Consider the following 115,343-nt stretch of genomic DNA (forward strand, 5'->3'; position numbering starts at 1 on the left):
GCACGGCGACCAGGGAGGCCAGGCCGGTCGCGAGCCCGGTGGCGTACAGATCGAGGAGCCGGGCGTACGGGCCGTCCTCGCCCCGCTCCGTGGCCTCGGCGGCCCGGCCGATCAGAGCGGCGGCGACCTCGTGGTGGGTGCCGGTGGCGCGGCTCAGTCCGTCCTCGATGCCGAGCTGCCTGGCCAGCCGGGACAGCACCTGCGCGCCCGCCAGTTCCTGGAAGCCGCCCGCGTTCGCCTTGGTGACCTGGCGGACCAGCGGGGCGCCGGGCACCGGCAGGAAGCCGACCTCACCGGCGCCGCCGGTGAAGCCGCGGTGCAGGCGTCCGTTGATGACGAGGGCGGCGCCGAGGCCCTCCTCGTTCCACAGCAGGACGAAGTCGTCGTGGCCACGGGCCGCACCGAGCCGCTGCTCGGCCACGGCGACGAGGTTCACGTCGTTCTCGTACTCGACGGGCATCGGCAGGATCGCGGCCAGCTCGTCCAGGAGTGTGGGGGAGTGCCAGCCGGGCAGATGGGAGGCGTACCGCAGGCGCCCGGTACCGGGGTCGAAGGCACCAGGGGTGCCGATGACCACGCGGTGCACCTCGGCGCGGGTGAGCCCGGCGGCCTTGACCGCGCCGTCCAGTGCCTCGGTCACCTGCCGCACCACGCTGTCGGCGCGCCGCCCGGGGGTGTGCCGCCCGGTGCGCAGTTCGAACTCGCCGACCGTTTCGCCGGTCACATCGGCGACCGCGGCGACGATCCGCTGGGCGTTCACATCGAGCCCGGCGACGTGGGCGGCCCGGGCGTTCACCGCGTACAGCTGGGCGTTGGGTCCCGGCCGTCCCGCGACGGTGCCGGTGGCGACGACCAGACCGGCCGCCTCCAGCCGGGCCAGCAACTGGGAGGCGGTGGGCTTGGAGAGCCCCGTCAGCTTCCCGATCCTCGTCCGGGAGAGCGGCCCGTGCTCCAGCAGCAGATCGAGAGCGGCCCGGTCGTTCATGGCCCGCAGGACGCGGGGGGTACCCGGTGTTGTTCCGGCCATGAGCGCGAACCGTCCTCTGTTAGGAAAGTTTCCTGTTCGATGGGAGGACCGTAGGGCGCGGGTGGGCGGGCGTCAATGACCAGGGTTGCGGTGGCAACCAAAGCGTTATCTGGCGGCCGGGCGAGCCGCATGCACCCCGGCCGTCTCACACCGAAGGGCGTCCTGCCCGGCCCCTGAGGACCGAGCAGGACGCCCTTCGGACATGCGGTGCTACTTGTTCAGATTCGCCGGCGGGGTGATCGGCGTCGCGGCCAGCGACTGGGGGGACGTCGTCGACGCGTAGGCCGACGGGGCGGCCATCCCGGCCGTCGGGTCCGCAGCCGGCCCCTCGTCCGCCTGAGCCGGGACACCGCCGACCATCCGGATACCCGCCTCGTCGAAGGCCCGCTTGATCCGCCAGCGCAGCTCGCGCTCCACGCCCAGGGACTTGCCCGGCATCGTCTTGGCCGTCACCCGGACCGTCATCGAGTCGAGGAGCACGGAATCCAGGCCGAGGATCTCCACCGGACCCCACAGGCGCTCGTTCCACGGGTCCTCCTTGGCCATCATCGAGGCGGCCTCGGTGATCACCGTGCGTACCCGGTCGAGGTCCTCCGTGGGGCGCACCTGCACATCGACCCCGGCGGTCGACCAGCCCTGGCTGAGGTTGCCGATCCGCTTCACCTCGCCGTTGCGGACGTACCAGATCTCACCGTTGTCCCCGCGCAGCTTGGTGACCCGCAGCCCCACCTCGATGACCTCGCCGGAGGCGACGCCCGCGTCGATGGTGTCGCCGACGCCGTACTGGTCCTCCAGGATCATGAAGACACCGGAGAGGAAGTCGGTGACGAGGTTGCGCGCACCGAAGCCGAGCGCGACACCGGCGACACCGGCGGAGGCGAGCAGCGGGGCCAGATCGATCCGGAACGCGCCCAGGATCATCAGGCCGGCCGTACCGAGGATCAGGAACGAGGCGACCGAGCGGAGGACGGAACCGATGGCCTCGGAGCGCTGCCGGCGCCGTTCCGCATTGACCAGCAGCCCGCCGAGGGCGGTGCCCTCGACGGCCTGGGCGCTGCGGTTCATCCGCTCGATGAGCTTGGTGAGAGCACGGCGGATCGCGATGCGCAACACGATCGCGATCGCGGCGATGAGAAGGATGCGCAGGCCGGTGTTCAGCCAGGTGGACCAGTTCTCCTCCACCCAGCCCGCGGCATTGCCGGCCTGCTTGGCGGCTTCGTCCAGCGAGCCGCCGGGCTCGGGTGACGGGGCAGCGGCCAACAGGGCGGACAGGTACACGGCGGAACCTCCAAATGGGCGAGCGCTGACCAACCACACTAACGGGGTATCGGGCATGCACCGGTGCCGTGACGGAGGGGAGAGACGCCTCTCGCCCGGGGATAGACAAGGAGGAAGGGGCCGGAGCCGGGACCAGGGCGCCGGGCCGGGTGTGGCCGATCGCACACCGGGCCGGGTCCTGTGCGGCGGCGGCCCCGAAGCGCCTGATCCGGGGCTCTTCGGGTGGTGCGTTCGCAGCGGGCCGGAGAAAATCCTTTCGGCCCGTTACTCGCACGTGGTGGCGCTTTCATCAGGCAGGAGGAGAGACTGAGATCGGATCGTCCCGGCGCGAGCCACGCGCCGCCGGCGTACAAGGAGGCATCAACCGTGCCGCATGTCCTGGTTCTCAATGCGTCGTACGAGCCGCTCGGCGTCGTACCGCTCCGCCGCGCGCTCGTCCTCGTCCTCGAGAACAAGGCCATCTGCCTCGAGGAGTCCGGCGCCTTCATGCACAGTGCCACCCGTGTCGTCCCGGCACCAAGCGTCGTCCGCCTGAAGCGGTTCGTACGGGTCCCCTACCGGGGGCCCGTTCCACTCACCCGTCGCGCGCTCTTCGCCAGGGACGGCGGCCGGTGCATGTACTGCGGCGCCGCCGCGACCAGCGTCGACCATGTCATTCCGCGCAGCCGCGGCGGTCAGCACGCCTGGGACAACGTGGTGGCGGCCTGCCGCCGCTGCAACCACGTCAAGGCGGACCGCCATCTGCCGGAGCTCGGCTGGCGGCTGCACCAACAACCCGCCCCGCCTACCGGCCTGGCCTGGCGGATCATCGGAACGGGGCACCGCGACCCGCGCTGGCTGCCCTACCTGCAACCGTTCGGCGCGGACGACGCCATGGCCCGGATCGACGGCATCTCAGCCTGACGATCCGGGCTTTCGCGTATCCGGGGAGATGCGGTTTCGCGCAGCGCCGCGCGCTACGTGAACCGCAGCTCCGCGGGGTCCACCGCCCGCCGCAGCAGCGGCAGCGAGGCCGACGCGGCCAGCAGGCAGGCGGCGTACACCACCACGGGTACGAGCAGCGGGAGCATCGACGGGACGGCCTCGGGAGTCACCAGCAAGGAGTACGCGAGGTGCAGCGCCATGCCTCCGATGCCGGCGAGCAGGACCGCGGGGGCCAGCGGGAGCGCCGTCTCCAGGAGGAGGGTCCGGGCCAGAATCGTCCGCGGTACGCCGGCCGCGGTCTGGGCGGCGAGTCCCCTGCGGCGGGTGGCAACGGATTCGGCCGTGCCCACCGCGAGGCCGAAGAGGCTGATGGCGAGAGCCACCAGGACGGCGGTACCGGCGAGGTCGATCCCCGTGGTGTAGAAATCGAGGTCCTGCGCCGTGTAGCCGCTCCGCCGGTGCAACTCGTCGAGCAGCACCTGCCGTACGCCGACGAAACCCACCCCGACGACGGTCACCAGCAGCAGAGCCGCATGGGTGCGCGCGGCGGCCCACGGATCGTCCTTGAGCCGGCCGGCGGCGATCAGCACTGCGGGGCTCTTCGCGCGGAGCGTCAGCCGCCGGCCCATGGAGGAAGCCGTCGCTCCCGCCAGCCAGACCGCACCCGCTCCGGTGAGAAGCACCACGGCGAGCACCAAGAACGGGACGGTCACCTCGCCGGGACGGCTGTTGCGGTCGGCAAGGAGGAAGAGCGCCACGGCGATCAGCGCCGTCGGGACCAGGAGCGCGAGCAGCATCCGGTGCCGGCTGTCGGGACGGACCCGGCGCACCCAGCCGAGCGGCGAGGCTACCACCCGCCGCAGGGCGAGTGCGCTCACCAGCGCGCCCACGACCGGCACGGCGAGGACGACCAGTACGAAGGCCACCCATGCCGCCGGCGGGGGCATGTGACCGATGCCGGCGAGGACCGCGGCGACGACGGCCAGTGCCACGGTCGATCCCGCCAGGCACGCGAACCCGGACTCCAGCGCCGAGATACGCCGTACCTGAGCGGGCGACGCCCCCGCGAGCCGCAGCCCGGCCATCCGCCGGTCGCGGTGCACGGCGCCGATGCGGGCGCACTGACCGAGGAAGCCGAGCACGGGGACGAGCAGGAGCAGCAGCGTGACCACCACACCGGCGCGCTGGCCCGGCTGGTTCAGCAGGCCGTGCGCGTAGGGGATCGACACCTGCCCGGCAACGGCGGCGACCGTGATCGCCGCGAGGGCGAAGCCCGTGGCGAGCAGCGCGCCCACCGCCGTGAGCGAGATCCGCCACCACTCGCGGCGATGCGAACCGCGCGTCAGGATCCATGCGATGCGGGCGTCAGCCTTCATGGCGGGCGGCCTCCCCGACGGTGACCGGGGTGGCGCCGGCGTGGACGGCCCCGTCCCGCAGCCACACCTCGCGGTCCGCGTACGCGGCGACCTGCGCATCATGGGTGATCAGCAGCACCGCGGTGCCGGTCTCGCGGGTGGCGTGCACCAGGGCCGTCATCACCTGCTCCCCGGCGAGTGAGTCGAGCGCCCCGGTCGGCTCGTCCGCGAAGACCGCTTTGGGGCCGGTCACCAACGCGCGTGCCAGTGCCACGCGTTGGCTCTGGCCACCACTCAGCTCGCCGGGTCGCAGACCGGCGTGGCCGCGCACCCCGAAGCGTTCCAGCCATTCACCGGCCCGCGCCTGTGCAGCGGCGCGGGACGTCCCTGCGAGCAGCAGGGGCAGTGCCACGTTGTCGAGCACGGTGAGCTCGGGAATCAGCTGCCCGAACTGGAACACCACGCCGAAGTCGGTGCGCCGCAGTTCGCCGAGCCGGGCCTCGGAAAGCCGGTCCAGTCGCTCCTCTCCGTACGCGACGGAACCCTCGTCGGGGCGGACGATCCCCGCCAGGCAGTGCAGCAGCGTGGACTTCCCGCAGCCGCTGGCGCCGGTGACGGCGAGGATCTCACCTGCGTGGAGTTCGATCGAAGCGCCGCGCAACGCCTCCGACCTGCCGTAGGACTTCCGCAGCCCTGTGGCGGTCAGCAGGGGCGCTGCTCCCGGGGGGTGCTGCTCGGTAGGTGTGCTCATGCTGCGTTGACCTCCGCGGTCAGGGTGGCGAGCCGGCTCGCCGTCGTGGTCATCCACCGGACGTCGGCGTCGAGATGGGCGAGGGCGTAGTCGGCGGAGAGCACCGTACTGAGATCGGCGCCCGGTGTGGTCTTGAGTGCGGTGAGTTCGCGCATGCGCTCCATGTGGGCGGCACGCTGGGCCTGCAGATAGGTGGCCGCGCCGGTGGTGCGGTCGTTGTCGGCGGCGGCCGCGACGAGGATCGAGACCACGACCTTGGCGAAGATCTCGTTCGCCACGAAGGGGGCGGGCGGGGCGATCTCCTCGGCCCACCCGGCCAGTTCGCGCGATCCTTCGTCGGTGGAGCGGTACAGGGTGCGTTCGGGGCCACTGTCGGAATCGGTGCCTTCGACGGCGGCGAGTCCGTCACGCACCAGACGTTGCAGGGTCGTGTAGACCTGCCCGTAGGCGAGTGGCCGGGCTTGCGGGAAGCGTTCGTCGTACCGCCGTTTGAGGTCGTAGCCGTGGCTCGGACCTCCGGCGAGCAGTCCAAGAAGGACATGGCGGATGCTCATGCGGCCGACTATATACTCGGTACATGTACTGAGTGAATAGTTGGGTGGACGGCGATCGGAGATCATCTGCCGAGGGGGCCGCCGGCGGAGCGGCGATTGCCGGTGGGGTGGTCAACTGCCCCTGGTCCGCAGGGCTGCGTGCCCGCATGCGGCTATTGGGCGACGGCGTACGCCTCCACCGACCAGAGCGAGTAGCCGAACTCGGTGGCCCGGCCGTCACCCTGGATCCTGACGAAGCGGGTGCCCGGCGCGTCCATCCGCACGGACTCCAGGCCGCCCTTGCCGTCCCGGACGGTGGCCGCCGTACGCCAGTTGCGGCCGTCCGCGGAGACCTGGATGCGGTAGCGGGAGGCATACGCGTCCTGCCACCGCAGCACCACCTGTCCGATCCTGGCGGGCTCCGCCAGCTCCGTCTGCCACCAGGCGCCGTCCTCCGCCGGGGACGACCAGCGGGTGGCGGGATCGCCGTCCGAGGCGGCCGTGGCCGGGAAGTCCGGGGTCTCGTCGCCGGACGAGGAGGCGGTGGCCGTACGGGCCAGATCGGGGCCTGAGGTGCGCGGGTACGCCCGGACGGTGAGGGTGCTCTCCTCGCCGGCGAAGTGGAACGGCACCTCGTACTCGCCCGCCGGGGTGTCCGCCGGGACGGTGATCTCCACGGGGACGTCGGTACCGGTCCCGCGCGGCACCGTCGTCTGCTTGGGGACGGACACCTTGATGCCCTTGGGCGCCTTCGCGGTGAGTGCGCCCCGTACCTCGGCGGGGCGGCGGGCGGCGAGCCGTGCCTGGACCTGCTGCGGGCCGCCGCCGATCTCGGCATCGGTCTCACCGCGTACGAGATCGAGCCGGGCGGCGGGTTCGTCACCGAACCACGGCACGAGGGCGCGCACCCGGAGGGGTGCGGCGGTGGGGGCGGTTCCGGAGACGATCGGCGGCAGCATGCCCGTGCTCGCGCCCGGGGCCGCCGCCAGGGAGGCGGTGGGCCGGATCACCCGGATCGCATCGGCTCGCAGCCCCTTGACCGAGGTCTGGGTCCAGCCGGTCCCGGAGACCGGGCCGAGGCTGCGCCAGCCCTCGCCCGGCACATGCGCCTGCAGCGTCGCGTCCGCCTCGGCGCCGGGCACCGTCATCGCTGTCACGGCCTCCAGCGGGCGGGCCCGGTCAAGCCGGACCGTGTAGCTGCCCGGGGTCTCGGTCACCGTCCCGGTGTCCCGGTCCGCGCCGGTCCAGGCGTCGGCCTCCTTGCGCACCCGGTCCAGAAACGGGCCGAGGACGCCCTTGCCGACCGTCGCACCGCTCGCCCCGGTGGCCTTCCGCAGCGGCTCCAGGGCCAGCGACGCCTTCCACGCAGCCGCGCCGTCACCGCGCGCCTGGGCCTGCAGCAGATCGACGGCGAGCTCGCCCGCCCGGCCGTACCGGGCCAACTGCTCGGTCCACGGCCGCACTTCGTCGTCGAGCCGCCCGTCAGCCGGGCCCTTCAGCCGCTGCGGGGCCTGCCGCATCACGGTGAACGCGGCCCGCAGCTCCCGCGCCGCGTCGGTCTGCGCCGTGGCGTCCGGCGTCGTACGGGACTTCCAGAACGCGGCGAACAGCGGCTGCAGATAAGCCGACTCGTCGCCGCCCAGCACGGAGGCCGCACTGTTCCCGGCCAGCGCACGCAGCGCGTCCCGGGTGCCCGCGTCGTCGCCCGCGAGATCGTCGATCGCCGCCCGCCAGGACTCCTGCGGCCGGTAATCCTTCGGGTTCCAGGCGAAGTCGGCGGCGGTGAACAGCGGGATCCGGGACGCGGACGGCTGCTCCATCGCATTGGCGAGCAGTGCCGCCGAGCCGATCGCGACCGCCGGGTCCCGGCCCGTGTAGGGACCGAGGAAGATGCGGTCCTGGGCGTAGTCGTTCACCGGATAGTTGTCCATCGTGACCAGCGGATGGCGGAATGCGGCGCGTGCACCGGCCAGTTCCCGCCCGGTGATGGTCTTCGGTACGACCCCGACCCCGGTCCAGGCGATCTGCACCCGGTCGTCCAGCTCTCTGGCGAGCGCGGTCCGGTAGTCGGTGGCCCCGTCCTGGTAGAACTCCGTCGGCAGCACGGACAGCGGCTCCGAGCCGGGATGCCGCTCCGCGAGATGCCTGGCCACCTCGCTCGCGACCCGTGCCTGCGCCCTGGCCGCCGCCTCCGGGCCGCGGCCGAAGGTGCCGGCGTCGTCGTCGCAGTGCCATTCGCTGTAACTGACGTCCTGGAACTGGAGCTGGAAGACCCGTACGCCCAGCGCCCACATGGCGTCGATCTTCCGCGTCAGCGCCTTCAGATCGCTGTCGGAGGACATGCACATGGCCTGGCCGGGCGAGACCGCCCAGCCGAGCGTCACATGCCGGGTGCGGGCCCGCTCGGCCAGCGCCCGGAAGTCGGCGCGCCGGTCGGCAGGGTACGGATCGCGCCAACGGGCCTGCCGGTACGGGTCGTCGCCCGCCGCGTAGAGATACCTGTTCTGCTTCGTGCGGCCCATGAAGTCGATCTGGGCGAGCCGCTCCTCGCGGGTCCACGGCTGCCCGTAGAACCCCTCGGTCATTCCGCGGACGGCGGTGCCCGGCCAGTCCCGCACGCTGACCCCGGCGACGCTGCCGTTCCGGATCAGCTGACGCAGTGTCTGCACGGCGTGGTAGAGACCGTCGGTGCCGACACCGTCCAGGGCGACGGTGGAGCGGCCCCCGACCGTGCCGACGGCGATCCGGTAGCCCCCGGACGGCAGATCGGCGCGCTCGGGGACGCGCAGCGTACGCAGGGCGTCCTGCGCGCCGTCGCCGCCGAGGCGGATCACCGGCCCGCGGCCGGGCAGCGCCTCGTGCACGGTCCGCACGCCCGCATCGCGCAGCACCTGCCTGGCGGCCTCGACGGCGTACGGATCGGCGTCCGCACCGGCGGCGAGGGTCACCTCGGTGGGCAGCGATACGGCTGTCCCGGACGCGTCGATGGCCTGCGGCCGGGGCCACACGGTGGGCAGCGCGCCGTCGTCCGTGCGGTCGGGAGTGTCAGGTGTGGTGACGGCGGGGGAGCCGGGGGCCGACGGCACGGCGAAGGCGGCCGGGGTCCCGGTGGAGAGCAGTCCGCCCAGCACGGCGACGGCGACGGCCGTCGCGTGCTTTCCGCGCCTGAACGGCATGCCGTACTCCTTCGCTCCCGCCGATGGGCTCCGACCCCACCACCCGGGCGCAAGGGTGTCAATGCGTGTGGCTGATGCGCCGGATTCGCCCGATGCGGCGGGTGGGGCGGGGTTCCGGGGGCGGCCGGTGTGTCGCAGCAGAGATGACGCCGAATGGCCGAAAACGGCGGACAACTTGCGGGTAACTGGCCAGCGGGGAACGGAATGTGACTCGGAGCACGTTGAACTCGTTGTCGTAACGCCTACGTCTGCGGGCGCTCCCAGTGGGTAGGCCTGCTGTGTCCAGTTTCTCCACGGCCAGGAGGCCGCCATGCCCGCTGCTGCGCAGCTCCTGCTCTCCGCCCTGTCCCCGCAGGTGCCGGGCCCCGGGCCGTTGGCCGGTGAGCCCGCCTTCGCCGACGCCATACCCCTGACGAGCGAGCCGCCGCTCGCCGATGCCACACCTCTGACCAGTGAGCCGCCGCTCGCCGTCATCGCCCCACTGACCAGCGAGCCGACCGCCCCCGGCACCGCGGGGGGCACGGAGTCCCCAGGAGTCTGAATGGGCTTGTCCCGGCTCGCCGCACTGCACGGTGTCGCCACTTCCTATGCACCGTCCGCAGATGTCACGGTGTCCGTCCCCGACGGCACGGTCGTCGCCGTGCTCGCCGCGCTCGGCGTGGACGCCTCCACCCCTGCAGCGGTGGAGGAATCGCTCGCCGCCGCCGAGTCGGCGGCCGCATCCCGGCTGCTCCCGCCCACGCTGGTGGTGTGGACCGGGGAGCCGCTGCCGGCTGCCCTGATCGCGCTACGGCCCGGCACGACGCTGGAGATCGAACCCGAGGGGCCGGACGGTTCGCCGCTGCCGCCACGGATGCGGGTGCCGGGCGGACCGTCGGATCCAGCCGTTCCGGCGACGGCCGGTAAGGGCTCGGGGACCGGCTCCGGGGCCGCCCCGGCCGCCTCCCGCACGGTTTTCGGAACCGGCAGCACCGGTTCCGGCGGAACCGGAACCACGGGTCCCGTTTCCTCTGCCCCCGCCCCGGCCCCCTCCTGGTGGTCCGAACCCCCGCTCGGGGTGCACCGGTTGACCGTGCGTACCCAGGGCGGCCGATCCGCGACCACCACCCTGATCGTCGCCCCGTCCCGGGTGCCCCAGCCGCCGCAGCGCACCCACGGCTTCCTCGTCCAGCTCTACTCCCTGCTCTCCGGCCGCTCCTGGGGCATGGGCGATCTCGGAGACCTCGCCGACCTCGCCGCCTGGTCGGGACGGACCCTCGGTGCCGGATTCGTCCAGGTCAACCCGTTGCACGCGGCCGTACTGGGCGCACCCACCGACCCCTCCCCGTACCGCCCCTCCTCGCGGCGCTTCCCCGATCCCGTCCATCTGCACATCGAATCCATCCCGGAGTACGGGCACGTACCGGACCGGGCTGCCCTCGACGACCTGCGGCAGAGCGCCGAGGCGCTGAGCGACACCGTCCTCAACAAGGGCGCGCTGATCGACCGGGACGCCGTCTGGGAGCTCAAGCGCCAGGCCCTCGAACTCGTGGGGGAGGTCACGCTGACCCCCGGCCGCCGCGCCGCGTACTGCGACTTCCTCGCCGCCCAGGGGCAGGCGCTGGAGGACCACGCCCTGTGGTGCGCCCTCGCCGAGCTGCACGGTTCCGACTGGCACGCCTGGCCGCCCGCGCTGCGCGACCCCCGCTCCCCGCAGACCGCCCGCGCCCGCGCCGAACTGCTGGACAGGGTCGACTTCCACTCCCGGCTCGCCTGGCTGACCGACCAGCAGCTCGCCGCGGCCCAGAGCGCCGCACGGGACGCAGGAATGGCCGTCGGGATCGTCCACGACCTCGCCGTCGGCGTGCACCCCGGCGGCGCCGACGCCTGGGCCCAGCAGCACGCCTTCGCGCGCGGGATGTCGGTCGGCGCACCCCCGGACGCCTTCAACGCGCGCGGACAGGACTGGGGGCTGCCCCCGTGGCGCCCCGACGTCCTCGCCGCGTCCGGCTACGCCCCGTACCGCGGACTGCTGCGCGGCCTCCTCGCCCACGCGGGCGCGCTGCGCATCGACCACGTCATGGGCCTGTTCCGGCTCTGGTGGGTACCCGAGGGACGTCCGCCTACGGAGGGCACGTACGTCAGCCATGACGCCGAGGCGATGCTCGCCGTCCTCGTCCTCGAGGCGCACCGGGCCGGCGCGGTCGTCATAGGGGAGGACCTCGGCACGGTCGAACCGGGCGTACGGGAGGCGCTCGCCCGGCGCGGGGTGCTCGGCACCTCCGTGCTCTGGTTCGAGCGCGACTGGGCGGGCACCGGCCGCCCGCTGCCCCCGGAGCACTGGCGGGAGGGCTGCCTCGCCACGGCCACCACCCACGATCTGCCGTCCACCGCCGCCCGGCTGACCGGCGACCATGTGACACTCCGCCACCGCCTGGGCCTGCTCACCCGCACCCTGGAGCAGGAGCAGGCGGAGGACGCCACCGACACCGCCGGGTGGCTCTCGCTGCTCGCCCGGCTCGGTCTGCTGCCGGAGGGTGAAGGTGACGAGGAGGGTGCTGTCCGGGCCGTCCACCGCTTCCTGCTGCGCACCCCGGCCCGCATGGTCGGTGTCTGGCTCCCGGACGCCGTCGGTGACCGCCGTCCGCAGAATCTGCCGGGCACCTGGGACCAGTACCCCAACTGGCGGCTGCCCATCGCGGACGCGGAGGGCCGGCCGGTCACCCTGGAGGAACTTGCCGCCTCCGCCCGCCTGCACGGCCTGATGGAGGTCCTCGACCCCGGAAAGAGACGCCCGCGTCCCCGTACGGCACCCCCGGGCGCGCGCCGCTCCTAGGCGTTCGCTACGTTTGCACCGTGGACAAGAAGAACGCAATGCGCGCCGGCGCCGTGGCGGCCGGTACGACGCTGATGATGCTGCTCATGTCGTCCCCCGCGCTTGCGCTGACCCGTGACGACGGTGACGACCCGGGCACCGGCCTGAGCGTGATCGACACGATCGGGCTCTACGTGGTGGCACCCATCGCCCTGTTCGTGATCATCGCGGGCCTGGTCATGCTCCTGGACAAGTCCAAGAAGCAGGCCTGACCCTCCGGCTGCGCGGACTCGGGTCCGCGTGGCTCCACCGGCGCTTCATCAGGGCGCCCCGACGTGCGTGAACACGTCGGGGCGCCCTGCTTCGCGTTCCGGGGCCGGGCCGGTCGGCTCCATAACGGCGGCCAGTGTGCGGACATGACCGAGTGGGACATCAGGAAGCCGCGGATCCTGCGTGTGCTGAGCGAGCGCGGGACCGTGCCGGCGGCGTCCGGGGCGCGGGTGAGGTCGAATTCCGCGGCCCCGGCCGCTGACGCAGAGGGGCGGGTGGCGGGTGCTCTTCGCCATCCGCCACCCGCCCCTGCCGTTCTTACGCGGTGGCCGCCGCCGCGTCCGCAGCCTGTGCCTTCAGGGCACGTTCCACGCCCGCGCGCGACTCCGACATCAGCCGGCGCAGACCCGCGCTCGCCTCCGTCGAGGCCAGCCAGGCGTCCGTCGCGTCCAGGGTCTTCTGCGAGACCTGGAGCGTCGGGTAGAGACCGATGGCGATCTGCTGGGCCATCTCGTGGCTGCGCGAGTCCCACACGCCCTTGACCGACGCGAAGTACTTCTCCGTGTACGGCGCCAGCAGTTCGCGCTGGTCGGTCTGGACGAAGCCGCCGATGACCGCCTCCTGGACGGCGTTCGGGAGCTTGTCGGACTCGACGACCGAGGCCCACGCCTCCGCCTTCGCCTCGGCCGACGGACGTGCCGCGCGGGCCGTCGCCGCGTGGCGCTCACCCGCGGCCGTCTTGTCGCGCTCGTACTCGGCGGCGATCTCGTCCTCGTCCAGCAGGCCGACCGCGGCAAGCCGCTCCACGAACGCCCAGCGCAGCTCGGTGTCGACGGCGAGGCCCTCCACCGCCTCCGTGCCGTCCAGGAGCGCCCGCAGCAGGTCCAGCTGGTGCGGGTTGCGGGCCGTCGCCGCGAAGGCGCGGGCCCAGGCCAGCTGGTGGTCGCCGGCCGGCTCCGCAGCGCGCAGGTGCGCGAGCGTCGCCTCCGTCCACTGGGTCAGACCTGCCTCGCGCCACTCCGGCGCCGCGTACAGGTCCAGGGCCAGCTTCACCTGGCGGTGCAGCGACTGGACGACGCCGATGTCCGACTCCTTGCCGATGCCGGACAGCACGAGCGAGAGGTAGTCACGCGTCGCCAGCTCGCCGTCGCGGGTCATGTCCCAGGCGGAGGCCCAGCACAGGGCGCGCGGCAGCGACTCGGTGAAGTCGCCGAGGTGCTCGGTGACGACCCGCAGCGACTCCTCGTCGAGCCGGACCTTCGCGTACGACAGGTCGTCGTCGTTGAGCAGGATGACGGCCGGGCGTGCGGTGCCCGCCGGGAACGGGACCTCGGTGCGCTCACCGTCGACGTCCAGCTCGATCCGGTTCGTGCGGACCAGCTTTCCGGCCTCGTCGAGGTCGTAGCAGCCGATCGCGATCCGGTGCGGGCGCAGCGTCGGCTCGCCCTTGGCGCCGGCGGGCAGCGCCGGGGCCTCCTGGAGGACGGCGAACGAGGTGACGTGACCGTTCTCGTCCGTGGCGATCTCCGGACGCAGGATGTTGATGCCGGCCGTCTCCAGCCACGCCTTCGACCAGGCCTTCAGGTCACGGCCGGAGGTCTCCTCCAGCGCGCCCAGCAGGTCGGACAGACGGGTGTTGCCGAACGCGTGCGCCTTGAAGTACGCCTGGACGCCCTTGAAGAACGCGTCCATGCCGACGTACGCCACCAGCTGCTTCAGGACCGAGGCGCCCTTGGCGTACGTGATGCCGTCGAAGTTGACCAGGACATCGTCCAGGTCACGGATGTCCGCCATGATCGGGTGCGTCGACGGCAGCTGGTCCTGGCGGTACGCCCAGGTCTTCATGGAGTTGGCGAACGTCGTCCAGGAGTGCGGCCACTTCGAGCCCTCCGCGTACGCCTGGCAGGCGATCGACGTGTACGTGGCGAACGACTCGTTCAGCCACAGGTCGTTCCACCACTCCATGGTGACGAGGTCGCCGAACCACATGTGGGCCAGCTCGTGCAGGATCGTCTCGGCCCGCGTCTCGTACGCCGCGTCCGTCACCTTCGAGCGGAACACGTACTGGTCGCGGATGGTGACCGCGCCCGCGTTCTCCATCGCGCCGGCGTTGAACTCCGGGACGAACAGCTGGTCGTACTTGGCGAACGGGTACGCGTAGTCGAACTTCTCCTGGAACCACTCGAAGCCCTGCCGCGTGACGTCGAAGATCGCGTCCGCGTCGAGGAACTCGGCGAGCGACGGGCGGCAGTAGATGCCGAGCGGAACGGACCGGCCGTCCTTCTCGTAGCTGCTGTGCACCGCGTGGTACGGGCCGACGATCAGGGCCGTGATGTACGTCGAGATGCGCGGCGTCGGCTCGAAGACCCAGACGTCGTCCTTGGGCTCCGGGGTGGGGGAGTTCGAGATGACCGTCCAGCCCGCCGGCGCCTTCACGGTGAACTGGAAGGTCGCCTTCAGGTCGGGCTGCTCGAAGCTCGCGAAGACCCGGCGCGCGTCCGGGACCTCGAACTGCGTGTAGAGGTATGCCTGCTGGTCGACGGGATCGACGAAACGGTGCAGGCCCTCACCGGTGTTGGTGTAGGCGCAGTCCGCGACGACCCGCAGCACGTTGGAGCCCGCGTGCAGGTGCGGCAGTGCGATCCGCGAGTCGCGGAAGACGGCCGCCACGTCCAGGGCCTTGCCGTTCAGCTCGACCTCGTGCACGGCCGGGGCGACCAGGTCGATGAAGCTCTCCGCACCGGCTTCGGCGGAGTCGAAGCGCACGGTGGTGACGGACCGGTAGGTGCCGCCCTCCTGCGCTCCGGAGAGGTCGAGATCGATCTCGTACGCGTCCACGGTCAGCAGGCGCGCCCGCTCGTGTGCCTCTTCGCGGGTCAGATTCGTGCCAGGCACGCGGTCATCTCCTTCGATGGTGACGTTTCGGGTCATCCTTCCACGCCAGACGCCCTGTGGAGCGGAGTGGCCACGATGTTCCTACCCGCGGTAGCATGAAGGGTATGAAGATCAGTGTGAGCTTGCCCCAGGAGGATGTCGCTTTCGTCGACGAGTACGCCACGAAGACCGATGCGGATTCCCGGTCCGCCGTGATCCACGCCGCCATCGAGCTGCTGCGCGCCTCCAACCTGGAGGCCGACTACGAGGCGGCCTTCGCGGAATGGGACGCGAGCGAGGATGCCGCGCTCTGGGACCGGCTCTCGGGAGACGGGCTGATCGATGAGGCGCGGTGACATCTACCTGGTCGACTTCGAGCCCGTGCGGGGCAGCGAGGTGAACAAGGCGCGCCCGTCGGTGATCGTCTCGAACGACGGGGCGAATGCCGTGGTGGCGCGGACCGGGCGGGGCGTGATCACCGTGGTGCCCCTGACGTCGAACACCTCCCGGGTCTATCCGTTCCAGGTGCTGCTCCGGGCGGAGGAGTCCGGTCTGCCCAGGGAGTCCAAGGCGCAGTGCGAGCAGGTGCGTGCGATGGCCCAGGAGCGGTTCCGGCGACGCGTCGGCGCCGTCCCCCGCCCCCGCATGGCCGAGATCGACGCCGCCCTGCGACGGCACCTCGCCCTCTGACGTACGCGAAAGGGCGGCCACCGCACACCGGTGGCCGCCCTTCTCAGCTGCGTACAGACGTCAGCCGTTCAGCTCGGCCGCGACCAGCTCCGCGATCTGCACGGCGTTCAGCGCCGCGCCCTTGCGCAGGTTGTCGCCGGAGACGAAGAGCGCCAGACCGTTCTCCACGGTCTCGTCGGCCCGGATGCGGCCCACGTACGACACGTCCTGGCCGGCCGCCTGGAGCGGAGTGGGAATCTCCGAGAGCTCGACGCCCTCGGCGTCCTCCAGCAGCTCGTGGGCGTGCTCCACGCTGATCGGGCGGGCGAAGCGGGCGTTGATCTGGAGCGAGTGACCGGTGAAGACCGGGACCCGGACGCAGGTGCCGGACACCTTGAGCTCCGGGATCTCCAGGATCTTGCGGGACTCGTTGCGGAGCTTCTGCTCCTCGTCGGTCTCGAAGGAGCCGTCGTCGACGATGGAGCCGGCCAGCGGCAGCACGTTGAAGGCGATGGGGCGCTTGTAGACGGCCGGCTCGGGGAAGTCGACGGCGCCGCCGTCATGGGTGAGCTTGTCGGCGTCCGCGATCACCTTGGACGCCTGGCCGTGCAGCTCGGCGACGCCCGCCAGACCCGAGCCGGAGACCGCCTGGTAGCTGGTGACGACCAGCGCGTCGAGACCCGCCTCGTCGTGCAGCGGGCGCAGCACGGGCATCGCGGCCATCGTGGTGCAGTTCGGGTTCGCGATGATGCCCTTGGGGCGGTTCTTGATCGCGTGCGCGTTGACCTCGGAGACGACGAGCGGAACCTCGGGGTCCTTGCGCCACGCGGAGGAGTTGTCGATCACCACGGCGCCCTGGCCGGCGACCTTCTCGGCGAGCGCCTTCGAGGTGGCGCCACCGGCGGAGAACAGCACGATGTCGAGACCCGTGTAGTCCGCGGTGGAGGCGTCCTCGACGGTGATCTCCTGACCCTGCCACTCGATCGTGGAGCCCGCGGAGCGCGCGGAGGCGAAGAGCCGCAGCTGGTCGGTCGGGAATTTCCGCTCGGCCAGGATCCTGCGCATGACTGTACCGACCTGACCGGTGGCGCCGACGATTCCGACCTTCACGGGGACTCCTTCAAACGTACGAACTGGCGCGGTTGCCGTTCCATGATGCGGGTGTCCACGGCTTCCTTGTCCAATCCATTGTCCGGCAGACGGACAGGAACCGGCGGCGGCCGGGCAGAGCAGTGGGGCGGGCGCTCCGAGAGCGCCCGCCCCACCGGTGTCACAGATGCAGCATCCGGACCGTTACGGCGTGACCTTCTCGATCACGACGCTGCCGGTGCCCGCCGCGGTGCCGCGGCTGTTCACCAGCTGCACCTCGCCGAAGAACTGGCGTCCCTCGGGAGCCGCACCGGCGACCACGACATCGGCTCCGACCTGCGCCGAAGCGCCGCTGGCCAGGTTCACGGCCTTCGACTCGTCGACCTTGAGCGTGCCGAGCGACGGTGCGTAGTACACGTCGCGGTAGTCGTACGTGGTCGTCCCTGCCGGAACCGAGTAGCCGTCCACGACGATCGTGTACGTACCGGCCGCGGGGTTCGCCAGACTGACCGACTCCTCCGCACCCGCGCTCGTGGAGGAGCCGAGCTCGGCGCCGTTCTCGTCGAGCACGTACAGGTCGATGTCGGCGTTGGCGTCCGACGTGCCGCCGATGGCGACGTCCAGCTTCTCGACGCCCTCACCGATGGTGACCGTGGTGACCTGCTGGTCGCCCGTGCTGATCGACGGGGTGGCAACCTTGGCCGAACCCAGCGAGCCGCCCTTGAGAGCGCCCACGAGGTCGCCCGCGGTGTTGGTGACGGTCCAGTTCACCGCGGCCGGCGTACCGATCTTCGCCTCGGGCAGCGTCTGCACGGCCGGGTCGAAGGACGCGCCGAGCAGGCCGACATCCAGCTTGAACGGGTTGTCCAGCAGCGGCGACGTGCGCCGTGCCTCGACCTCGATCTCCCAGACACCGGCCTGCGGGTCGGCGTACGAGCGCACGTCCGGGCGGCAGGTGTTGGCCGGGTTGTCGTAGTTCGGGTAGCAGAACGGCGTCCCGCTGTCCTCCATGGCCACGCCGTACGGGTGGATGGAGATGAAGCGGGTCTGGCTGCCCGAGCGCAGCGCGCTCATCGCGACCTCAAGGGTCCTGGCGCCCTCCGGCACGTTCACGAAGTACGACGTGGTGCCGTTGCGCTGCACCGAGCCGGACGCCGTGAACGCGTAGGCCGGCTTCACCAGGTCCTTGGCGACGACCACCGTGGACAGGATCTGCTGGTCCACGCCGGAGGTCTTCGCGTCGTCCACCAGCAGGATCGCGCTGTGCACGCCCGCGGTACGCGGCTTCGCCTGGACCTTGACGGTCACCGGCGTGCCGAGCGGCAGCGAGACGGTGCTGCTGCCGACCAGCTTGAAGGTGCCGTCGTCGTTCTTCCAGGACAGCTTGTGCGCGACGGCCTTGTCCGGGCCCGTGGTGCGGGTGATCGTGACGTCGTACGACTTGGTCTGGCCGGCCTTCAGGCCGCCCTCGCGGTCGTACAGGCCGGTGCCGAAGCCCGGGGTCTTCAGCGCGAAGTCGATCGACGTGTCGACCGGGGCCTTGACGGAGTACTCGTGCGCCGGGGCGCCCTGCTTCTCGATCTGCTTCCAGGCACCGACGATGTTGATCAGACCGGAGCCCTGGGCGTGCGCGGGCACGCCGTCGATGTGCGTGGCGGTGCTGGTCAGCGCGGTCCGCAGATCGGCCGGGGGCAGCTCGATGTGCTTCTGCTTCGCGGCGGACAGCAGCAGCGCGGTCGCGCCGGCGGCCTGCGGCGAGGACATCGAGGTGCCCTGCAGCATGGAGTAGCCGGCCGGAAGCGAGTAGCCCGCCTCCTTGACCGGGCTGCCGGGCAGCCAGGTCTGGGTGGTGTTGATGGAGGCGCCGGGCGCGGTCAGGATCGGCGCGAAGCCGCCGTCCTCACGCGGACCACGGGACGAGAACGGCAGCATGTCGTACTTCTTGGTGACATTGGAGCCGTAGTTGGCGGCCCAGGTCTCCTTGGAGATGGACGCGCCGACGGAGATGACGTGGTCGGCGAGGCCGGGGTCACCGATGGTGTTGACACCCGGGCCGTCGTTGCCGGCCGAGATGACCAGCTGGACGCCGTAGGTGTCGATGAGCCGCTTGTACAGCTCGGCACGGGCGTTGTTGCCGTCGTTGAGCGGCGGTAGGCCACCGATCGACATGTTGACGACATCGACACCGCGGTTCACGACGAGGTCGAGCATGCCCTCCATGAGCGCGATGTTCGTGCAGCCGCCGGACCAGGTGCAGGCACGCGAGGAGACGATCTTCGCGCCGGGCGCTGCGCCGTTCATCTTGCCGCCGAAGAGCCCGTTGGCGGAGGTGATGCCGGCGACGTGGGTGCCGTGCTCGCTCTCGATGACACCGATGTTGACGTAGTCGGCCTTGTCGCCGGCTGCGTTGTACACCACGCTCTTGCGGGTCTCGACGACGAACGGGATGCGCTCGACGACCTCGGTCGCCGGGTTGTCCGTGCCGAAGTAGCCGACCTGGTGGTCGTCCTTGTACGGCTTCATGACGGCGTCGTCGGAGAAGTTGGCGTCGTTGTTCAGGTCGACGCGCACGGTGCCGGCGACCGGGTCGTAGAGCACGGCCCAGACGTCGGTGGTGTCACCGTCACGGTTCAGGTCCCCGGCCATGTCGCCGCCCTTGGTGGCGGCCTCGGAGAAGAGCTGGATCTTGTACGAACCGGCCGGCGCCGAGTAGGTGCGGCCGCCGATGGTGAAGGTCGGGCCGGCCACCGAGGCCGTCATCCGCAGCCAGGTGCCGTCGCCGTCGCTGACCGGGTCGGTGGCCGTTATCCAGTCGACGATCTTGCGCTCGCCGGTGGTGGTCTTCTGCAGCGCCGGGTGACCGAGGTCGACACCCGAGTCCAGAATGCCGATGGTCACGCCGCGGCCGTCGGCCTTCGGGTGCTGCTGGACGAAGTCGACCGCGCCCGTCTCGAAGGACGGGTTGTACGGGTTCTTCGCCGGCGTCTTCTTGCCGGGTGCCGGGTAGGTGCCCGTGGACTGGGTCTTCGCCCCGGCGGCCCGGTCGGCCGCGGGAGTCGGGTCGTCCAGCATGATCTCCTGCTTGAGATCGATGCCGTGGACGGACGTCAGCTTCGAGGCCGCCTTGATGGTGGCCTCGGCGGTCGCGGTCGGTACGGTCGCGCGTACGTAGCCGAGCTTGTCGTACGTACGCCCCATCACGGACCCCTTGACGGCGTCCAGCTGCTCGGCGACCTGCTCGGTCGCACCGGGAGCGGTGGCGACCATCATGGTGACGTTCTTCTCACCCTTGGCCTTCGCCTTGGTCAGGACGTCGGCGTCAGCCGCACCGAGCTTGTCGCTCGTGGCGGCCGTCTTCACGGGGGTGTCGGCCGGGTCGTCGGCGGCGAAAACCGGGGCCGCGCCGGAGGCGGCCAGTGCGGCCACCAGACCGGCGGCGGCCGCGACTCGGGCCACGCGTCTCGCCCCGGATATGAGGCTTGGGGATTCGGAGGTCATCAGCATCCCTGTAAGTGAAAGAGAAAGTCCGGAATTCGATACCGGATGACCGCTCAGCCTTTCGTAACCGACACGGGTTTGTGGAGGGTTGAGGGAGGCGAGATGCGTCCGTGGCGTACTTCCGCCACCGGGGCCAAAGCGTCACCAGGGATGAAAGGGGTGATAACTCCCCTGTTACCGGGGCAAGATGACCACATACGCGGCGGGCTCGCGGTCTGCCGCCGCCATCAGTGCGGTGCGCACCACCGCCGCCTGATGCTCCTGGGCGTCGCGCAGCCTCCTCGGGGTGAGGTGGACGACGGTGATTCCGAGCCGCTCCAGATGCTCGCGTTCGGCGGTGTCCGCGGACCACTCGGCGTCGTGCCCGCGTCCGTTCTCGCCGTCGTCCTGGCGTCGGCCGTCGTCGAGCGTGCCGTGCCGGGGTGTGCGGTTCTCGAGTGCGACGGCGACGGCCTCGCCGGGCCAGTAGGCGTCCACGCCGCCGAGGTGCGGGCCGCCGGGCAGCCGCAGGTCCACGTTCCACAGCGGCTCCGGCAGGTCGTAGGTCCGCACCATCTCGTACAGCCGGCTCTCCGCCAGCGCCCGCCCCTCGGCGAGCAGCGAGTCGACGGCGTTCACCACATGGGGTCGGCCCAGCAGCTTGGCGCGGCTCAACTCGCGTACCACTGCCGCAGGTTCACAGTGTCCGACGCGGACCGCCTCGGTGAGCAGCCGGCGTACGGCCGAGGCGTCCCCGAGCCCGGCTGCCGCGTCTGCGAGCGCCCGCGCCACGGGGGCCACCGGCAGGCCGCCGAGTTGCTCGGGGCGGGGCAGTTCGGACGTCCGCATCACGTGCACGTACCGGGCCGACCGCAGCCGCCTGGTGCGCGGCACGAGCACATCGATCCGGTCCAGCGAACCGACCGGGGGCGCGGCGGAGAACCCGTACAGGGCGAGCGCCGCCAGCCCGGTGACCATGGCCTCGCCGTACCCCGTCGCCCGCGCGGCGCCTGCCTGGGCGGGCGCGCCGCGCCGCCGTCCGACATACAGCAGGGCGGACCGCAGCCGCTCCTCGCCGGTGGGCGGTCCCGGGTGCAGCACGTACACGCCGGGCAGCGGCTGCTGCCACGGACCGCCGGCCAGGCACTGCGCGGCCGCCCGCGCGGGGGACACGCCGTGCGCCTTCAACTGCTCGGCGGACAGGACGCGTTGCCGTACGTCGGAGGGGAGGCGGAAGTGGCAGCGGGAGGCAGGGGTGTTCTGGGTCATGTTCCGGGGTATGCCGCCGGCCGCGGTGCGGCTAACCCCTGTTACACGCCCGTCGACAATTCAGGACAACGCCGTCCTAAAGTAAGGACGTTCGACAACCGAAAAGGGCGATCCCGCCGGGGATTGTGCCCCCGTCAGTCCGCACGCCGGGCGGGCCCGACAATCGGGCCCGCCCGGCGATCGAGGACAGAGCCCCCAGCGTCCGGACCACGCGCAGGCTCAGACCCGGCCCTGCGCCCCCGCGTCGCACGCCTGCGCCCGCAGCGCCCGGGCCAGATCGTCCCGAGCCTCCAGAACCAGGCGCCGCAATGCGGGCGCCGCGTCCGCATGCGCCTCCAGCCACGCATCCGTGGCGGCCAGCGTCGCCGGGTCGTCCTGCAGCGCCGGGAACAGCCCCCGCACCACGGCCATCCCGATCTGGATCGTCCGCTGGGCCCACACCCGCTCGATCGCGTCGAAGTACGTGGCCGCGTACGGCGCCAGCAGCTCCCGCTGCGACGGCTGTCCGAACCCCGCGATCGTCGCCTCCACCAGCGCGTTGGACAGCGCGTCCGACTCCACCACGGCGGCCCACGCCTGCGCCTTGACCGCCGCCGAAGGCCGCGCTGCCAGGCAGCGCACCTGGTGCCGCTTGCCGGACGCCGTGTCGTCCCGGGCCAGTTCGGCATTGATCACCGACTCGTCGGCGACCCCGTGGGCGGCCAGCGAGGACAGGAATGCCCACCGCAGCTCCTGGTCGACCTCGAGACCGTCGATCCGTGCGGATTCCCCCAACAGCGCGGACAGCAGCTGGAAGTCCGCGTCCGAGTCCGCGACCGCCGCGAAGAACCGTGCCCACGCCAGCTGGTGCTCGCTCCCCGCATCGGCGATCCGCAGCTCCCGCAGCGCACCCGCGGCCAGCGCCCGGCCGCCTTCCTCGCGCCGGCCGGGGGCGGCGTAGTGGACGAGTGCGGTCCGGGTCCAGGCATGCAGCATCTGCAGGACGCCGATGTCGGACTCCCGCCCGGAGTAGGCGAGCACCAGCGAGATGAAGTCGCGGGCCGGCATCAGCCCGTCCCGTGTCAGGTTCCACAGCGCCGACCAGCACAGCGCCCGTGCGAGCGGGTCGGTGATGTCTCCGAGGTGCGCGCGCAGCGTGTCGAGGGACGCCTCGTCGAAGCGGGCCTTGCAGTACGTGAGGTCGTCGTCGTTGACGAGGATCAGCTCGGGCCGCTCGGCCCCGGCCAGCGCCTCGACCACCGTGCGCGGCCCCGCCACGTCCACCTCGGCGCGCGCGTACCGCACCAGGTCCCCGCCGGTCGTGCGCCGGTACAGGCCGACCGCGACCCGGTGCGGCCGCAGCTCGGGGTACGCCTCGGCCGCCTCCTGGAGGACCGCCAGCTCGGTGATCCGGTCCGCCGCGTCGTACGTGACCACCGGCGTCAGCGAGTTGACGCCCGCCGTCTGCAGCCACGACCGCGACCAGCCGGCCATGTCGCGCCCGGACGTCTCGGCGAGCACCGACAGCAGGTCGCCCAGCTGCGTGTTGCCGTAGGCGTGCTTCTTGAAGTAGCGCCGCGCGCCCTCCAGGAACGCGTCCCGTCCGACGTACGCCACCAGTTGCTTCAGCACCGACGCACCCTTGGCGTACGTGATGCCGTCGAAGTTCAGCTTGGCGTCCTCCAGGTCACGGATGTCGGCCGTGATCGGGTGTGTGGACGGCAGCTGGTCGGCCCGATAGGCCCAGGACTTGCGGTTGTTGGCGAAGGTGATCCAGCCGTCCTTGAAGCGGGTCGACTCCACCATGGCGAAGGCGCCCATGAAGTCGGCGAACGACTCCTTCAGCCACAGGTCGTCCCACCACTGCATGGTGACGAGGTCGCCGAACCACATGTGCGCCATCTCGTGCAGGATGACGTTGGCCCGGCTCTCGTACGAGGCCTGTGTCACCTTGCCGCGGAAGATGTACTCCTCGCGGAACGTGACACAGCCCGGGTTCTCCATCGCGCCCAGGTTGTACTCGGGCACGAACGCCTGGTCGTACTTGCCGAACGGGTACGGGTAGTCGAAGTTGTCGTGGAAGAAGTCCAGGCCCTGCTTGGTGATCAGGAAGATGTCGTCCGCGTCGAAGTGCCGGGCGAGCCCCTTGCGGCAGAGTGCGCCGAGCGGGATCTCCAGCGTCGTGCCATCGTCGAACGTGCGGCTGTACGAGTCGGTCACATGGTGGTACGGACCGGCGACGACCGCCGTGATGTACGTCGAGATCGGCTTCGTCTCGGCGAACCGCCAGACCCCGCCGTCCCGGGACTCCTCGACCCCGTTGCTCCAGACCGTCCACCCCTCGGGCGCCGTCACCTCGAAGCGGAAGGGAGCCTTCAGGTCGGGCTGCTCGAAGTTCGCGAAGACGCGTCGTGCGTCGGCCGGCTCGTACTGCGTGTAGAGGTAGACCTCGCCGTCCTCCGGGTCGACGAACCGGTGCATGCCCTCGCCGGTCCGGCTGTACGCGCACTGCGCGTCGACCACCAGGACGTTCTCCCCCTCCGGCAGACCGTCCAGCGCCACCCGCGTGCCGTCGAAGACGACGGCGGGGTCGAGCGCCTGCCCGTTCAGGGTCACCGACGTCACGCTCGGCGCCAGCAGGTCCGCGAAGGTGGACGCCCCGGCCCGCGCGTTGCGGAACCGGATCGTCGTCACCGAGCGGAAGGTCCGCGGACCGGCCGGGCGGTCCCCACCGTCTACGGCGTCCTCCTCGGGCTCACCGACTGCGGACCGCACGTCGAGCAGGACCTCGTATCCGTCGACGGTCAGCAGCTCCGCCCGTTCACGGGCTTCTTCGCGCGACAGGTTTTGACCGGGCACAGCTGCACTCCTTTGTGTCACCTTCGAATGGTTTTGATCCTCCCATGCGGCTCCCGGCCCGGGCGTGCGGGAATGGCGGGGCCATCCGGCGGTGTTCCCGAGCACAGGTGCGACCGCCTCTTGAGGAGAGACATGTCTGAGAACGCCACGGCGAACGGCAAGACGCCCGCCGATTTCTGGTTCGACCCGCTCTGCCCCTGGGCGTGGATGACCTCCCGCTGGATGCTGGAGGTGGAGAAGGTCCGCGACGTCGAGGTCCGCTGGCATGTGATGAGCCTCGCCGTGCTCAACGAGGACAGGCTCGACGAGCTGCCCGAGGAGTACCGCGACATGCTGGAGACCAAGGCGTGGGGCCCGGTCCGCGTGGTCGTCGCCGCCCAGCAGAAGCACGGCGACGACATCGTCGGCCCGCTGTACACGGCGCTCGGCACCCGCTTCCACAACCAGGGCGAGGGCCCGACCCGCGAGGCGATCGTGGGCGCGCTCGAAGACGTCGGCCTGCCGGCCGAGCTCGCGGACTTCGCCGACTCGGACGCTTACGACACGGAGCTGCGCGCCTCCCACAAGGAGGGCATCGACAAGGTCGGCCAGGACGTCGGCACGCCGGTCATCGCCGTGCCGGGCTCCGACGGCGAGCAGATCGCCTTCTTCGGCCCGGTCGTCACCCCCGCCCCGAAGGGCGAGGAGGCGGCGAAGCTGTGGGACGGCACACTGCTGGTGGCGTCGATCCCCGGCTTCTACGAGATCAAGCGGACCCGGACGCAGGGCCCGATCTTCGACTGATGCACGTGCCCGGTGGCGGGTTCCGGACGGCGTCCGGAACCCGCTCCGTACCGCGTCACATGGACGGCCGCGTGGTGCAGCATGCCGGAGGGGGACGACAACCGGCCCCGAAGGGAAGCGATTCGCCATGCGCATACGAGAAGCGAGCCCCGCGGAAGCCGTGGAGCTTACCGGACTCGCCCTGCGGTCGAAGGGTTACTGGGGCTACGACGAAGCGTTCCTGGCCGCCTGCCGGGACGAGCTCACCCTGCACCCGGATGACCTCGAACGCCGCAGGACCGCGGTTGCCGAGGAGGACGGCCGTGTCCTCGGCTTCACGACCCTGGAGGGGCTGCCGGCCGTGGGCACCCTCGGCATGATGTTCGTCGAACCGGACACGGTGGGCCGGGGCGTGGGCCGGTTGCTGTTCGAGCACGTCGTGTCCGAGGCCCGCCGCCTCGGTTTCGTGCGCTTCACCATCGACGCCGACCCGCATGCCGAACCGTTCTATCTCGCCATGGGGGCGGTACGGATCGGGGCGACGCCCTCGGGGTCGATCCCGGGCCGCGAACTGCCCCTGCTGGAGTTCACACTCCCGTCACGCTGAACCCTTGCCGCAGGCTCGAACTCTCGTTCATGATCTGCGGCATGTCAGCCGACGTCCGTACGGACTGGGGACCGGCCCCGCAGCTGCCGCGCCGCGTCCGCATCGGATACGGACTCGGCTCCCTGTGCACCGGCACATTCGCCACCGTTCCGGGGCTGATCCTCCTCTACTACCTGACCAATGTGCTGGCCGTGCCCGCCGCCGTCGCGGGCGCCGCGGTCTTCCTTCCCAAGGCGTGGGACGTCCTGATCAACCCGCTGGTCGGAGCCCTTTCCGACCGCAGCCGGCTGCGCGGCGGCCCGCGCCGCCCGTTCCTGCTGATCGGCGCCTGCACCCTGCCGCCGTTCTTCGCGCTGCTCTTCGCCGCGCCGCCGCTGCGGGGTGCAGCGGCGGCCGGATACGTGGCCGTGCTGTTCCTGCTGGCCGCGACCGCGTACGCGGTGTTCCAGGTTCCGTACGTGACGATGCCCGCCGAGATGACGGAGGACCCGGCCGAACGCGGCCGGGTCCTGGCCTGGCGGGTGGCCTTCCTCGGCGTCGCCATCCTGCTGTCGGGCGCACTCGCCCCCGCCATCGCACACGCCGACGGTGACACCGCGGCGAGCTACCGGCTGATGGGGATCGCCGTCGCCGTCCTGCTCGCCCTCGGGATGTCCGGGGCCTGGTTCACCACCCGTTGGGCCCCGACGGTCGCCCGCAGCGAGGCCGAACCGTCCCTGCGCGCGCAGCTCGCCGCCGCCCGCTCGAACCGCCCGTTCCTCTTCCTGGCCGGCATGTGGTCCCTGCAGGCCCTGGCCATCGGCGTCATGCTCGCCGGCGTCCAGTACTTCGCCACGTACACCCTCGGCTCGGCGAACGCCGTCACCCCGCTCTTCGCGTGCATGATCGGCCCGCTGGTGCTCTTCATGCCGCTCTGGAACCGGCTGGCCAGGCTCCGCGGCACGACCTGCGCCCAGTGGTGCGCCTCGCTGCTCTATCTCGCAGGTGCGGTGGTGCTGGCGTTCACCCGGCAGGGCGGCACGGCACTCGGCTACACGGCCGTCGTCGTGGTCGGAATCGCCTACGCGGGACTCCAGTTGCTGCCCCTGACGATGCTCGCCGACACGCTGGCCGCCGATGTCGCCCGTACCGGCAGGCGACGGGCCGCGACGTTCACCGGGCTGTGGACGGCGGCTGAGACCCTCGCCTTCGCGCTGGGCGCCGGGGCGTTCGCCCTGGTCCTCGCCGTGACGGGGTTCCGCGCCTCGGACGCCGACCACCGGGTGGACCAGCCGGACATGGCGCTGGCCGGCATCACGGCCGGTATGAGCGTGCTGCCCGCAGTCCTCGCGGTGGCGAGCCTGTGGCTGTTGCACCGGTACTCCGACTCCCTCAAGGAAGAGCCCGCCCATGCCGACTGACTCCACACCCCCGGGCCTGCCCCAGGGGCGGCCCGCCGCCGACGTCCTCGCCGAGCTGCGTTCGCTGCGCGGCGCCGACGCACCGACGAGGGGCGGCCGCACCTTCGCGTACGTCTACGACGCGGGCCTGGACGGCCTCGACGAGCTGGCGGCCGCCGCCTACACGGCGTACGCCACTGTCAACGGCCTCGACATGACGGTCTTCCCGAGCGTCGCCCGGCTGGAGAACGACCTGGTGGGTGCGGCGGCGGCGCTGCTGGGCGGCGGGCCGGACGTCCAGGGCTCGTTCACCAGTGGCGGTACGGAGTCCATCCTGCTCGCGGTGAAGACGGCCCGCGACCAGGCCAGGTCGGAACGGGGCGTCACCGACCCCCAGTTGCTCCTTCCGTCCACCGCTCATGCGGCCTTCCACAAGGCGGCGGCGTACCTGGGCCTGGAGCCGGTGGTCGTCCCGGTGGACCCCGCCACGTACCGGGCGGACGCCGCAGCGACGGCGGCCGCGATCACGTCCCGCACGGCCCTCGTGGTGGCCTCCGCACCCTCGTACGCGCACGGCGTGATCGATCCGGTGGCGGAGATCGCCGCGGCGGCCGCGGACCGTGGTGTGCTGTGCCATGTCGACGCCTGCATCGGCGGCTGGATCCTGCCCTATCTGCGCCGCGCGGGCCGCGACATCCCGCCGTTCGACCTGTCGGTCCCCGGCGTCACCTCGCTCTCCGTCGACCTGCACAAGTACGGCTACGCGGACAAGGGCGCGTCGGTGGTGCTCTACCGGGACGCCGGCCTCCGCCGCCACCAGTACTTCGCCCACGCGGGCTGGCCCGGCTACCCGGTGGTCAACCCGACCGTCCAGGGCACCAAGTCGGCGGGGCTGCTGGCGCAGGCGTGGGCGGTGCTGAGGCATGTCGGCGAAGACGGTTACACGGATCTCGCGGCCCGGGTCGCGGAGGCCACCGACCGGCTGCTCGCAGGGCTGAGCAAGACGGACGACGTGCACGTCCTCGGTGACCCGTCGGCCGGCCTGGTCGCCTTCACGCTCCACACGTCCGGCGTTCCCGACCTGAGCCTGCTGCTGCACCTCGCGGACGAGATGCGCGAACGCGGCTGGTACCTCCAGCCGCAGCTCTCCTTCGACGGCCTGCCGCCCAACCTCCACCTCACGCTGACCCCGGCCACGGTCGGCCAGGTGGACGCCCTGCTCACCGACCTCACCGGAGCACTGTCGGCGGCCCGCGCGCTGCCTCCGGTCACGGTCGACCCGGGCCTGGCCGAACTGGCCGCCGGACTCGACCCGTCGGCCCTGGGCCCGGAGGAGGTCGCGGCGGTCCTGGCCTTCGCCGGCCTCGGCGGCGACGCGGGCCTGCCCGCCCGGATGGCCCCGGTACTGGTACTGCTCGACGCGTTGCCGGGGCCGCTGAAGGAGCGGCTGCTCACGGAGTTCGTGGGGTCGATCTTCCGGATCTGAACGTGGCGCGACGGCGGGGCGCCGGCGTTCAGGTGCTCCTTGCAGCGCAAGGGCAGGCCGCGCACATGGCGCCGCGCCTCACCGTTCTCACGTTCGGTCCGGCCCCTTCACGCGTCGAGCAGGCTCGTGATCCCGACGACGTCGCCGACGGCCACCACACCGTCGCGGACCACCGCGTTCTTCGCGCCGAAGCTGACCTTGTTCCCGTAGTCGGGTTCGCGGCGGTACGTCGACAGGGTCCGGACCGGCTCCGGGCCCGCCCGGCGGCCGGTCGACTGGTCCACCAAGGGGACGTTGCACCGCATCGCCCGCACGGCGTAGGCCAGTTCGGCCGAACCGATCGTCATCCGGCGTACCCGGTCCTCGAAGTGCGGCTCGTCGGAGCCGGCCAGCACGATGTTCGGGCGGAAGCGGTCCATGGGCACGCCGTCCGCGTCGCCCCGGGCCTCGATACGGGCGTTGAGGCCGGCCAGGGACGCGGTGGAGGCGACCAGCACCGCATGGGCGTCGGCGAAGTTGACCTTGCCGGGGGTCTCGCCCCAGCCGTCGCGGTCGAAGCCGGGCGCCACCCGGACCAGCCGGGACCTCGTCCCGAGTGCCTCCGAGAACCACTCGGCGGCCGCGTCCCCCTGGTCGCACGCCTCGCCGAGCGGGCGGTCGAACATGCTGACCGCGCGGCGCGGACCGTCCCGGTCGACGTCCAGCTTCAGGGGTTCGAGGTCGTGTGCGGAGAGGAGCAGCACGTTGCCGCCGTCCAGGACTTCGGCCCTGATCGCGGCCATCGCGGGGAGCGTCCGCTGGCTGCGGAACGCGCCGTCCTCCGCGTCCACCACCATGAACGTACGGTCGTGCACCAGACCGGTCCCGGTGAGCTCGGCACGGTCGACGAGGACGCCGGCGCAGCCCTTGACCGGGTAGTACGCCAGTTCGTGAACGGTGATGGTCATGATGCCCCTGTCCTCGGCAACCGCTTCGCGCGTGTCGATGCTGCCGGACATGATCGTGCCGGGTGTGATGAGTTCGACTGGCCGGTCCCACCAGGCGACGGTGCCCATCATCGCACCCGCCTCGTACGAGTGACATCCGCGCGGGGCTGGGGGAGCCAGGACGTGATCAGCCCTTCGGGCCGGGACCGAAGGGCTGATGCGGTGCCGGGATCCGGCAGGTACTGCGTCCGGCCCCGGCGCGCATCGCCCGCCGCACCTGGCCGTGCCCCAAGCTGGTGGACGAACCGGAAGGGAGAGTCGATGACCGCCACCCCCACGACCCTGCTGCTCGCCCGCCACGGAGAGACCGTCTGGCATGGAGAGGACCGTTACGCCGGGATCAGCGACATTCCGCTCAGTGACGAGGGGCACCGGCAGGCCGAGCAGCTGGCGCGGTGGGCGGTCAGGAACCCGGTCGACGCGATCTGGACGTCGACGGTCCCGCGCGCCGTCGAGACCGCCGAACCCGCCTGCCGGGCGCTCGGCCTCGTACCCCTGCCCGAACACGATCTGCGCGAGTGCGACTTCGGGGCGGCGGAGGGGTGCACGCTCGCCGAGTTCGCCGCCGAGGACCCTGCATGGGCCGAGGCGTACCGCGCCGATCCGGTGATCCACGCCTTCCCCGGGGCCGAGGATCCGCGCACGGCCGCGGCCCGGGGGACGGCGGCGCTGCGCCGGATCGCGTACTGCCATCCGGGGCAGCGCGTACTGGTCGTCGCGCACGGCACGGTGCTGCGACTCGTACTGTGCGAACTGCTGTCGATCCCGCTCGGTGCCTACCGCCGGGTGCTTCCGCACCTGCGGAACGCGGCGGTGAGCGAGGTGCAGCTCGGCGAGGAGGGCGGCGCGCTGCTCTCCCTCAACGTGCCGTGCGTACCGGACGTCAGTTCTTGACGGCCCCGGCCCGGCGCTGGCGCACGAGACCGACGACGCTCAGGACCACGGTCAGCGCACCCGTCGCCAGCAGCTGGTCACGCGTGTCGGGCCGGAGCAGCATCAGCACGAAGATGCCGGCCATGGCCGCCAGCGCCAGCAGCGTCCCCACCGGGAACAGCCACATCCGCACGACCAGCTTCTCGGGCGACTCGCGCTCCAGCCGGCGGCGCAGCAGCAGCTGCGACACCGCGATGAAGATCCAGACGACCAGGATCACCGCGCCGATCAGGTTGAGCAGCCAGGGGAAGACGTCGTCCGGCCGCCAGTAGCTGAGCAGCACGCACAGGAAGCCGAAGACGGACGAGACGAGTACCGCGGTACGCGGCACGCCGGAGGTGATGCTGCCGAGCCGCCTCGGGCCCTGGCCGCGGGCGACCAGCGAGCAGGCCATGCGCGAAGCGCCGTAGATGTTGGCGTTCATCGCGGACAGCAGGGCGATCAGGATGACCACGTTCATGATCTCCGCTGCGCCGCTGATGCCGAGGTGGTCGAGGGTCGCGTAGAACGGGCCGACCGTCGCGACCTTCGGGTCGTCCCACGGGACGAGGGTGACGACGACGGCCATCGAACCGACGTAGAACAGCGCGATCCGCCACATCGCCGTCCGGACCGCCTTCGCGACGCCCCGCACCGGGTTCTCGGACTCGGCCGCGGCGATGGTGACCGTCTCCAGACCGCCGTACGCGAAGACGGAGGCGAGCAGTCCGATGATGAAGCCGTTGGCGCCGTGCGGCAGGAACCCGCCGTCACCGCGGAGGTTGGCGTCGCCCGGGGCGGTCGTGCCGGGCAGCACGCCGAGGATCGCCAGCACGCCCAGCACCAGGAACAGCGTGATCGCGGCGACCTTGAGTGCGGCGAACCAGAACTCGAACTCGCCGAAGTTCTTCACGGCGGCCAGGTTCGTGGCGAGGAAGAGCACCATGAACAGCGCCACCCAGGCCCACTCGGGGGTGCCGGGCAGCCAGCCGGTGACGATGTGTGCGGCGCCGATCCCTTCCAGGCCGACGGCGACGCAGAGCAGCACCCAGAACGCCCACCCGACGGCGAATCCGGCCCACGGTCCGATGGCCCGTTCCGCGTGGACGGAGAAGGAGCCGGAGGCCGGATTGGCGGCGGACATCTCGCCGAGCATGCGCATCACGAACATGACCAGCAGCCCGGAGAGGGCGTAGGCGAGGACGATCGAGGGCCCGGCGGAGGCGATACCGGCACCGGAACCGACGAACAGCCCGGCACCGATGACACCGCCGAGGGCGATCATCGACAGATGGCGCTGCTTGAGTCCATGGGTGAGCGCGGAGTCGGCCGTGACCGCGGGGGCCTCGGCGCCGGCCGGGGTGGCGGCGGAATCGGCGGTGGGGGGAGACGCGGTGGTCCGAGGCATGGACAAGCTCTGTTCGGTAGGTGAGACGGGAACGTTGCCACAGTCTCTTCCCGACACCCGTCCACAGGGGATCGGCGTCCGCTATCCGGGCGCTGGCGTCACACAAGGTGAACGCGTGTGTACGTGCCCGGGACGGCCGCCCCCCTTCAGCGCCCGCCCGTGGATCCGCGCCGGCCCCTCAGCTCCCGCGCCCCCGCCGCCAGCAGAACCAGACCGGTCGCCGCGGCCGACCACAGCACCTGCGGGCGCGCGACGTCATCGGTCAGCATCAGCACGAGTACGGCCACGAGCGCGGCCAGGGTCACCCAGGTCAGCCACGGGAAGCACCACATCCGCAGGGCCAGTGCCTGGGGCGCCTCGCGTTCGAGACGGCGTCGCAGCCGCAGCTGCGACGCGGCGATCAGCCCCCAGACGAAGAGGAGCACCGCGCCGACCGAGTTGAGCAGATAGAGGAAGACGGTGTCGGGCCACTTCAGATTGAGCAGGACGGAGACGAAGCCGAAGGCGACCGAGGCCAGCACCGCCCGCCGCGGCACCCCGCCCCCGCCGCCGCTTCCCGACACCTTGAGCAGCCCGCGCGGTCCCTCGCCGCGCTCGGCCAGCGAGAAGACCATCCGTGACGCGCCGTAGAGATTGGCGTTCAGCGCGGAGAGCAGTGCCACGAACACCACGATGTTCATGATCTGCCCGGCCGACGGCACCCCGATCGCGTCCAGGACCGTGACGTACGGGCTCAGTCCGGACTGCTGCGCGGTCCACGGCAGCACCGTCACGATCACCAGCATCGACCCGACGTAGAAGAACAGGATCCGCACGACCGCACTGCGTACCGCGCGTCCCACCGCGCGGGCCGGGTTCTCGGTCTCGGCCGCCGCGATCGTGACGACCTCCAGCCCCCCGAACGCGAAGACGACCGTCAGGACGCCGGAGACGACACCGTCCCAGCCGTTCGGCAGGAAGCCGCCCTGCCCGGTGAGGTTGGCCAGCCCGACCGGATCGGTGTCCGGCAGCAGACCGAAGACGGCGAGCAGCCCGAGCACCAGAAAGATCACGATCGCGGTGACCTTGAGCGCGGCGAACCAGAACTCGAACTCGCCGAAGTTCTTCACCGCCGTCAGATTGGCCACGGTGAAGACGACCATGAAGACCAGCACCCACGCCCACTGGTCCACGCCCGGCAGCCAGCCGTGGGCGATCTTCGCGGCGGCGGTCGCCTCCACGGCGAGGACCACCACCAGCAGGAACCAGTAGAGCCAGCCCACGCTGAACCCGGCCCAGCGGCCGAGCGCCCGCTCCGCATGGACGGAGAACGCGCCCGAGGCGGGCATCGCGGCCGACATCTCGCCGAGCATCCGCATCACCAGCATCGCGAGCGCGCCCGCGATCAGGTACGACACGACGATGCCCGGTCCGGCGACCGCGATCCCGGCGCCCGAACCGACGAAGAGCCCGGCGCCGATCACCCCGCCCAGGCCGAGCATGGTCAGATGGCGCTGCTTCAGTCCGTGCGAGAGGGGTTCCTGCTGCGCGGGGGGAGGGGAGTCGTGCATGGGGTGCGGGTCACTCTCGGATATCTGGCAGGTCCCTCTTATGGGGAACCTACAGTCTCACGTGGCGAGACCATGTCTGTTGGCCGGGCCCCTCTCGGCCCTCACCTCAGTGACCAGCATCACGCCGCCGTGTGATTGCGTACCGGCCTTTGTGTGAACCCCACCAATCCGTCAACCGCCGCTTTGTCGGTGGCTGATGGTGATCGAGCGTTAACCCGTGGACTAACGTCAGGCTCAGTCCGTCCCCACCTGCCCTCACCTCCGCGGAGTCCCGATGAGTACTGCTGCCGCCGCCCCCGTCCGTACCGGAGCGGTCCTCGCCGATCTGCTGCCCGCCGCCAGGCACCGCTACGCCGTCGACACGGCCCTGGTCGTCGGCGGCGCCGCGCTCACCGGCATCGCCGCCCAGATAGCGGTTCCGGTCCCGGGCTCCCCGGTCCCCGTCACCGGCCAGACCTTCGCCGCCCTCCTCGTCGGCACCGCGCTCGGCGCGCGCCGCGGCTTCCTCTCCCTCGCCGTGTACGCGCTCGTCGGCATGGCGGGCATGCCGTGGTTCGCGGGCGGCAGCTCCGGCGCGGGCGGCGCCTCGTTCGGTTACGTCCTCGGCATGCTGCTCGCCGCGACCGTGGTCGGTGACCTCGCCCGCCGCGGCGGAGACCGCTCCGTGCTGCGCACCGCGGGCACGATGGTGCTCGGCTCCGCAATCATCTACGCGGTCGGAGTCCCGTACCTGGCGCTGTCCACCGGGATGTCGGCGAGCGCCGCGATCGCGGCCGGCCTGGTGCCGTTCCTGCTCGGTGACGCACTGAAGGCGGCGCTGGCGATGGGCGCGCTCCCCACCGCCTGGAAGCTCATCGGCCGCCGCGGCTGACGCAGGCTCACGCGCCTCGGGCGCGTTCGTGAAACCCCCACCCAAGAGGCTCGCCGGGTCGCACTGCGACACCAGACCGGCGGGCCTCTTGCATGCCCGCTCACCGTGGAGGGCTTCGGTACGGTGCCCGCCGCGGATGCAGAAGCCCAGCGAGGTCGGGGCACTGAGCGGCACGGCGCACGGCGGTCACCGCGGCCGCCGCACGGGCCGGGTGGATGACCTGGGCCACGGCCGGCCCGCGCCCGGCGGCACATGCGACCGCGGCCCGGACCGATCGTCGCTACCGGTGACGACGACGATCGGTCCGGGCCGCAGTGGAGGAACCGGTCCGGAACCCGCCCGGCTCCTCCGTGTCCGGCGCACCGGGGCGGCCGGCCGGGAGGGCAGCGGGTCGAACAAAAGGGGAGGCTTTCCCGTCGCGCGGTGAAGTCCGCAACGGGAGAGCCTCCCCATACACCTGACATCGGCCGTCAGGCAGGCACAGGATCGATCAGGCGTCGGCGGCGATCGCACCGCTCTTGCGCTGCCGGACCTCGCGTACCAGCGAGATGCCCACGACGATCGCTGCGACAAGGAGCGAGAGCAGGACCTGCTCGCGGCCGCTGTCGTCGGTCAGCATGTAGACCAGCACGAACGAGATCATCGCGATCGTCGCCCAGGTCAGGTACGGGAAGAGCCACATCCGTACGACCAGCTTCTCCGGCGACTCGCGCAGGATGATCCCGCGCATCCGCAGCTGGGTGAAGCAGATGACCAGCCAGACGAACAGGGCGACGGCACCGGACGAGTTCAGCAGGAACTGGAAGACGGTGTCCGGCCACTGGTAGTTGAAGAACACGGCGACGAAGCCGAAGACCACCGAGGACAGGATGGCCGCCTGCGGCACGCCCCGCTTGTTGGTCCGGGCGAACGCCTTCGGCGCGTCACCGCGGCCGCCGAGCGAGAACGCCATCCGCGAGGCCGTGTACAGGCCGGAGTTGAGGCAGGACAGGACGGCCGTCAGCACGATGACGTCCATCACCTGGCCGGCGTGCGGAATGCCGATCGAGTTCAGCGCGGCGACGTAGCTGCCGTCCTTGAGGATCGACGCGTCGTTCCACGGCAGCAGCGTCAGCACGATGAAGATCGAGCCCAGGTAGAAGACGGCGATCCGCCAGATCACGCTGTTGGTGGCCTTCTGGACGGCGCGCTGCGGGTTCTCGGACTCACCGGCCGCCAGCGTGACGATCTCGCTGCCCATGAAGGAGAAGACGACCATCAGCACACCGGTGAGGATGGCGCCCGGCCCGTTGGGGAAGAAGCCGCCGCTGTCCGTGAGGTGCGCGAGCCCCGCGCCCGGGTTGTCCGAACCGGGCAGCACCCCGAAGACGGCGAGCAGACCGACGACGACGAACGCGCCGATCGCCACGACCTTGATCCCGGCGAACCAGAACTCGAACTCGCCGTACGAGCTGACCGAGACCAGGTTCGTCGCGGTGAGCACCACCATCACGATCAGCGCCCACGCCCACTGCGGGACGCCCGGCACCCAGCCCTCCAGGATCTTGGCACCCGCCGTGGCTTCGACGGCGAGCACCACGACCCAGAAGAACCAGTACAGCCAGCCGATCGAGAAACCGGCCCAGCGGCCGAGGGCCTGGTCGGCGTAGGCGGAGAAGGAACCCGAGCTGGGCCTGGCCGAGGCCATCTCGCCGAGCATCCGCATGACGAAGACGACCATGAGGCCGACGAGCGCGTACGAGAGCAGGATGGCCGGTCCTGCGGCGGCGATGCCGGCGCCGGAGCCCACGAAGAGGCCCGCGCCGATCACTCCGCCGATGGCGATCATGGAGAGGTGGCGGTTCTTGAGACCTGCCTGGAGCCCGTCGCCGGACTCCTGCTTGCCCGCCCGGCCCGGCTCGCCGGGCTTCTGGCCCGGTCCTGCCAGAGTCGTCTGCGTCATGGATCGAATCCTTACGTTCTGGATCACTCTGTCCCGTAGCTGTGCCGCTGCACTGTGGTGTGGCGGCGAGGCACTGGCATTGAAGCTCGCCCGACCCGAGAAGCGGAACCCTTTATTCCGAATAGGTGTCCGGATCGTTGCCCGAGTGGGATTGCACACATGAGCGCTGCGCAACGGCTTTGAGCGCCGGTCGAGCGGGTGCTCAACGGCAGGTCCTACGGGAGGTCGGGAGCCTGATCCGGCAGCGGGTCCTGCCGCGTCCGGAGGGTCACGACCCCGATGACGGCTACCCCGCGATCCACATGCCACACTCGTCCCATGCGCGTGTACCTCGGTTCCGACCATGCCGGCTTCGAACTCAAGAACCACCTCGTCGAGTGGCTCAAGGCCCAGGGCCACGAAGCCGTCGACTGTGGTCCCCACATCTACGACGCCCAGGACGACTACCCGCCGTTCTGCCTGCGCGCCGCCGAGAAGACGGCCGCGGACGCGGGCAGCCTCGGCATCGTGATCGGCGGTTCCGGCAACGGCGAGCAGATGGCCGCCAACAAGGTGAAGGGCGTGCGTGCCGCACTCGCCTGGAGCGAGCAGACCGCCGCGCTCGGCCGCGAGCACAACGACGCCAATGTGGTGGCCATCGGTGGCCGGATGCACACGGTCGAGGAGTCGACGAAGTTCGTCGAGATCTTCCTCGCGACGCCGTACTCGGGTGAGGAGCGTCACACCCGTCGCATCGAGATGCTGACGGCGTACGAGACCACGGGCGAACTGCCCCCCATCCCGGCCCACCACCCGCAGCAGGGCTGACCCGTCCCACCCCGTGCCGCCGGTCCGTCCGGCGGCACAGTCATATCCTCGTAGTCATATCCCACCCCGCCGAGGAGAGCCGCCGCCGTGCCCGAGGGACACACGATCCACCGCCTGGCCGCGGACCACCGTGACCGGTTCGCGGGCGGGCCGGTGCGGGTCAGCAGCCCGCAGGGCAGGTTCTCGGAGAGCGCGGCCCTCCTGGACGGCCGCAGGTTCACCGGCGTCGACGCGCACGGCAAGCACCTGTTCCTCGGCTTCGAGGACGCCGGGTGGGTCCACATCCACCTCGGCCTGTTCGGCAAGCTCCGCTTCGGCACAGCACCGGTTCCGCCGCCCACGGACACCGTCCGCCTGCGCCTGGCCAACGACGGCCATCACGCGGACCTGCGCGGCCCGACCACCTGCGCGCTCGTCACGGAACCCGAGAAGCGCGCGATACACGACCGGCTGGGCCCGGACCCGCTGCGGACCGACGAGGACGGCGAGCGCGCCTGGCAGCGGATCTCGCGCAGCCGCATCACGGTGGCCGCGCTGCTGATGGACCAGAAGGTCATCGCGGGCGTGGGCAACGTGTACCGGGCGGAGGTCCTGTTCCGGCACGGCATCGACCCGTACCGCCAGGGCAAGGACCTCACGCGTGCGGAGTGGGACGCGATGTGGGCCGACCTGGTGCTGCTGATGCGCGAGGGCGTGCGGAACAACCGGATCGACACGGTGCGGCCGGAGCACATGCCGGAGGCGATGGGGCGGGCGCCGCGGGTGGACGACCACGGGGGTGAGGTGTACGTGTACCGGCGGGCGCGGCAGGGGTGCCACGTCTGCGGCACGGAGATCCGTACGGCGGACCTGGCGGCCCGCAACCTCTTCTGGTGCCCCACCTGCCAGCCGGGCTGAGGGCTGTCCCCTAATCTCTCGCGGGCGCACGACGACAGCCGCGGCACCTCGCCGCGCTCGCTACAACTCACTTCGATGCAGCAAACCGACAGCAGCTCGCAACCCCCTCCTGATCCGGCAGACGTCAGGTCGATGACGCCGGGCCGTCCGCATGCACGGCGCGCCGGCGGTGGGGAAGGCCGGTCCAGGACGGCGCCCGGCCGGTCGCCCGACGTATCCGACCCCCCGGGCCGAGCGGCCACCCCGGCGATGTCACCCGCATAACGAATGGACCAAGCGGCCGGCCGCTCCCTGTCGCAGAGGGAGCCAACTCCCCTATGCTCCCGTGGGATTGGAGGTCTACACCATTCCACGCGCCGAGCACCGGGCTGTGCACAGCGGCTCCGAACACGGGGAGAGCAGGCTGTGACAGGAACGGCTGTGACGGAGCGGAGCAGGACGCCTTCCGAGCGAGCCCGCCGGCCGAGCGTGCCGCGCATCGTCCGCAGGTGCATGCATCACGGACCTGTCCTCGTGGCCGCCGCCCTGACCGTGCTGCTCGCCGGCACCGTCCTCGCCGCCCTCGCGGCGCTCGTCGGCACGGCCGTGGAGAGCGGCGCGCAGGCACGGATCGCCGCCGACCCGCAGGGGATGGTGCGGATCACGGCGCACTACGACGCAGACGGTGTCCCGCTCGCCGACAAGCAGGTGCGGGCGGCGCTGCACGAGGCTTTCGGGCCCGTCCCGGTCACCGTCCGCACCGCGCTGCGCGCCCCCGCCGCCCGGTCGTTCGACCTGCCTGTGCTCGATGCGGCCGGGAAGCCGCGGCCGGGCGGCGGCGTCGGGGTCATCGCCCTCGACTCGGTGCGCGAGCATGCCCGGCTGAGTGCCGGCGCATGGCCCGAGGAGACGGCAGCAGGTGCACCGGACACGCTGCAGGCCGCCCTGCACGAGGGGCTGGCGCACCGGCTGCACGCCGAGGTCGGCGACACGGTGGTGCTGTCCGCCGCCAAGGGCCACGTCCGGCTCAAGGTGACCGGGCTGTGGCACGCCGGCAGCCGTGACTCCACGCTGTTCCGCGGACTGACCAGCAGCTTCGGCGGACTCGACAGTCTGACCGTGGTCTCCGTACCGGCCTTCGAGGCCAACTCCGCGCTCTCCGGCGATGCCCTCGTCGGCTGGGTCGCGCTGCCCGTCACCGACAAAATGGCCGCCGAGGAACTCGGCCCGCTGCGCGACCGTCTCGCCGCGCTGGAGGCCGGCGACCCGGCACGTACCGTCTTCCGTGGCAGGCCTGCCGCCGTGCAAGGGGTTGTCGCCGAGGCGCCGCTGGTGTCCGCCATCGACCGGATCGATACACCGATGGTGGTCGCCCGCTCCGGCATGTACATCCCGACGGCGCTGCTGGCCGCACTGGCCGCCGCCGCGCTCGTTCTCACGGCCCGCCAGCTGACCGAGCACCGCCGTGCGGATACGGCGCTGCTCGGCGCGCGGGGAGCGGGCACCCCGCGGCTGCTGGCAGCGGCGGGCGCCGAGTGGGCGCCGGTCGCCGTCCCCGCCGCAGTGGCCGCTCCGTTTCTGGCCGGTCCGCTGCTCGCCGTGCTGGACGATGCCGGGCTGCTGCCCGGTGAGGTGCCGCATTCGGCGCTCTCGTATCCCGGGTGGGCGGCGGCGCTGCTCGCGCTGCTGCTGCACGGAGTGTCGGCGCTGCTGCCGGTGGTGCGCGCGGCGCGCGACGGGCGGGCGGTGGCGAAGCTGCGCCGGCGCGGAGCGAAGGCGGCGGCGTTCCAGAAGGCAGGCACGGATGTGGTGCTCGCCGCCGTGGCGGTGCTGGGGTGGCTGCAGCTGAGACGGTACCGGTCGCCGGTGGCGGGCGGTGACGGCGGGGCGTCGGTGGACCCGGTGCTGGTGCTGGTGCCGGTCGTCGTCACCATCGCGGCGACGCTGTTCACACTGCGGCTGCTGCCGCTCGCCGAGCGCGGCGCGGTGTGGCTGGCGCGGCGGTCCGCGGGGCTGATTCTGCCGCTGGGCGGCTGGCAGGTGAGCCGCCGGGCGACCCGGCATGCCGGTCCTGCGCTGCTGATGGTCCTCGCCCTCGCGGTGGGTGCGCTGACCATCTCGGCCCTCACCATGATCGACCGCAGCAACCACGACCGGGCCCGGCACACCGTGGGCGCCGACCTGCGGCTCACCCCGGACGAGTTCGGCGAGAAGGCGCTGCCGGGTGCCGCGCGGCACAGCGCCTACACCGCGCTGCCCGGTATCGAGGCGGCGACGCCCGTCACCGACCTCCCGGTGAAGATCGACGACGGCGAGGCGGGCATCACCGCCATCGACACGGCCGAGGCCGCCCCCACTCTTCGCCCGGGTGCGACCTCAGGTCCCATGCCCGCTCTGCGCGGGGACCTCGCGGACGGGCGGCTGCCGCAGCAGCTCGCCGCCCTGGGGGAGAACGTCCCGCGCGCCGGTGTCCGACTGCCGGGTGAGCCACGGGCGATCGCCGCCGCGGTGACCCTGCGGGCGGACGCCGGCGGCACCCCGGACGTTCCCCGGATCGTCCTCACCGTGCAGGACGCCTCCGGCCTCATCGACACCGTCGCCGCGCGGCTGCCGCACGCGGACGGCAAGCGGCACGAGATCGCCTTCCCCCTCGACGTACCGGGCGGCGGCAACCTCGCCCGGCACTATCCGCTCACCATCACCCGCATAGCCGTGGACTTCCGGCGCGAACCCACCCGGCGCCACTACGACCTGACCATTCACCAGTTCGGCTCCGACTCGGCCGCCGTCGCCGCCCCGGGCCCCGGGTCCGTCGGCTGGGAGGACGTGAACCCCGAGCCGCCCAGCGCGCGCGACCTGGGCTGCGGGGACCCCGACGGCCGGTCGGGCCTCAGCACCGCCGGTGTCTGCGGCATGGCGAAACTGCAGCCGCCGGACGGTCTCCGGGCGTCGCTGCTCGGCCCGGACGGGTCCAATGCGCAGTCCAACACGCTGGTCGAGTTCGGTCCGATCCGGCACGGCCGGATCCCCGCGGTCCCCGCCCTCGCCGATGACGCACTGCTGGACTCCGGCCGGGCCGCGATCGGCAGGCAGATCGCGGTGGAGACCCATGACGGCACCACGTTCACCCTCGAGGTGACCGGCCGCATCGGCGGCGTCCCCGGCTTCCCGCACGACGGGGGCCGGCTGCTCGTCGACAGCCGGGCACTGGCCGCCTCCCTGGCGCAGCGCGGGGTGCTGCCCCCGGAGGAGAACTCCTGGTGGCTGTCGGCCCGCGGCGCGGACGCCGCCCCGGCGGCGGCCGCGATACGCAAGGCCGAAGGCATCGGCACCGTCCTGGATGTGCCGCAGGCCGAGGACGCCCTGCGCGGCGATCCACTGCAGCACGGCACCCGCGGTGTGCTGGTGCTGTGCCTGATCCTCGCCCCGGCCTTCGCGGTGATCGGCTTCACCCTGCACGCCATGCTCTCCACCCGTGAACGCCGCCGGGAGTTCGCGCTGTTGCGTGCCATGGGTGTGCGCAAACGGCAGCTCACCGGGCTGCTGTGGACGGAGCAGCTCCTGATCGCGGTGGTCTCGGTGGTGCTCGGCGCCGTTCTCGGCACCACGCTGGCCGGGCTGATCGTGCCGCTCGTGACCGTCGACGACCACGGCAGCCCGGTCTTTCCCGGGGTGATCGCCACCGTGCCCTGGGACCGGGTGGCGCTGACGACCGCCGCCACCGCCGTGCTGATAACCGTGATGGTGACGGTCATGTCCCGGACGCTCGCCCGGGTGGATCTCGCCCGGGTGATGAGGGCGGGGGAGCAGTGATGATCAACGGACGCTGGGTGGCCCGCGAGGCCAGGGGCCAGGCGCCGCTTCTGGCCTGTCTGTTCGTCCTGGCGGCCGTGCTGAGCTCGATCGCTCTGGCCGGGCCCGTGCTGCTCGACCGGCTGTCGGGCCACGCGCTCGGCAACCGGGTGGCAGCGGCACAGCGGCAGGGCGAGCTCCTGGTGACCTCGGCGACGATGGTGGCGTATCAGGAGAGCGACCCGGGCTCGGGCGAGGTCGTCGTCGGTCAGCCCGAGTCCGGTGAGATGTCGGCCGCCCTGGAGCAGGCCGGGCAGGAGATCCGGGACGCGGCCCGCCCGCCGCTGCACGGGCTGCTGAAGCCCGGCTCGGTACGCACCGAACCGGTCCTGACCGACATCCGCAGCGGCGTCCCCGGCAGCCCGCGGGCGCAGCTGTCGCTGCTGTACGCCGACGACGCGCCGGCCGCCTCCGCCTATGCCGAGGGCGGCCCCCCGTCGGCGCTGCCCGATGCAGCACTGAACGACGGCCGCCCGATCCCGGTGGCGGTCTCCACCCAGGTGCGCGACGCGTACGGGCTGAAGCTCGGGGAGCGGCTGGACCTGGGGGGCGACTTCACCGACCGTGTGGTCCTCTCCGGCTTCTTCGAGGTGCCCCAACGGCTCGGCGACGTGGCCCTGTTCCGTCAGCAGCCCGGGCTGGCTGCGCCGCTGACGGAGACCCGGGGCAGTGGGGGGCTCACGGTGCGACGGGCGCTCGCCGTGCTCGACGGTACCGGTCTCGAGATCCTGCAGGGGCGCCACGACCTCGACGTCCAGCTGGTGTGGCGCACCCGGATGACGCTCGGTGACGAGCGGGCGAAGGCGATTGCCGCGGCCGACGGCGGCGCCGCACTGCAGCGTGCCCTCGGCCGCTTCCGGCGCGACGCCTCGGAAGGGCTGTGCCCGGGGGCCGCGGCCGGCGCCGAGTGCCATCTCGCCGACCGCCGGCTCTTCCAGCCCGCCACCACCAACGAACTGACAGCCGTCGTCGACGACTTCCGGCGCGACCGCGCGCAGGCCGGCGCGCTGTCCGCGTTCGCCGTCGCCGGTCTGCTGGCCGTCGCCTTCGCCACCGTTGTGGTCACCGCGCAACTGGCGGTGCGCCGTGGCGCGTTCACCGACCGGCTGCAGCGTTCCCGCGGTGCCACCGCGCTGGAGGTCGCCCAGGCCCGCCTCGCGCAGACCGGCCCCGCAGTGCTGCTGGGCGCCGCCGCCGGATACGCCGGCGTGCGGGCGGTGGTCGAGGAGGAGATCGACAGCGGGCTGACGGCCGCCGCCGTCGTCGTCGCACTCGCCGCTCTCACCCTGCCCGCCCTCACCTGGTTCTCGGTGCGGGAGCGGAAGGCCGAGCCGGGCCGGCGCACCGGCGCCCGCAGGGCCGTCTCCGGGCGGCGGCTGATGGCGGAGACCGCGGTGCTCCTGCTGGCAGTGGGCCTGGTCGCGGCGATCCGGGTACGCGGCGACGGGGCGAGCGGCGGGGCGTCGGGCATCGATCCCCAGCTCGCCGCCACCCCGGTGCTGCTGGGGCTGGCCACCGTCCTCGTCCTGATGCGGCTGTATCCGCTGCCGGTGCGCTTCCTCGCCCGCCGGGCCCGCGCCCGCCGCGGCGCCGTCGCCTTCGTCGCCCTGGCCCGCGTGGGACGTACCGCGGCAGGGCGGGAGCTGGCCCTGCTGGTGCTCGTACTGACGCTGGCCACCGCGGTGTTCGGCGGACTGATCTCCTCCACCGCCGCCGAGGGCCGCGAACGCGCCGCCGCCTGGAACGCGGGCGGGCAGGCCGCCGTCGTCACCCCCGAGGCCGACGCGGGGACGGCGGGCGCAATGTCCGCCGTACCGGGCGTCGAACACGCCCTCGCCGTACGGCGCGCCGACGTGGGGCTGGAGAGCGCCACCGACGGACGGGTGCGTGGTACGACGAGCCTCATCGGCCTCGATCCCGAGCAGCTGCGCGCCGCCGTTCCCGCCTCACCCGCAGCCGCCGCCCTGCTCGGCGCGGAGCTCGAACAACCGCAGGCGCAGGGCGAATCGACCGTGCTGCCCGCCCTCGCCGCCGGCCCACCGGCCGCCTACGAGGGGCGGACCCTGAGACTGGACGGCACGCACGGCAAGGCCCTGTCGGTACGGATCGTCGGCACGCTCGACAACGCCGCGGCCGGCGACCCGGCCCTCGGCCCGGTCAGCGGGCCGAGCGCGCCGCCCAGCCTGCTGCTGGTCGACGCGGCCGCGATGGCACAGGTCGACCGGTCCGACATCGAGACCGCCGCCGTGCTCCTCTACGGCGCGAAGCTCGACCCGGTGGCGGTGCGCTCCACGGCACTCACCTCCGTCGGCCCCGGGGCGCAGGTCCGGATGCTCGACGAGGAGCTCGACGCGCTCCGTGAGGACGGGCTGCTCCGCTCCGTCCTGCTGATCTACACCGCGAGCAGCGCCACCGCCGTACTCCTCGCCCTGCTCGCCGTGGTGCTCGAGCTGCTGCTGTCCGCCCCGGAACGGGGCCGCACCGCCTCGTATCTGCGCACCCTGGGTCTCGGCTCGCGGCCCACGGCCCTGGTGCACTTCCTGGAGCTGCTGCCGATGGTGGTCGCGGCCACCGTGGGCGGTGTCGCGCTGGGGCTGCTGCTGCCCGACATCCTCGGACCGGCGCTCGCGCTGCGCGAGTTCACGGGCGGCCCGGGCGCCCGGCTGGTCACCGACTACGGCCTCACCGCGACCCTCGCCGGCGGGCTGGTCGCGCTCGTGGTCATCGCCGTCGCCGTGGAGACGGCCCGGGGCAGAAGGCGCGCCCTGGGCTCCGTACTGAGAGTGGGAGAGACCAAGTGATCGAGGTAATCGAAGAGAGCGAGGCGGCCCCCACAGCACGTGGCGCCGAGCCGCTCATCGTCTGCGAGAACCTGGTCCGGATCTTCTGGGCGGACAAGGTCGAGGTGCAGGCGCTGCAGGGCCTGGACCTGACGGTGCTGGACGGTGAACTGCTGGCCGTCGTGGGCGCCTCGGGGTCGGGCAAGTCCACCCTGCTCGGCATCCTGTCCGGGCTCGACGTGCCGACCGCCGGCACCGCCCATGTCGACGGGCTGAATCTGCTCACCATGAAGGGCAGGGACCGCATCGCCTTCCGCCGGCACACGGTCGGCTTCGTCTGGCAGCAGACGGCGCGCAATCTCTTTCCGTATCTCAGTGCCCTCGAGAACGTGATGCTGCCGATGACCTACACGGGCTTGAAGGCGCGCGCCCGGAGGGCGCGAGCGGCCGAGCTGCTGGAGCTCTTCGGGATCGCCTACGCCCGCGACCGCCGCCCGGACATGATGTCCGGCGGCGAGCAGCAGCGCGTCGCGATCGCGACCGCCGTGGCCAACAGCCCGCGGGTGCTCTTCGCGGACGAGCCGACCGGCGAACTCGACACCGAGACCGGCGCCGACGTCTTCGCCGCCCTGCAGCGGGCCAACGCGGAGCTCGGCACCACGGTCGTCGTGGTCACCCACGACTCGAAGGTCTCCGAACACGTCCGCCGCACCGTCGGCATCCGCAACGGCCGCACCTCCTCCGAGGTGCTGCGCGACCACGAGGCCCAGTCGACCGAGGAGTACGCCGTCCTGGACAGATTCGGCCGGCTGCAGCTGCCGCGCGCCTTCACCGACGCGCTGGGGATGAAGGACCGGGTGCGGCTGGCCCTGGAGGAGGACCACATCGGTGTATGGCCGCAACAGGCCCCGGGGAAGCCGCAGGGAGGACGGGAATGACGAACCGGTGACGGCGACGGCCGAGGGCCTGCGCGGCGGCCGCGGTGGAGTACGTGCACCACAGGTACGGCGGCGGCGCCACCGCCGTACACGCCCCGCGCGGGGTGCCGTTCACCGGCCCCCACCCGCTACGCTCTCCGCCGTCAGGTCGTTGACCAGGACAGATCCCAAGAGTTCCGCCGGAGAACTAGAACCCCCGCGGCAGCCACGGCGACACCGTCCCCGAGAACGCCAGCGCCGCCTCCTCGACCGCGCCGGGCCGCAGCTCCCGAACCCGCCCCGCCCGGGACAGCGAGACCAGTGACTCGCCGCCCAGGTACACGGTTCCCAACTCCCTGACGGAGAGCGCCAGATCCGCCGGATCGTCCGTCCGCCTGCACGACGCGCCGCCCTTCGTGTCGGCCGTGAGCCGCCAGCGCCCCGCGTTCCACGGGCAGAACACGTCGTCGACCTCGAACACCACGTCCACCGCGGCCCGGTACGCCCGTGCCTCCAGCGCGGCGCCCACCTCCACCAGCCGTACGAACAGCGAGTCGCGCAGCGTGATGTTGCACCGGCGCACGTCCGAGACCAGGTGCAGAATCGCATCGTCGACCGGCCGGTTCCGTGCCTCGACCGTCGACGTCAGGTCGATCTCGAACAGGAACCGCCACAGCGCCGCGTACGCCGCAGGGTCCAGAGCCAGCAGATCGTCCACGGCGATCCGGCCCATGGGGACCGCCGCCTCCCAGTGCGGTTTGTTGCGGAACGTCGTGTACCCGACGATCCGGCCCGCGCGTTCCGCCAGCACGCACTGCAGCGGCGACGCCCCCTGCCGCATGCTCGCCGGGTCGAGCAGCGCCCTCTGCTCCCAGCCGGGACCGTGCGCCGGCGTCCCCGGCCGCCCCGCCAGCAGCTGCTCGTACACGCCCTCGCACGCGGCCACCGCCTCGTCCGGCTTCGCGTACCGCAGACCGACCTCGTCCGTGCCGTCCGGCACCGCCAGCCGCACCCGGTCCGTGTCGATCTCCAGGGACATCTGCTTCGTGGCTGCCCCGTACCCGAACCGGCCGTAGATCGCGGGCTCTGAGGCCGTCAGTACGGCGAGCGGTTCACCCAGGGCCCGGACGTCGTCGAGCTGACGCCGCATCATCGAGGTCAGCAGTCCGCGCCGGCGATGCGTGGCCGCGACACTGACCATCGTCACCCCGGCCGCGGGCACCAGCGCCCCGCCCGGCACGGCCAGCCGGAAGCTGAACGCCCCTGCCGTACCGACCACGTCGGGGCCGTCCCAGATGGCAATCGACCGCTTGTGCTCGGTCAGCGCTTCCCAGAGCTCGCGCTCCTCGGGTGCGTCGGCGACGCCGCCGAACGTGAGCTCCAGACTTCCGAACCATTCGGTCCATTCGGAGGGGCGCAACACCCGTAGTTCTGTCGTCATGAGCCATGACTACCAGGGGTACGGCAGACAGGCGACCCGATTTCGAACGCATTGTCACAGGGGTCCCCCTGCACCGATGCCGCCGGGGTGGATAGGGTCCCGGCAATGGCCCGTCGCGCAGCAACAGACTCGTACCCGGCCCGATTGCAGAAATCGGTGCGTCGGGCACGCATCGCGCTGCGCAAATCCGGCGTCGACTACTTCCGCGGCGACGGCTCCGACTGGATCGCCCTGGCCGGTCTGCTGGTCACCATCCCGGCCATCACCTGCGGCACGCTGCTGAACGCGGTGTGGTGCTCACCGGCCGCGCTCGTCCTGCCGATCGTCGCAGGCGGTCTGCTGCTGCGGCCCGCCAGCCTGCTGGGGCTGTACGCGACCGCCGCCGCGGCCCTGATAGTGGAGTCGATCGCCCTCGGCCCGTACGCGGACGGCCCCGCCCGGGTGACCCCGGGCACTGTCCTGGTGGTCGCGGCGTGCGGCTTCTTCGGCCTGGTCCTCGCCCAGTTCCGGGCCAGGGTCGGCGTACCGTGGCGGCGCGGCGGCACCATGCTCTTCGACCTGCGCGAACGCATCCGGGTGCAGAGCGCCCTGCCCCGGCTGCCGCAGGGCTGGCACCGTGAGATGGCGCTGCGCCCGGCGGGCGGTCAGTCGTTCTCCGGTGACTTCGTCGTCGCGGCCTGCACCAACGGCGGCCGCACGCTGGAGGTCGTCCTCACCGATGTCTCCGGCAAGGGCATGGACGCGGGCTCCCGCGCCCTGCTGCTGTCCGGCGCCTTCGGCGGCCTCCTCGGCTCGCTGCCCCCGCACGGCTTCCTGCCCGCGGCCAACGCCTATCTGCTGCGCCAGGACTGGGACGAGGGCTTCGCCACCTCCATCCATCTGGTGCTCGACCTCGAATCGGGCGACTACGAGCTGCTCTCCGCGGGTCACCCGCCGGCCCTGCAGCTGCACGCGGGCAGCGGCCGGTGGGAGGAGAAGGCCGCGGAGGGCCCGCTGCTCGGGGTGTACGACGGGGCGCAGTTCGACGCGGTGAAGGGCTCACTGGCCGCCGGAGACGTGCTGATGCTGTTCACGGACGGCCTGGTGGAGGCGTCCGACCGGGACATCGCGGACGGCATGGACCGGCTGACCGGCGAGGCCGACCGCTATGTCACCCTCGGCTTCGAGGGTGCGGCCTGGCATCTGATCGAGGCCTGCGCGAAGGACGTCAACGACGACCGGGCGCTGCTGCTGCTGTCCCGCCGGCCCTGATCCGGACGCCGGGCTCCCCCGGCGCTCCGTAGAGTCGTCCGCATGACCGTGCCGCAAACACCCCTGACCCTGGCCGAAGTCGAGACGATCGCCCGCACGGCGCACGCCGGCCGGACGGACAAGGCAGGACGCCCGTATGCCGAACACCTCGCAGCCGTCGCGCACGGCGTACGGGCCAGGGGCGGCACCGACGAACAGATCGCCGCGGCCTGGCTGCACGACGCGGTCGAGGACGATGTGCTGTCCGCCGCATGGCTGGCGGCCGCCGCGCTGCCGCAGCAGGTCAAGGACATGGTCCTCGCCGTCACCAGACAGGACGGCGAGGACCTCTCCGCATACACCCGGCGCATCCTCGCCACCCCGGGCGCCCTGCTGATCAAGGAGTCCGACCTTGCGCACAACGCCGACCCGGCGCGCCTCGCGGTGCTGGAACCGGCGACGCGCACCCGGCTGACCGCGAAATATGCGCAGGTACGCGCGCTGCTCGGGCTCACTGCCGGTGAACCGCCCATCGAACAGCCGGATCCGGCCAACACCGCCGAGGACTGATCCACCGGGACCCGCCCGGATCCGCTCAGAGCCCGGTGGCGTCCCGCCGGAACGCGTAGTTCATGTCCGGCTCGGTCGCGAAACGCAGTACCCGTCGCACCGGCGGTGTGCACAGGAGCGTCACCGCGGAAGCCGCGACCAGCGAGACGAGAACCAGCCCGCCGGGCTCGGAGAGCCACGCGTACCGGTTGTGCAGCCCGGCGAAACCGGCGCCCTTGATCAGGAATCCGTGCAGCAGATAGCCACAGATCGTTCCGGCGCCCAGCACCGTGAACCACATGTGCCGACGCGGCACCCAGGCCAGGAACCCGATGGTGAGCAGCAGCGCGCAGCCGAACATCGCCAGCGTCATCACGGCACCCGACCACCACGGCGCGCCCAACTCCGGGGCGCTGCTGTTGCGGTAGAACCAGCCCAGCTGCATCCGCGGGGCCACCCAGTACGCGACCAGCGCGGCACCGGCGAACAGCGGCAGCGCCAGCAGTCGCACCTCACGCCGACGCACCAACTGGAAGTGCTCGGGTTTCAGTTGGAGTCCGAGCACGAAGAACGGCAGGAACTGCAGAACCCGCTGGAGATCGAGATCGTCGCCGATCGAGGGGGAGAACGACGCGAGTGCGGCGATGACGAGTGCGACCGGCAGCGGATGACGCAGCGACTGCCAGAGGGGTGTGCTGATCCGCCAGATGAACAGCGCGGCCAGGAACCAGGTGAGGTACCAGGGGTCGATCAGGCTGATCGGATGGTCCGGTGAGTCGTCGGCGTACCGCTTGAAGAGCGAGTACGCCGTCTCGAACACCACATAGGGCACGGCAACACCGGTGACCAGGCGCTTCACCTTTCTGGCGCTCATGTCGAACGAGCGGGAGAAATAGCCGGAGACGATGATGAAGGCCGGCATGTGAAAGGTGTACGCAACCATGTAGAGCGCACGGGCGGCACGGCTGTCGTCCAGGAGCAGCCCCCACGAGTGCGCCATGGCGACCAGCACGATCGCCAGGTATTTGACGTTGTCGAAGTAGGCGTCACGGCGCTTCGCCGGCGCAGCCGCCGAAGGCTGGTTCCCCGCTGTTGCGGGGGGCGTCGCGGTGAGGACCGCGTCTGCCCGGCGTCTGGGCTCCGACTCCCGGGTCGCTGGGGGGAGCGGGGCCCTCTGAAATGCGTTCGGAGCGTGGAACATCTCATGCACCTTAGACGTCTCGATTGCAATTCGTAAAACCGTCTCCTGGATATCGGGGGTGCCCGCCCAAAGGAAAACGAAACTACCGAAAACCGCCCGCTATGACCCGATTGATCCTACTTAAATGGTGCATACCGCCAGGTGGTTGGGGAGGGTGAATTTCCGCGCATCCGACTCGGCGAAATTCATGTGAATGATGTGTGTGGATGCGGGGACGTTCATAGTCACAGGCCATTCCATTTACGTTCACCGGTGGCTTTCCGTGCTGTCGCGGACCCCCGGGGAGCCCGTGAAGCCGTCCCGGCGGGCCGGTGGGCAGATCTGTCCGCGCCCGCGCGCGAGGGACGCGAGGATGGCGCGATCTGGGCAGTTCGATTCGTCACCTGGCAGCAAGCACAGGGGAGTTGGTGGCACGATGGACACAACGGAGGTGTGCCGCCGCATGCTTCCGGGCCGGCAAGGCGGACCGACCAAGGATGTGATCAGTCGTGGCCATTTCACTGTCTGTGGTGCTTCTGTTGGCGATCATCCTGGTGGTCCTGATCCGGGGCGGCTCCATCAAGGCCGGACCCGCGATCGTTGCGGTGCTCTTCGGCTTCTTCCTGGCGTCGACCGGCATGGCGCCGTCGATCAACAGATTCATGGACTCGATAGCGGAGACCATCAACCAGATCAGCTTCTGATCGCTCCGCGGGACACGCGGTCGAAGAGCCGCGGTCCGAGAACGCCCGGTACGCAAAAAGGCCCGGTCCGACGAGACAGCTCGCCGAACCGGGCCCACGCATGGAGCGGGCGACGGGAATCGAACCCGCGTAGCTAGTTTGGAAGACTAGGGCTCTACCATTGAGCTACGCCCGCAAGCACCGCACCGCAGGTCACGAATGGCCGCGGCACGAGGAGCATCGTAGCGGGTCACGGGCGGTGTCCGCACACCTGATTGCAGCACCGCGTGCCGCATTCGGCGCCGCCCCGGCAAAGCGGCCTGTGCACCGCCTGTCTGCATGTACCCTACGTGTCGCACCGACGGGGTGTGGCGCAGCTTGGTAGCGCGTCCGCTTTGGGAGCGGAAGGTCGTCGGTTCGAATCCGGCCACCCCGACCACCGGCAAGATCGCATTGTGGGAGTCATCCACCTTGCCGTTACTATGCAAAATGCGTGCCCGTGTGTCTGATGTACCGGGCTCGATCCGCGGAGCCGCTGTCCGGTGGCCGAGCAGAACCCCAAGAAGTCAGCCACCAAGGAGACCGAACCGTGAAGAGCGCCGTGGAGACCCTGAACCCGACTCGGGTTCGGCTCAGCATCGAGGTGCCCTTCGAGGAGCTCAAGGACAGCCTCGACGCGGCGTACAAGAAGATCAACCAGCAGGTCACGGTGAAGGGCTTCCGCAAGGGCAAGATCCCCAACCGCGTCATCGACCAGCGGTTCGGCCGTGGTGCTGTGCTGGAGGAGGCCGTCAACGACGCCCTCCCGAAGTTCTACACCGAGGCTGTCAACGAGGGTGAGCTCAATGTCCTGGGCCAGCCCGAGGTCGACATCACCGAGCTGAAGGACGGCGAGCTGCTGGCCTTCACCGCCGAGGTCGACGTGCGGCCCACGATCGAGATCCCGGACTACTCCGGCATCGAGGTCACCGTGGACGCCCTCGAGGTCACCGACGAGGACGTCGAGAAGGCCGTGGAGCAGCTCCGTGGCCGCTTCGCCTCCACCAACCCGGTCGAGCGCGCCGCCGCAGAGGGCGACGTCGTCACGATCGACCTGCAGGCCAAGGTCGACGGCGAGGTCCTGGAGGACGGCGTGGCCGAGGGTGTCTCGTACACCATCGGTTCCGGTGAGCTCCTCGACGGCATCGACGCGGCCGTCACCGGCCTGGAGGCGGGTGGCGAGGCCACCTTCACCTCCGAGCTGAAGGGTGGCTCGGCCGAGGGCAAGGAGGCCGAGGTCACCGTCAAGGTCACCGCCGTCGCCGCCCGTGAGCTTCCCGAGCTGGACGACGAGTTCGCGCAGATGGCGAGCGAGTTCGACACCCTCGACGAGCTGAAGGCCGACAGCCGCAAGCGCCTCGAGAACACCAAGCAGTACGACCAGGCCACTCAGGCCCAGGAGCGCGTCCTCGACGAGCTGCTGAAGCTGGCCGAGGTCCCGATCCCCGAGAAGCTGCTCGCGGACGAGGTCCAGACCCGCAAGCACAACCTCGAGCACCACCAGCTCGGTCAGATGGGTCTGACCCTCGAGAAGTACCTGGAGATCCAGGGCAAGACGCTCGAGGAGTTCGAGGCCGAGACCTCCGAGCAGGCGATCAAGGGCATCAAGACCCAGTTCATCCTTGACGAGCTCGTCAACAAGGAGAAGCTGAACGTCAACCAGGAGGAGCTCACCGAGCACCTCATGCGTCGCGCCGCTTCCTCCGGTATGAGCCCCGACCAGTTCGCCCAGGCCGTCGTCGAGGGCGGCCAGGTGCCGATGCTCGTCGGCGAGGTCGCCCGCGGCAAGGCGCTGGCCGTGGTCGTCGAGGCCGCCAAGGTCGTCGACACCAACGGTGAGGTCGTCGAGCTCGAGGACGACGAGGAAGAGGCCATCGAGACGGTCGAGGCCGCCGAGGGCCACACCGAGGCCCCCGCCGAGGAGAAGACCGAGGCCTGAGCCTCGCGCTGAACCCGTACGACGGGCTCCGGACGCCAAGCGTCCGGAGCCCGTCGTCGTATCGGCACCCGACCCCGCAACCCTTGTGCGCACTGCTCAGCTTGCGCTCCCAGCGAACAGTTGCGGAAGCGGGATGGCGTTGTCCCACCTGCGCGTTAGGGTCCATGAATAGGAAGGGTGGGGGAGCCCCCGCCCGCCCGGTACGAAGACGCTGAGACGGCCGGAGCCGTCAGAGACGAGCAGGTGGATACGTGACGAATCTGATGCCTTACGCCGCCGGAGAGCCGTCCCTCGGTGGTGGCCTCGGCGACCAGGTCTACAGCCGACTGCTCGGCGAGCGCATCATCTTCCTCGGTCAGCAGGTCGACGATGACATCGCCAACAAGATCACGGCGCAGCTGCTTCTCCTTGCCGCGGAGCCGGACAAGGACATCTACCTCTACATCAACAGCCCCGGTGGCTCGGTGACGGCCGGCATGGCGGTCTACGACACCATGCAGTACATCCCGAACGACGTGGTCACCATCGGTATGGGCATGGCGGCCTCGATGGGCCAGTTCCTGCTGACCGGCGGCACCGCGGGCAAGCGCTTCGCGCTCCCGAACACCGACATCCTCATGCACCAGGGTTCGGCCGGCATCGGCGGTACGGCGTCCGACATCAAGATCCAGGCCCAGTACCTGCTGCGCACGAAGCAGCGGATGGCGGAGATCACCGCCCGCCACTCCGGCCAGACCGTGGAGACGATCATTCGCGACGGTGACCGCGACCGTTGGTACACCGCGGAGGAGGCCAAGGATTACGGCCTCATCGACGAGATCATCACGATCGCCTCGGGCGTTCCGGGCGGCGGCGGCACCGGGGCCTGAGCCCTGCCCGCCCAGCCCGCAGCCCCAGCCCCCAGAACGCCACCAGGATGGTGAACACCCACATGAACAACTTCCCCGGCGCCTCCGCGAGCGGTCTCTACACCGGCCCGCAGGTGGACAACCGTTACATCGTGCCGCGCTTCGTGGAGCGCACCTCGCAGGGTGTGCGTGAGTACGACCCGTACGCGAAGCTCTTCGAGGAGCGCGTGATCTTCCTCGGGGTGCAGATCGACGACGCCTCCGCCAACGACGTCATGGCGCAGCTGCTGTGCCTGGAGTCGATGGACCCGGACCGCGACATCTCGATCTACATCAACAGCCCCGGTGGCTCGTTCACCGCGCTCACCGCGATCTACGACACGATGCAGTTCGTGAAGCCGGACATCCAGACGGTCTGCATGGGCCAGGCGGCCTCCGCCGCTGCCGTCCTGCTCGCCGCTGGTACGCCGGGCAAGCGCATGGCACTGCCGAACGCCCGTGTGCTGATCCACCAGCCGTCCTCGCAGACCGGCCGCGAGCAGCTCTCCGACCTGGAGATCGCGGCCAACGAGATCCTGCGGATGCGCACCCAGCTGGAGGAGATGCTGGCCAAGCACTCCACCACGCCGCTGGAGAAGATCCGCGACGACATCGAGCGCGACAAGATCCTGACCGCCGAGGACGCCCTCGCCTACGGTCTCGTCGACCAGATCGTCTCCACCCGCAAGAGCGCGGCCGGAGCGATGGCCTGACGTCGGTCTTTACCCCTTGGCACGGTCGGTTCGCACGGTCGCGGCCGTGTGAACCGTGCCAAGGGGGGCCCGAACGGGGGGCCAGGCAAGGTACCGTCGGATAGAGGCACCAGGAGCCGCTGCACCAAGCTGCTCCCAGGCGAAGGGGAAGCACCTCGTGGCACGCATCGGTGATGGCGGCGACCTGCTCAAGTGCTCGTTCTGCGGAAAGAGCCAGAAGCAGGTGAAGAAGCTCATTGCGGGACCCGGTGTGTACATCTGCGACGAGTGCATCGATCTCTGCAACGAGATCATCGAGGAGGAGCTCGCGGAGACCTCCGAGGTGCGGTGGGAGGAACTCCCCAAGCCGCGCGAGATCTACGAGTTCCTCGAGGGGTACGTCGTCGGTCAGGAGCCCGCGAAGAAGGCCCTCTCGGTCGCTGTGTACAACCACTACAAGCGGGTCCAGGCAGGCGAGAACGGCGGCGCGCAGGGCCGGGACGACGCCATCGAGCTGGCCAAGTCCAACATCCTGCTGCTGGGCCCGACGGGCTCCGGCAAGACGCTCCTCGCGCAGACGCTGGCCCGCATGCTCAACGTTCCGTTCGCCATCGCCGACGCGACGGCGCTGACGGAGGCCGGCTATGTCGGCGAGGACGTCGAGAACATTCTGCTGAAGCTGATCCAGGCCGCGGACTACGACGTCAAGAAGGCCGAGACCGGGATCATCTACATCGACGAGATCGACAAGGTCGCCCGCAAGAGCGAGAACCCGTCGATCACCCGTGATGTCTCCGGCGAGGGCGTCCAGCAGGCCCTGCTGAAGATCCTCGAGGGCACCACCGCCTCCGTACCGCCGCAGGGCGGCCGCAAGCACCCGCACCAGGAGTTCATCCAGATCGACACGACGAACGTGCTGTTCATCGTGGGCGGTGCCTTCGCGGGACTGGAGAGGATCATCGAGTCGCGGGCGGGAGCCAAAGGCATCGGCTTCGGCGCGACGATCCGCTCCAAGCGCGAGATCGAGGCGAGCGACCAGTTCCAGGAGGTCATGCCGGAGGACCTGGTGAAGTTCGGGATGATCCCCGAATTCATCGGCCGCCTCCCCGTGCTGACCTCGGTGCACAACCTGGACCGCGAGGCGCTGCTGCAGATCCTCATCGAGCCGCGCAACGCGCTGGTGAAGCAGTACCAGCGGCTGTTCGAACTCGACGGCGTGGAGCTGGACTTCGACCGCCCGGCCCTGGAGGCCATCGCCGACCAGGCGATCCTGCGCGGCACCGGGGCGCGTGGCCTGCGGGCCATCATGGAAGAGGTGCTCCAGTCCGTGATGTACGAGGTGCCGTCCCGCAAGGACGTCGCCCGCGTGGTCATCACGGCGGACGTGGTCCGCAACAACGTCAACCCGACGCTGGTCCCGCGCGAGCCGCGCACGATCGGCAAGAACGACGGTGGCCGCCACGAGAAGTCCGCGTAGCGGCAGCGGCAGCGACAGGCACGTGAAGGGGCGCCCGGCCGGACGGCCGGGCGCCCCTTTCCACGTCGCCGCGTGATCAGATCTTGGTGCGGGACGTGTTGTAGAGCTTGGCGGTCAGGGTGGCCACGTCGTCCTGGGACATGCCCTTGCCGGCCATGGAGAGTGCCACGTCGACACCGAGGACGGTGCCGACCGTGCTGTAGTCGGCCCAGACGCAGACCGGGACCTCGAACTCCTTGGGGCCCTTGGCGGCGGTGCCGTCCCCTTCCTTGTTGGTCACCTTCATGCTCTGGCACTTCATCAGCGCGCCGTCGAATCCGGCAGGAGTGACAGCCGTGGCGCTGCCGATGAGCTTGACCTCCATCCCCTTGTCGCCCTTCGTGAGGTCCGACTCCGCGTTGTTGAAGGCGTTGTCGATGACCTTCGCCGGGTCGGTGACATCGCCCCAGATACCGGAAAGGGTCACGGTCTTGACGGCGAGCGGATTGTCGGTCGAACCGGCCTGGTACGTGGCGCCTGCCGCCTGGGGGTTCTTGATCCCCATGCTCTCGGCCTTGGTCTTGTTGGCACCGGTCATCGGCCCCGACGGCGCCGACTCGCCGGGGGACTTCTTGTAGCCGTCCAGCGTGGCAGCCGGCGTCAGCTTGTAGCCCTTCGTGCTGTCCGCGACATCGCTGTTGCTGGCGCCGCCCGACGTCAGGACGTACGCCCCGCCCGCGATGACCGCCAGTGCCACCACGACGACACCGATGATCAGGCCGGTCTTCTTCTTCCGGGGTTCCGGAGGCATCGGCACCTGGCCGCCGTAGGGAGCCTGTCCGTACTGCTGCTGGCCGTACGCGGGCTGCTGGCCGTACGGGCCCGGCTGCTGGGCCTGCGGGTAGCCGTAGCCCGGCTGAGGCTGCTGCGGAACGCCCTGGGGGGCCTGCTGCGGGTAGCCGTAACCCGGCTGGCCGCCCTGCGGCGGGGGACCGCCGTACGGACCCGGCTGCTGGCCGTAGGGTCCGGGCTGACCCTGCGGCGGCGGCTGGCTGCCGTACGGTCCGGGCTGACCCTGCGGCGGCTGACCCCCGTATGGGCCCGGCTGGTTGTAGCTCATCTGCGCTGTCCCCTCCAGAATGCTTATGCGTTCCGAACATCCTGTCGGAAGCCCCGCCGGCATGGGGCACCGGGAGCGGCACCGTTACCGAACAAACCGGTTTCAGTGCACGGCTGTGACGGCCCTAAACTGTCCCTCGTGACCGAGAACACTCAGCAGCAGCCAGCCAGCAACCCCGAACTGCCGACCCAGTACGCGCCGGCCGATGTAGAGGGGAAGCTGTACGAGCGCTGGGTAGAGCGCGGTTACTTCACTGCTGACGCGAGCAGCGAGAAGGACCCGTACACGATCGTCATCCCGCCGCCGAACGTCACGGGTGCCCTCCACCTGGGCCACGCCTTCCAGGTCACCCTCATGGACGCCCTCACCCGTCGCAAGCGCATGCAGGGCTACGAGACGCTGTGGCTGCCCGGCATGGACCACGCGGGCATCGCGACCCAGAACAAGGTCGAGCAGCAGCTCGCCGAGGAGGGCAAGTCCCGCCACGACCTGGGGCGCGACGCGTTCACCGAGCGCGTGTGGCAGTGGAAGGACGAGTACGGCGGCCGCATCCTTGACCAGCTGCGCCGCCTCGGCGCCGGACTCGACTGGTCGCGCGAGCGGTTCACCATGGACGAGGGCCTCTCCAGGGCCGTTCAGACGATCTTCAAGAATCTGTACGACGACGAGCTGATCTACCGCGCCGAGCGCATCATCAACTGGTGCCCGCGCTGTCTGACGGCCATCTCCGACATCGAGGTGGAGTACCAGGAGGACGCCGGCGAGCTGGTCTCGATCATGTACGGCGAGGGTGACGACACCCTGGTCGTCGCCACCACCCGTGCCGAGACGATGCTGGGTGACACCGCCGTCGCCGTCCACCCGGACGACGAGCGCTACAAGCACTTGGTCGGCAAGCAGATCAAGCTGCCGCTGACCGACCGTACGATCCCGGTCATCGCGGACACGCATGTCGACCCGGAGTTCGGTACGGGCGCCGTCAAGGTGACGCCGGCCCACGACCCGAACGACTTCGCCATCGGCCAGCGCCACGACCTGCCGTCGCTGACGGTCATGGACGAGCACGGCGTCATCACCGTCCACGGCCCGTTCCTCGGCCTGGACCGCTTCGAGGCACGCTCGACGATCGTCGGCGCCCTCAATGAGCAGGGCCGGATCGTCGCCGAGAAGCGTCCGTACCTGCACTCCGTCGGCCACTGCTCGCGCTGCAAGACGACCGTCGAGCCGCGTCTGTCCATGCAGTGGTGGGTCAAGGTCGGCCCACTGGCGCAGGCCGCTGGTGACGCGGTCCGCGATGGCCAGGTCAAGATCCACCCCGAGGACATGTCGAAGCGCTACTTCGACTGGGTCGACAACATGCACGACTGGTGCATCTCGCGCCAGCTGTGGTGGGGCCACCGGATCCCGATCTGGTACGGCCCGGAGGGCGAGGTCGTCTGCGTCGGACCCGACGACGAGATCCCGACCGGCGAAGGCTGGCACCAGGACCCGGACGTCCTCGACACCTGGTTCTCGTCCGGCTTGTGGCCGTTCTCCACGCTCGGCTGGCCGGAGGAGACCCCGGATCTGGAGAAGTTCTACTCCACCGACGTCCTGCTGACCGGCCACGACATCATCTTCTTCTGGGTCGCCCGGATGATGATGTTCGGCCTGTACGCGATGGACGGCGAAGTCCCCTTCAAGACGGTCGCCCTGACCGGTCTGGTCCGGGACGAGTTCGGCAAGAAGATGTCGAAGTCCAACCCCAACGCAGTCGACCCGATCGACTGGATGGATGCGTACGGCTCGGACGCCGTCCGCTTCACCCTGGCCAAGGGAGCCAACCCGGGCGCGGATGTGCCGATCGGCGAGGACTGGGTCCAGGCGTCCCGCAACTTCGCCAACAAGATCTGGAACGCGACCCGCTTCGCGCTGATGAACGGCGCCACGGTCGAGGGTGAACTGCCGCCCGTCGAGCAGCTGTCGGCGGCCGATCGCTGGATCCTGTCCCGGCTCAACAAGACCGTGGCCGAGGTCGACGCGTACTACGAGGACTACCAGTTCGCGAAGTTGAGCGAATCGCTCTACCACTTCGCCTGGGACGAGGTCTTCGACTGGTACGTCGAGCTCTCGAAGACGACGTTCTTCGCCGGCGGTGAGCAGGCCAAGGTCTCGGGCCGGGTTCTCGGCGAGGTCCTCGACGTGATGCTGCGGGTCCTGCACCCGATCGTCCCGTTCGTCACGGACACCTTGTGGACCACTCTCACCGGCGGTGAGTCCCTCGTCGTCGCCGACTGGCCGAAGGACTCCGGCTTCCGCGACGAGGCCGCCGAGCAGGAGATCGCGCTGGTCCAGCAGGTCGTCACCGAGGTCCGCCGGTTCCGCTCCGACCAGGGCCTGCAGCCCGGCCAGAAGGTCCCGGCCGAGCTCACCCTGACCGGTACCGCGCTCGCCCCGCACGAGGCGGCCATCCGCCAGCTGCTGCGCCTGCAGCCCGCCGGGGACGGCTTCCACGCCACCGCGTCCCTGCCGGTCGCCGGAGCCACCGTCGCTCTCGACCTGTCCGGCACGATCGACGTCGAGGCCGAACGCAAGCGCCTGACGAAGGACCTGGGCGCCGCCGAGAAGGAGAAGGCCCAGGCCAACGCGAAGCTCGGCAACGAGGCGTTCCTGGCCAAGGCCCCGGACAACGTGGTCGACAAGATCCGTACCCGGCTCACCAAGGCCGACGCGGACATCGCGCGGATCACCGCTCAGCTGGCGAACCTGCCGCAGAGCTGATGACCTGAGGGCGGAGTCCCCGTACCCCTGACCGACCAGGGGTGCGGGGGCTTCGCCGTTCAGGTACCTATTCGTGACCCTTGCCCGGGCCCTGCACAGGATGTCCGACCCGGTCCGTAGACTGGGCCCCGTGAGTGAGCCCCGCCCTTCCGACCGGCACGACGCGTCCGAGTCCGACGACACCTTTGCGGAGATCGTCGGCGAAGAGACCCAACGCGACCCCGACCTGGCGGTGATCGAGGCCGGCAGCCGCACCCTGCGCACCACCTCGGGACCCGTTCCCGGTGACGAGGTCCCCGCCCGCCCCGCCGACCCGGAGGTGGACAAGGCGCTGCGCGCGGTGGAGCAGGAGCTCGCCGGCCGCTGGGGCGAGACCAAGCTCGAACCCTCGGTGTCGCGCATCGCGGCCCTGATGGACGTGCTCGGGGAGCCGCAGCGCGCGTATCCCTCGATCCACATCACCGGTACCAACGGCAAGACCAGCACGGCCCGCATGATCGAGTCCCTGCTCGGCGCCTTCGACCTGCGCACCGGCCGCTACACCTCGCCGCACGTCCAGTCGATCACCGAGCGGATCAGCCTGGACGGCTCGCCGATGGATCCCGAGCGATTCATCGAGACGTACCAGGACATCAAGCCGTACGTCGAGATGGTCGACGCCCAGCAGCCGTACCGGCTCTCCTTCTTCGAGGTGCTGACCGGCATGGCGTACGCGGCCTTCGCCGACGCCCCGGTCGATGTCGCTGTCGTCGAGGTCGGCATGGGCGGCAGCTGGGACGCGACGAACGTGATCGACGGCTCCGTCGCCGTCGTCACCCCCATCTCGCTGGACCACACCGACCGGCTCGGCGCCACGCCGGGCGAGATCGCGGTCGAGAAGTCCGGAATCATCAAGCAGGGCGCCACGGTGATCCTGGCGCAGCAGCCGGTCGACGCCGCGCAGGTCATGCTGAAGAAGGCCGTGGAGGTCGACGCCACGGTCGCCCGCGAGGGCATGGAATTCGGTGTCGTCTCCCGCGAGATCGCGGTCGGCGGCCAGCTCCTGACGCTGCGCGGCCTCGGCGGTGAGTACGAGGAGATCTTCCTCCCGCTGTACGGCGCCCACCAGGCGCACAACGCGGCGGTGGCGCTCGCCGCGGTCGAGGCGTTCTTCGGTGTCGGCGCCGAGCGGCCCGGTGGGCTCGACATCGACACGATCCGCCGGGCCTTCGCCTCGGTGCGCTCGCCCGGTCGCCTCGAAGTCGTACGGAGCAGCCCGACCGTCGTCCTGGACGCGGCCCACAACCCGGCGGGTGCCCGCGCCACGGCCGACGGGCTGTCCGAGGCGTTCGGCTTCTCCCGGCTGATCGGCGTGGTCGGTGCCAGCGGCGACAAGGACGTGCGGGGGCTTCTCGAAGCCTTCGAGCCGATCTTCGCCGAGGTCGTCGTCACGCAGAACTCCAGCGGTCGCGCGATGGACGCCGACGAACTGGCCGCGGTCGCGGTCGAGGTCTTCGGCGGTGACCGCGTCCAGGTCGAGCCCCGCCTCGACGACGCGCTGGAGGCGGCGATCACCCTCGCCGAGGAGGAGGACGAGTACGCGGGCGCCGGAGTGCTCGTGACCGGCTCCGTGATCACGGTCGGCGAGGCCCGGCTGCTTCTGGGAAGGCACTGACCCTGTGCGTACGCTCTGTGCATCGACGCTGATCGGCGAGTTCTTCGTGATCGGCTTCGCCGGACTCGTCGCGATGAAGTCCGGCGACCTGTCGACCGCCACCGTCTGGACGGTCTGCGGCATCGGCATGCTGCTGTCCGTGCTGCTCTGCGGCGTGATCACCCGTCCCGGCGGTGTACAGCTCGGCTGGGCGCTGCAGGTGGCGCTGGTCGCCAGTGGGTTCTTCGTCCCGATGATGTTCATCCTCGGCGTGGTCTTCGGCGCCCTGTGGTGGACGTCCGTGCACTACGGGCGCAAGATCGACGAGGCGAAGGCCCGCTGGGCGGCGCAGCAGGCGGCCACCGAGGCCCCGGCCGCCGGCTGAAGCAGGACGGGCCCGCCGGGCAAACCCGGCGGCCGGTCCGTTTGCGTACCCCTGTAATCTCGCCTCACCGCACCCGTATGCCTTCAAGGAGCCGCACATGACGCAGCGCACCCTCGTCCTTCTCAAGCCCGACGCCGTCCGGCGCGGGCTGATCGGCGAGATCGTCGGCCGGATCGAGCGCAAGGCCGGCTGGCAGGTCACCGCGCTGGAGCTGCGCACGCTCGACCGTGCGACCCTGGAGCAGCACTACGCCGAGCACGTCGGCCGCCCGTTCTACGAGCCGCTCGTCGAGTTCATGCAGTCCGGCCCGGTCGTCGCCCTGGTCGCCGAGGGCGAGCGGGTCATCGAGGGCGTCCGCGCCCTGGCCGGCCCGACCGACCCGATCGCCGCCGCGCCCGGCTCGATCCGTGGCGACTTCGGCACGATCACCCGCGAGAACCTCATCCACGCCTCGGACTCCGAGGAGTCCGCAGAGCGAGAACTGAAGCTGTTCTTCCCGGGACATTTCTGACCTCGGATCAGCCGAACAGAGCTCATGACCTGGGGCGACCGAATTAATTCGGTCGCCCTTCGGCATATGCTGCCCGATCGCGGGAACGCATCCCTCCGACGCAGCGTCACCATGAGTGGAACGGCCACCCGTTCCGCCCACACTGGCGAAGGCCCCTCGCGCGGTGCCCGTGCATACGGCACTACGATGGAATCTTCCACGCCCGCAGCGCTCACCTCGCCTACCACAAACAAGCCGCCATAGCTTTCTTGGGAAGGCCCGACGCATCCTCATGGGGAACAAGGGGAACTCAATGTCGTTCATCGGCCGTGACATGGCTATCGACCTCGGGACTGCCAACACGCTGGTGTACGTCAGGGGGCGCGGCATCGTTCTGAACGAGCCGTCCGTCGTGGCCATCAACACCAACACCGGTGGCATCCTGGCGGTCGGTTCCGAAGCCAAGAAGATGATCGGGCGTACACCGGGCAACATCGTTGCCGTACGGCCCCTGAAGGACGGCGTGATCGCCGACTTCGAGATCACCGAGCGGATGCTCCGCTACTTCATCCTGAAGATCCACAAGCGCCGGTACCTGGCCCGCCCGCGCGTCGTCGTCTGTGTTCCCTCCGGCATCACCGGGGTGGAGCGGCGCGCCGTCATCGAGGCGTCGACGCAGGCCGGCGCGCGCCAGGTGCACATCATCGAGGAGCCCATGGCCGCGGCCATCGGTTCCGGTCTGCCGGTCCACGAGGCCACCGGCAACATGGTCGTCGACATCGGCGGCGGCACCACCGAGGTGGCCGTCATCTCGCTCGGCGGAATCGTCACTGCTCAGTCGATCCGGACCGCCGGCGACGAGCTGGACAACGCGATCATCCAGCACATCAAGAAGGAGTACTCGCTCCTCCTCGGTGAGCGGACCGCCGAGCAGATCAAGATCACCATCGGCTCGGCGTACGACATGGACAAGGACGAGCACACCGAGATCCGGGGCCGCGACCTGGTCTCCGGGCTGCCCAAGACCGTGGTGGTCTCCGCCGCCGAGGTCCGCAAGGCCATCGAGGAGCCGGTCAACGCGATCGTCGACGCCGTGAAGACGACGCTCGACAAGTGCCCGCCGGAGCTCTCCGGCGACGTCATGGACCGCGGCATCGTCCTCACCGGCGGCGGCGCGCTGCTGCGCGGACTGGACGAGCGGCTGCGTCGCGAGACCGGTATGCCGATCCACATCGCCGAGGACCCGCTGGACTCGGTGGCGCTCGGATCCGGCAAGTGCGTCGAGGAGTTCGAGGCGCTCCAGCAGGTGCTGGATGCCCAGCCCCGCAGGTAGTACCTCAGGGCCCGGCAACACAGCGTTGCGCCGTACGGGCGCTGCCGCCCGTACGGCGCATCGTTGATATACAGGCACGAAAATTCCGACGAGGAAGGCACGGCCGCCGCACGTGAGGGACACACGAGAGAGCCGGCTGCTCCTGGTTCTGCTGATCGCCATCGCATTCGCTCTGATTACGGTGGACATCCGCGGCGGCGAGGGGTCACCGGTGGACGGCGCCCGGCGGGCCGCCGCAACGGCCTTCGGGCCGGTCGAGAACGGCGTCGCGGCAGCCGTGGACCCGGTGGGCAACGCCATAGGGGCGATCCGGGCGTCCGGCAGACGGCATGACCGGATCGCCGCCCTGGAGCAGCAGAACGCCGCACTGAAGACGAAGCTCGGCAGCGACGACCGCAACCGGAACCGGGTCCGCGAACTCGACAAGATGCTGAAGACGTCGGCCGCCGGGCAGTACGGCATCAAGGCTGCCGAGGTCGTCGCGATAGGAGCGGCCCAGGGCTTCTCCTGGACCGTCACCATCGACGCCGGTTCCCACGACGGAATCAAGCGCGACATGACCGTCATCAACGGCGACGGGCTTGTCGGCCGGGTCACCACCGTCGGCCCGGACACCGCGACGGTGCTCCTCGCCAACGACCCCGACTTCACCGTCGGCACCCGCATGGAGAAGACCGACGAACTGGGCTTCGCCACCGGTCAGGGCGACCGCCCGCTGTCCGTCCAGTTCCTCAACGGCAAGGCCAAGGTGAAGAAGGGCGACCGGTTGGTCACCTTCGGGTCCAGCAAGGGCAAGCCGTTCGTGCCGGGCGTCCCGGTCGGCGAGGTCGTCCGCGTCGACCCGTCGGGCGGTGCCCTCACCCGTACCGTCTACGTCCGCCCGTTCGTCGGCTTCACCAAACTCGACATCGTCGGCATCGTCGTCCAGGCACCGCGCGAGGACCCCCGCGACCTGGTCCTGCCGAAGAAGCCGAAGAAGCCGGAGAAGCCGAAGCCCACTCCGACGGTCACGGTCACGATCTCGCCCAACGGCGACATCGTCGACACCAACGGAAAGGTCCTCGGGAACGTCAACGAGACCCCCAGCGGCAGTCCCAGCGGCAGCCCGAACCCCACCGGATCCACCGGCAACACGGTCAACTAGCAGAGGCAGAGCTGATACCCATGCGCTTCAACCGGACTCTGCTCTCCACCGCTCTGGTCGTGATCGCCCTCGTCGTCCAGGTCTCCGTACTCGCCCGCCTCCAGCTCCCCGGCGCCGTACCCGACCTGCTGCTTCTCGTCGTCCTCGGCCTGGCCTTCGTCTACGGACATGTCGCCGGTGCCCTGATCGGCTTCGGCGCGGGACTGCTCGCCGACCTGGCACCGCCCGCCGACCACGCCGCCGGACGGTACGCCCTGGTCCTCTGTGTCATCGGCTACGTCGCCGGACTCGTCCGGCCGGAGAACGGCAGGCTCAAGTCCGCGTTCGTTCCGATGGTCGCGGTCGTGGCCGCCGCGATCGGTTCGACGCTGCTGTACGCCCTCGTCGGCGCCCTCGTCGGGGACACCGCCGCCCGCCATGTCGGCCTCGGCAGCCTGCTGTTCACTGCCGCGGTCTACGATCTGCTCCTCGCGCCGTTCATCGTTCCACTGATCATGGCGCTCGCCAGACGCACCGAGAACGACCCGCTCTCCGAGTCCTCCAGCGGCGGCGACCTGGCCGCAGGCTGGCTCTCCTCCGGCACCGGACTCAGTGTCGGCGGCCAGCGCGGCGGACTGCGCGTGAAGGCCGCCCGCAACCGTGCGGCACGGGCGGGACGGATCAAGGGAGTCAAACGACTGTGAGGCTGCACCTTCCGGGGGACGTCCCCCGGACCGCCGGACCGACCACCACCGGGGGCATCGCGTGAGCAACATTCCGGAGACGGGCCGGACCCAGCGGGTCCAGATCCGCCTCATCATCATCCAGGTCCTCGTCTTCTCCCTGCTGCTGACGCTCGGCGGCCGCCTCTGGTACCTCCAGATCCGCAACGGCCAGGAGTACACCGACGAGGCGAGGAACAACCACGTCCAGCAGGTCGTCCAGCCCGCCGTCCGCGGCTCCATCCTCGACGCGCGCGGGGTGCCCCTCGCCGACAACGAGACCCGGCTCGTCGTCTCCGCCAGCCGCACCGACCTGCTGAAGATGGACGACGACGGCAAGGGCGTCCTGACCCGGCTCGCCGATGTGCTCGACATGAAGCCGAAGGACGTCTTCGACAAGGTCCGGCTCTGCGACGCGAAGACCCCGCAGCCCTGCTGGAACGGTTCGCCCTACCAGCCGATCCCCGTCACCGACGAGGCCACCACCCAGCAGGCCCTGCAGATCCGCGAGCGCGCCGAGGACTTCCCCGGCATCACCGCCGAACCCACCGCCGTACGCCGCTATCCCGCCCCCGGCAGGTCCAACACCGCCCAGGTCCTCGGTTATCTCTCACCGGTCACCGACGAAGAGATCACCAAGGCCCAGGACACCGACTCGCCGTACCTCCGCTCCGACCAGGTCGGCCGCTCCGGCCTGGAGCGCACCTACGACAAGGAACTGCGCGGCAAGGCCGGCGTCACCCGCTACGAGGTCGACAACCTCGGCCGGGTCATCGGCCAGGCCAAGAACGACCAGGCGGAACCCGGATCGACCGTCGTCACCTCCATCGACGCGCGCGTGCAGGCCCTCGCCGAGTACGAGCTGAACGACGCGATGAAGGTCGCCCGTACGCAGTTCGACAAGAACACCAACGAGAACTACAAGGCCGACTCCGGCGCCGTCGTCGTCATGGAGGCCAAGACCGGCCGCGTCGTCGCGATGGCCTCGCTGCCGAACTACGACCCCAACGCCTGGGTCGGCGGCATCTCCGCCAAGGACTACGCCAGGCTCACCGGAAAGAAGTCCAACTTCCCGCTGCTCAACCGCGCAATCCAGGGGCTGTCGGCACCCGGCTCCACGTTCAAGGTCGTCTCCACGGCCGCTGCGGTCCAGGCGGGTTACGACTTCGACGGGCACTACCCGTGCACCAGTTCGTACTCCGTGGGCGGCCAGGTCTTCAAGAACTTCGAGTCCGAGAACTTCGGCCCCATCAGCCTCGGCCGGGCCCTGGAGGTCTCCTGCGACACCGTCTTCTACGGGCTCGCCGACGCCCAGTGGAAGAAGGACGGCGGCATCCACCCCAAGAAGCCGAAGGACTGGTTCTACCGGACCGCCCACCAGTTCGGTCTCGGCAAGGAGACCGGCATCGACCTGCCCAACGAGGTCAGCGGCCGCATCCCCGACCGCCAGTGGAAGAAGGACTACTACAAGGTCAACAAGGACGCCTGGTGCAAGCAGGGCAAGAAGGACGGCACCTACGTCGAGAAGATCGCATACGAGAACTGCCTCGAAGGCAACATCATGCGCGAGGGTGACTCCATCAACTACTCCATCGGCCAGGGCGACACCCTCGTCACGCCGATCCAGATGGCCGCGATCTACTCGGCGGTCTCCAACGGCGGCACCTTGTACACCCCCACCGTCGGAAAGGCGATCATCAGCCCCGACGGCAAGCACGTCCAGGAGATCAAGCCGAAGGCGCACGGCAAGCTGCCGATCTCGCGGAAGACGCGCGACAAGATGGACGAGGCGTTCGCGGGAGTCGCGACTCGCGGTACGGCCGCCTGGCGATTCGGCGGCTGGCCGCAGGACAAGATCCCGATGCACGCCAAGACGGGCACGGCCGAGGTCTACGGCAAGCAGACGACCTCGTGGTTCACCACCTACACCAAGGACTACGCGATCGTCATGACGATCTCCCAGGGTGGCACGGGCTCCGGCGCCTCCGGGCCCGCCGTCCGCAAGATCTACAACGCGCTCTACGGACTCGACGACTCCGGCAAGCAGGACCTCAAGAAGGCGCTGCTGCCCGCCCCGCAGAAGTCCCTGCCCAAGATCCAGCACGACGGCTCGATCTACGCCCCGGAGATCAGGCCGTACGACCCGGAGTCGCAGAAGACCCCGGAGGCGCAGACACTCGCCGCGGTACTCGGGAGGCGTGACTGATGTCCGGCTTCTCCGTCTCGCGATACGCTCCCGAGCGCTCGGTCTGGAGCAAGCTCACCGCCCGCGACTCCGTCGTGCGGCGGCTCGACTGGCCGCTGCTCGGCTCCGCCATCGCGCTCTCGCTCATCGGTACCGCCCTCGTCTACTCGGCGACCCGCGGCCGGGACGCGCTCACCCACGGCGACCCGTATTACTTCCTCCTCCGGCACGCCCTCAACACCGGCATCGGCTTCGCCCTGATGGTCGGCACGATCTGGCTCGGCCACCGCACCCTGCGCGGAGCCGTGCCGATCCTCTACGGCCTCTCGGTGCTGCTGGTCCTCGCCGTGCTCACCCCGCTCGGCGCCACCGTCAACGGCGCCCATGCCTGGATCATCATCGGCGGCGGCTTCTCACTGCAGCCGTCCGAATTCACCAAGATCACCATCATCCTCGGCATGGCGATGATCCTCGCCGCCCGCGTCGACGCGGGCGACCAGCTGCACCCCGACCACCGGACCGTCGCCAAGGCCCTGGGCCTCGCGCTCCTCCCGATGCTCATCGTCATGGGAATGCCGGACCTCGGATCCGTCATGGTCATGGCCGTGATCGTCCTCGGCGTACTCCTCGCCTCCGGAGCGTCGAACCGCTGGATCTTCGGCCTCCTCGGCGCCGGCGCGGCCGGCGCCGTCGCCGTCTGGCAACTCGGCCTGCTCGACGAGTACCAGATCGCGCGCTTCGCAGCCTTCGCCAACCCGGCACTCGACCCGGCAGGCGTCGGCTACAACACCAACCAGGCCCGCATCGCCATCGGTTCCGGCGGACTCACCGGCACCGGCCTCTTCCAGGGAACCCAGACCACCGGCCAGTTCGTCCCCGAGCAGCAGACCGACTTCGTCTTCACCGTCGCCGGTGAGGAACTCGGCTTCCTCGGCGCCGGACTCATCCTCGTCCTGCTCGGCGTCGTCCTGTGGCGCGCCTGCCGGATCGCCCGCGAGACCACCGAGCTGTACGGCACGATCGTCGCCGCCGGAATCATCGCCTGGTTCGCCTTCCAGGCCTTCGAGAACATCGGCATGACCCTCGGCATCATGCCGGTCGCCGGACTCCCGCTGCCGTTCGTGTCGTACGGAGGGTCGTCGATGTTCGCCGTCTGGGTGGCCATCGGACTGCTCCAGTCGATCAGGGTGCAGCGGCCGATGTCGGCCTGAGCGGCCGGCGTATCCGCCGGGCCCTCTGCCCGAGGCCGCCGAACACGACTAAATTCGGTATATGGCGGACTCGAAGCGCGAGATCGAGCGAAAGTACGAAGCCACCGTCGACACCCGACTCCCCGACCTCACCCGGGTGGCCGGGGTCGCGGCCGTGGACCACCGCGGCGTCATGGAGCTCGACGCCGTCTACTACGACACCGAGGACCAGCGGCTCGCCGCCGACTCCCTCACCCTGCGCCGCCGCACCGGCGGCGAGGACGCGGGCTGGCATCTCAAGTTCCCCGTCGCCACCGGCATCCGCGACGAGATCCGGGCCCCTCTCTCCGACACCCTGCCGCCCGGCCTCGCCGCGCTTCTGCGCTCCCGGGTCCGCGAGACGGAGCTCGTCCCCGTCGTCCGGCTGCTCTCCGCCCGGGACGTCCACCACCTGCTCGACTCCCACGGCGCCCTGCTGGCCGAACTCAGCGTCGACGAGGTCCGGGCCGAACGGCTCACCGGCGGCAGCTCGACGGCCGCCTGGACCGAGATCGAGGTCGAGCTCGCCGACGACGGCGACCCCGCCTTCCTCGACTCCGTCGAACGACGACTGCGCAAAGCAGGCGTACGCCCGTCCGCATCCGCGTCCAAACTGGCCCGCGCCCTTGCCGAGACCGCCCCGAAGAAACAACGCTCGAGGAAGAAGGGGGCCACACCCCCGCCCCGCACGGCCGGCGACCACGTCATGGCCTACGCGCGCGACCAGATCACCTCCATCGTCGCCCTCGACCCCGCCGTGCGCCGCGGCCTCCCCGACTCCGTCCACCAGATGCGGGTCGCCACCCGCAGACTGCGCAGCGCCTTCAGGACGTACCGCAAGATCCTCGACCGGACCGCCACCGACCCGCTCGGCGACGAGCTGAAATGGCTGGCGGCCGAGCTCGGCATCGACCGCGACCAGGAGGTTCTCGACGAGCGCCTGCGCGCCCGGATCGCCGACCTGTCCCGCACCCTGGTCCTCGGCCCGGTCGGCAGCCGGCTCCGGATCTGGTCCGTGACCCACCGGTCCGGGTCCCGGCGCCGGACCGTCGGCGTACTCGACGGAAAGCGCTACCTGGCGCTCCTGGAGAGCCTCGACACACTCCTGGCCGCCCCGCCGCTGCTGCCCGCCGCGGCCAGGACCCCGCAGGACGCGCTGCCCCGCGCCGTGCTCAAGGACTACGCGCGCCTCGCCACCCGCGTCGGTCACGCCCTGGAACTGCGGCCCGGACACGAGCGCGACCTCGCCCTGCACGACGCCCGCAAGGCGGCCAAGCGCGCCCGGTACGCGGGGGAGGCGGCCACGCCCGCGCTGGGCGGCGCCGCCAAGAAGTTCGCCCGCCGGATGAAGGCCGTACAGACCGTCCTCGGCGACCACCAGGACAGCGTCGTCGCCCGTGAGGCCCTGCGCACCCTGGCCGCCCAGGCGCACGCCGCGGGGGAGTCCGCGTTCACCTGGGGACTGCTGTACGGACACGAGGAAGCCACCGCGGCGGCCCGCGAACAGGAGTTGCCCGCGGTGTGGGCGCGGGCGTCCCGGCCGAAATTGCGAGCGGCGCTGGAAGGCTGAGCGCCGGGGTACGCTGGATGGTCACCCCTGTCGGCTCTCGAAAGTTCGCGATGTCTGTCGAATCGGTCTTCCCACAGCTCGAAGCTCTGCTCCCGCATGTGCAGAAGCCCATCCAGTACGTCGGCGGTGAACTCAACTCCACCGTCAAGCCGTGGGACGAGTGCGACGTCCGCTGGGCGCTGATGTACCCGGACGCGTACGAGGTCGGACTGCCCAATCAGGGCGTCATGATCCTCTACGAGGTACTCAACGAGCGCGAACGCGTCATGGCCGAGCGCACCTACAGCGTGTGGCCGGACCTCGAGGAGCTGATGCGCGAGCACCAGGTCCCGCAGTTCACCGTGGACAGCCACCGTCCGGTGAAGGCGTTCGACGTCTTCGGACTGAGCTTCTCCACCGAGCTCGGCTACACCAACATGCTCACCGCCCTGGACCTCGCGGGCATCCCGCTCGACGCGCGGGACCGCGGCCTCGACGACCCGATCGTCCTCGCCGGCGGGCACGCCGCGTTCAACCCCGAGCCGATCGCGGAGTTCATCGACTGCGCGGTCATCGGCGACGGCGAGCAGGCGGTCCTGGAGATCACCGAGATCATCCGCGCCTGGAAGGCCGAGGGCCGCCCCGGCGGTCGCGAGGAGGTGCTCTTCCGGCTCGCGAAGACCGGTGGCGTCTATGTACCGCGGTTCTACGACGTCGAGTACCTCCCGGACGGCCGCATCGGCCGCGTCGTACCGAACAAGTCGGGCGTGCCGTGGCGGGTCTCCAAGCACACCGTCATGGACCTCGACGAGTGGCCGTACCCGAAGCAGCCCCTCGTCCCGCTCGCGGAGACCGTCCACGAGCGGATGTCCGTCGAGATCTTCCGCGGCTGCACCCGCGGCTGCCGTTTCTGCCAGGCCGGCATGATCACGCGTCCCGTGCGGGAGCGAAGCATCACCGGCATCGGCGAGATGGTCGAGAAGGGTCTCAAGGCGACCGGCTTCGAGGAGGTCGGCCTGCTGTCCCTGTCCTCCGCGGACCACACGGAGATCGGCGACATCGCCAAGGGCCTCGCCGACCGGTACACCGAGGACAAGATCGGTCTCTCGCTGCCCTCGACCCGCGTCGACGCGTTCAACGTCGACCTGGCCAACGAGCTGACCCGCAACGGCCGCCGTTCGGGCCTCACCTTCGCCCCCGAGGGCGGCTCCGAGCGCATGCGCAAGGTCATCAACAAGATGGTTTCGGAAGAGGACCTCATCCGGACCGTCGCCACCGCGTACGGCAACGGCTGGCGCCAGGTGAAGCTCTACTTCATGTGCGGCCTGCCCACCGAGACCGACGAGGACGTCCTCCAGATCGGCGACATGGCGGTCAACGTGATCGCCAAGGGCCGCGAGGTCTCCGGGCAGAACGACATCCGCTGCACCGTCTCCATCGGCGGCTTCGTACCCAAGCCGCACACGCCGTTCCAGTGGGCCCCGCAGCTCAGCGCCGAGGAGACCGACGCGCGCCTGGAGAAGCTTCGCGACAAGATCCGAGGCGACAAGAAGTACGGCCGCTCGATCGGCTTCCGGTACCACGACGGCAAGCCCGGCATCGTGGAGGGTCTGCTCTCGCGCGGCGACCGCCGTGTCGGCTCCGTCATCCGCGCCGTCTACGAGGCCGGCGGCCGCTTCGACGGCTGGCGCGAGCACTTCTCGTACGACCGCTGGATGGCCGGCGCCGAGAAGACGCTCCCCGAGTTCGGCGTGGACGTCGACTGGTACACCACCCGTGAGCGCACCTACGAGGAGGTCCTGCCCTGGGACCACCTGGACTCCGGTCTCGACAAGGACTGGCTCTGGGAGGACTGGCAGGACTCGCTCGACGAGACCGAGGTCGAGGACTGCCGCTGGACCCCGTGCTTCGACTGCGGTGTGTGTCCTCAGATGGACACGAGCATCCAGATCGGCCCGACCGGCAAGAAGCTGCTTCCGCTGTCGGTCGTGAAGTAACGCCGGACGTCACCGCTCGGGTGACAGCTCGATGACGAAGACCCGGCCCGGGAAACCCTGGGCCGGGTCTTCGCGTCCTGTCCGGCATGGACCAGGAGAAGCAGCCCCGCGCATACGGCAACCAGCAGGCGCCCTTGCACTACGGGTCCGGTGAAGGCTGTCTGACCACGCTCGTCAGGATTCCGGTACGGATCGTGGTGCTCGGGATCGTCCTGCCCGTACGGATGGTCTGGGACGCCCTCGTCGCCACCGCCCGCGCGGCCGACCGGGTGCTGCTGCGCCCCCTGGGGCGGGCCCTGTCCTGGCTGGGCCGCGTGCTCGTCGTGATTCCGCTGGTCCGCCTGTACGCGTCGGTGCTCACCCCGCTCGGCCACGCACTGCGATGGGGGGCCGCCGTAGCCGGCCGGGGGCTGCTGTGGCTGGGGGCGGCCCTCTTCGTGCGGCCGTGGGTGGCGCTGTGGCGGTATGTGGTCGTGCCCGTGGTCCGCCACGGGATCGTGGCGCCGATGGCCTGGCTGTACGCGTCGGTGCTCACCCCGATCGGGCATGGGCTGCGGTGGGTGTACCGCGAGCTGCTCACACCGGCCGGGCGGGGCCTCGCCACCGCGATCGGCCGGGTGCTCACCGCTCTCCTCGTGTGGCCGGTGGTCGGCGTCTGGCGTTACGTCCTGGTGCCGCTCGCACTCGCCCTCGCCTGGCTCGTGAAGAACCTGATCGTCGCGCCGCTGGCCTGGACGTACCGGGCACTGCTCACCCCGTTCGGCCACGGCATCGCATGGCTGGCCGGCGTGGTGGCGATCGGTGTCGTCGCGGTGGCCCGGGGGCTGGGCGCAGCCGTCGCCCGGGTCGTCATGACGGTGCTCGTCACCCCTGCGGGGTGGATCCGGCGGCGGGTCCTCGTCCCGGTCGGCCGGGAGATCGCCGCCGCGATCGGTGTCGCCTGGCGCATCGCCGGATTCGTCTCGCGGGCCGTCGGCCGCGCCCTCGCCTGGCTGGCGTGGCATCTCGTCGGCGCTCCGGTGGCCTGGACCTACCGAACGGTGTGCACACCCGTCGGACATTTCGTACGCGATGCGGTCTGGGCCCCCGCCAGGCGCGCCGCGGTCGAGGCGGGACGCGCGGCCCGCGACACCCTGCGCACCGCACGCGAGACCGTGCGCCAGGCCCGCCGCGACGCATGGCGGGCACTGGTCGGCGGGGGTCCGCTCCCCGAGCCCCGGGAACCGGTGGCCCCCCTTGCGCGTACTCTGGGTAGTACAACGACTGTGCCCAGCGCGGCGCCCGAACCAGAGATCTCCCTGCGAAAGCAGGGGTGAGCCGGACCGGACACCCCCGGGCCACCCGCATTTCGAGGGCGGCGCGCCACCGCGTCCGCTCCGCACCGAGGAGAAGAACCACTGGGCAAGCGACAGCCCGAAGGCCCGCCGCCCGCACCGGCAGTGCAGCGCATCCGACTGCGCTACACGAAGCGCGGCCGCCTCCGGTTCACCAGCCACCGCGACTTCCAGCGCGCGTTCGAGCGGGCGCTGCGCCGCGCCGAGGTGCCCATGGCCTACTCGGCGGGCTTCACCCCGCACCCCAAGGTGTCGTACGCCAATGCCGCACCCACCGGCACCGGCAGCGAGGCCGAGTTCCTGGAGATCGCGCTCACCGAGCGGCGGGACCCCGGCACACTGCGCGCCCTGCTCGACGAGTCGCTCCCGGACGGCCTGGACATCACCGACGCCGTGGAGGCCCGCACCTCGGGTCTCGCCGAGCGACTGACCGCCTCCGTCTGGGAGTTGAGGCTCGACGGGGTCCCGTTCGAGGACGCCGAGAAGGCCGTCGCCGGGTTCCTGGGCGCCGAGACCGTCGAGGTTCAGCGCCGCACGAAGAACGGCATGCGGACGTTCGACGCCCGCGCCGCGGTGGCCGGTCTGGAAGCTGTGGATCCTCAGGCTGATAGGCCGGGGGACAAGCCCTGTGCGATACTGCGGCTGGTTGTTCGGCACGTGACACCTGCCGTGCGACCTGACGACGTCCTGTCCGGTCTCCGCGTTGTGGCCGACCTGGCGCCGCCGGTCCCCGCAGCGGTGACCAGGCTGGCGCAGGGGCTCTTCGACGAGGAGTCCGGCACGGTGACCGACCCGCTCGCGCCCGACCGCGAGGCAGCCCCTGCCGTGTCACCCACGGCCACCGGGACCGCCGTCGCGACGGCGCCGGAAGGTGCAGGTTCCGCGTAAGGCGGTCGTTGTAGCGCAGTCCTCGGACTCGGGAGCCACCTGGGTCGGGCCGCGCGCTGACCCATAAGACTTTCGCCAGGCCGTACGTACATCGCGTAGGGAACCGGCGAGCCAGACATTCAGCTCCCGTGCGGCGCCCGCGCCCCGGACGGCGGTACCGCGTTTCGCATGCGGACCGTGCCGGACCGGAATCAGGTGTGGCGCCCGGGAGCGTGACGGGAGAACCGCCCGCATGCTCGAACCGACCGAGCCCGGCACGACCGGGAACGCCGAAGACAACAACACACCTGGCGACAAGCTGCCGCCGCGCCGCAGGCGCCGCGCGGCGTCCCGCCCCGCAGGACCGCCGTCGGGCGCGGCCGGCACGGAAGCTGCCGCGCCGGCCATACCGGCCGTTGACGCCGGAGTGTCCGACACCACCACCGACGAGGCGGAGGCCGCGCCGCCGGCGCGCACCCGCCGCCGCGCGGTCCGCAAGGCGACCGCCCCCGCAGGTGAGCCGCAGGCCGCCGAGGTCGTCGAGACCGCCGTGAGCGCTGCGCCCGCAGAGCCCGCTCCGGCCGCCGAGTCCGTGGAGACCGCTGAGGCGGACGTTGCCGAGGCACCGCGTGCGCGTCGCCGGGCGACCCGTAAGGCGACCGCTCCGGCAGGTGCGCCGAAGGCCGAGGAGACCGCCGAGGTCGTCGAGGCCGCGGAGACCACTGAGACCACTGAGGCGCCGCGTGGGCGTCGCCGGGCGTCCCGCAAGGCGACCGCCCCGGCGGGTGCTCCGCCGGCCGCCGGGATCGTCGAGGTCGTGGAGGCCACGCCGGTCGTCGAGACCGAGGCACCCGAGCCGGCCGCCGTCGCGGAGCCCGTCGTGGCCGAGGCACCCCGTGCCCGCACCCGCCGCCGCGCATCCGCCCCGGCCGGAGCGCCGCAGGCCGCGTCGGCCGGCACCGAGACCCCTGAGACCGAAGAGACCGTGGAGACCGTCCCGGTGGCCGAGGCTGCCGAGCCGGTCGAGGCCCCGCGCGGCCGTCGCCGTGCGGTCCGCAAGGCCACCGCCCCGGCGGGTGCTCCGGCGGCCGCCGAGGTCGTCGCCCCCGCCGACACCGTGGTCGAGGCTCCGGCCGCTGTCGCCGAGGAGCCGGCTGCCGAGCCGGAGGAGGCGGCCGAGACCGCCGAGAGCGCCGCGCCGCGCGGCCGTCAGCGCCGCCGGGCCACCGCCGCCGCAGGCCGGCCGGAGTTCACCGGCAAGGTCGAGGAGCCCGCCCGCAAGAGCCGTCGCGCGACGCGCCCCGCTGTGGCCGTCTTCCAGGCGCCGGTCTTCGCCGAGCCGATGTTCCAGACTCCGGAGACCGCCGCAGCCGCCGCCGCGGCCGCCGGCCCCGCCTCGCGTCACGCCGAGGCCGAGGTCGAGGAGGAGATCGAGACGGTCGAGGAGACCGCCGCTGCCGAGGAGGCGGCGGCTGTCGCCGAGGCCGCGCCGCAGGCGGGTACCCGCCGTCGTCGCCGCCGTCGCGGCGAGGCCGCCGAGACCGAGCCGGCCGCCGAGCGGACGGCCGCGCCCGCCGCTCCGGCGGAGGAGCCCGTCGAGGACGAGTACGAGGCGGAGAGCGAAGCCGAGCACGAGGGCGAGGAGACGGACGAGTACGGGGACCGGCCGTCGCGTCGTCGCCGTCGTGGTGGCCGTCGCCGTCGCCGCGGTGAGGCCGCCGAGGCGGACGAAGCTGCGGAGCAGCACGCCGACGAGCACGCCGTCGACACCTCCGAGGACGAGCACGAGCGTCTTCAGGAAGCCGAGGAGGAGGAAGAGGACCACGAGCTGTCCCTCTCCGGCTCCAGCAGCAGCCGTCGCCGTCGCCGTCGCCGCCGTCGCAGCGGTGACGCCACGATCGAGGCCGAAGCCGGTACGGACGACCCGGAGCGTACGGTCGTCAAGGTCCGCGAGCCCCGCAAGAAGGAGGCCGAGCGCGAGCCCGGCACCGGTTTCGACGAGGTCCAGTCCATCAAGGGCTCGACCCGTATGGAGGCGAAGAAGCAGCGCCGCCGCGAGGGCCGTGAGCAGGGCCGCCGGCGCGTCCCGATCATCACCGAGGCGGAGTTCCTGGCCCGCCGCGAGGCCGTCGAGCGGGTGATGGTCGTCCGCCAGAACGGCGATCGCACCCAGATCGGCGTCCTCGAGGACAACGTGCTCGTCGAGCACTACGTCAACAAGGAGCAGGCCACCAGCTACGTCGGCAACGTCTACCTGGGCAAGGTGCAGAACGTACTGCCGTCCATGGAGGCCGCCTTCGTCGACATCGGCAAGGGCCGCAACGCCGTCCTGTACGCCGGTGAGGTCAACTTCGAGGCGCTCGGCATGGCCCACGGGCCGCGCCGGATCGAGACCGCGCTGAAGTCCGGTCAGTCCGTCCTCGTCCAGGTGACGAAGGACCCGATCGGCCACAAGGGCGCCCGCCTGACCAGCCAGGTCTCGCTGCCCGGCCGCTACCTGGTCTATGTGCCCGAGGGCTCGATGACCGGCATCAGCCGGAAGCTGCCCGACACCGAGCGCGCCCGGCTGAAGACCATCCTCAAGAAGATCGTTCCCGAGGACGCGGGCGTCATCGTGCGCACCGCCGCCGAGGGCGCGAGCGAGGACGAGCTGCGCCGTGATGTCGAGCGGCTGCAGCAGCAGTGGGAGGACATCCAGAAGAAGTCGAAGAGCAGCGGCAGCTCCAACGCGCCGACCCTGCTCTACGGCGAGCCGGACATGACCGTCCGGGTCGTCCGCGACATCTTCAACGAGGACTTCTCGAAGGTCATCGTCAGCGGTGACGACGCGTGGGAGACCATCCACGGTTACGTCGCGCACGTCGCGCCCGACCTGACGGACCGGCTGTCGCGGTGGACCTCCGAGGTCGACGTCTTCGCCACGTACCGGATCGACGAGCAGCTGATGAAGGCGCTGGACCGGAAGGTCTGGCTGCCCAGCGGCGGCTCGCTGGTGATCGACAAGACCGAGGCGATGGTCGTCGTCGACGTCAACACCGGCAAGTTCACCGGTCAGGGCGGCAACCTCGAGGAGACCGTCACCAGGAACAACCTGGAGGCGGCCGAGGAGATCGTGCGTCAGCTGCGGCTGCGCGACCTCGGTGGCATCGTCGTCATCGACTTCATCGACATGGTCCTGGAGTCCAACCGGGACCTGGTGCTGCGGCGCCTGCTGGAGTGCCTGGGACGCGACCGTACGAAGCACCAGGTCGCCGAGGTCACCTCGCTGGGCCTGGTCCAGATGACCCGTAAGCGGGTGGGCCAGGGCCTGCTGGAGTCCTTCTCCGAGACCTGTGTCCACTGCAACGGGCGCGGCGTGATCGTGCACATGGAGCAGCCGACCGCGGTCGGTGGCGGCGGCAACGGCAAGCGTGCCAAGAAGCGCGGCCGCGGTGGCGTCGGCGAGCAGCCCGAGCACGAGCACGAGACCGTCGAGGCCGAGGTGGAGACCGAGGCCGAGGTCGCTGCGGAGGTCGCCGCTCCGGTGGCGCTGCCCGAGCCCGAGTTCGTACCGGACGAGGAGCTGTACAGCAGCCCGGCGGAGGCCGAGGCAGCCGCCGCGCGTGGTCGTGGCCGTCGGCGTGCGACCCGCAAGGTCTCGGCTCCGGCCGGTGCTCCGAAGGCCGCGCCCGCCGAGGTCGTCGAGCCGGTGGCCGAGCCGGTCGTCGAGCCCGAGCCGGTCGTCGAGGCCCCGGTGGCCGAGGCTCCGCAGGGCCGTACGCGCCGTCGGGCGACCCGTAAGGCGACCGCTCCGGCGGGCTCGCCGGCCCCGGCCGAGCAGGCCGAGCCGGTCGCGGCGCCCGTCGTCGAGACCCCGGTCGCCGAGGCCCCCGCGGTCGAGGCTCCGGTCGTCGAGGCGCCGCAGGCCGAGCCCGCACCCGAGGAGGTGGCCGCCCCGCCGCGTGCCCGGCGCCGGGTGACGCGCAAGGTGACCGCCCCCGCGGGTCCGCCCGCAGGTGCGGACGGCGCGGAGATCGTCGTGGTGACGGGCTCCGCCGACACCACCGCCGTCGCCGCGGAGGCTCCGGAATCCGCGGAGGCCGAGGCCCCGGCGAAGAAGGCGGCCCGCAAGACCGCCAAGAAGGCCACGGCCAAGAAGGCGGCCACCAAGAAGACGGCCGCCAAGAAGACCGTCGCGAAGAAGACGACGGCCAAGAAGGCGGCGGCCAAGAAGACGGCAGCGGCGGAGCAGTAGGCGCCTGCGGGTGTTCCGGGCGTCCGCCCGGAACACCCGGCCCGGTCTCCCGCTGCCGTGCAGCAGCCGACGCATGCGGACCGGCCCCGTATCAAGGGGGCCGGTCGGTTGCGTTCGGTGCACCTGCCGCGGCAGACCCGATTCCCGGAGTCCACGGGAGCGGGACCGGGGCCGGCCGGGGCGGCTGCGGCCCGGGTGACCGGGACAACTGTCCCGGGGCCTGGTCCGACGCGCCTGCGGCCGGACAATGAACGCGTAGCAAAGAGAACCAAGCAGCAAGGAGAACCCTCATGATCGGCCTGATACTCGCAGCCGGTGCCGGACGACGTCTGCGCCCGTACACCGACACCCTTCCGAAGGCCCTGGTGCCGGTCGGCCCCGAGGGTGACGAGGAGAGCCTCACCGTCGTGGACCTGACGCTGGGCAACTTCGCCGAGGTGGGACTGACCGAGGTCGCGATCATCGTGGGCTACCGCAAGGAGGCCGTGTACGCCCGCAAGGAGGCTCTCGAGGCGAAGTACGGCGTCACGATCACGCTGATCGACAACGACAAGGCCGAGGAGTGGAACAACGCGTACTCCCTCTGGTGCGGCCGCGACTCGATCAAGCACAGCGTGATCCTCGCCAACGGTGACACCGTCCACCCGGTCTCGGTCGAGAAGACGCTGCTGGCCGCCCGTGGCGACGGCAAGAAGATCATCCTCGCCCTGGACACGGTGAAGCAGCTCGCCGACGAGGAGATGAAGGTCGTCGTGGACCCCGAGAAGGGCGTCCAGCGGATCACCAAGCTGATGGACCCGGCCGAGGCGACGGGCGAGTACATCGGCGTCACGCTCATCGAGGGCGATGCGGCCGACGAGCTCGCGGACGCGCTGCGGACCACCTTCGAGCGTGACCCGGACCTGTACTACGAGGACGGCTACCAGGAGCTCGTCAACCGCGGCTTCAAGGTCGACGTGGCTCCGATCGGCGACGTCCAGTGGGTCGAGATCGACAACCACGAGGACCTCGCCAAGGGCAGGAAGATCGCGTGCCAGTACTGACCCGCCTCATACCGGCGCCGATCGTCGTCGATATCCGTGCGGGAGCCCTGGCCGACCTCGCGACCGTCCTCGCGGACCAGCGGATCTCCAGCTCGGGCAAGCTGGCGGTCGCGATCAGCGGAGGGTCCGGTCAGGCGCTGCGCGAGCGGCTGTCGCCGAGCCTGCCGAGCGCTTCCTGGTTCGAGGTCGGCGGCGGCACCCTCGAGGATGCGGTCAAGCTCGCCGAGGCCATGAAGTCCGGGCGTTACGACGCCGTGGTCGGCCTCGGCGGCGGCAAGATCATCGACTGTGCGAAGTTCGCCGCGGCGCGTATCGGGCTGCCGCTGGTCGCGGTGGCGACGAACCTCTCCCACGACGGTCTCTGCTCGCCGGTCGCCACGCTGGACAACGACGCGGGCCGTGGCTCGTACGGTGTCCCGAACCCGATCGCGGTCCTGATCGACCTGGACGTCATCCGTGAGGCCCCGGTCCGTTTCGTCCGCTCCGGGATCGGCGACGCGCTGTCCAACATCTCCGCGGTCGCGGACTGGGAGCTGGCCCATCAGGTGAAGGGCGAGGACATCGACGGCCTGGCCGCCGCGATGGCCCGCCAGGCCGGTGAGGCCGTGCTGCGCCATCCCGGCGGGATCGGGGACGACAGCTTCCTGCAGGTGCTGGCCGAGGGGCTGGTGACCACGGGTATCGCGATGTCGGTCGCGGGCGACAGCCGTCCTGCCTCCGGCGCCTGCCACGAGATCAACCACGCCTTCGATCTTCTCCACCCCGAGCGCGCTGCCAGCCACGGCGAGCAGTGCGGTCTGGGCGCGGCGTTCGCGATGCATCTGCGCGGCGCCCACGAGGAGTCCGTGCAGATGGCCCGGACGCTGCGGAGCCACGGTCTGCCCGTGCTGGCCGAGGACATGGGCTTCAGTGCGGACGAGTTCGTCGAGGTGGTCGAGTTCGCCCCCCGGACCAGGCCCGGGCGCTACACGATCCTGGAGCACCTGAACCTGTCCGCGGACGGGATCCGGGATGCCTACGCCGAATACGTGAAGGCTGTCGAGGCCTGAATCCGTGGCCCGGTTTGACCGGCTGTCCAAGGCCCCGTAGCCTTGACCGTCGGCGTTTGTTCGCCACACCTCTGAGCACTGACCTCCCGCTCGTACGGGAGAGGCCGCTCGTCCAATCCGGATCGTCACGGGTCTCCGGACCCGTGTGAGCGGCTGGCATCAGGGGTTTCCGTTCCGAGCGAGAGTGAGATCCGCGTGTACGCCATCGTGCGCAGCGGTGGCCGCCAGCACAAGGTTGCTGTCGGTGACATCGTTGAGGTTGACAAGATTTCCACTGCCCAGGTTGGCGACACGGTCGAGCTCTCGACCCTGCTCGTGGTCGACGGCGACACCGTGACCAGCGACCCGTGGGTGCTGGCCGGGATCAAGGTCCAGGCCGAGGTCGTGGACCACCACAAGGGCGCGAAGATCGACATCCTTCGCTACAAGAACAAGACCGGCTACCGCCGTCGCCAGGGTCACCGCCAGCAGTACACGGCGATCAAGGTCACCGGCATTCCCGCGGCTGCGAAGTAAGGGACTGAGAAGACATGGCACACAAGAAGGGCGCATCGTCCACCCGGAACGGGCGCGATTCCAACGCTCAGCGGCTCGGCGTCAAGCGCTTCGGCGGCCAGGCCGTCAACGCCGGTGAGATCCTGGTCCGCCAGCGCGGCACCCACTTCCACCCGGGCACGGGCGTCGGCCGTGGCGGCGACGACACGCTGTTCGCGCTCGCCGCTGGTGCGGTCGAGTTCGGCACCCACCGTGGTCGCAAGGTCGTGAACATCGTTCCGATCGCCGAGTAATTTCGGCGCTCGTCGAGCGGTTTCTGCGGAGGCGGACCTCACTTCCCGTATGGGAAGCGGGTCCGCCTTTCGCGTGTTTCTCCTAGGAGAGACAGCATGAGCTTGAAACATTTCTGCATGTATGTAACTGGAGGTTTCCACCATGACCACCTTCGTGGACCGCGTCGAGCTGCATGTCGCCGCGGGTAACGGAGGCCACGGCTGTGCCTCCGTTCACCGTGAGAAGTTCAAGCCGCTCGGCGGCCCGGACGGCGGCAACGGCGGCCGTGGCGGCGATGTGACCCTGGTCGTCGAGCAGGACGTCACCACGCTCCTCGACTATCACCACCATCCCCACCGCAAGGCCACCAACGGCCAGCCCGGCGCGGGCGACCACCGCACCGGTAAGGAGGGCCAGGACCTCGTCCTGCCGGTCCCCGACGGCACGGTCGTGCTCGACAGGAACGGCAACGTGCTGGCCGACCTGATCGGCCAGGGCACCACGTTCGTGGCCGGCCAGGGCGGCCGTGGCGGCCTCGGCAACGCGGCGCTCGCCTCCGCACGCCGCAAGGCCCCCGGCTTCGCGCTGCTCGGCGAGCCGGGCGAGTCCCGGGACATCGTCCTGGAGCTGAAGACCGTCGCCGACGTCGCCCTGGTGGGTTACCCGAGCGCGGGCAAGTCCTCGCTGATCTCGGTCCTGTCCGCGGCCAAGCCGAAGATCGCCGACTACCCGTTCACCACGCTCGTCCCGAACCTGGGCGTGGTCACCGCGGGCAGCACCGTCTACACCATCGCCGACGTCCCGGGCCTGATCCCCGGCGCCAGCCAGGGCAAGGGCCTCGGCCTGGAGTTCCTGCGGCACGTCGAGCGCTGCTCCGTGCTCGTGCACGTGCTGGACACGGCGACGCTGGAGTCCGACCGCGACCCGGTCTCCGACCTCGACATGATCGAGGAGGAGCTGAAGCAGTACGGCGGTCTGGACGACCGGCCCCGCATCGTCGTCCTCAACAAGATCGACATCCCGGACGGCCAGGACCTCGCCGACATGATCCGCCCGGAGCTCGAGGAGCGCGGCTACCGCGTCTTCGAGGTCTCCGCCGTCGCTCACATCGGTCTCAAGGATCTCTCCTACGCGCTCGCCGGTGTGATCGCCGAGGCGCGCGCAGCCAAGCCGGTGGAGGAGGCGACCCGCATCGTCATCCGCCCGAAGGCCGTGGACGACGCGGGCTTCACCGTCACGCTGGAGGACGACGGCATCTACCGGGTGCGCGGCGAGAAGCCGGAGCGCTGGGTGCGCCAGACCGACTTCAACAACGACGAGGCCGTCGGCTATCTCGCGGACCGGCTCAACCGGCTCGGCGTCGAGGACGAGCTGATGAAGGCCGGTGCCCGCGCGGGTGACGGCGTGGCCATCGGTGCCGAGGACAACGCGGTCGTCTTCGACTGGGAGCCGACCATGGCGGCGGGCGCGGAGATGCTCGGCCGGCGTGGCGAGGACCACCGTCTCGAAGCCCCGCGTCCGGCCGCTCAGCGCCGTCGCGACCGCGAGACGGAGCGCGACGAGGCGGGCAAGGCCTACGAGGATTTCGACCCGTTCGCATAAGGAGGGGTCCGGCCGAGCCCGGAGCCCCGTCCCGCTGCTTCACGTCGCCCGGTCCCGGCCCCTGATCCAGGAGTCCGGGACCGGGCGTTCCGGCTGCTCCCGCGGGGGAGCGGCCTCCTGGGCGATTTATGCTGCTAACGGGAAAGCTGTGACTGTATGATCGCCAGGCTTTGCAGAAATACTCAAAAAAGATTCGCAGTGCGTACAACCCTCTGACGCCTCAGTGGGTCATGCCAGGCGAGGGGCACATGGGTGCGTCCTCAGCCAGGGGCGAGGGGAGCGCGGTCACCCGCGCACGAGGCTGCCCGGGGATCGCCGCGAGTCGCGGCCCTGCCGAAAGACGCTAGTGAAGATTTCTTTTCTGGTACGAGACCTGTGCCACATGGGCGGAGTCGTGAGCGCCACGCAGAACCTCGCGGGCGCTCTCGCTGCACGACACCAAGTCGAGATCGTCGCCCTGCGCAAGGTACGGGACGAGTCCTACTTCCCGCTCGACCCCAGGGTCTCCGTACGCGTCCTCACCGATCTGCGTCCGCACTCCCCGGTCTCCGACCTGGACAACCCGCTGATCGAGGTGTTCCCGAAGATCTATCCGGTCGACCCGGCGGAGAAGAAGCCCGTGGTCAGCCGGCTCGCCGAGCTGCGGCTCCTGGAATTCCTGGACACCACCGACGCGGATGTCGTGGTGAGCTCCAGCCCGCGGAACACGATCATGCTGTCGTACGCCAAGGGTGACTATCTGCGGGTCACGCAGGAGCACTCGATGCCCTCGATCTACGCGAAGTACTACCAGGGCCGGCTGTTCGAGGCCTATCACTCGCTGGACGCGCTCACCGCTCTCACGCCCGAAGAGGTCGAGAGCATCGGCAAGCAGGTACCCGGCGTACGCAACCGGCTCGCGGTCATGCCGAACTGTGTGCCCGCCGCCCCCGTGCAGTCCAAGAGCACCAACAAGGTCATCATCGCCGCCGGTCTCCTCAAGGAGAACAAGAACTTCGCCGCGGTCGTGGATGCCTTCGCCACCATTGTCCGCAAGCGCCCCGACTGGCGACTGCGCATCTACGGCGGCGGTACCGAGAAGGCCAATCTGCGCCGGCAGATCGAGACGCTCGGCCTCCACAACACCGTGACGCTGATGGGCCCCGCCGCCCCGGTCTCCCCGGAGTTCAGCAAGGGCTCGATCTTCGTACTCCCGTCCAAGCGGGAAGCGTTCGGCAACGTGATCGTGGAGGCGATGGCGGCGGGACTGCCCGTGGTCAGCTTCGACGCCCACCACGGGCCGCGCAACATCATCACGAACGGCGAGGACGGCATCGTCGTTCCGCGCGGCGACACCGACGCGATGGCCGAGGCGATCCTCGAACTCGTCGAGGACGACGAGCGCCGCAAGCGCATGGGCGAGGCCGCCGTACGCGGAGCGGTGCGCTTCCACGAGCCCGCGAGCTGCGAGCGCTTCGAGGCGATCCTGCACGAGGCGTTCGCCCGCCGGGCGCTGCCCACGCAGGCCACCGCGCGGGTGGACGCCGAGGGTTCGGTCCACATCGAGGTCGGTGCGCTGCCCGAGGGCGTGCACCAGGCCGACGTGGTCTGCAGCCGGGTCGGGAAGCTGGACCAGGAGGAATGTTTTGCTCTGACGTCCGAGGGCGCCGCGGTCATTCCGTGGCGCGGCGGACTTCCGGCCGGGACCTGGGAACTGTCCATCCGGACGGCCGCGGGCCACGAGGTACCGCTCCGTGTGGACGGTTACGGCGTGGACGCAAGAGACCTGCTGAACGTTCCGCTGCCGCGTGAGAACGGCGCCCCCGCCATGGAACTGCTCCTGCCGTACCAGGGCGAGAAGGACCGCCTGCGGATGCGCAGCGTGGTGCGCGACTCCCACGTGGAGGTCGACACCCTGATGATCTCCACCGAGAGCGCCGAGATCGAGGCGGGCTACTGGGGCGGTGAGCTCGGCCGCGGCGCCGCTCTGGAAGCCGTGCACCGTAAGGACAAGAACCGAGTGCTGACCTTCCCCGTATCGGCCGTGGAGGGCCGGCGGATCACGGCCCGGGTCGACTGCGCGCTGCTGGCCGATGAGCACGAGGGACCCGAGCAGATCTGGGACGTGTGGCTGCGGCCCGCCGAGGGCGCCGCCCGCGTCCAGCTGGGCAAGCTGGCCACCGATGTGCTGGAGCCCATCGGCGTGTTCACCTTCCCGCGGCCTCAGGTGCGTGTCCTGCCGGACCCCAAGCGCACCCTGCCCGCAAAGGTCGGCTCCCGGGTGAACCGGGCGCTGAACGGCGGCAAGCCCGTCCCGCGCCCCGTCACCAAGGTCGAGATCAGGCCGTACTACACGGCTCTGTCGCAGCTCGCCTTCAAGACCGTGGATGTGGCGCCGTAACCTCGCGCGGCACACAGGAACAAAGGGTGCGGGCCCCGGAGGAAATCCTCCGGGGCCCGCACCCTTTGCTCTGTGCTCTCTGGCGTGCCGCTACTCGCTGTCCCTGAGCTCGTTCGCCTGCTCCAGCATCCGGTCGACGACCCGCTTCGACGCCGCGCCGTCGTCCAGGTCGCAGAACAGGTGGTGGAAGCGGTCGAAGCGCTCGCTGTACCGGGGCCAGACGGTGTCGATGTCCCGGATCGAGTCGATCAGTTCGGTCGACGTGCGGACCAGCGGACCGGGCGAGTCCTTCTCGAAGTCGAAGTAGAAGCCGCGCAGGGTGTCGCGGTAGTGCTCCAGGTCGTACGTGAAGAACAGCATCGGCCGCTTGAGGTGCGCGTAGTCGAACATCACGGACGAGTAGTCGGTGATCATGATGTCCGAGGCCAGATACAGGTCGGCGATGTCCGGGTACTCGGAGACGTCCCAGACGAAGCCGTTGCCGGCGCCCGGCACCTGGTCGACCACGTTGGAGTGGCGCCGGATCAGCAGGACGTGGTCGTCGCCCAGCCGGCGGCGGGCGTCCTCCAGGTCGAGTCGGAGGTCGAAGGAGTACTGGCCGGCCCGGTGCGACTGGTCGTCACGCCAGGTCGGTGCGTACAGCACGACCTTCTTGCCCGCGGGCAGACCGATGCGCTCCCTGATCTCCTTGGCCAGCATCTCCCGCTCGGGGGAGTAGAGGTAGTCGTTGCGCGGATAGCCGGCTTCCAGGATCTCCCCGTCGTACGAGAAGGCGCGCTTGAGGATCGGCGTGCTGAAGCGGTTCGAGGAGACGAGCATGGACCAGTTCTTCGCCTCCAGCTCGAGGCGCTTCTGGTACTCCTTGTCGAAGTGGAGCGTGTCGATGTCGTGACCGATCTTCTTCAGCATCGTGCCGTGCCAGGTCTGGACGATGACCTGTCCGGGACGGCGGATCACCCACTCGGGGAGGTGGGCGTTGGTCACGATGTACTTGCTGGAGGCGAGCGCGTCGAACCACTCGGTGCCCCACATACGGACCTTCTCGGCCGTCTCGGGGAGCTCGACCTGACCGTCGCGGACGGCCCACAGGTGCTTCAGGTCGTCGCCGCGGCGCACCAGTTCCTCGTGCATGGCGCGGGGGCTGTCCGAGTACTGCTTGCCGTTGTAGCTCAGGTAGAAGACCTGGTCGCGCAGCGGCTCACGGCACTTGGCCTCGTACACATCGCGGCGCAGCTGGGCCTGGCGGAACGGGCCGCGCTCCACATCGGCCAGCTCCGAACGGCAGTTGAGCTGCGGGAAGTCGTGCCAGCGCGCTTCCAGCCAGTACCGCCGGCCGCTCAGCAGCGTGTGCAGCGGGAACTGGTCCGTGGCGAGCCGGTCGATCACGAACTCGACGTCGGAGCCGTCGGTGGGACGGAGGAGGAAGTTCCAGCGGCCTGCCTTCAGCGGGATGGTGCCCTGGGCACCGCCGCCGAGTGTCGACGGGTCGAAGGCGGCCTCGTACGTCCCGTCGGCCTGCCAGTCGATCGCGACGAAGCGCTCGTCGAACCGCTCCTTGGCCTTCAGCACCAGCTCGGAACCGACCAGGTGGACGGGGGCCCGGCCGGCGATGACGATCCGGCCGTCCCGCTCGCCGACCCGGTGCATCACGGCACGCTCGGTCTGGCCGCGGAACTTGAGATAGCCGTTGTGATTCGCAATCACGGTCAGCTCGTGGCGTGAGGCCTGCGACCCCATGGACTCGGGGAGCTGGAACCGGGCGTCCTCGAGACCTTCCTGCACGACGGCGGTCAGACGGCGCGGCTCGGACCCGTCCGTGCCCGTGATCAGCAGGGCCGTGCTCCAGTTGCGCACGCGGGGCTGGGCATGGTCCTCGGTGGCCTCGGAGGTCACGAGGGCGACGTCGGCGAGCGGGACCGTCACCCGGAAGGCGGCGGTGCCGTCCGCGGACGGCACGACGGTGACGGCGTACTGCCGGACCTCACCGCTTCCCTGGTTGGAGACCTCGAGCGTGACGGAGTCGGTGTCCCGCACCGGGGTACGGATCTCGCCGCTGACGACGATCTGATCGCCGTCCAGCTCACGTCCGGTGACCAGGGCGTTGACCCGCTCGATGCGCAGCTTGAGTGCGGCGCCCTCGACGCTCGGCAGCATCCGGAAGTTCTTGTCGAGCCAGGTGTACGGCGGGAAGTTGGCCGCGCTGCCGCCGTTCGACTGGATGCCCCTGCGGCGCAGCAGCCCGGAGCTCATCACCACCACACCGATGTGCCAGAGCCCCTCCTCCCACTGCCCGTTGTGGCGGAGCTTCGCCGGGTCGAGAGTGAACTCCCAGCCCGACCAGTCGTAGTTGTAGCGCTTCTGCCAGGTGTCGGACGTGCGGCCGGGCCGGTAGACGTTCTTCGCGGGGAAGATCAGCCGGCGGCGCGAACCGTCCTTCTTGAACTGGATGAACTTCGCGGTGCTGCGCCGGTTGGGGATGTCGATCTTGTCTATCCAGGCGTCACCGGTGAGGACGAGCTTGTCGTCGTGCCACGTGACACCGACCAGGGGAGTCCTGAGGGCCAGGTCCTTGTCGATGCGCAGGGTCTTCTTGGAGAGGCTGACCCCGCTCCGCTCCAGGGCCTTGAAACCGGCGTACTTGCGTATGAAGCCGCTCACCTCGACCGGCTCACGCCGCCGCTGGTCGGCCAGCAGGTCGATCAGCTCGGGTATCGCACCGCGGCGCACCAGCGCGTACTGCACGCGCAGCTCGGCGGGCAGTTCGTCGAGGACCTGGGGGGCGACCTGTGCGAGGTAGCGGTTCGCGGAGGCGAGGAAGGCCTCGCGGTACTCCTCGTCACCGTCCGGCACGACGTTGAGGAAGATCCGCAGATCGTCCCGGAGCACACGGGCGTCGTACTCGCGCTTGAACCTGGCCCACTTGGCACCGGGGCGTTCGGCGAGGAAGTTCGTCACCGACTCGCAGGCGGCGACACGGTCCCGGACACCCTGCGGGTCGGTACGGCGCTGGGTGATCGAGGGTGCGGACTCGCCCTCGCGCAGCCGCCAGTAGTAGACGGGCTCGCCGATGAGGTCGATGGCCTCGGCCAGATAGTGGGCGCGCAGCACGACGGCGCTGTCCTCGTAGAGCACGCCCTCGGGGAAGGCGAAGCCGTGCTTGTTCCAGAAGGTGCGGCGGAACACCTTGTTGCACGAGATGCGGTCGGCGACGAGCTTGGGGTTCTCGGAGATGTGGGTGCGCTTGCGGGCCTCGCCGGCCAGCATCTTCATCAGCGGCACCTGCCAGGACCGCTCGCCCTTGAGGTGGAAGACATTCCCGGTGGCGAAGTCCGAACCGGTCTCGTCCAGGCTGGTGACCATCAATCGGTAGGCGTCCGGCGGAATGACGTCGTCGCTGTCGAGGAACGCGAAGTACTCGCTCTCCTCCGACATGTGCGCCAGTCCTGCGTTACGGGCCGAGCCGAGGCCGCCGTTCTCCTTCGTCACCAGGCGGAAACGGGCGTCGCGCTCGGCGTACCGGGTGGCGATGGCCGCAGAGCCGTCGGTCGAACCGTCGTCGACCATGAGGACTTCCAGGTCGGTGAGCGTCTGCGTCGCCACGGAGTCGAGACAGGCCTCCAGATACGCCTCGACGTTGTATATGGGCACGATGACACTGAGCCGGGGGGTCATGTCTTTCAGGATTCCTTTCGGGTCAGACCCGCTCGACCGGTTCGAGCGCCTGGGCTGGGGTGGGTGCCGGCTTGCGGTCGGCAAGCGGCACGACGGGAAGGAGGTTCTCCTCGCCCAGGAAGACTTTGCGGACGACGCGCTCCGCCGCGTGTCCGTCGTCGTAGTCGCAGAAGCGTTCACGGAACGCGCTGCGCAGAGCGGCGGCGCTCTCGCTGCGCCACTCGCCGGACCGGAGCGTCTCGGTGAGCTGCGCCTGGCTGGTCGCAACGGCGCCGGGAGGCTCGGCCATCAGATCGAAGTACGTGCCGCGGACCACCTTGTAGGTGTCCCAGTCGTCAGCGAAGATCACGATCGGCCGGTCGAGATTCGCGTAGTCGAACATCGCTGACGAGTAGTCGGTGATCAGGGCGTCCGAGGCCAGGTAGAGGTCCTCGACGCGCTGGTGCGCCGACACATCGATGATGCGGCCGCTGGTCTGGAGCTCGGCCAGCCGGCCGTCCGGCTTGTAGAAGTAGTGACCGCGTACCAGGAGGGTGACGTCCTCGCCCAGCTCGTCGGCGAGCCGTGACAGGTCGAGCCGCGGGGTGAACTCCTTCTGGTACTCGCGGTGGGTCGGCATGTACAGGAAGACCCTGGCGCCGTCCTTGAGACCGAGCTCACGGCGGACCCGCGCCACATCCGCGGCAGTCGAGTTGATCAGGACGTCGTTGCGCGGATAGCCGGTCTCCAGGGAGGTGTACCGGCAGGGGTACACCCGCTCCCACACGGTGGTCGAGAAGCGGTTGGCCGAGAGGCTGTAGTCCCAGCGGTCACAGCGCGTGAGCAGGTCCTCGAAGTCCATGTTCGTGGAGGCCGGGAAGTTCATCTGGTCCAGCCCCATGATCTTCAACGGGGTGCCGTGATGGGTCTGCAGATGGATCTGGCCCTCGCGCTTGACCACCGCATTGGCGAAGTTCACGTTGTTGACCAGGTACTTGGCGCGCGCCACCGCCGTCCAGTACGCACGGGAGCCCAGGACCGCCACCTCGACGCCCTTGGGCACCTGGCTCACCTGGTCGGCCCGTACCGCCCAGACCCGGCGAATGTGCGGGGCCAGCCGGGCCAGTTCGGCGTCGATGGCCGCGGGGTTGCAGGAGTAACCGCGGCTCCAGTAGGCCGAGAACACCGCCAGGTTCTCGTCGATCCCGAGCCTCAGCTGGGACTGGTAGAACATGCCCATGGCGGCGCGCTTGGCACGGCCGACGCGCTCGCGGTTGCGCAGGACGGACCGGTTGCGCAGTCGGCGGGCCCGGGTGGCGGTGGCCAGCGCCGGGTAGGAGCCCATGCCCAGCAGCGCGTACTTGTGGCCGCGGCCGCCCGGCGGGCGTACGAAGCCGTCCGGCAGCCTGCGCTTGTAGTCCGTGGACGCGCGGTGGAAGAACTCGGACCGTGCGTCGCGCGGCAGCCGGCCGGGCTTCTCCATGATGGTCAGATAGTGGTCGGCCATTTTCCGGAAGAGCGCCGGGCGCCACTGGTCGAGCTCGGGGCGTGCGTCCAGATAGGCAAAAACACGGTCGTACTGGTCGAACACATCGAAGTGCTTGCGACTGACGGTACGGAGGATGTTGCCGCCCTCACGCCGCTGCCGGTACAGGACGCAGGTGCGGTCGAGCACCGCCAGACGGTCCGCGGCTATCAGCGTCGAGTACGTCCACGGGGCGTCCTCGTAATAACCGGGCGGGAACTGGAAACCGTGCTGTGTGACGAAGTCGCGCCGGTACGCCTTGTTCCACACGATCTGCAGCAGATCCAGCAGTTCCGGCCGGTCCGCCAGCGAGAAGACCGCAGGGCCTGTCTCGGCGAGCAGGCTGGCGCGCTGGTTCGGCAGGCGCCGGCCGTCCCAGTAGGCGCGCGTGTAGTCGAAGATCAGGACGTCGGGATCGTCGGTCGTCTCGAGCCGCCGGGCGATGGCGCTCAGAGAGCCGGGTTCGAGGGTGTCGTCGCTGTCGAGGAACAGCAGATAGTCACCGGTCGCGTGCTCGATGCCGACGTTGCGGGCGCGGCCCAGCCCCACGTTCTCCCTCAGATGCAGGACGCGCACACGACTGTCTCGACCGGCGAACTCGTCCATGATGTCGCCGGAACCGTCCGGCGAGCAGTCGTCCACGGCGACGATCTCGAAGTCGGTGAAGTCCTGCTGCAGTACGGAGTCGAGGCACTCCCGAATGTACCCCTGCACGTTGTAGGCAGGCACGATGAGTGTCAGTCGAGGCATCCTTCACCAGTCCTGAAAGCTGTCGAGGGTTCGTGTGCCGGCACCGATTCCGCACCGTTGAACGACGGGGCGGCGCCCGAGCACCTCGACAGCGTAGTTGATCGCCGTCGGCTCACCGTGGCCCTGAGTTCGCCCGGGCTTCACCTTTGGGCGTTCGTCCCGGCATCCCCTCGATGAAGGGGTTCATGGAATTATAGTACAAAAAGTCCTATTTACTCGGCTCCATTTCTCCTGCACGTAGAGTGAAGCCGACGGTATGACCTCGTACAGGGAGACGCGCAAATGGCCTGGATGGTTACAGGTGGGGCGGGATACATCGGCGCACACGTCGTGCGCGCCATGCTCGCGGGCGGTCAGCAGGTCGTCGTGTACGACGACCTGTCGACGGGGAGCGCCGAGAAGGTGCCCGCCGGGGTGCCCCTGGTGACCGGCAGCGTGCTCGACCGGCAGGCGCTCGACGCGGCGATCCGTGACCACGCAGTGACGGGTGTGGTGCACGTCGCGGCAAAGAAGCAGGTGGGCGAGTCCGTCGAGCGGCCGCTCCACTACTACCGGGAGAACGTGACCGGGCTGGAGACGCTGCTGGAGAGCATGGTCGCGGCGGGCGTCGACCGGCTGGTGTTCTCCTCGTCCGCCGCCGTCTACGGCATGCCCGATGTGGACCTCGTCACAGAGGACACCCCCTGTATGCCGATGAGCCCGTACGGCGAGACGAAGCTCGTCGGCGAATGGCTGATCCACGCAGCCGCCCGGGCCCACGGCCTGCGCTGCGCCTCTCTGCGCTATTTCAATGTCGCGGGCGCCGCCTCCCCGGAACTCGCCGACACCGGGGTGTTCAATCTCATCCCGATGGTCTTCGAGCGGCTGGAAGCCGGTGAGGGCCCGAGGATCTTCGGCGACGACTACGAGACCCCCGACGGCACCTGCATCCGCGACTACATCCACGTGGAGGACATCGCCTCCGCGCACCTGGCGGCCGCGCGCCGGCTCGACGGGGCCGAGAGCGGTACCGACCTCACGCTCAACATCGGCCGCGGTGAGGGCAGCTCCGTGAAGGAGATGGTCGACCGGATCCTCAAGGTGACCGGCCGTGGCGACCTCACCCCCGAGGTGACGGCCCGCCGTCCCGGCGACCCGGCACGTGTGGTCGCCGGAGCCGACCGGATCCGGGCGGAGCTGGGCTGGTCGGCGACGTACGGAGTGGACGAGATGATCGACTCGGCGTGGCAGGGCTGGGTCCACCACCATGCGTAGGTTTCACCACCACGCGTAGGCTCCGACGCCACGCGTGACCAGGAGCAACGACGAAGGGGCCCGCAGGTGTGCGGGCCCCTTCGTCGTCCTTGCCGGTGCGCCGGGCGGGCGGTTACGCCTCGTGCAGCGAATTCGAGGACTCTCCGGCGGCGGCCGTCCCCGCCTGCTCGTCCGAGGCCCCGCGCTGGGCCGGGATCAGGGACAGCAGCCGCTGCTCCATGCGCGCACGACGATGCCGGCAGGCCCGCGGTGGCGGGCAGGCCGATCGGCAGCAGCCGCGGTCCCGGCGGGCCCATCAGCAGGGCGGGGGGTGCCGGGGTGATGCCCAGGGCCCAGGCGCCGATGTTGCGCGTGAGCAGTGGCAGCGCGCGGTTGGCGCGCACGGGCGTCGCCGTGACGTGGCCGGCGAAGTGGAGTGCGTGGAAGAGCGGCAGGCCGCAGACGAGTGGGAGGAAGTCCGTCTCCTGCTCCTGTCCGTTCGGCTGGAGCAGGCTCACGATCGGCAGGAAGTCACGCAGTGTCTGACGCGTCGTGACATCGGCCCTGATCTTGGTGAACTGCGCGTTCAGGCCCGGCTGCCGGTGATGCAGGACCGCTGTCGCCGCGAGACCGGTCGTGGTGGAAGCGACCAGCAGGGGGGTGTCCGGATGCAACGCCGCCGTGACGGTCGTTTCCGCAAGCGTCTGCCACTGTGGAAGAAATGTGCGAGTCCAGGAAACGTTGCCGGGCGTCAACCGGGCGCATCTCGATTCCGTGGGCCTATTTTGCCGCAGAACGGACAATGATTCTCAGTAAAATCACCTCGAAGGTCGCGACCGCGACATGACCGGCATCTCACCATCGGGCAGGAAAAATGAAAGCTCTCGTACTTTCCGGTGGGGCCGGCACCCGCCTCCGTCCCATTACGCACACCTCGGCCAAACAACTGGTCCCCGTAGCGAACAAGCCGGTCCTGTTCTACGGCCTCGAAGCCATTGCGGAAGCCGGTATCACCGAGGTCGGCATCATCGTGGGAGACACGGCCGAGGAGATCCGGGAGGCGGTCGACGACGGATCCCGGTTCGGCATCGATGTCACCTACATCCCGCAGGCCGAGCCGCTCGGACTGGCGCACGCGGTGCTGATCGCCCGTGACTTCCTGGGCGGCGACGACTTCGTGATGTACCTCGGTGACAACTTCATCGTCGGCGGGATCACCGGCCTGGTCGACGCGTTCCGTGCGGACCGGCCCGAGGCGCAGATCCTGTTGACCCAGGTGCCCGACCCGACCTCCTTCGGTGTCGCCGAACTCGACGCCGAAGGGAGGGTGGTGGCCCTGGAGGAGAAGCCGAGGAAGCCCAAGAGCGATCTGGCGCTCGTCGGCGTCTACCTCTTCACCCCCGCCATCCACGAGGCGGTGCGCGCCATCGCACCGTCCTGGCGGGGTGAGCTGGAGATCACCCACGCCATCCAGTGGCTGATCGACCAGAAGCGCGACGTCCGCTCCACCACGATCCGCGGGTACTGGAAGGACACCGGCAATGTCACCGACATGCTGGAGGTGAACCGGACGGTGCTGGAGACCGTCGAGCCGTCCGTCGAGGGCGCCGACGTCGATGACGAGAGCGAGATCATCGGCCGGGTCCGGATCGAGGCCGGCGCCAAGGTCAGCGGCAGCAGGATCGTCGGCCCCGCGATCATCGGCGCCCGCTCGGTGATCAGTGACGCGTACGTCGGTCCGTTCACCTCGGTCTCGGAGGACTGCCGGATCGAGGACAGCGAGATCGAGTACTCGATCGTCCTGCGGGGCGCCTCGATCGACGGTGTCCGCCGCGTCGAGGCCTCGCTCATCGGCCATGACGTCGAAGTGACTCCGGCGCCCCGCTCCCCGTCCGCCCACCGACTCGTGCTCGGCGACCACAGCAAGGTGCAGATCTCCTCATGACCACCCGCATCCTGGTGACCGGCGGGGCCGGTTTCATCGGCTCGCACTACGTCCGTACGGTGCTCGGCCCGCAGGGACCCGGCGACGTCGCCGTCACCGTGCTCGACAAGCTCACCTACGCGGGCAACCCGGCCAACCTCGACGAGGTCCGTGACCACCCCGGCTTCGCCTTCGTGCAGGGCGACATCTGCGATCCGGAACAGGTCACCGAGCTGATGGCCGGGCACGACCAGGTGGTGCACTTCGCCGCGGAGTCCCATGTGGACCGCTCCATCGACGGCGGCGCCGAGTTCGTCCGCACGAACGTCGTGGGCACCCACACCCTGGTCCACGCCGCGCATCTGGCAGGCATCGAGACCTTCGTACACATCTCCACCGACGAGGTCTACGGCTCGATCGACGAGGGCTCCTGGCCCGAGACCGACCCGCTGGCACCCAACTCCCCGTACTCCGCGTCCAAGGCGTCCAGCGACCTGATCGCGCTCTCGTACCACCGCACGCACGGCCTCGACGTACGCGTGACCCGCTGCTCCAACAACTACGGGCACCACCACTTCCCCGAGAAGGTCATCCCGCTCTTCGTCACGAACCTGCTGGACGGCAAGCCGGTCCCGCTGTACGGCGACGGTGCCAACGTCCGTGACTGGCTGCACATCGACGACCATGTGCAGGGCATCGAACTGGTCCGTACGAAGGGCCGCGCCGGCGAGGTCTACAACATCGGCGGCGGCACCGAACTGTCCAACAAGGAACTCACCGGACTGCTGCTGGACGCCTGTGGCGCCGACTGGGACACCGGTGTCACGTACGTCGAGGACCGCAAGGGCCACGACCGGCGGTACTCCGTCGACTGCACGAAGATCCGCGAGGAGCTCGGCTACGAGCCCCGCAAGGACTTCCGCACCGGCCTCGCCGAGACCGTGCAGTGGTACCGCGACCACCGTGCCTGGTGGGAGCCGCTGAGGGAACGGGCCGTCCTGTGAGCGGCGTCTGGCTGGTCACCGGAGCCGCCGGGATGCTCGGCCGGGACGTACTGGCCCGGCTCGCCGGTGAGCTGGTCACCGCGGTCGCCGCGGACCGAGCGGCCCTCGACATCGCCGACTTCGCCGCGGTGCGGGCCGCCTTCGCGCACCACCGCCCCGCCGTGGTGGTGAACTGCGCCGCCTGGACCGCCGTCGACGACGCCGAGTCCCGGGAGGCGGCGGCGCTGCGGGTCAACGGCACGGGCCCCGGGGTCCTCGCCGCGGCCTGCCGTGCGCACGGCGCCGTACTCCTCCACGTCTCCACCGACTACGTCTTCGCGGGGGACGCCGAGAAGCCGTACCCGGAGGACGCCGCCACCGGGCCGCGCAGCGCCTACGGCCGGACCAAACTGGCCGGCGAACGCGCGGTGCTCGACACCCTTCCGGACGCCGGCTACGTCGTCCGTACCGCCTGGCTGTACGGCGCAGGCGGTCCCAACTTCGTCCGTACGATGATCAAGCTGGAGGCCGTCAAGGACACCCTCGACGTGGTCGACGACCAGCGCGGGCAGCCCACCTGGACCGCTGATCTGGCCGACCGGCTCGTCCGGCTCGGACAGGCCGCCCTCGCAGGCACCGCGCCCGCCGGCATCTACCACGGCACCAGTGGCGGCGAGACGACCTGGTTCGGCTTCACCCGGGAGATCTTCCGGCTGCTGGGGGCCGAACCGGCGCGTGTACGGGCCACCACCAGCGACGCCTTCGTCCGGCCCGCTCCGCGGCCCGCGTTCAGCGTGCTCGGACACGACCGCTGGGCGGCGGCCGGGATGGCACCGGTCCGCGACTGGCGGGAGGCGCTGGAACAGGCGTTCCCGGCCCTGTGCGCAGCGGAACGGCGCAGCACGTCCAGGTGATTCCGGGCCCTGGAGCCTGCTGGATTCCCTGGAGGGTCCGCACCCCGTCGCGCCGTCCCGGGGAGGGTCAGCCCCGGGCGCGCAGCTCCGCGTAGTACGCCCGGCAGGCCTCGTACGACGGCAGCAGCCCCTGCGCCTCGGCCTCGGCCAGCGAAGGTGCGTGGGCGTCCTTGTCGGAGAGCAGTGGTGTGATGCCCTCGGGCCATTCGATGCCCAGCGCGGGGTCGAGCGGATGGATGCCGTGTTCACGGCCGGGTGCGTAGCCCTCGGAGCACAGGTAGACGACTGCGGCGTCATCGGTCAGTGCCATGAAGGAATGGCCGAGCCCCTCAGCGAGGTAGACGGCGTGATGCACCACGTCATCGAGGCGTACGGCCTCCCACTGCTTGTACGTGGGGGAGCCGACCCGGATGTCGACGATGACGTCGAGCACCACGCCGCGTACGCAGGTGACGTACTTGGCCTGGCTCGGCGGCACATCGGCGAAGTGGATGCCGCGCAGGGTGCCCCGGCTGGAGATCGAGAAATTGGCCTGTGCCAGCTGCAGACCGTGCCCCGTGGCCTCGTCGAGGTCGGACTTCCTGAACCACTCGTGGAAGCTTCCGCGACTGTCCGGAAAGAGCTTGGGCTCATGCACCCAGGCCCCGGGGAAGGAGAGCTGCCGCATGCGATCACATCCTTGTTCGGGTGCGTGAGACGGACCGGAATGGCGGCAGTCAATTTATCGGGAATTGCCACGGTTCACGGCTCCCGTGAATGCGTCGTCGGCAGCCATTTGGAATATGTAAATCATTTGATTCGGCTGTCCGGATCGCGCCACCCGCCGGCGCATCGGCCATTGCTCCGAAGCCGGTAAGGGAAAGCGGGGGTCCGATTACCGGGAACAGTTGTCCGGTCCGGGGATCCGCCCCGCTCACGTACCCTGACGGCCAGGCAGGCGCTGCCGAGGACGATCAAGACGGCGACGAAGACGACGAGGACGCAGACGTGCACGTGGCAGGGGCAAGGCAGGGCGTGACCGAAGCACGCAGGATCGTGATCAAGGTCGGTTCCTCGTCCCTGACCACCGCCGCCGGCGGCCTAGACGCGGACCGTGTCGACGCGCTCGTCGACGTGCTCGCCAAAGTCAGGAGCGGCGGCGAGAAGGAGATCGTCCTGGTCTCCAGCGGCGCCATCGCCGCCGGGCTCGCCCCGCTCGGCCTGCACCGCAGGCCCCGGGACCTGGCCAGGCAGCAGGCCGCCGCCAGCGTCGGCCAGGGGCTGCTCGTCGCCCGCTACACCGCCTCCTTCGCGCGCTACGGCGTACGCGTCGGCCAGGTGCTGCTCACCAGCAACGACACCAGCCGCCGTGCCCACTACCGCAACGCCTACCGCACCCTCGACCAGCTCCTGGAGATGGGCGCGCTCCCGATCGTCAACGAGAACGACACCGTCGCCACCGACGAGATCCGGTTCGGCGACAACGACCGGCTCGCCGCGCTCGTCGCCCATCTCGTCCGCGCCGATCTGCTCGTCCTCCTCTCCGATGTGGACGGCCTCTACGACGGGGACCCCAGCACCCCCGGCACCTCGCGCATCGTCGAAGTGGCCGGCCCGGCCGACCTGGCCGGTGTCACGATCGGCAGCGCGGGGAAGGCGGGCGTCGGCACCGGCGGCATGGTCACCAAGGTCGAAGCGGCCAGGATCGCCACGGCGGCGGGGGTGCCCGTCGTCCTCACCTCCGCGTCCCGCGCCGCCGACGCCCTCTCGGGACGCGACACCGGTACGTACTTCCACCGCACCGGGCGCCGGTCGGCGGACCGGCTGCTCTGGCTGGCCCACGCCTCCACCCCGCAGGGTTCGCTGACCCTCGACGACGGCGCGGTGCAGGCCGTCGTCGAACGCCACAGCTCCCTGCTGCCCGCCGGGATCGCCGCCGTGGAGGGCGACTTCGCCGCAGGAGACCCGGTGGAGCTGCGCGACCTCCAGGGCCGCCCCGTGGCCCGGGGGCTCGTCAACTTCGACGCCAAGGAGATCCCGCAGCTGCTCGGCCGGTCCACCCGTGAGCTGGCGCGCGAGCTCGGGCCGGAGTACGAACGCGAGGTCGTACACAGGGACGATCTCGTTCTCCTGCACCGCTGACCGGCCCCTGAAACGGCTGAAAGTCCGGGCTTCGGGCAGAGAGCTTCCTGAAAACCGCCCCACGCCCGGCCCCGGGCTGGTCAACTTTGTAACGGGGACACAGCGGGGTACAGCACAGCAACGCATTCACAGGAGGCCGCCGGTGAGACGAGCGCGCCCGGGGGCGTCGCCCCGAGGAACGGGTGGCCGCGCCCTGACCAGCGTCGGAGCAGGTGTCGGCTTCGACGAGGTCCGGTCCGCGGACCGCACCGTCGACCGGACCACCGACGACGCCACCGGCCCCGAGCCGGCGGCGGCGAAGGAGGAACGCACCCGGTCGAAGCTGTGGCACATCACGCTCAGCGTCTCGGGTACCGAGACGCCGCTGAAAGAGGTCAGACGCGGACTCGAACAGCTCGCCAACGACCACCCCTTCCTGCTGACCAGCCGGTACGCCAACGACCACGCGGAAATCCGCTACTGGGAAGAGGCACGGGATCTGCACGACGCGGCGGCGGTCGCCCTGCGGCTGTGGGGCGAGCACCGCTCCAGCGCGAAGCTGCCGCCCTGGGAGATCGTCGGCCTCGAGGTCATCGACCGGGAGACGTACCACCTGCGCATCGCCGAGGGGTACGGGCCGCCCCCGGCGGCACCGGTCGGCGTGCACCCGTACTGACCGGCCGGACCGGTCGCCCGGTTCAACCCACGGCTCCGTGCTGCCGGTTCCACCGGTCCGGCGCGGCCTGGGACGGCCGTCTCGCATCACGGGATACGTGAGGGATGCCCGCTGTGTGCGCACTACCCTGCGGGCATGACCACGCTCTCGCCGTACGACAACATGTCCCCGATCGCCCAGGCCGCCTACCGGGCACGCTCCGCCGCCACCGACATCGCGCCACTGCCGCGCGCGGCGAAGGACGATGCGCTGCTGGCGATCGCGGACGCCCTCGAGGTGCGGACGGCCGAGATCGTCACGGCCAACGCCGAGGACGTCGCGCGCGCCCGTGAGGCCGGGACCAGCGAGTCGATCATCGACCGGCTCACCCTCACCCCCGAGCGGGTCCGGGCCATCGCCGCCGATGTACGGGACGTGGCGGCGCTGCCCGACCCGGTCGGCGAGGTGGTGCGCGGTTCGACCCTCCCCAACGGCATCGACCTGCGCCAGGTCCGGGTGCCGCTCGGCGTGGTCGGGATCATCTACGAGGCGCGGCCCAATGTGACGGTGGATGCCGCGGCGCTCTGCCTGAAGTCGGGCAACGCGGTCCTGCTGCGCGGCTCGTCCTCCGCGTACGCCTCCAACACCGCACTCGTGCGGGTGCTGCGCGACGCGGTCGGCGGCGCCGGACTGCCGGCCGACGCGGTGCAGCTGGTGCCGGGCGAGAACCGCGACTCGGTACGGGAACTGATGCGGGCCCGCGGCCTCGTCGACGTACTGATCCCGCGCGGCGGCGCCTCCCTGATCCGCACGGTCGTCGAGGAGTCGACCGTCCCGGTCATCGAGACCGGCACCGGCAACTGCCATGTCTACGTGGACGCGCAGACCGACCTCGGCATGGCCGTCGACATCCTGATCAACTCCAAGGCCCAGCGGCCGAGCGTCTGCAATTCCGCCGAGACGCTGCTGGTCCACAAGGACATCGCCGCGGAGTTCCTGCCCCGGGCCCTGGACGCGCTGGCCGACGCCGGGGTGACGGTCCACGGCGACGAGCGGGTGCTGGAGTACGCCGAGGGGTCCAAGGCCACCGTCGTGCCCGCGACGCCGGAGGACTGGGAGACCGAGTACCTCTCGTACGACATCGCGGCCGCCGTCGTCGAATCGCTGGACGCGGCCGTCGCCCACATCCGGCTCTGGTCGTCCGGTCACACCGAGGCGATCGTCACCACATCGCAGGCCGCCGCCCGCCGGTTCACCCAGCTGGTCGATTCCACGACGGTCGCCGTAAATGCATCCACCCGGTTCACCGACGGGGGGCAGTTCGGATTCGGTGCGGAGATCGGGATCTCCACGCAGAAGCTGCACGCCAGGGGCCCGATGGGGCTGCCGGAGCTGACGTCGACGAAGTACATCGTGACCGGAGACGGTCACGTACGGTGATCTTCGGCCACCGGCGAGTTTGCGGTCTCCCTGCCCAAACCGACCCACCGGGGCTACGCTGAGGCTGTGCCGGACGACGTGGGGGGCAGGCCGTTCCCGGACGGCTGGGAGCCCGACGACGACCGCGGGGGCGCGGACAAGGACTTCGCCTCCGTGGTGTTCGACGAGGACTTCGTGCGGGCCGCCGAGTTCCATGAACCCACCGCAGTCGAGCGGCTGTTGGCGGCTGCGCAGGCGCGCGCCGAGGCCGAGGCGGCCCGGGCCCGCGCTGGCGGCGGTCCCGCCGACGACGAGCTGTACGACGACACGTTCGGCCCGGGCGGCGGGTACGGCCGCGGAAGCCCCTACGGCGACCCGCTGGATCCCGACGAGCTCGACGACTACGACAACGGCCCCTACGGGCGCCACGGCGGCGCCCTGCGCCCCTACCGTGGTGCCGCCCGGTGGCACCGTCCGGTGGCCTGGCTGCTCGCGCTGCTCATGGGCATCGGCATGGTCGCGCTGGCCTTCAGCGCCGTCTATCGGGGCGCCTCGGCCAATCGCCAGGACCAGGTCCCCCCGCCGGCCACCACCGGCGTGGACAGCGCACCGGGCGCCGTCGCGCCCTCCTCCACCCAGTACTCCCGGCCGGCGGTCTCCGCAGTCCCGCGTACGCCCTGATGCGCAGTAGCCCTGGCGTGTGGGAACTCGGACGAGTTCTCACACGCCAGCGCGTTTACCATCGCGGCAATCGACCTACCCTGAAAGTGTGACCCCTCGCCCCAGAGGGGGCTTCTCACTCGTCCGCGCATACGAACTCGTGACGGACAGGCTCTGCCCGAGGCCTTACGGCTGAAGCAGGGCGTAGCGCGTCGGCTTCGGCCGGTGACGTGGAGTCGGGAGAAGTCATGACAGGCCGTGGAGAGCCTCCAGAAGGCGTACCCGAGAACGCAGCCGGCGGCGGTGAGGACGAATACCGGTCCGTCGTCTTCGACGAGTCGTTCATCCGTGCTGCCCGGCTGCAGGAATTCTCCGCCCAGGAGCGCATGGGCGAGCACGCCCGTGCCGTACGCAGCCTCCCGGCCCACCACTTCCGTACCGGATCACGGGCTGTCATCGCGCTGGTCGTCCTGATAGCCCTCGCCTTCGCCGCAGCGGTCTACATGGGCTTCCGCAACCCGTACCAGGCACCCGTCGCCCGACGCGTCGAGCCGCTCCGGTCCGCCGTCGTCCCCCTGGCGCCCCGCGGCACCGTGCCCGGCGGCACGGCCGCCGACCTCTATGCCACCGGACCTGCCGCGCACTTCCGGACAGGCGCCGCGGGCATCAACCTCCCGATGACCAGGCGGACCGACAACTTCTCGGACAGCCAGGTGACCACCGCCCTGATCACGGTCAAGGACTACCTGGTGGCGTCCTCCCTCGACCCCGATGTCCTCACCGGCGGCGCGGTGCGGCCGGTGGAGCTGCTGCTCGACCCGGACCAGACGGGCCAGTTCGAGCGGAGCATGACCCGATCGGCCGACGACGGGCAGCACGCCGCAGCGGGCTGGCTGGTCCGGTTCGACCCGGCGAAGGTGGCGCTGGCCGACCCGGACATCCGGGTCCAGGGCACCTTGACCTACTCGGAGGCGGGGTCGGACACCCTGGAAGTGGTGTCGGACCACACCTTCACGTACGCCCTGCGCCCGGCCGTCTCCGGCCCCCAACCGGCGGGCGGCATCTCACTCTTCACCGTACGGCGCGAGCTGCACTTCCGCTTCGACCGGGAAGACCTGCGGCTGCACCGGCTGGAGCTGCGGACCAGCTACGTCCAGGCGGGACCGCAGGCCTGCTCGCCCGACACGAGCGGCGCCCTGCGCCCGCTGCTCGCCGGCGAGCGCGCGGTCTCCCGCGGGCCGGCGGGCACCGACCCGTACGCCACGGGCCGGCCCACGGCGGCGCTCTGCGGGACGCTGGACGTCAGCTCCCGGCAGTCCCGGGCCCCTGAGAGCTCCCCGGGTCCTCCGTCCCCGAGCGCCGGGTCCCTCCGGAGCCATCCGTAGCGCCGCCGTCCTTGCCTGCCGCACCGCTGCCCTGGCCACCGCCGGTGAACTTGTCGCGGAGCCTGCCGCCCAGGTCTCCCGCGCCGCCCGCTATGTCGCCCACGAGCTTCATCAACGGATCCTTGCTGGTGCGCACCGCATCGGCGTAGTGCGCAGCGGACTCCCGGAACGAGTCCGTCACCGAGGTGTCCTTGTCCTCGTCGCGCCGCGGGTAGTGACCGTCCATGATCCGCTGGTAGTCGCGGCTCTCGGACCACTTCTTCAGCTCGGCCGCGCGCACCGTGGTGAACGGGTGGGAGCGGGGCAGCACATTGAGGATCTTGAGCACGGAATCGCGCAGGTCACCGGCCTTTTCGTATTCGTCCGCCTGGGCGAGGAAGGCGTCCACGTTCATCTCGTGCAGATGATTGCCGCCGGCGATCTTCATCAGACCGCGCATGGAGGCCTGCAGATCCTGGCCGACCAACAGCCCCGCCCGGTCCGCGGACAGCTCCGACTTGCGGAACCACTCGCGCAGCGCCATCACGATCGTCATGATCGCCACATTGCCGAGCGGGATCCATGCGACCTTGAGTGCGAGGTTGGTGAGGAAGAGCAGAATCGTGCGGTAGACGGCATGACCGGAAAGGGCGTGCCCCACCTCGTGACCGACGACTGCGCGCATCTCCTCCTCGTCGAGCAGCTCCACCAGGCCGGTCGTCACCACGATGATCGGCTCGTCGAGACCGATGCACATGGCATTCGGCTGGGGGTCCTGGTTCACATACATGGGAGGGACCTGCTCCAGGTCCAGGATGTAACAGGCGTCGCGCAGCATGTCGTTGAGATGGGCGAACTGGGCGTCGCTCACCCGTACGGAGTCGGAGAGGAAGAGCAACCGCAGACTGCGCTCGGGCAGCAGGCCGCTGAGCGCCTTGAACACCGTGTCGAAACCGCTCAGCTTGCGCAGGGCCACCAGGGCCGACCGGTCCGCCGGGTGTTCGTACGCCCGGGACGAGATGCCCGCGAAGCGCCTGCGCTGCCTGCTCGGCACGTGCTCGTGACTCGATCGGCTGTTGTCGGTCATGAATTGGGCCCCCTGTTCGTACGAGTCATCGCTCGCCCCCTGACAGAACCCAGCGTAGGTGCTGGGGCTACGGTGTGCGGGGGGCTGTGGACAACTGAGGAGACGCCCAACATGCCGCACACCGTTGCTCTGCTTGCCGCCGCGTCCGAGGACCAGGGCCCGGGCAACACCCTTCGGATCGTGCTGCTCGCCTCGCTCGTCGGCGCGGCGCTGCTCGCCTGGTTCCTGTTGCGCGGATACCGCAACGACGACAACAACGACTGAGTCGGCGTGAGCGTGCCCGGGGCCCCCGCATACGATGTCCGCGACGTCTTCCTTCCGACTTCCGATCGATAGGTCCTGCCGAAGATGAGCCTCACGAGCACCGCGCACCAGCTGGTCACTCTCGCCTCCGAGGGCGGCGAGCACGGTGGTAACCACGAAAGCCTCAGCCCCTACCTCACCGGGGGTGGTGCGTTCGTCACGCTGCTGCTCCTGCTGTGGATCACCACCCGCTTCAACCGCGACCGCTGAGGCGGAGGCGTACAGCTGTGCCAGTAGGCTCTGCACGCATGGGAGAGCAGGAAGTGCCTACCGGCCGCGGCAAACGCCGACTCGGCGTGATGGGCGGGACGTTTGACCCGATTCATCATGGACACCTGGTGGCGGCCAGCGAAGTGGCCGCCCAGTTCCACCTCGACGAGGTGATCTTCGTTCCGACCGGGCAGCCGTGGCAGAAGAGCCACAAGCAGGTGTCCCCGGCCGAGGACCGCTATCTGATGACGGTCATCGCGACGGCGTCCAACCCGCAGTTCTCGGTGAGCCGCAGTGACATCGACCGCGGCGGACCGACGTACACGATCGATACGCTGCGGGACCTGCGTACCGTCCACGGCGACGCGGATCTCTTCTTCATCACCGGCGCCGACGCGCTCTCGCAGATTCTCACCTGGCGGGACGCCGAGGAGCTGTTCGCGCTCTCCCACTTCATCGGTGTGACACGACCGGGACATGTGCTCACGGACGACGGGCTGCCGGAGGGCGGTGTCTCCCTCGTGGAGGTCCCGGCGCTCGCGATCTCGTCCACGGACTGTCGTGCGAGAGTCGCGCAGGGGGATCCGGTCTGGTACTTGGTGCCGGACGGCGTGGTCCGCTACATCGACAAGCGCCAGCTGTACCGCGGCGAATGAGCCACGGAAAGGGGCACCGGTGAACGACCGACAGAACCCGCACGACCCGTACTACCAGCAGCCGCAGATCGTCGGCTACGACGAGTACGGGCAGCCGGTGTATCAGCAGCCCGGGCAGCAGGAGCAGCAACACCAGCAGCCCCAGGGGCAGTACGACCCGTATGCGCAGCAGCAGGGCTACGGGTACGACCCGTACGCCCAGCATCAGCAGGCCCAGCAGCACGACCCGTACACCGCCCAACAGCCCCAGCCCCAGCCGCAGGCCTACGGCTACGACGGATACGGCTACGACACCGGTCAGCAGCCGGCCGCGGTCGACACGACCGCGCAGTGGAACATCCCGCAGCAGGCCCCCGCGCCGGCCGCCGCACCGGCTCCCACCCCGCCCCAGCGGGAGCCGGAGCCGGTCGTTCCCGAGCAGCGCCGTGCGGACCGTGACTACGGCACCGGGCAGTTCTCCTTCATCGAGGAGCCCGACGAGGACTCCGAAGACGTCATCGACTGGCTGAAGTTCACCGAGAGCCGCAGCGAGCGGCGCGAGGAGGCCCGGCGCCGCGGCCGCAACCGGATGGTCGCGCTGATCGTCGTGGCGGCCCTGGTCGTGGTCGGCGGTGTCGGCTACCTCTGGTCCGCGGGGAAGATCCCGGGCCTCGGCGGCTCGGAGAAGCAGACCGCCGCGACGACGGGGCCGCAGCAGCGCGACGTCATCGTGGTCCATCTGCACAACACCAAGAAGGGCGGCACCTCGACGGCGCTGCTCGTCGACAACGTCACGACCAAGCAGGGCACCACGGTTCTGCTCCCCAACTCGCTCGCCGTCGCCGACGACGAAGGCAACACGACCACCCTCGGCAAGTCCGTCGACGACGACGGTTCCGACGGCACCCGCGAGTCGATCGACACCCTGCTCGGCACCAGGATCAGCGGTACGTGGCGGCTCGACACGCCGTATCTGGAGAACCTTGTCGAGCTGGTCGGCGGCATCGAGGTCGACACGGACACCGATGTACCCGACACCAAGAAGGGCGCGTCGCCGCTGGTGAAGAAGGGGCAGGCGCAGACCCTGAGCGGCCAGATGGCCGTTGCGTACGCCACCTACCGGGGTCCCGGTGAGGCCGAGACGAAGCAGCTCATGCGGTTCGGGCAGGTCATGCGCGGAGTGCTGCGGAAGATTTCGGACGATCCGAAGGCCGCCACGATCACCGTGCAGACCCTGGCGCAGATCCTCGACCCGTCGCTGCCCGAGAGGGACCTCGGCGCGTCCCTGGCGAAGCTCGCCGAACACGCCAAGATCGGCGACTACAAGACGGCACTGCTGCCGGTGCAGCCCGACGGCACCCTCACCGACGCGGCCACCGAGAGCGTCGTCAAGGACATCCTGGGCGGCACGGTGAAGGCTCCGGACAAGGACGCGGCCGTGCGGGTCGCCGTCAAGAACGGCACCGGGAACGACGACGGTACGGAGTCCGCCCGGATCAAGCTGGTCAACGGCGGCTACGCCTTCGTCTCCGGCGGGAACACCGGTACAGAGGTGTCGTCCGAGGTCGTCTACAAGGCCGCGGCCGACAAGGAGAAGGCGACCCAGGTCGCCAAGACCCTGGGCCTGCCGGCCACCGCGGTGAAGCAGGGCAAGCCCGCGGCGAATGCCGATGTGTCCGTCGTCCTCGGCCAGGACTACAAGATCAAATAGTCGGGGTTCCGCGCCCGGAGCGATCTTCGGGCGGGACCCCCGGAAGATCGCTGCGTGGGCTGTCGGCGGTCCGTGAGACCCTAGAGGTTGATCTGACCGCCGACGAAAGCCTGCTTGTGACCGCCACGGACCGCTCCATCGAGCTCATCAACGCCGCCGCTCAGGCGGCCGCCGACCGGCTCGCGCACGACATCATTGCGTACGACGTCAGCGACGTGCTGTCCATCACGGACGCCTTCCTGCTGGCCTCGGCCCCCAACGACCGCCAGGTCAAGTCGATCGTCGACGAGATCGAGGAGCGGCTGCAGAAGGAGCTCGGCGCCAAGCCGGTGCGCCGGGAGGGCGACCGCGACGCCCGCTGGATCCTCCTCGACTACGTCGACATCGTGATCCACGTCCAGCACAGCGAGGAGCGTGTCTTCTACGCGCTCGAGCGCCTGTGGAAGGACTGCCCCGAGATCGCGCTCCCCGAGGACGCCGTCAAGACCCGCGGCAAGGCCGAGGAGCACGCCCAGCTCACCGGCAGCACGGAAGGTGACCAGAGCTGAACGGCAGCAGCAGCGGCAGGGGCCGCAGGATCGTCCTCTGGCGACACGGCCAGACGGCGTGGAACCTGGAGCGCCGATTCCAGGGCTCCACGGACATCGACCTCACCGAGACCGGCGTCGGGCAGGCCCACCGGGCCGCCCGGCTGCTCGCCTCGCTGAAGCCGGACGCGATCGTCGCCTCCGACCTGCGCCGGGCAGCGGCCACGGCCGCCGAGCTCGCCGCGATCACCGGGCTGGAGATCGCCCATGACGCGGCACTGCGCGAGACCTACGCGGGTGCCTGGCAGGGCCTCACCCACGAGGAGATCGTCGAGCGGTACGGCGAGCAGTACGCCGCGTGGAAGCGCGGTGAGCCCGTGCGGCGCGGGGGCGGCGAGCTGGAGACCGAGGTAGCCGACCGGGCGGCCCCCGTCGTGCTCGATCACGCAGACAAGCTGCCCGACGGCGGCACGCTCGTCGTGGTCAGCCACGGCGGCACCATCCGCACCACCATCGGGCGGCTGCTCGGCCTGGAGGCGCACCACTGGGAAGGGCTGGGCGGGCTCTCCAACTGCTGCTGGTCGGTGCTGGGCGAGGGCGCGCGCGGCTGGCGCCTGCTGGAGCACAACGCCGGCACGCTGCCCGAGCCCGTGCTCGGGGACGACACGTAGCGCCCTGCACGGGGCACGCCGGGGCTGTGCCCGGAAGCCGCCTCCGGGCGGCGCCGGCCGGATTTCACTTTCCGGCTGGTCACAGGCTAGAGTTCTTCTTGTTCGCGGCGCGGAAACGCAGGGAAACAGAGCGAACAGCGGGGCTATAGCTCAGTTGGTAGAGCGCCTGCATGGCATGCAGGAGGTCAGGAGTTCAATTCTCCTTAGCTCCACAATCAAGATCCCGTCCCCATCAGGGGGCGGGATCTTTGCGTTGCCCCTCGCCCTTGCGCCGCGTGTTGTGCGCCTCACGCATCCGTATCCCGGAGGCCGATTTTCCACGGGGCTGACCCCCTTGCGGGGCCATGGCAGAATCGGGATCGCCGGAGGGGGAGACGGACCGAACGGGAGGGAGCGCGCGATGCCTGCGAGCCGCCACGAGGTCCCGGACCTGCCCCTCGTTCCCGAAGTTCCCGCGGTTCCTGAAGCCCCCGAGGCCTCCGAGTTCCCCGAAGGCGGCGTCGGCTGACTCATGGGTGCACACAGGCGGAAGTGCGACTGGTGCGGCAGCGGTACGCCCATCGTCAGGGACATGGACCCGATCAACCCCGAGTACCAGTACTGGTGCGAGGAGTGCGCGCGGGCGCTGATCATAAAAGGCGACCCGATCGAGACGTACCGCGAGCTGGAAGGGGAGCCGATCTATGGGCGGCTCCTGGAGGAGCACTGCACCCTCAAACGTTTCTACTCCTTCGCCACGGCCTGAGCCTCTATCAGGAAAAACGCCCAAATCGGTCTATGCGGGCGCTTGGGGGAATCGATTTGGTGGTGGGCCGGGGTGACCGTGTAATGTTCTCGATGTCGCCAGGGAGACCGGGCGGAAAACAGCAAGGGGCTATAGCTCAGTTGGTAGAGCGCCTGCATGGCATGCAGGAGGTCAGGAGTTCAATTCTCCTTAGCTCCACAGTGAAGCAACGGCAAGCGGGCCATCCGGATGGGATGGCCCGCTTGCCGTTTGTGGGGTGTGTTCCCGCAGTTCAACTGCGGCCGCTGCCAAGCGCCTTCCGGCCCGTGCCCGGCGGTAGGGCGGGGCGTTCCGCCGCCGGCTGCTCGATGCGGAGCGCCAGCGCGGGGCACCGGCGCACAGCGCGCTGGGCGCGCCCTCGCAGATGCACCGGAACCGCGGCGTCCGCGAGCGCGGGATACCCGTCGGGGCCCAGCCTGATCAGCTCGGGGACGATGTCCGCGCAGAGCCCGTGGCCCTTGCAGAGCGTCCAGTCCACCGCCAGCTTCTCGCCGCTCGGAATGGACTCCTCCAGGTCCTGGTAGCCGGGCACGGGCAGGGGCAGGACGCCGACCGTCTCCCGGCCGCAGCCGCCGTCCAGGACATGGGCGGCCAGGTCGTCCGTGAACGCGGACAGGGTCGAGGTCAGGAATCGTGCGGAGCCGTCCGGGTGCTTGCAGGCGCCCCGGCCCTTCACCGCCTGCGTCACCTCGCGCAGCGCCTCCAGCGCCGCGGGGCCGCCGCCGTTGAGCACGTCGGAGAGTCCGCCGGCCGCGGCCGGCAGGCCCAGTTTGCACGGCCCGCACTGGCCGGCGGTCTCGGCGGCCAGCCAGTTCGCGATCCGCAGCGATTCGCCGAGCGGGCAGGTCTCGGGCCCGATCGGCAGGATCGCGCCCGCTCCCAGTGCGCCGCCCGCCGCCGCCAGGGACGCCCGGGAGACGACGGCGTCGTGCGTGGCCATCGCATCGATCCAGTTGCCGTGGTAACCGCCGGTCAGCACGCCCTGGGGCAGCGGCGGCGCACCGGCCAGCTGGAGCACGTACCGCAGAGGCACGCCGGTGGGCACCTCGATGACCATCGGGCGTGCGACGGCGCCCGAGAGGGTGAGCAGCACCGTGCCGGGCTCGTCCGGCAGGCCGGTGTGCCCGTAGCGGCGGGCGCCGATCCTGGCGGCGACGGCGAGCTGCGCGTACGTCTCCGCGTTCGACAGCAGAGTGGGGGCGCCGCCGACGCCCGATTCCGCCGCCCGCTCGCGACGGCCCGGCGGTAGGGCGGGGCCGCCGCCCGCGGCCCTGATGACCGCCGAGGCCTCGCCGGAGACCATCCGCTCGGGGGTCCGCACCACCCGGGCGCGGAGCTGCTGTCCGCGCCGGTCGGACAGGCCCCGCTCGGCGAGGGCGGCGCGTATGGAGATCTCCGTGGAGTTACGGGTGACGGCGACGATCAGCGTGCGGGCGCCGAGCGCCTCGGCTGCCAGCAGCGCGCCGTCCAGGATGAGGTGCGGTGCGCGGTTGAGCAGGACGGTGTCCTTGCGGCAGGCCGGCTCGCCCTCGCTGCCGTTGATCACGACGACGGGACGCACCCCGCGCCGGATGGACGCCTTGGCGACCGCACGCAGCTTTTTCCCGAAGGGGAAGCCCGCGCCGCCGCGGCCGCGCAGCGAGATGGACTCGGCCAGCTCGGCCAGCCGCTCTCCGGTCATCGGTTCGAGCGGTCCGTGCACCTTCAGATGCATGGCGAGGTCGAGCCGCTCCACCAGGTCGAAGCCGGTGGTCAGCTGAGGGAGGCCGACGACGCGGACTTCGGGCACGTCGGGGAGTGGGAGGTTCACGGTCGGTCTCCTGCGGGCGCCTGCCAGGGTTCTCCGGCAGGAGGTGGATAGAGCGGTCCCGGCGGCGGTGCGGTGTCGTCGACGGCGGGCAGCGGCCCGGGCGGCGTCTCTGCCGCGTACGGGTCGTACGGGTGCTCCTGGGCGGGCTCGTACGGAGGGCGGAACGCCTGGGTCTGCGCCCGGGCCGGTGGCGCGGGTGACGGGGCGGGCCAGCGGCCGGACGGCTGCTGTGGGCCCGGCCCGGGAACCGGGACCGCGTTCTCGGCGGCCCGTGAGAGGGCGCGGTAGGCGGCGGATATTCCGGGGCCGGGGCCCGCGCGGCCGGGTTCGCTGCCTCCGACGGGCCCGGAGGCGCGACCGATGCCGAGGTCCATGTCCAGGCGGTCGGAGCTGCGCGGCGGAGCCTCGTACGCAGTCCCGTACAACTGAGGGGCGGGTGCGGCCAAGGGGGTGGGCGGGCGCTCGAAGGACGACGGCAGCGGAGTTCCGCGCAGGTCCCTGCCGAGTGCGTCGCGGGAGGGCCCGCGGTATCCGGGCCCGTCCTCCCGCCCCAGCGGGAGCACACCCTCGGCGCCGGGCAGCGGGGCCTCGCGGAGCACCGGATCCGGTTCGTAGGGGAGGGCGTCCGGCTTGATCAGAGTGGTGATCAGAAGGGTGATGCGGCGCCGCGTCGGCGGCGGCAGCAGCCGCAGGCACAGGGCGGCTGCCACCGCGACCAGACAGAGGCTGTACATCACGACGACCCAGACGGCCGGCGGGCGGCCCGCGTACAGACCGTGGATCAGCGCCGCGCACCAGGCCGGATAGGACAGTGCGTGCAGGGCACGCCAGCGGCCCGCGACCCGGCCCGGGGTGGCGAAGGCGCTGCGCAGCGCTCCGGTCGCAGCGGCGACCACCATCAGCAGCCCGGCCAGCGAACCGAAGCCGATCAGCCCGGACGTGCCGCGCACGCCGAGGCCGAAGGGTATGAGGGCACCGAGCAGCGCCACATGCCCGAGCGCGACCTTCACGGTGACATGCAGGAGCAGGAAACCGAGCGAGGCGGCTGCGGCGGCCCGGTGGATGCCCTGGCCGAGCAGCCGCTGCCGTGAGGTCAGGAACAGCCGGTCGGTGGCGATCAGGCCCCAGGCCACCGCGGCGGTGAGCGAGACCAGTGACAGGACACCGGTCGTGAAATCGAGTGCAGTGCGCAAGCTGTCGCTCCCTGCGACGGCGAGCAGAGGGATGAGAACCAGCACGGCGACGGTGAGCCCGCCCTGTACCGAGCGGTTCGGTCCGGCGCTCAAGGTGGGGGATGAGCGGATCTTGCGATGAGGGTTCATGGGGGCGACTCCGAATGGTTCGGCAAAGCGGTCCCGTTGCCGCATGCTAAGTCGCTCCATACCGGCCAGTACGAGGTTTGAACGGTTGCCCCGATAGAGGGCGGTACGCGGAGTAACCCCCGCTTCCCGGACGTTCCGTCACCGCCCCCGCCGACGGTGCGGCCGTGGCCTCCCCGGCACTGCGCCGCCCCCCTCCACGGTGCCGGGCCGCCCGCCGTTGTCCATGGAGCGGCTGCGCCCGGCCGGGTTCCCGGCCCGTGCGGTACCCTGACGCCATGCGTGCCGTACGCCTTCTGCTTAGCGAGCCGCGCTGATCAGTCCCGACCGGTGTGAATGCCTGGTCGGCATCGGCGCGGCGTCCCCTCCTGTGCGAGGGGCTTTTTCGTTTCCGTAAGCGCTGGCAGATGACGATCGATGGAGCTTTGAGGATCATGAGCGAGACGAATTCCGCAGCCGAGGCGGCTGCGCCGCACCGCTATACGGCGGCCATGGCCGCCGACATCGAGGCACGCTGGCAGGACTTCTGGGACGCCCACGGCACCTACGAGGCGCCGAACCCGGCCGGCGATCTGGCCGGCGATCCGGAACTGGCCGCCAAGCCGAAGAAGTTCATCATGGACATGTTCCCGTACCCCTCGGGTGCGGGTCTGCACGTCGGTCACCCGCTGGGATACATCGCCACCGATGTCTTCGCGCGTCACCAGCGCATGACCGGGCACAACGTGCTGCACACCCTGGGCTTCGACGCCTTCGGCCTGCCGGCGGAGCAGTACGCGGTACAGACGGGTACGCACCCGCGCGCCTCCACCGAGGCCAACATGGAGAACATGAAGTCCCAGCTGCGCCGGCTGGGCCTGGGCCACGACAAGCGCCGCTCGTTCGCGACGATCGAGGCGGACTACTACAAATGGACCCAGTGGATCTTCCTGCAGATCTTCAACTCCTGGTACGACACCGAGGCGGACCGTGCCCGGCCGATCGCCGACCTGGTCGCGCAGTTCGAGAACGGTGAGCGTACGACTCCGGACGGCCGCGACTGGAGCGCACTGAGCGCCGTCGAGCGCGCCGACGTCCTGAGCCAGTACCGCCTGGCGTACGCCTCCGACGCGCCCGTCAACTGGTCGCCGGGGCTGGGCACCGTACTGGCCAACGAAGAGGTGACGGCCGACGGCCGTTCCGAGCGCGGCAACTTCCCCGTCTTCAAGGCCAAGCTGCGCCAGTGGAACATGCGCATCACCGCCTACGCCGACCGGCTGCTGAACGACCTGGACGGGCTGGACTGGCCCGAGGCGATCAAGCTGCAGCAGCGCAACTGGATCGGGCGCTCCGAAGGTGCACGTGTCGACTTCCCGGTCGACGGCGCCGGAGACATCACCGTCTTCACCACCCGCCAGGACACCCTGTTCGGCGCCACCTACATGGTGCTGGCGCCCGAGCACGACCTGGTGGAGCGGATCATTCCGGCCGCCTGGCCCGAGGGCACCCACCCGGTGTGGACCGGCGGACACGCGACCCCGGCCGAGGCCGTCACCGCGTACCGCAAGCAGGCCGCCGCCAAGTCCGACGTGGAGCGCCAGGCCGAGGCGAAGGACAAGACCGGAGTCTTCACCGGCGCGTACGCCACCAACCCGGTCAGCGGCGAAAAGGTGCCCGTCTTCATCGCCGACTACGTCCTGATGGGCTACGGCACCGGCGCGATCATGGCCGTCCCGGCGCACGACGCACGTGACTTCGCCTTCGCGCGCGCCTTCGAGCTGCCGATGCGCTGTGTTGTCGAGCCGTCGGACGACCGTGGCACGGACCCCTCCACCTGGGACGACGCGTTCGCCTCGTACGAAGCAAAGCTGGTCAACTCCGCGAGCGACGAGATCTCGCTGGACGGCCTGGGAGTCGTCGACGCCAAGGCGAAGATCACCGCATGGCTGCAGGCGAAGGGCCTGGGCGAGGGCACCGTCAACTTCCGGCTGCGCGACTGGCTGTTCAGCCGTCAGCGCTACTGGGGCGAGCCCTTCCCGATCGTGTACGACGAGGAGGGCATCGCCCACTCGCTGCCCGAGTCGATGCTGCCGCTGGAGCTGCCGGAGGTCGACGACTATTCGCCGCGCACCTTCGACCCGGACGACGCCGACACCCAGCCCGAGACTCCGCTGTCGCGGAACGCCGACTGGGTCGACGTCACGCTGGACCTGGGCGACGGCAACGGCCCGAAGAAGTACCGCCGCGAGACCAACACCATGCCCAACTGGGCAGGTTCCTGCTGGTACGAGCTGCGCTACCTGGACCCGAACAACGACCGGCAGCTGGTCGACCCGGCGATCGAGCAGTACTGGATGGGCCCGCGGGAGGGCCTGCCGACCGGTGGTGTCGACCTGTACGTGGGAGGCGCCGAGCACGCCGTACTGCACCTGCTGTACGCGCGGTTCTGGTCCAAGGTCCTGCACGACCTGGGGTACATCTCCTCGGCCGAGCCGTTCCACAAGCTGTACAACCAGGGCATGATCCAGGCGTTCGTCTACCGGGACAGCCGCGGCATCGCGGTTCCGGCTGCCGAGGTCGAGGAGCGCGACGGCGGGTTCTACCACGGGGGCGAGAAGGTCAGCCGCGTCCTGGGCAAGATGGGCAAGTCCCTGAAGAACGCCGTCACGCCCGACGAGATCTGCACCGAGTACGGGGCGGACACGCTGCGTCTGTACGAGATGGCGATGGGTCCCCTGGACGTGTCGCGGCCGTGGGACACCCGCGCCGTCGTCGGCCAGTACCGGCTGCTGCAGCGGCTGTGGCGCAACATCGTCGACGAGGAGACCGGTGAGGTCACCGTCGTGGACACCGAGCCCGGCGAGGACACGCTGCGCGCGCTGCACAAGGCCATCGACGGCGTCGGCCAGGACATGGCCGGGATGCGCTTCAACACCGCCATCGCCAAGGTCACCGAACTGAACAACCACCTGACCAAGGTGGGCGGCCCGCTGTCGCGGTCCGTCGCCGAGCGGCTGGTGCTGCTGGTGGCGCCGCTGGCGCCGCACATCGCCGAGGAGCTGTGGCGCCGGCTGGGCCACACCGATTCGGTCGTGCACCAGGACTTCCCCGTCGCCGACCCGGCGTACGTCGTGGACGAGACCGTGACCTGCGTGGTTCAGGTCAAGGGCAAGGTCAAGGCGCGGCTGGAGATCTCCCCGTCGATCACGGACGAGGAGCTGGAGGCGCTGGCCCTGGCCGACCCGGCAGTGGTCGCGGCGCTGGACGGAGCCGGGATCCGCAAGGTGATCGTGCGCGCACCGAAGCTGGTCAACATCGTCCCCGCCTGATGATCAGTGGCTGACCACTGATCGCCGCAGGGCGGTGTGAGGGGTTTCCCTTACGGGCAGGTTGGGGGTTTCGAAGGAACCCTCTGCCTGCCCGTTCCGTTTACCGTGGAGGGGCCGGTATTCGGCAGCCGAATCGACACCAAGGGGCGTCATGGAAGCCGTGATCCTGATCCTGGGGCTGCTCTTTCTCGCGTTCATGGCCCTGGGCGTGTACGTGACCGTCAAGGTCGTCGGTGCGGCGAAGCGCGGCGTGGACCGCACGATCACGCAGGCGCGGCGCACGGTCGAGGAGACCGCGCTGCGGGCGAAGAGCTTCGGCCAGGCAGGCGTGGCCGGGGAGCTGGCGCAGCTGCGGCTCGCGCTGCGCACGTCCATGCGGGCCACGCAGGAGGCGCTGCAGACGGGTGCGGCCCAGGACGCCTCGCTGTCGGAGTCGCTGGGG

The 115,343-nt window shown here is 70.4% G+C and carries 86 protein-coding genes and 4 tRNA genes (2 of these 90 cut by a window edge); 65 read left to right on the forward strand and 25 right to left on the reverse strand.

Annotated elements, in window-relative coordinates; translation table 11 throughout:
• Together OG878_RS26015 and OG878_RS26020 are read right to left on the reverse strand one after the other, a co-directional pair.
• Window positions 1-1,027, reverse strand: the 5' portion of a protein-coding gene (locus tag OG878_RS26015; protein WP_328889012.1) for an ROK family transcriptional regulator. The gene continues 209 nt to the left of window position 1, outside the view; 1,027 of the gene's 1,236 nt are visible here — the first part of the coding sequence; the start codon lies at window positions 1,025-1,027; its stop codon lies off the left edge, out of view.
• A gap of 210 nt (window positions 1,028-1,237) precedes the next feature.
• Entirely contained in the window at window positions 1,238-2,305 is a 1,068-nt protein-coding gene (locus tag OG878_RS26020) for a mechanosensitive ion channel family protein (protein ID WP_328889013.1), read from the reverse strand.
• Window positions 2,306-2,671: 366 nt separating this feature from the next.
• Between OG878_RS26020 and OG878_RS26025 the strand changes: the two genes are divergently transcribed.
• The gene (locus OG878_RS26025) at window positions 2,672-3,208 is read left to right on the forward strand and encodes an HNH endonuclease (protein ID WP_328889014.1); all 537 of its coding nucleotides are present in this window, start codon (window positions 2,672-2,674) and stop codon (window positions 3,206-3,208) included.
• Window positions 3,209-3,261: 53 nt separating this feature from the next.
• On the opposite strand, the gene OG878_RS26030 is transcribed toward OG878_RS26025, so the two are convergent.
• From OG878_RS26030 to OG878_RS26045, 4 genes are all read right to left on the reverse strand, one after another.
• Window positions 3,262-4,605 (reverse strand): FtsX-like permease family protein, encoded by a 1,344-nt coding sequence (locus tag OG878_RS26030; protein ID WP_328889015.1) that lies wholly within the window; start codon window positions 4,603-4,605, stop codon window positions 3,262-3,264.
• A complete protein-coding gene (locus OG878_RS26035; RefSeq protein ID WP_328889016.1) occupies window positions 4,595-5,335 on the reverse strand; it encodes an ABC transporter ATP-binding protein in 741 nt (246 codons plus the stop codon). Before OG878_RS26035 ends, OG878_RS26030 begins: the two co-directional genes overlap by 11 nt.
• On the reverse strand, window positions 5,332-5,889 hold the full coding sequence (locus OG878_RS26040; protein WP_328889017.1) for a PadR family transcriptional regulator: 558 nt from the start codon (window positions 5,887-5,889) through the stop codon (window positions 5,332-5,334). Before OG878_RS26040 ends, OG878_RS26035 begins: the two co-directional genes overlap by 4 nt.
• Window positions 5,890-6,041: 152 nt before the next feature.
• Window positions 6,042-9,044, reverse strand: coding sequence for a beta-N-acetylglucosaminidase domain-containing protein (locus OG878_RS26045; protein ID WP_328889018.1), 3,003 nt, complete (start codon window positions 9,042-9,044; stop codon window positions 6,042-6,044).
• A gap of 310 nt (window positions 9,045-9,354) precedes the next feature.
• On the opposite strand from OG878_RS26045, the gene OG878_RS26050 reads away from it, so the two are divergent.
• Genes OG878_RS26050 through OG878_RS26060 form a run of 3 tightly spaced genes read left to right on the forward strand, consistent with a single transcriptional unit; the run spans window position 9,355 to window position 12,110 of the window.
• A complete protein-coding gene (locus OG878_RS26050) occupies window positions 9,355-9,585 on the forward strand; it encodes a hypothetical protein (RefSeq protein WP_328889019.1) in 231 nt (76 codons plus the stop codon).
• Window positions 9,586-11,859 (forward strand): 4-alpha-glucanotransferase, encoded by a 2,274-nt coding sequence (gene malQ / locus OG878_RS26055; RefSeq protein WP_328889020.1) that lies wholly within the window; start codon window positions 9,586-9,588, stop codon window positions 11,857-11,859.
• A gap of 20 nt (window positions 11,860-11,879) precedes the next feature.
• The gene (locus OG878_RS26060) at window positions 11,880-12,110 is read left to right on the forward strand and encodes a hypothetical protein (protein ID WP_328889021.1); all 231 of its coding nucleotides are present in this window, start codon (window positions 11,880-11,882) and stop codon (window positions 12,108-12,110) included.
• Between the two features lie 316 nt (window positions 12,111-12,426).
• Here OG878_RS26060 and pepN (OG878_RS26065) read toward each other — a convergent pair whose 3' ends face one another.
• Window positions 12,427-15,003 (reverse strand): aminopeptidase N, encoded by a 2,577-nt coding sequence (gene pepN / locus OG878_RS26065; protein ID WP_328889022.1) that lies wholly within the window; start codon window positions 15,001-15,003, stop codon window positions 12,427-12,429.
• A 104-nt stretch (window positions 15,004-15,107) separates the two neighbouring features.
• On the opposite strand from pepN (OG878_RS26065), the gene OG878_RS26070 reads away from it, so the two are divergent.
• Window positions 15,108-15,338 (forward strand): ribbon-helix-helix domain-containing protein, encoded by a 231-nt coding sequence (locus OG878_RS26070; protein ID WP_277326221.1) that lies wholly within the window; start codon window positions 15,108-15,110, stop codon window positions 15,336-15,338.
• Window positions 15,325-15,672 (forward strand): type II toxin-antitoxin system PemK/MazF family toxin, encoded by a 348-nt coding sequence (locus tag OG878_RS26075; RefSeq protein ID WP_328889023.1) that lies wholly within the window; start codon window positions 15,325-15,327, stop codon window positions 15,670-15,672. The genes OG878_RS26070 and OG878_RS26075 overlap by 14 nt, the downstream gene beginning before the upstream one ends.
• A 60-nt stretch (window positions 15,673-15,732) precedes the next feature.
• Here the strand turns inward: OG878_RS26075 and OG878_RS26080 are convergent, their stop codons facing one another.
• The 4 genes from OG878_RS26080 to pepN (OG878_RS26095) all read right to left on the reverse strand — a co-directional run bounded on the left by OG878_RS26080 (window position 15,733) and on the right by pepN (OG878_RS26095) (window position 24,324).
• Window positions 15,733-16,761: an aspartate-semialdehyde dehydrogenase gene (locus OG878_RS26080; RefSeq protein ID WP_328889024.1), complete on the reverse strand. Its 1,029-nt coding sequence runs from the start codon at window positions 16,759-16,761 to the stop codon at window positions 15,733-15,735.
• A 183-nt stretch (window positions 16,762-16,944) separates the two neighbouring features.
• The gene (locus OG878_RS26085; protein ID WP_328889025.1) at window positions 16,945-20,244 is read right to left on the reverse strand and encodes a S8 family serine peptidase; all 3,300 of its coding nucleotides are present in this window, start codon (window positions 20,242-20,244) and stop codon (window positions 16,945-16,947) included.
• A 168-nt stretch (window positions 20,245-20,412) separates the two neighbouring features.
• Complete coding sequence (locus OG878_RS26090) at window positions 20,413-21,486, reverse strand: hypothetical protein (RefSeq protein ID WP_328889026.1); 1,074 nt, start codon at window positions 21,484-21,486, stop codon at window positions 20,413-20,415.
• Between the two features lie 219 nt (window positions 21,487-21,705).
• Window positions 21,706-24,324, reverse strand: a complete 2,619-nt coding sequence (gene pepN, locus OG878_RS26095) for an aminopeptidase N (RefSeq protein WP_328889027.1) — start codon at window positions 24,322-24,324, stop codon at window positions 21,706-21,708.
• Window positions 24,325-24,456: 132 nt separating this feature from the next.
• Here pepN (OG878_RS26095) and OG878_RS26100 point away from each other — a divergent pair, with 132 nt between their 5' ends.
• The 4 genes from OG878_RS26100 to OG878_RS26115 all read left to right on the forward strand — a co-directional run bounded on the left by OG878_RS26100 (window position 24,457) and on the right by OG878_RS26115 (window position 28,558).
• Window positions 24,457-25,107: a mycothiol-dependent nitroreductase Rv2466c family protein gene (locus OG878_RS26100; protein ID WP_328889028.1), complete on the forward strand. Its 651-nt coding sequence runs from the start codon at window positions 24,457-24,459 to the stop codon at window positions 25,105-25,107.
• A 127-nt stretch (window positions 25,108-25,234) separates the two neighbouring features.
• Window positions 25,235-25,693, forward strand: coding sequence for a GNAT family N-acetyltransferase (locus OG878_RS26105; protein WP_328889029.1), 459 nt, complete (start codon window positions 25,235-25,237; stop codon window positions 25,691-25,693).
• A gap of 41 nt (window positions 25,694-25,734) precedes the next feature.
• Complete coding sequence (locus tag OG878_RS26110) at window positions 25,735-27,093, forward strand: MFS transporter (protein ID WP_328889030.1); 1,359 nt, start codon at window positions 25,735-25,737, stop codon at window positions 27,091-27,093.
• On the forward strand, window positions 27,083-28,558 hold the full coding sequence (locus OG878_RS26115; protein ID WP_328889031.1) for a pyridoxal phosphate-dependent decarboxylase family protein: 1,476 nt from the start codon (window positions 27,083-27,085) through the stop codon (window positions 28,556-28,558). The genes OG878_RS26110 and OG878_RS26115 overlap by 11 nt, the downstream gene beginning before the upstream one ends.
• A 107-nt stretch (window positions 28,559-28,665) precedes the next feature.
• Here the strand turns inward: OG878_RS26115 and OG878_RS26120 are convergent, their stop codons facing one another.
• The gene (locus OG878_RS26120; RefSeq protein ID WP_328891385.1) at window positions 28,666-29,505 is read right to left on the reverse strand and encodes an MOSC domain-containing protein; all 840 of its coding nucleotides are present in this window, start codon (window positions 29,503-29,505) and stop codon (window positions 28,666-28,668) included.
• Window positions 29,506-29,805: 300 nt separating this feature from the next.
• Between OG878_RS26120 and OG878_RS26125 the strand changes: the two genes are divergently transcribed.
• Window positions 29,806-30,438: a histidine phosphatase family protein gene (locus OG878_RS26125; protein ID WP_328889032.1), complete on the forward strand. Its 633-nt coding sequence runs from the start codon at window positions 29,806-29,808 to the stop codon at window positions 30,436-30,438.
• Here OG878_RS26125 and OG878_RS26130 read toward each other — a convergent pair.
• Both OG878_RS26130 and OG878_RS26135 read right to left on the reverse strand, forming a co-directional pair.
• Complete coding sequence (locus OG878_RS26130) at window positions 30,428-31,864, reverse strand: amino acid permease (RefSeq protein WP_328889033.1); 1,437 nt, start codon at window positions 31,862-31,864, stop codon at window positions 30,428-30,430. The genes OG878_RS26125 and OG878_RS26130 overlap by 11 nt on opposite strands.
• A gap of 146 nt (window positions 31,865-32,010) precedes the next feature.
• Window positions 32,011-33,414, reverse strand: coding sequence for an amino acid permease (locus OG878_RS26135; protein ID WP_328889034.1), 1,404 nt, complete (start codon window positions 33,412-33,414; stop codon window positions 32,011-32,013).
• Between the two features lie 274 nt (window positions 33,415-33,688).
• Here OG878_RS26135 and OG878_RS26140 point away from each other — a divergent pair, with 274 nt between their 5' ends.
• Entirely contained in the window at window positions 33,689-34,285 is a 597-nt protein-coding gene (locus OG878_RS26140; RefSeq protein ID WP_328889035.1) for a biotin transporter BioY, read from the forward strand.
• A gap of 490 nt (window positions 34,286-34,775) precedes the next feature.
• Here the strand turns inward: OG878_RS26140 and OG878_RS26145 are convergent, their stop codons facing one another.
• Window positions 34,776-36,227 (reverse strand): amino acid permease, encoded by a 1,452-nt coding sequence (locus OG878_RS26145; RefSeq protein ID WP_328889036.1) that lies wholly within the window; start codon window positions 36,225-36,227, stop codon window positions 34,776-34,778.
• A 318-nt stretch (window positions 36,228-36,545) separates the two neighbouring features.
• Between OG878_RS26145 and OG878_RS26150 the strand changes: the two genes are divergently transcribed.
• From OG878_RS26150 to OG878_RS26170, 5 genes are all read left to right on the forward strand, one after another.
• Window positions 36,546-37,034 (forward strand): ribose-5-phosphate isomerase, encoded by a 489-nt coding sequence (locus OG878_RS26150; protein WP_277326206.1) that lies wholly within the window; start codon window positions 36,546-36,548, stop codon window positions 37,032-37,034.
• Between the two features lie 87 nt (window positions 37,035-37,121).
• The gene (locus OG878_RS26155) at window positions 37,122-37,931 is read left to right on the forward strand and encodes an Fpg/Nei family DNA glycosylase (protein WP_328889037.1); all 810 of its coding nucleotides are present in this window, start codon (window positions 37,122-37,124) and stop codon (window positions 37,929-37,931) included.
• A 492-nt stretch (window positions 37,932-38,423) separates the two neighbouring features.
• A complete protein-coding gene (locus OG878_RS26160) occupies window positions 38,424-41,723 on the forward strand; it encodes an ABC transporter permease (protein ID WP_328889038.1) in 3,300 nt (1,099 codons plus the stop codon).
• Window positions 41,723-44,563 (forward strand): hypothetical protein, encoded by a 2,841-nt coding sequence (locus OG878_RS26165; protein ID WP_328889039.1) that lies wholly within the window; start codon window positions 41,723-41,725, stop codon window positions 44,561-44,563. The genes OG878_RS26160 and OG878_RS26165 overlap by 1 nt, the downstream gene beginning before the upstream one ends.
• Window positions 44,560-45,480 carry an ABC transporter ATP-binding protein gene (locus tag OG878_RS26170; RefSeq protein ID WP_328889040.1) on the forward strand — a complete coding sequence of 307 codons (921 nt, stop codon included), beginning with the start codon at window positions 44,560-44,562 and terminating at the stop codon, window positions 45,478-45,480. Before OG878_RS26165 ends, OG878_RS26170 begins: the two co-directional genes overlap by 4 nt.
• Before the next feature lie 187 nt (window positions 45,481-45,667).
• Here the strand turns inward: OG878_RS26170 and OG878_RS26175 are convergent, their stop codons facing one another.
• Window positions 45,668-46,900 (reverse strand): GNAT family N-acetyltransferase, encoded by a 1,233-nt coding sequence (locus OG878_RS26175; RefSeq protein ID WP_328889041.1) that lies wholly within the window; start codon window positions 46,898-46,900, stop codon window positions 45,668-45,670.
• 105 nt (window positions 46,901-47,005) lie between these two features.
• On the opposite strand from OG878_RS26175, the gene OG878_RS26180 reads away from it, so the two are divergent.
• Both OG878_RS26180 and OG878_RS26185 read left to right on the forward strand, forming a co-directional pair.
• A complete protein-coding gene (locus OG878_RS26180; RefSeq protein ID WP_328889042.1) occupies window positions 47,006-48,151 on the forward strand; it encodes a PP2C family protein-serine/threonine phosphatase in 1,146 nt (381 codons plus the stop codon).
• Window positions 48,152-48,193: 42 nt separating this feature from the next.
• Window positions 48,194-48,700: an HD domain-containing protein gene (locus OG878_RS26185; protein WP_328889043.1), complete on the forward strand. Its 507-nt coding sequence runs from the start codon at window positions 48,194-48,196 to the stop codon at window positions 48,698-48,700.
• Window positions 48,701-48,725: 25 nt separating this feature from the next.
• On the opposite strand, the gene OG878_RS26190 is transcribed toward OG878_RS26185, so the two are convergent.
• Window positions 48,726-49,880 carry an acyltransferase family protein gene (locus OG878_RS26190; RefSeq protein WP_328889044.1) on the reverse strand — a complete coding sequence of 385 codons (1,155 nt, stop codon included), beginning with the start codon at window positions 49,878-49,880 and terminating at the stop codon, window positions 48,726-48,728.
• 488 nt (window positions 49,881-50,368) lie between these two features.
• Between OG878_RS26190 and OG878_RS26195 the strand changes: the two genes are divergently transcribed.
• Window positions 50,369-50,563 (forward strand): hypothetical protein, encoded by a 195-nt coding sequence (locus OG878_RS26195; RefSeq protein ID WP_328889045.1) that lies wholly within the window; start codon window positions 50,369-50,371, stop codon window positions 50,561-50,563.
• A 101-nt stretch (window positions 50,564-50,664) separates the two neighbouring features.
• Here OG878_RS26195 and OG878_RS26200 read toward each other — a convergent pair.
• Window positions 50,665-50,738 (reverse strand) — tRNA-Gly (locus OG878_RS26200).
• A 166-nt stretch (window positions 50,739-50,904) separates the two neighbouring features.
• Between OG878_RS26200 and OG878_RS26205 the strand changes: the two genes are divergently transcribed.
• From OG878_RS26205 to clpX, 5 genes are all read left to right on the forward strand, one after another.
• A tRNA-Pro gene (locus OG878_RS26205) sits at window positions 50,905-50,981 on the forward strand.
• A gap of 150 nt (window positions 50,982-51,131) precedes the next feature.
• Window positions 51,132-52,520 carry a trigger factor gene (tig, locus tag OG878_RS26210; RefSeq protein WP_328889046.1) on the forward strand — a complete coding sequence of 463 codons (1,389 nt, stop codon included), beginning with the start codon at window positions 51,132-51,134 and terminating at the stop codon, window positions 52,518-52,520.
• A 263-nt stretch (window positions 52,521-52,783) separates the two neighbouring features.
• Window positions 52,784-53,389, forward strand: coding sequence for an ATP-dependent Clp protease proteolytic subunit (locus OG878_RS26215; RefSeq protein ID WP_018551584.1), 606 nt, complete (start codon window positions 52,784-52,786; stop codon window positions 53,387-53,389).
• A 47-nt stretch (window positions 53,390-53,436) separates the two neighbouring features.
• The gene (locus OG878_RS26220; RefSeq protein WP_030921266.1) at window positions 53,437-54,120 is read left to right on the forward strand and encodes an ATP-dependent Clp protease proteolytic subunit; all 684 of its coding nucleotides are present in this window, start codon (window positions 53,437-53,439) and stop codon (window positions 54,118-54,120) included.
• Window positions 54,121-54,277: 157 nt separating this feature from the next.
• A complete protein-coding gene (gene clpX / locus OG878_RS26225) occupies window positions 54,278-55,576 on the forward strand; it encodes an ATP-dependent Clp protease ATP-binding subunit ClpX (RefSeq protein WP_277326182.1) in 1,299 nt (432 codons plus the stop codon).
• 76 nt (window positions 55,577-55,652) lie between these two features.
• Here the strand turns inward: clpX and OG878_RS26230 are convergent, their stop codons facing one another.
• Window positions 55,653-56,675 (reverse strand): hypothetical protein, encoded by a 1,023-nt coding sequence (locus tag OG878_RS26230; RefSeq protein WP_328889047.1) that lies wholly within the window; start codon window positions 56,673-56,675, stop codon window positions 55,653-55,655.
• 138 nt (window positions 56,676-56,813) lie between these two features.
• Here OG878_RS26230 and OG878_RS26235 point away from each other — a divergent pair, with 138 nt between their 5' ends.
• The 20 genes from OG878_RS26235 to OG878_RS26330 all read left to right on the forward strand — a co-directional run bounded on the left by OG878_RS26235 (window position 56,814) and on the right by OG878_RS26330 (window position 85,358).
• Window positions 56,814-59,435, forward strand: coding sequence for a valine--tRNA ligase (locus tag OG878_RS26235; RefSeq protein WP_328889048.1), 2,622 nt, complete (start codon window positions 56,814-56,816; stop codon window positions 59,433-59,435).
• Window positions 59,436-59,565: 130 nt separating this feature from the next.
• Window positions 59,566-61,089, forward strand: a complete 1,524-nt coding sequence (folC, locus tag OG878_RS26240) for a bifunctional tetrahydrofolate synthase/dihydrofolate synthase (protein WP_328889049.1) — start codon at window positions 59,566-59,568, stop codon at window positions 61,087-61,089.
• Window positions 61,090-61,093: 4 nt separating this feature from the next.
• On the forward strand, window positions 61,094-61,453 hold the full coding sequence (locus tag OG878_RS26245; protein ID WP_328889050.1) for a DUF4233 domain-containing protein: 360 nt from the start codon (window positions 61,094-61,096) through the stop codon (window positions 61,451-61,453).
• Between the two features lie 97 nt (window positions 61,454-61,550).
• The gene (ndk, locus tag OG878_RS26250) at window positions 61,551-61,964 is read left to right on the forward strand and encodes a nucleoside-diphosphate kinase (RefSeq protein WP_328889051.1); all 414 of its coding nucleotides are present in this window, start codon (window positions 61,551-61,553) and stop codon (window positions 61,962-61,964) included.
• Window positions 61,965-62,256: 292 nt separating this feature from the next.
• Complete coding sequence (locus OG878_RS26255) at window positions 62,257-63,276, forward strand: rod shape-determining protein (protein WP_277326176.1); 1,020 nt, start codon at window positions 62,257-62,259, stop codon at window positions 63,274-63,276.
• Between the two features lie 112 nt (window positions 63,277-63,388).
• Window positions 63,389-64,420, forward strand: a complete 1,032-nt coding sequence (gene mreC / locus OG878_RS26260) for a rod shape-determining protein MreC (protein WP_328889052.1) — start codon at window positions 63,389-63,391, stop codon at window positions 64,418-64,420.
• Between the two features lie 20 nt (window positions 64,421-64,440).
• Window positions 64,441-65,103: a rod shape-determining protein MreD gene (mreD, locus tag OG878_RS26265; RefSeq protein WP_328889053.1), complete on the forward strand. Its 663-nt coding sequence runs from the start codon at window positions 64,441-64,443 to the stop codon at window positions 65,101-65,103.
• Window positions 65,104-65,164: 61 nt separating this feature from the next.
• Window positions 65,165-67,327 carry a penicillin-binding protein 2 gene (gene mrdA, locus OG878_RS26270; protein WP_328889054.1) on the forward strand — a complete coding sequence of 721 codons (2,163 nt, stop codon included), beginning with the start codon at window positions 65,165-65,167 and terminating at the stop codon, window positions 67,325-67,327.
• Window positions 67,327-68,517 carry a rod shape-determining protein RodA gene (gene rodA / locus OG878_RS26275; RefSeq protein ID WP_328889055.1) on the forward strand — a complete coding sequence of 397 codons (1,191 nt, stop codon included), beginning with the start codon at window positions 67,327-67,329 and terminating at the stop codon, window positions 68,515-68,517. Before mrdA ends, rodA begins: the two co-directional genes overlap by 1 nt.
• Before the next feature lie 61 nt (window positions 68,518-68,578).
• Window positions 68,579-70,105 (forward strand): CYTH and CHAD domain-containing protein, encoded by a 1,527-nt coding sequence (locus OG878_RS26280; RefSeq protein ID WP_328889056.1) that lies wholly within the window; start codon window positions 68,579-68,581, stop codon window positions 70,103-70,105.
• A 50-nt stretch (window positions 70,106-70,155) separates the two neighbouring features.
• Window positions 70,156-72,081, forward strand: a complete 1,926-nt coding sequence (locus tag OG878_RS26285) for a TIGR03960 family B12-binding radical SAM protein (protein ID WP_328889057.1) — start codon at window positions 70,156-70,158, stop codon at window positions 72,079-72,081.
• An 86-nt stretch (window positions 72,082-72,167) separates the two neighbouring features.
• Window positions 72,168-73,397: a hypothetical protein gene (locus OG878_RS26290; protein WP_328889058.1), complete on the forward strand. Its 1,230-nt coding sequence runs from the start codon at window positions 72,168-72,170 to the stop codon at window positions 73,395-73,397.
• 123 nt (window positions 73,398-73,520) lie between these two features.
• Complete coding sequence (locus OG878_RS26295; RefSeq protein WP_328889059.1) at window positions 73,521-74,303, forward strand: TIGR03936 family radical SAM-associated protein; 783 nt, start codon at window positions 73,521-73,523, stop codon at window positions 74,301-74,303.
• A 232-nt stretch (window positions 74,304-74,535) separates the two neighbouring features.
• Window positions 74,536-78,516: an Rne/Rng family ribonuclease gene (locus OG878_RS26300; RefSeq protein WP_328889060.1), complete on the forward strand. Its 3,981-nt coding sequence runs from the start codon at window positions 74,536-74,538 to the stop codon at window positions 78,514-78,516.
• A 290-nt stretch (window positions 78,517-78,806) separates the two neighbouring features.
• Window positions 78,807-79,559, forward strand: coding sequence for a phosphocholine cytidylyltransferase family protein (locus OG878_RS26305; protein ID WP_328889061.1), 753 nt, complete (start codon window positions 78,807-78,809; stop codon window positions 79,557-79,559).
• Window positions 79,547-80,608, forward strand: coding sequence for an iron-containing alcohol dehydrogenase family protein (locus tag OG878_RS26310; protein WP_328889062.1), 1,062 nt, complete (start codon window positions 79,547-79,549; stop codon window positions 80,606-80,608). The genes OG878_RS26305 and OG878_RS26310 overlap by 13 nt, the downstream gene beginning before the upstream one ends.
• 195 nt (window positions 80,609-80,803) lie before the next feature.
• Window positions 80,804-81,124: a 50S ribosomal protein L21 gene (gene rplU, locus OG878_RS26315; RefSeq protein WP_328889063.1), complete on the forward strand. Its 321-nt coding sequence runs from the start codon at window positions 80,804-80,806 to the stop codon at window positions 81,122-81,124.
• A 14-nt stretch (window positions 81,125-81,138) separates the two neighbouring features.
• Entirely contained in the window at window positions 81,139-81,396 is a 258-nt protein-coding gene (gene rpmA / locus OG878_RS26320; RefSeq protein WP_028813462.1) for a 50S ribosomal protein L27, read from the forward strand.
• 142 nt (window positions 81,397-81,538) lie between these two features.
• Window positions 81,539-82,978 carry a GTPase ObgE gene (obgE, locus tag OG878_RS26325; RefSeq protein WP_328889064.1) on the forward strand — a complete coding sequence of 480 codons (1,440 nt, stop codon included), beginning with the start codon at window positions 81,539-81,541 and terminating at the stop codon, window positions 82,976-82,978.
• Window positions 82,979-83,372: 394 nt separating this feature from the next.
• The gene (locus tag OG878_RS26330; RefSeq protein ID WP_328889065.1) at window positions 83,373-85,358 is read left to right on the forward strand and encodes a glycosyltransferase; all 1,986 of its coding nucleotides are present in this window, start codon (window positions 83,373-83,375) and stop codon (window positions 85,356-85,358) included.
• 90 nt (window positions 85,359-85,448) lie between these two features.
• Here OG878_RS26330 and OG878_RS26335 read toward each other — a convergent pair whose 3' ends face one another.
• Window positions 85,449-89,030 (reverse strand): bifunctional glycosyltransferase/CDP-glycerol:glycerophosphate glycerophosphotransferase, encoded by a 3,582-nt coding sequence (locus tag OG878_RS26335; protein WP_328889066.1) that lies wholly within the window; start codon window positions 89,028-89,030, stop codon window positions 85,449-85,451.
• Between the two features lie 22 nt (window positions 89,031-89,052).
• Window positions 89,053-91,284, reverse strand: a complete 2,232-nt coding sequence (locus tag OG878_RS26340; protein ID WP_328889067.1) for a bifunctional glycosyltransferase/CDP-glycerol:glycerophosphate glycerophosphotransferase — start codon at window positions 91,282-91,284, stop codon at window positions 89,053-89,055.
• Window positions 91,285-91,566: 282 nt separating this feature from the next.
• Here OG878_RS26340 and galE point away from each other — a divergent pair, with 282 nt between their 5' ends.
• The 4 genes from galE to rfbD all read left to right on the forward strand — a co-directional run bounded on the left by galE (window position 91,567) and on the right by rfbD (window position 96,338).
• On the forward strand, window positions 91,567-92,538 hold the full coding sequence (gene galE, locus OG878_RS26345) for a UDP-glucose 4-epimerase GalE (protein ID WP_328889068.1): 972 nt from the start codon (window positions 91,567-91,569) through the stop codon (window positions 92,536-92,538).
• Between the two features lie 853 nt (window positions 92,539-93,391).
• Window positions 93,392-94,462 carry a glucose-1-phosphate thymidylyltransferase gene (locus tag OG878_RS26350; protein WP_328889069.1) on the forward strand — a complete coding sequence of 357 codons (1,071 nt, stop codon included), beginning with the start codon at window positions 93,392-93,394 and terminating at the stop codon, window positions 94,460-94,462.
• Entirely contained in the window at window positions 94,459-95,445 is a 987-nt protein-coding gene (gene rfbB, locus OG878_RS26355; protein ID WP_328889070.1) for a dTDP-glucose 4,6-dehydratase, read from the forward strand. The genes OG878_RS26350 and rfbB overlap by 4 nt, the downstream gene beginning before the upstream one ends.
• Window positions 95,442-96,338, forward strand: coding sequence for a dTDP-4-dehydrorhamnose reductase (rfbD, locus tag OG878_RS26360; RefSeq protein WP_328889071.1), 897 nt, complete (start codon window positions 95,442-95,444; stop codon window positions 96,336-96,338). Before rfbB ends, rfbD begins: the two co-directional genes overlap by 4 nt.
• A gap of 67 nt (window positions 96,339-96,405) precedes the next feature.
• On the opposite strand, the gene OG878_RS26365 is transcribed toward rfbD, so the two are convergent.
• Window positions 96,406-97,005 carry a dTDP-4-dehydrorhamnose 3,5-epimerase family protein gene (locus OG878_RS26365; RefSeq protein WP_328889072.1) on the reverse strand — a complete coding sequence of 200 codons (600 nt, stop codon included), beginning with the start codon at window positions 97,003-97,005 and terminating at the stop codon, window positions 96,406-96,408.
• Window positions 97,006-97,352: 347 nt separating this feature from the next.
• Between OG878_RS26365 and proB the strand changes: the two genes are divergently transcribed.
• From proB to OG878_RS26390, 5 genes are all read left to right on the forward strand, one after another.
• Complete coding sequence (gene proB, locus OG878_RS26370) at window positions 97,353-98,459, forward strand: glutamate 5-kinase (RefSeq protein WP_328889073.1); 1,107 nt, start codon at window positions 97,353-97,355, stop codon at window positions 98,457-98,459.
• A gap of 142 nt (window positions 98,460-98,601) precedes the next feature.
• Window positions 98,602-99,114, forward strand: a complete 513-nt coding sequence (locus OG878_RS26375) for a hypothetical protein (protein WP_328889074.1) — start codon at window positions 98,602-98,604, stop codon at window positions 99,112-99,114.
• Window positions 99,115-99,249: 135 nt separating this feature from the next.
• Window positions 99,250-100,533, forward strand: a complete 1,284-nt coding sequence (locus OG878_RS26380; protein ID WP_328889075.1) for a glutamate-5-semialdehyde dehydrogenase — start codon at window positions 99,250-99,252, stop codon at window positions 100,531-100,533.
• A gap of 66 nt (window positions 100,534-100,599) precedes the next feature.
• On the forward strand, window positions 100,600-101,193 hold the full coding sequence (locus OG878_RS26385) for an SCO2584 family spore wall biosynthesis protein (RefSeq protein ID WP_328889076.1): 594 nt from the start codon (window positions 100,600-100,602) through the stop codon (window positions 101,191-101,193).
• 227 nt (window positions 101,194-101,420) lie between these two features.
• Window positions 101,421-102,557, forward strand: a complete 1,137-nt coding sequence (locus OG878_RS26390; RefSeq protein ID WP_328889077.1) for an SCO2583 family membrane protein — start codon at window positions 101,421-101,423, stop codon at window positions 102,555-102,557.
• Here OG878_RS26390 and OG878_RS26395 read toward each other — a convergent pair.
• Window positions 102,475-103,623, reverse strand: coding sequence for a M48 family metallopeptidase (locus OG878_RS26395; protein ID WP_328889078.1), 1,149 nt, complete (start codon window positions 103,621-103,623; stop codon window positions 102,475-102,477). The genes OG878_RS26390 and OG878_RS26395 overlap by 83 nt on opposite strands.
• A 111-nt stretch (window positions 103,624-103,734) precedes the next feature.
• Here OG878_RS26395 and OG878_RS26400 point away from each other — a divergent pair, with 111 nt between their 5' ends.
• The 9 genes from OG878_RS26400 (at window position 103,735) to OG878_RS26440 (ending at window position 108,623) form a co-directional block, all read left to right on the forward strand.
• Window positions 103,735-103,887 carry a hypothetical protein gene (locus OG878_RS26400; RefSeq protein ID WP_328889079.1) on the forward strand — a complete coding sequence of 51 codons (153 nt, stop codon included), beginning with the start codon at window positions 103,735-103,737 and terminating at the stop codon, window positions 103,885-103,887.
• Window positions 103,888-103,971: 84 nt separating this feature from the next.
• Window positions 103,972-104,136 (forward strand): hypothetical protein, encoded by a 165-nt coding sequence (locus tag OG878_RS26405; RefSeq protein ID WP_030921167.1) that lies wholly within the window; start codon window positions 103,972-103,974, stop codon window positions 104,134-104,136.
• 38 nt (window positions 104,137-104,174) lie between these two features.
• Window positions 104,175-104,792 carry a nicotinate-nucleotide adenylyltransferase gene (nadD, locus tag OG878_RS26410; RefSeq protein ID WP_328889080.1) on the forward strand — a complete coding sequence of 206 codons (618 nt, stop codon included), beginning with the start codon at window positions 104,175-104,177 and terminating at the stop codon, window positions 104,790-104,792.
• A gap of 19 nt (window positions 104,793-104,811) precedes the next feature.
• Window positions 104,812-106,482: an LCP family protein gene (locus OG878_RS26415; protein ID WP_328889081.1), complete on the forward strand. Its 1,671-nt coding sequence runs from the start codon at window positions 104,812-104,814 to the stop codon at window positions 106,480-106,482.
• A gap of 116 nt (window positions 106,483-106,598) precedes the next feature.
• Window positions 106,599-107,030 carry a ribosome silencing factor gene (gene rsfS / locus OG878_RS26420; protein WP_277326145.1) on the forward strand — a complete coding sequence of 144 codons (432 nt, stop codon included), beginning with the start codon at window positions 106,599-106,601 and terminating at the stop codon, window positions 107,028-107,030.
• Window positions 107,027-107,680 carry a histidine phosphatase family protein gene (locus OG878_RS26425; protein ID WP_328891386.1) on the forward strand — a complete coding sequence of 218 codons (654 nt, stop codon included), beginning with the start codon at window positions 107,027-107,029 and terminating at the stop codon, window positions 107,678-107,680. Before rsfS ends, OG878_RS26425 begins: the two co-directional genes overlap by 4 nt.
• Window positions 107,681-107,819: 139 nt before the next feature.
• Window positions 107,820-107,892, forward strand: a tRNA-Ala gene (locus OG878_RS26430).
• A 299-nt stretch (window positions 107,893-108,191) separates the two neighbouring features.
• Window positions 108,192-108,425: a hypothetical protein gene (locus OG878_RS26435; protein WP_015608461.1), complete on the forward strand. Its 234-nt coding sequence runs from the start codon at window positions 108,192-108,194 to the stop codon at window positions 108,423-108,425.
• A gap of 125 nt (window positions 108,426-108,550) precedes the next feature.
• Window positions 108,551-108,623: transfer RNA gene (locus OG878_RS26440), tRNA-Ala, on the forward strand.
• 73 nt (window positions 108,624-108,696) lie between these two features.
• On the opposite strand, the gene OG878_RS26445 is transcribed toward OG878_RS26440, so the two are convergent.
• Together OG878_RS26445 and OG878_RS26450 are read right to left on the reverse strand one after the other, a co-directional pair.
• Complete coding sequence (locus OG878_RS26445) at window positions 108,697-110,274, reverse strand: NADH-ubiquinone oxidoreductase-F iron-sulfur binding region domain-containing protein (RefSeq protein ID WP_328889082.1); 1,578 nt, start codon at window positions 110,272-110,274, stop codon at window positions 108,697-108,699.
• A complete protein-coding gene (locus OG878_RS26450) occupies window positions 110,271-111,596 on the reverse strand; it encodes a hypothetical protein (protein WP_328889083.1) in 1,326 nt (441 codons plus the stop codon). Before OG878_RS26450 ends, OG878_RS26445 begins: the two co-directional genes overlap by 4 nt.
• Before the next feature lie 431 nt (window positions 111,597-112,027).
• Here OG878_RS26450 and leuS point away from each other — a divergent pair, with 431 nt between their 5' ends.
• Window positions 112,028-114,901, forward strand: coding sequence for a leucine--tRNA ligase (gene leuS / locus OG878_RS26455; protein WP_328889084.1), 2,874 nt, complete (start codon window positions 112,028-112,030; stop codon window positions 114,899-114,901).
• Between the two features lie 151 nt (window positions 114,902-115,052).
• On the forward strand, window positions 115,053-115,343 hold the beginning of the coding sequence (locus tag OG878_RS26460; protein WP_328889085.1) for a hypothetical protein. It continues 423 nt past the right edge of the window; 291 of the gene's 714 nt are visible here — the first part of the coding sequence; its start codon is at window positions 115,053-115,055; its stop codon lies beyond the right edge, outside the window.

Source organism: Streptomyces sp. NBC_00316 (genome assembly GCF_036158715.1).
In the GTDB taxonomy this organism is placed as follows: Bacteria; Actinomycetota; Actinomycetes; order Streptomycetales; family Streptomycetaceae; genus Streptomyces.

Excerpts from the sequence above, each read along its gene's own strand:
- OG878_RS26390 (WP_328889077.1), top strand. The coding sequence starts at position 101,421 with ATGACAGGCCGTGGAGAGCCTCCAGAAGGCGTACCCGAGAACGCAGCC.
- OG878_RS26135 (WP_328889034.1), bottom strand. The coding sequence starts at position 33,414 with ATGCACGACTCCCCTCCCCCCGCGCAGCAGGAACCCCTCTCGCACGGA.
- OG878_RS26090 (WP_328889026.1), bottom strand. The coding sequence starts at position 21,486 with ATGACCCAGAACACCCCTGCCTCCCGCTGCCACTTCCGCCTCCCCTCC.
- OG878_RS26365 (WP_328889072.1), bottom strand. The coding sequence starts at position 97,005 with ATGCGGCAGCTCTCCTTCCCCGGGGCCTGGGTGCATGAGCCCAAGCTC.
- OG878_RS26110 (WP_328889030.1), top strand. The coding sequence starts at position 25,735 with ATGTCAGCCGACGTCCGTACGGACTGGGGACCGGCCCCGCAGCTGCCG.
- OG878_RS26120 (WP_328891385.1), bottom strand. The coding sequence starts at position 29,505 with ATGACCATCACCGTTCACGAACTGGCGTACTACCCGGTCAAGGGCTGC.
- OG878_RS26395 (WP_328889078.1), bottom strand. The coding sequence starts at position 103,623 with ATGACCGACAACAGCCGATCGAGTCACGAGCACGTGCCGAGCAGGCAG.
- OG878_RS26340 (WP_328889067.1), bottom strand. The coding sequence starts at position 91,284 with ATGCCTCGACTGACACTCATCGTGCCTGCCTACAACGTGCAGGGGTAC.
- OG878_RS26305 (WP_328889061.1), top strand. The coding sequence starts at position 78,807 with ATGATCGGCCTGATACTCGCAGCCGGTGCCGGACGACGTCTGCGCCCG.
- OG878_RS26400 (WP_328889079.1), top strand. The coding sequence starts at position 103,735 with ATGCCGCACACCGTTGCTCTGCTTGCCGCCGCGTCCGAGGACCAGGGC.
- OG878_RS26070 (WP_277326221.1), top strand. The coding sequence starts at position 15,108 with ATGAAGATCAGTGTGAGCTTGCCCCAGGAGGATGTCGCTTTCGTCGAC.
- mreD (WP_328889053.1), top strand. The coding sequence starts at position 64,441 with ATGCGCTTCAACCGGACTCTGCTCTCCACCGCTCTGGTCGTGATCGCC.
- OG878_RS26145 (WP_328889036.1), bottom strand. The coding sequence starts at position 36,227 with ATGACGCAGACGACTCTGGCAGGACCGGGCCAGAAGCCCGGCGAGCCG.
- OG878_RS26040 (WP_328889017.1), bottom strand. The coding sequence starts at position 5,889 with ATGAGCATCCGCCATGTCCTTCTTGGACTGCTCGCCGGAGGTCCGAGC.
- OG878_RS26105 (WP_328889029.1), top strand. The coding sequence starts at position 25,235 with ATGCGCATACGAGAAGCGAGCCCCGCGGAAGCCGTGGAGCTTACCGGA.
- rfbB (WP_328889070.1), top strand. The coding sequence starts at position 94,459 with ATGACCACCCGCATCCTGGTGACCGGCGGGGCCGGTTTCATCGGCTCG.
- OG878_RS26030 (WP_328889015.1), bottom strand. The coding sequence starts at position 4,605 with ATGAAGGCTGACGCCCGCATCGCATGGATCCTGACGCGCGGTTCGCAT.
- OG878_RS26125 (WP_328889032.1), top strand. The coding sequence starts at position 29,806 with ATGACCGCCACCCCCACGACCCTGCTGCTCGCCCGCCACGGAGAGACC.
- rpmA (WP_028813462.1), top strand. The coding sequence starts at position 81,139 with ATGGCACACAAGAAGGGCGCATCGTCCACCCGGAACGGGCGCGATTCC.
- OG878_RS26150 (WP_277326206.1), top strand. The coding sequence starts at position 36,546 with ATGCGCGTGTACCTCGGTTCCGACCATGCCGGCTTCGAACTCAAGAAC.
- malQ (WP_328889020.1), top strand. The coding sequence starts at position 9,586 with ATGGGCTTGTCCCGGCTCGCCGCACTGCACGGTGTCGCCACTTCCTAT.
- OG878_RS26290 (WP_328889058.1), top strand. The coding sequence starts at position 72,168 with ATGGACCAGGAGAAGCAGCCCCGCGCATACGGCAACCAGCAGGCGCCC.
- leuS (WP_328889084.1), top strand. The coding sequence starts at position 112,028 with ATGAGCGAGACGAATTCCGCAGCCGAGGCGGCTGCGCCGCACCGCTAT.
- galE (WP_328889068.1), top strand. The coding sequence starts at position 91,567 with ATGGCCTGGATGGTTACAGGTGGGGCGGGATACATCGGCGCACACGTC.
- OG878_RS26215 (WP_018551584.1), top strand. The coding sequence starts at position 52,784 with ATGCCTTACGCCGCCGGAGAGCCGTCCCTCGGTGGTGGCCTCGGCGAC.
- ndk (WP_328889051.1), top strand. The coding sequence starts at position 61,551 with ATGACGCAGCGCACCCTCGTCCTTCTCAAGCCCGACGCCGTCCGGCGC.
- rodA (WP_328889055.1), top strand. The coding sequence starts at position 67,327 with ATGTCCGGCTTCTCCGTCTCGCGATACGCTCCCGAGCGCTCGGTCTGG.
- OG878_RS26165 (WP_328889039.1), top strand. The coding sequence starts at position 41,723 with ATGATCAACGGACGCTGGGTGGCCCGCGAGGCCAGGGGCCAGGCGCCG.
- OG878_RS26035 (WP_328889016.1), bottom strand. The coding sequence starts at position 5,335 with ATGAGCACACCTACCGAGCAGCACCCCCCGGGAGCAGCGCCCCTGCTG.
- OG878_RS26100 (WP_328889028.1), top strand. The coding sequence starts at position 24,457 with ATGTCTGAGAACGCCACGGCGAACGGCAAGACGCCCGCCGATTTCTGG.
- OG878_RS26160 (WP_328889038.1), top strand. The coding sequence starts at position 38,424 with ATGCATCACGGACCTGTCCTCGTGGCCGCCGCCCTGACCGTGCTGCTC.
- OG878_RS26190 (WP_328889044.1), bottom strand. The coding sequence starts at position 49,880 with ATGTTCCACGCTCCGAACGCATTTCAGAGGGCCCCGCTCCCCCCAGCG.
- OG878_RS26230 (WP_328889047.1), bottom strand. The coding sequence starts at position 56,675 with ATGAGCTACAACCAGCCGGGCCCATACGGGGGTCAGCCGCCGCAGGGT.
- OG878_RS26180 (WP_328889042.1), top strand. The coding sequence starts at position 47,006 with ATGGCCCGTCGCGCAGCAACAGACTCGTACCCGGCCCGATTGCAGAAA.
- OG878_RS26140 (WP_328889035.1), top strand. The coding sequence starts at position 33,689 with ATGAGTACTGCTGCCGCCGCCCCCGTCCGTACCGGAGCGGTCCTCGCC.
- OG878_RS26300 (WP_328889060.1), top strand. The coding sequence starts at position 74,536 with ATGCTCGAACCGACCGAGCCCGGCACGACCGGGAACGCCGAAGACAAC.
- OG878_RS26435 (WP_015608461.1), top strand. The coding sequence starts at position 108,192 with ATGGGTGCACACAGGCGGAAGTGCGACTGGTGCGGCAGCGGTACGCCC.
- OG878_RS26075 (WP_328889023.1), top strand. The coding sequence starts at position 15,325 with ATGAGGCGCGGTGACATCTACCTGGTCGACTTCGAGCCCGTGCGGGGC.
- OG878_RS26175 (WP_328889041.1), bottom strand. The coding sequence starts at position 46,900 with ATGACGACAGAACTACGGGTGTTGCGCCCCTCCGAATGGACCGAATGG.
- OG878_RS26115 (WP_328889031.1), top strand. The coding sequence starts at position 27,083 with ATGCCGACTGACTCCACACCCCCGGGCCTGCCCCAGGGGCGGCCCGCC.
- OG878_RS26220 (WP_030921266.1), top strand. The coding sequence starts at position 53,437 with ATGGTGAACACCCACATGAACAACTTCCCCGGCGCCTCCGCGAGCGGT.
- OG878_RS26185 (WP_328889043.1), top strand. The coding sequence starts at position 48,194 with ATGACCGTGCCGCAAACACCCCTGACCCTGGCCGAAGTCGAGACGATC.
- OG878_RS26280 (WP_328889056.1), top strand. The coding sequence starts at position 68,579 with ATGGCGGACTCGAAGCGCGAGATCGAGCGAAAGTACGAAGCCACCGTC.
- OG878_RS26285 (WP_328889057.1), top strand. The coding sequence starts at position 70,156 with ATGTCTGTCGAATCGGTCTTCCCACAGCTCGAAGCTCTGCTCCCGCAT.
- OG878_RS26450 (WP_328889083.1), bottom strand. The coding sequence starts at position 111,596 with ATGAACCCTCATCGCAAGATCCGCTCATCCCCCACCTTGAGCGCCGGA.
- nadD (WP_328889080.1), top strand. The coding sequence starts at position 104,175 with ATGGGAGAGCAGGAAGTGCCTACCGGCCGCGGCAAACGCCGACTCGGC.
- OG878_RS26255 (WP_277326176.1), top strand. The coding sequence starts at position 62,257 with ATGTCGTTCATCGGCCGTGACATGGCTATCGACCTCGGGACTGCCAAC.
- obgE (WP_328889064.1), top strand. The coding sequence starts at position 81,539 with ATGACCACCTTCGTGGACCGCGTCGAGCTGCATGTCGCCGCGGGTAAC.
- OG878_RS26050 (WP_328889019.1), top strand. The coding sequence starts at position 9,355 with ATGCCCGCTGCTGCGCAGCTCCTGCTCTCCGCCCTGTCCCCGCAGGTG.
- OG878_RS26045 (WP_328889018.1), bottom strand. The coding sequence starts at position 9,044 with ATGCCGTTCAGGCGCGGAAAGCACGCGACGGCCGTCGCCGTCGCCGTG.
- OG878_RS26350 (WP_328889069.1), top strand. The coding sequence starts at position 93,392 with ATGAAAGCTCTCGTACTTTCCGGTGGGGCCGGCACCCGCCTCCGTCCC.
- OG878_RS26085 (WP_328889025.1), bottom strand. The coding sequence starts at position 20,244 with ATGCTGATGACCTCCGAATCCCCAAGCCTCATATCCGGGGCGAGACGC.
- OG878_RS26335 (WP_328889066.1), bottom strand. The coding sequence starts at position 89,030 with ATGACCCCCCGGCTCAGTGTCATCGTGCCCATATACAACGTCGAGGCG.
- OG878_RS26380 (WP_328889075.1), top strand. The coding sequence starts at position 99,250 with ATGACCACGCTCTCGCCGTACGACAACATGTCCCCGATCGCCCAGGCC.
- OG878_RS26405 (WP_030921167.1), top strand. The coding sequence starts at position 103,972 with ATGAGCCTCACGAGCACCGCGCACCAGCTGGTCACTCTCGCCTCCGAG.
- OG878_RS26130 (WP_328889033.1), bottom strand. The coding sequence starts at position 31,864 with ATGCCTCGGACCACCGCGTCTCCCCCCACCGCCGATTCCGCCGCCACC.